The organism is Paraburkholderia sp. RAU2J (assembly GCF_003634845.1).
GTDB classification, from domain to species: domain Bacteria; phylum Pseudomonadota; class Gammaproteobacteria; order Burkholderiales; family Burkholderiaceae; genus Paraburkholderia; species Paraburkholderia fynbosensis.
Genome location: NZ_RBXG01000002.1, coordinates 340,477 through 455,819, shown reverse-complemented (window position 1 = coordinate 455,819; position 115,343 = coordinate 340,477). Strand labels below are relative to the sequence as shown.

At 63.8% G+C, this 115,343-nt stretch carries 96 protein-coding genes and 3 pseudogenes (2 of these 99 only partly in view); 29 read left to right on the top strand and 70 right to left on the bottom strand.

Annotated features, from left to right (window positions below):
• The 23 genes from purF to B0G69_RS19400 form a co-directional block, all read right to left on the bottom strand.
• Positions 1-293, bottom strand: partial view of an amidophosphoribosyltransferase gene (gene purF / locus B0G69_RS19510; RefSeq protein WP_121320204.1) — the 5' end (the start) only. Its footprint begins 1,258 nt before the window's first position; the window shows 293 of its 1,551 coding nt (coding positions 1-293); it begins with the start codon at positions 291-293; the stop codon falls past the left edge of the window.
• 175 nt (positions 294-468) lie between these two features.
• Positions 469-963, bottom strand: coding sequence for a CvpA family protein (locus B0G69_RS19505; protein ID WP_121320202.1), 495 nt, complete (start codon positions 961-963; stop codon positions 469-471).
• A 7-nt stretch (positions 964-970) separates the two neighbouring features.
• Complete coding sequence (locus tag B0G69_RS19500; RefSeq protein ID WP_121320200.1) at positions 971-1,873, bottom strand: SPOR domain-containing protein; 903 nt, start codon at positions 1,871-1,873, stop codon at positions 971-973.
• Positions 1,874-1,902: 29 nt separating this feature from the next.
• Positions 1,903-3,213 carry a bifunctional tetrahydrofolate synthase/dihydrofolate synthase gene (gene folC / locus B0G69_RS19495; protein ID WP_121320198.1) on the bottom strand — a complete coding sequence of 437 codons (1,311 nt, stop codon included), beginning with the start codon at positions 3,211-3,213 and terminating at the stop codon, positions 1,903-1,905.
• Between the two features lie 274 nt (positions 3,214-3,487).
• Complete coding sequence (accD, locus tag B0G69_RS19490) at positions 3,488-4,360, bottom strand: acetyl-CoA carboxylase, carboxyltransferase subunit beta (protein WP_042328998.1); 873 nt, start codon at positions 4,358-4,360, stop codon at positions 3,488-3,490.
• A 77-nt stretch (positions 4,361-4,437) separates the two neighbouring features.
• The gene (trpA, locus tag B0G69_RS19485; RefSeq protein WP_121320196.1) at positions 4,438-5,250 is read right to left on the bottom strand and encodes a tryptophan synthase subunit alpha; all 813 of its coding nucleotides are present in this window, start codon (positions 5,248-5,250) and stop codon (positions 4,438-4,440) included.
• Between the two features lie 45 nt (positions 5,251-5,295).
• Entirely contained in the window at positions 5,296-6,210 is a 915-nt protein-coding gene (locus B0G69_RS19480; protein WP_121320193.1) for a site-specific DNA-methyltransferase, read from the bottom strand.
• An 11-nt stretch (positions 6,211-6,221) separates the two neighbouring features.
• On the bottom strand, positions 6,222-7,415 hold the full coding sequence (trpB, locus tag B0G69_RS19475) for a tryptophan synthase subunit beta (RefSeq protein ID WP_121320191.1): 1,194 nt from the start codon (positions 7,413-7,415) through the stop codon (positions 6,222-6,224).
• 60 nt (positions 7,416-7,475) lie between these two features.
• Positions 7,476-8,201, bottom strand: a complete 726-nt coding sequence (locus B0G69_RS19470) for a phosphoribosylanthranilate isomerase (RefSeq protein WP_199731386.1) — start codon at positions 8,199-8,201, stop codon at positions 7,476-7,478.
• Complete coding sequence (gene truA / locus B0G69_RS19465) at positions 8,198-9,010, bottom strand: tRNA pseudouridine(38-40) synthase TruA (protein ID WP_121320189.1); 813 nt, start codon at positions 9,008-9,010, stop codon at positions 8,198-8,200. The genes B0G69_RS19470 and truA overlap by 4 nt, the downstream gene beginning before the upstream one ends.
• Complete coding sequence (locus B0G69_RS19460) at positions 9,007-11,511, bottom strand: FimV/HubP family polar landmark protein (RefSeq protein ID WP_121320187.1); 2,505 nt, start codon at positions 11,509-11,511, stop codon at positions 9,007-9,009. Before B0G69_RS19460 ends, truA begins: the two co-directional genes overlap by 4 nt.
• Before the next feature lie 138 nt (positions 11,512-11,649).
• On the bottom strand, positions 11,650-12,771 hold the full coding sequence (gene asd / locus B0G69_RS19455; protein WP_121320185.1) for an aspartate-semialdehyde dehydrogenase: 1,122 nt from the start codon (positions 12,769-12,771) through the stop codon (positions 11,650-11,652).
• A 349-nt stretch (positions 12,772-13,120) separates the two neighbouring features.
• Positions 13,121-14,188 (bottom strand): 3-isopropylmalate dehydrogenase, encoded by a 1,068-nt coding sequence (gene leuB, locus B0G69_RS19450; RefSeq protein ID WP_029971412.1) that lies wholly within the window; start codon positions 14,186-14,188, stop codon positions 13,121-13,123.
• A gap of 83 nt (positions 14,189-14,271) precedes the next feature.
• Positions 14,272-14,925, bottom strand: a complete 654-nt coding sequence (gene leuD, locus B0G69_RS19445; RefSeq protein ID WP_121320183.1) for a 3-isopropylmalate dehydratase small subunit — start codon at positions 14,923-14,925, stop codon at positions 14,272-14,274.
• Positions 14,926-15,011: 86 nt separating this feature from the next.
• Positions 15,012-15,170, bottom strand: a complete 159-nt coding sequence (locus B0G69_RS19440) for an entericidin A/B family lipoprotein (protein WP_121320181.1) — start codon at positions 15,168-15,170, stop codon at positions 15,012-15,014.
• A 5-nt stretch (positions 15,171-15,175) separates the two neighbouring features.
• The gene (gene leuC, locus B0G69_RS19435) at positions 15,176-16,585 is read right to left on the bottom strand and encodes a 3-isopropylmalate dehydratase large subunit (protein WP_121320179.1); all 1,410 of its coding nucleotides are present in this window, start codon (positions 16,583-16,585) and stop codon (positions 15,176-15,178) included.
• Positions 16,586-16,883: 298 nt separating this feature from the next.
• The gene (gltA, locus tag B0G69_RS19430; RefSeq protein ID WP_121320177.1) at positions 16,884-18,185 is read right to left on the bottom strand and encodes a citrate synthase; all 1,302 of its coding nucleotides are present in this window, start codon (positions 18,183-18,185) and stop codon (positions 16,884-16,886) included.
• Positions 18,186-18,267: 82 nt separating this feature from the next.
• The gene (locus B0G69_RS19425) at positions 18,268-18,540 is read right to left on the bottom strand and encodes a succinate dehydrogenase assembly factor 2 (protein WP_042329019.1); all 273 of its coding nucleotides are present in this window, start codon (positions 18,538-18,540) and stop codon (positions 18,268-18,270) included.
• Between the two features lies 1 nt (position 18,541).
• The gene (locus B0G69_RS19420) at positions 18,542-19,246 is read right to left on the bottom strand and encodes a succinate dehydrogenase iron-sulfur subunit (protein WP_007178777.1); all 705 of its coding nucleotides are present in this window, start codon (positions 19,244-19,246) and stop codon (positions 18,542-18,544) included.
• Between the two features lie 24 nt (positions 19,247-19,270).
• Positions 19,271-21,046, bottom strand: coding sequence for a succinate dehydrogenase flavoprotein subunit (gene sdhA, locus B0G69_RS19415; protein WP_121320175.1), 1,776 nt, complete (start codon positions 21,044-21,046; stop codon positions 19,271-19,273).
• A gap of 4 nt (positions 21,047-21,050) precedes the next feature.
• Positions 21,051-21,419, bottom strand: a complete 369-nt coding sequence (sdhD, locus tag B0G69_RS19410; protein ID WP_121320173.1) for a succinate dehydrogenase, hydrophobic membrane anchor protein — start codon at positions 21,417-21,419, stop codon at positions 21,051-21,053.
• Between the two features lie 3 nt (positions 21,420-21,422).
• Positions 21,423-21,839, bottom strand: coding sequence for a succinate dehydrogenase, cytochrome b556 subunit (gene sdhC / locus B0G69_RS19405; RefSeq protein ID WP_121320171.1), 417 nt, complete (start codon positions 21,837-21,839; stop codon positions 21,423-21,425).
• A 156-nt stretch (positions 21,840-21,995) separates the two neighbouring features.
• Positions 21,996-22,796: a GntR family transcriptional regulator gene (locus tag B0G69_RS19400; protein WP_121320169.1), complete on the bottom strand. Its 801-nt coding sequence runs from the start codon at positions 22,794-22,796 to the stop codon at positions 21,996-21,998.
• A gap of 562 nt (positions 22,797-23,358) precedes the next feature.
• Between B0G69_RS19400 and B0G69_RS19395 the strand changes: the two genes are divergently transcribed.
• The 6 genes from B0G69_RS19395 (at position 23,359) to acnA (ending at position 31,621) form a co-directional block, all read left to right on the top strand.
• Positions 23,359-24,342: a malate dehydrogenase gene (locus B0G69_RS19395; RefSeq protein ID WP_121320167.1), complete on the top strand. Its 984-nt coding sequence runs from the start codon at positions 23,359-23,361 to the stop codon at positions 24,340-24,342.
• Between the two features lie 180 nt (positions 24,343-24,522).
• Positions 24,523-25,539, top strand: coding sequence for an aldolase/citrate lyase family protein (locus tag B0G69_RS19390; protein WP_121320164.1), 1,017 nt, complete (start codon positions 24,523-24,525; stop codon positions 25,537-25,539).
• Positions 25,540-25,591: 52 nt separating this feature from the next.
• Positions 25,592-26,779, top strand: coding sequence for a 2-methylcitrate synthase (prpC, locus tag B0G69_RS19385; RefSeq protein WP_121320162.1), 1,188 nt, complete (start codon positions 25,592-25,594; stop codon positions 26,777-26,779).
• A 104-nt stretch (positions 26,780-26,883) separates the two neighbouring features.
• Complete coding sequence (locus B0G69_RS19380) at positions 26,884-27,387, top strand: hypothetical protein (RefSeq protein WP_121320160.1); 504 nt, start codon at positions 26,884-26,886, stop codon at positions 27,385-27,387.
• Between the two features lie 24 nt (positions 27,388-27,411).
• Positions 27,412-28,863: a bifunctional 2-methylcitrate dehydratase/aconitate hydratase gene (locus tag B0G69_RS19375; protein ID WP_121320158.1), complete on the top strand. Its 1,452-nt coding sequence runs from the start codon at positions 27,412-27,414 to the stop codon at positions 28,861-28,863.
• A gap of 40 nt (positions 28,864-28,903) precedes the next feature.
• Entirely contained in the window at positions 28,904-31,621 is a 2,718-nt protein-coding gene (acnA, locus tag B0G69_RS19370; protein WP_121320156.1) for an aconitate hydratase AcnA, read from the top strand.
• 121 nt (positions 31,622-31,742) lie between these two features.
• Here acnA and B0G69_RS19365 read toward each other — a convergent pair whose 3' ends face one another.
• The 5 genes from B0G69_RS19365 to B0G69_RS19345 all read right to left on the bottom strand — a co-directional run bounded on the left by B0G69_RS19365 (position 31,743) and on the right by B0G69_RS19345 (position 43,595).
• Complete coding sequence (locus B0G69_RS19365) at positions 31,743-32,825, bottom strand: hypothetical protein (RefSeq protein WP_121320154.1); 1,083 nt, start codon at positions 32,823-32,825, stop codon at positions 31,743-31,745.
• Complete coding sequence (locus tag B0G69_RS41915) at positions 32,822-34,630, bottom strand: hypothetical protein (RefSeq protein WP_241991398.1); 1,809 nt, start codon at positions 34,628-34,630, stop codon at positions 32,822-32,824. Before B0G69_RS41915 ends, B0G69_RS19365 begins: the two co-directional genes overlap by 4 nt.
• Positions 34,631-34,640: 10 nt before the next feature.
• Positions 34,641-35,249: a response regulator transcription factor gene (locus tag B0G69_RS19355; RefSeq protein ID WP_121320152.1), complete on the bottom strand. Its 609-nt coding sequence runs from the start codon at positions 35,247-35,249 to the stop codon at positions 34,641-34,643.
• Between the two features lie 358 nt (positions 35,250-35,607).
• Positions 35,608-36,726: an OmpA family protein gene (locus tag B0G69_RS19350; RefSeq protein ID WP_121320150.1), complete on the bottom strand. Its 1,119-nt coding sequence runs from the start codon at positions 36,724-36,726 to the stop codon at positions 35,608-35,610.
• 92 nt (positions 36,727-36,818) lie between these two features.
• Complete coding sequence (locus tag B0G69_RS19345) at positions 36,819-43,595, bottom strand: YadA-like family protein (RefSeq protein WP_121320148.1); 6,777 nt, start codon at positions 43,593-43,595, stop codon at positions 36,819-36,821.
• An 863-nt stretch (positions 43,596-44,458) separates the two neighbouring features.
• Here B0G69_RS19345 and B0G69_RS19340 point away from each other — a divergent pair.
• Positions 44,459-45,013: pseudogene (locus tag B0G69_RS19340) on the top strand (hypothetical protein); the annotation flags it as partial.
• Between the two features lie 9 nt (positions 45,014-45,022).
• Here the strand turns inward: B0G69_RS19340 and B0G69_RS19335 are convergent.
• The 7 genes from B0G69_RS19335 to B0G69_RS19305 all read right to left on the bottom strand — a co-directional run bounded on the left by B0G69_RS19335 (position 45,023) and on the right by B0G69_RS19305 (position 51,223).
• Complete coding sequence (locus B0G69_RS19335; RefSeq protein WP_241991532.1) at positions 45,023-45,298, bottom strand: Hpt domain-containing protein; 276 nt, start codon at positions 45,296-45,298, stop codon at positions 45,023-45,025.
• Positions 45,299-45,414: 116 nt separating this feature from the next.
• On the bottom strand, positions 45,415-46,056 hold the full coding sequence (locus B0G69_RS19330; protein WP_121320146.1) for a response regulator transcription factor: 642 nt from the start codon (positions 46,054-46,056) through the stop codon (positions 45,415-45,417).
• 97 nt (positions 46,057-46,153) lie between these two features.
• Positions 46,154-46,561 carry a hypothetical protein gene (locus tag B0G69_RS19325; protein WP_121320144.1) on the bottom strand — a complete coding sequence of 136 codons (408 nt, stop codon included), beginning with the start codon at positions 46,559-46,561 and terminating at the stop codon, positions 46,154-46,156.
• Between the two features lie 157 nt (positions 46,562-46,718).
• The gene (locus B0G69_RS19320) at positions 46,719-47,558 is read right to left on the bottom strand and encodes an ABC transporter permease (RefSeq protein ID WP_121320142.1); all 840 of its coding nucleotides are present in this window, start codon (positions 47,556-47,558) and stop codon (positions 46,719-46,721) included.
• A gap of 15 nt (positions 47,559-47,573) precedes the next feature.
• Positions 47,574-48,851: an ABC transporter permease gene (locus tag B0G69_RS19315; protein ID WP_121320140.1), complete on the bottom strand. Its 1,278-nt coding sequence runs from the start codon at positions 48,849-48,851 to the stop codon at positions 47,574-47,576.
• A 123-nt stretch (positions 48,852-48,974) separates the two neighbouring features.
• The gene (locus tag B0G69_RS19310; RefSeq protein ID WP_121320138.1) at positions 48,975-50,024 is read right to left on the bottom strand and encodes an ABC transporter substrate-binding protein; all 1,050 of its coding nucleotides are present in this window, start codon (positions 50,022-50,024) and stop codon (positions 48,975-48,977) included.
• A 101-nt stretch (positions 50,025-50,125) separates the two neighbouring features.
• Positions 50,126-51,223, bottom strand: a complete 1,098-nt coding sequence (locus tag B0G69_RS19305; protein ID WP_121320136.1) for an ABC transporter ATP-binding protein — start codon at positions 51,221-51,223, stop codon at positions 50,126-50,128.
• Between the two features lie 173 nt (positions 51,224-51,396).
• Here B0G69_RS19305 and B0G69_RS19300 point away from each other — a divergent pair, with 173 nt between their 5' ends.
• Positions 51,397-52,944: a PLP-dependent aminotransferase family protein gene (locus B0G69_RS19300; protein ID WP_121320134.1), complete on the top strand. Its 1,548-nt coding sequence runs from the start codon at positions 51,397-51,399 to the stop codon at positions 52,942-52,944.
• A 57-nt stretch (positions 52,945-53,001) separates the two neighbouring features.
• Here B0G69_RS19300 and B0G69_RS19295 read toward each other — a convergent pair whose 3' ends face one another.
• The gene (locus B0G69_RS19295) at positions 53,002-56,802 is read right to left on the bottom strand and encodes a DUF748 domain-containing protein (RefSeq protein WP_121320132.1); all 3,801 of its coding nucleotides are present in this window, start codon (positions 56,800-56,802) and stop codon (positions 53,002-53,004) included.
• 289 nt (positions 56,803-57,091) lie between these two features.
• Positions 57,092-58,516 (bottom strand): DUF1254 domain-containing protein, encoded by a 1,425-nt coding sequence (locus B0G69_RS19290; protein ID WP_121320130.1) that lies wholly within the window; start codon positions 58,514-58,516, stop codon positions 57,092-57,094.
• 28 nt (positions 58,517-58,544) lie between these two features.
• Here B0G69_RS19290 and B0G69_RS41040 point away from each other — a divergent pair, with 28 nt between their 5' ends.
• The 4 genes from B0G69_RS41040 to B0G69_RS19275 all read left to right on the top strand — a co-directional run bounded on the left by B0G69_RS41040 (position 58,545) and on the right by B0G69_RS19275 (position 64,499).
• Positions 58,545-58,715, top strand: coding sequence for a hypothetical protein (locus tag B0G69_RS41040; RefSeq protein WP_158608956.1), 171 nt, complete (start codon positions 58,545-58,547; stop codon positions 58,713-58,715).
• Positions 58,716-58,843: 128 nt separating this feature from the next.
• Positions 58,844-59,509 carry an FMN-binding negative transcriptional regulator gene (locus B0G69_RS19285; protein ID WP_121320127.1) on the top strand — a complete coding sequence of 222 codons (666 nt, stop codon included), beginning with the start codon at positions 58,844-58,846 and terminating at the stop codon, positions 59,507-59,509.
• A 115-nt stretch (positions 59,510-59,624) separates the two neighbouring features.
• Positions 59,625-62,294 carry a heavy metal translocating P-type ATPase gene (locus B0G69_RS19280; protein ID WP_121323772.1) on the top strand — a complete coding sequence of 890 codons (2,670 nt, stop codon included), beginning with the start codon at positions 59,625-59,627 and terminating at the stop codon, positions 62,292-62,294.
• 231 nt (positions 62,295-62,525) lie between these two features.
• A complete protein-coding gene (locus B0G69_RS19275) occupies positions 62,526-64,499 on the top strand; it encodes a methyl-accepting chemotaxis protein (RefSeq protein WP_121320125.1) in 1,974 nt (657 codons plus the stop codon).
• A gap of 110 nt (positions 64,500-64,609) precedes the next feature.
• Here B0G69_RS19275 and B0G69_RS19270 read toward each other — a convergent pair whose 3' ends face one another.
• Positions 64,610-65,263, bottom strand: a complete 654-nt coding sequence (locus tag B0G69_RS19270) for a glutathione S-transferase family protein (RefSeq protein ID WP_121320123.1) — start codon at positions 65,261-65,263, stop codon at positions 64,610-64,612.
• A gap of 217 nt (positions 65,264-65,480) precedes the next feature.
• On the opposite strand from B0G69_RS19270, the gene phaZ reads away from it, so the two are divergent.
• The gene (gene phaZ / locus B0G69_RS19265) at positions 65,481-66,968 is read left to right on the top strand and encodes a polyhydroxyalkanoate depolymerase (RefSeq protein ID WP_121320120.1); all 1,488 of its coding nucleotides are present in this window, start codon (positions 65,481-65,483) and stop codon (positions 66,966-66,968) included.
• Positions 66,969-67,080: 112 nt separating this feature from the next.
• On the opposite strand, the gene B0G69_RS19260 is transcribed toward phaZ, so the two are convergent.
• From B0G69_RS19260 to B0G69_RS19230, 8 genes are all read right to left on the bottom strand, one after another.
• Entirely contained in the window at positions 67,081-67,515 is a 435-nt protein-coding gene (locus B0G69_RS19260) for a cupin domain-containing protein (protein WP_121320119.1), read from the bottom strand.
• 200 nt (positions 67,516-67,715) lie between these two features.
• Positions 67,716-68,327, bottom strand: coding sequence for a flavin reductase family protein (locus B0G69_RS19255; RefSeq protein ID WP_121320117.1), 612 nt, complete (start codon positions 68,325-68,327; stop codon positions 67,716-67,718).
• 263 nt (positions 68,328-68,590) lie between these two features.
• Positions 68,591-69,544, bottom strand: a complete 954-nt coding sequence (locus B0G69_RS19250; protein ID WP_199731292.1) for a 3-hydroxyacyl-CoA dehydrogenase family protein — start codon at positions 69,542-69,544, stop codon at positions 68,591-68,593.
• Between the two features lie 109 nt (positions 69,545-69,653).
• Positions 69,654-69,953 (bottom strand): hypothetical protein, encoded by a 300-nt coding sequence (locus B0G69_RS19245; protein ID WP_121320113.1) that lies wholly within the window; start codon positions 69,951-69,953, stop codon positions 69,654-69,656.
• A gap of 416 nt (positions 69,954-70,369) precedes the next feature.
• Complete coding sequence (locus B0G69_RS41440; protein ID WP_175163805.1) at positions 70,370-70,528, bottom strand: hypothetical protein; 159 nt, start codon at positions 70,526-70,528, stop codon at positions 70,370-70,372.
• A gap of 193 nt (positions 70,529-70,721) precedes the next feature.
• The gene (locus B0G69_RS19240; protein WP_121320111.1) at positions 70,722-71,030 is read right to left on the bottom strand and encodes a hypothetical protein; all 309 of its coding nucleotides are present in this window, start codon (positions 71,028-71,030) and stop codon (positions 70,722-70,724) included.
• Positions 71,031-71,247: 217 nt separating this feature from the next.
• A complete protein-coding gene (locus B0G69_RS19235; protein ID WP_121320109.1) occupies positions 71,248-72,591 on the bottom strand; it encodes a hypothetical protein in 1,344 nt (447 codons plus the stop codon).
• Positions 72,592-72,724: 133 nt separating this feature from the next.
• On the bottom strand, positions 72,725-73,411 hold the full coding sequence (locus B0G69_RS19230) for an MgtC/SapB family protein (protein ID WP_121320107.1): 687 nt from the start codon (positions 73,409-73,411) through the stop codon (positions 72,725-72,727).
• A 282-nt stretch (positions 73,412-73,693) separates the two neighbouring features.
• On the opposite strand from B0G69_RS19230, the gene B0G69_RS19225 reads away from it, so the two are divergent.
• Together B0G69_RS19225 and B0G69_RS19220 are read left to right on the top strand one after the other, a co-directional pair.
• The gene (locus B0G69_RS19225; protein WP_121323771.1) at positions 73,694-74,803 is read left to right on the top strand and encodes an AGE family epimerase/isomerase; all 1,110 of its coding nucleotides are present in this window, start codon (positions 73,694-73,696) and stop codon (positions 74,801-74,803) included.
• Between the two features lie 53 nt (positions 74,804-74,856).
• Entirely contained in the window at positions 74,857-75,180 is a 324-nt protein-coding gene (locus tag B0G69_RS19220) for an HNH endonuclease signature motif containing protein (protein ID WP_121320105.1), read from the top strand.
• 130 nt (positions 75,181-75,310) lie between these two features.
• Here B0G69_RS19220 and B0G69_RS19215 read toward each other — a convergent pair whose 3' ends face one another.
• On the bottom strand, positions 75,311-75,586 hold the full coding sequence (locus B0G69_RS19215; RefSeq protein ID WP_121320103.1) for a hypothetical protein: 276 nt from the start codon (positions 75,584-75,586) through the stop codon (positions 75,311-75,313).
• Positions 75,587-75,806: 220 nt separating this feature from the next.
• Between B0G69_RS19215 and B0G69_RS19210 the strand changes: the two genes are divergently transcribed.
• Positions 75,807-76,010, top strand: a complete 204-nt coding sequence (locus B0G69_RS19210; RefSeq protein ID WP_102632542.1) for a cold-shock protein — start codon at positions 75,807-75,809, stop codon at positions 76,008-76,010.
• 111 nt (positions 76,011-76,121) lie between these two features.
• Here B0G69_RS19210 and B0G69_RS19205 read toward each other — a convergent pair whose 3' ends face one another.
• Complete coding sequence (locus B0G69_RS19205; protein ID WP_121320101.1) at positions 76,122-77,744, bottom strand: methyl-accepting chemotaxis protein; 1,623 nt, start codon at positions 77,742-77,744, stop codon at positions 76,122-76,124.
• A 266-nt stretch (positions 77,745-78,010) separates the two neighbouring features.
• Here B0G69_RS19205 and B0G69_RS19200 point away from each other — a divergent pair, with 266 nt between their 5' ends.
• Both B0G69_RS19200 and B0G69_RS19195 read left to right on the top strand, forming a co-directional pair.
• Positions 78,011-78,445 carry a PaaI family thioesterase gene (locus B0G69_RS19200; RefSeq protein ID WP_121320099.1) on the top strand — a complete coding sequence of 145 codons (435 nt, stop codon included), beginning with the start codon at positions 78,011-78,013 and terminating at the stop codon, positions 78,443-78,445.
• A gap of 217 nt (positions 78,446-78,662) precedes the next feature.
• Complete coding sequence (locus B0G69_RS19195) at positions 78,663-80,015, top strand: aminotransferase class V-fold PLP-dependent enzyme (protein WP_121320097.1); 1,353 nt, start codon at positions 78,663-78,665, stop codon at positions 80,013-80,015.
• A 96-nt stretch (positions 80,016-80,111) separates the two neighbouring features.
• Here B0G69_RS19195 and B0G69_RS19190 read toward each other — a convergent pair whose 3' ends face one another.
• The 9 genes from B0G69_RS19190 to B0G69_RS19150 form a co-directional block, all read right to left on the bottom strand.
• Positions 80,112-80,960, bottom strand: a complete 849-nt coding sequence (locus B0G69_RS19190; protein ID WP_121320095.1) for an ureidoglycolate lyase — start codon at positions 80,958-80,960, stop codon at positions 80,112-80,114.
• A 53-nt stretch (positions 80,961-81,013) separates the two neighbouring features.
• Complete coding sequence (locus B0G69_RS19185; RefSeq protein WP_121320093.1) at positions 81,014-81,757, bottom strand: SDR family oxidoreductase; 744 nt, start codon at positions 81,755-81,757, stop codon at positions 81,014-81,016.
• A 51-nt stretch (positions 81,758-81,808) separates the two neighbouring features.
• A complete protein-coding gene (locus B0G69_RS19180) occupies positions 81,809-82,639 on the bottom strand; it encodes an amidohydrolase family protein (RefSeq protein WP_121320091.1) in 831 nt (276 codons plus the stop codon).
• Between the two features lie 7 nt (positions 82,640-82,646).
• Complete coding sequence (locus tag B0G69_RS19175; protein ID WP_121320089.1) at positions 82,647-83,687, bottom strand: aldo/keto reductase; 1,041 nt, start codon at positions 83,685-83,687, stop codon at positions 82,647-82,649.
• Between the two features lie 100 nt (positions 83,688-83,787).
• Complete coding sequence (locus B0G69_RS19170) at positions 83,788-85,098, bottom strand: UxaA family hydrolase (RefSeq protein ID WP_121320087.1); 1,311 nt, start codon at positions 85,096-85,098, stop codon at positions 83,788-83,790.
• A gap of 42 nt (positions 85,099-85,140) precedes the next feature.
• On the bottom strand, positions 85,141-85,467 hold the full coding sequence (locus B0G69_RS19165) for a UxaA family hydrolase (protein ID WP_121320085.1): 327 nt from the start codon (positions 85,465-85,467) through the stop codon (positions 85,141-85,143).
• Positions 85,468-85,504: 37 nt separating this feature from the next.
• Positions 85,505-86,554: an ABC transporter permease gene (locus B0G69_RS19160; RefSeq protein WP_121320083.1), complete on the bottom strand. Its 1,050-nt coding sequence runs from the start codon at positions 86,552-86,554 to the stop codon at positions 85,505-85,507.
• Positions 86,544-88,064 (bottom strand): sugar ABC transporter ATP-binding protein, encoded by a 1,521-nt coding sequence (locus tag B0G69_RS19155; protein ID WP_241991397.1) that lies wholly within the window; start codon positions 88,062-88,064, stop codon positions 86,544-86,546. Before B0G69_RS19155 ends, B0G69_RS19160 begins: the two co-directional genes overlap by 11 nt.
• An 8-nt stretch (positions 88,065-88,072) precedes the next feature.
• The gene (locus tag B0G69_RS19150) at positions 88,073-89,125 is read right to left on the bottom strand and encodes a sugar ABC transporter substrate-binding protein (protein ID WP_241991396.1); all 1,053 of its coding nucleotides are present in this window, start codon (positions 89,123-89,125) and stop codon (positions 88,073-88,075) included.
• Between the two features lie 277 nt (positions 89,126-89,402).
• Here B0G69_RS19150 and B0G69_RS19145 point away from each other — a divergent pair, with 277 nt between their 5' ends.
• A complete protein-coding gene (locus tag B0G69_RS19145) occupies positions 89,403-90,191 on the top strand; it encodes an IclR family transcriptional regulator (RefSeq protein ID WP_121320079.1) in 789 nt (262 codons plus the stop codon).
• 159 nt (positions 90,192-90,350) lie between these two features.
• Positions 90,351-90,896: a hypothetical protein gene (locus tag B0G69_RS19140; RefSeq protein WP_121320077.1), complete on the top strand. Its 546-nt coding sequence runs from the start codon at positions 90,351-90,353 to the stop codon at positions 90,894-90,896.
• Positions 90,897-91,153: 257 nt separating this feature from the next.
• On the opposite strand, the gene B0G69_RS19135 is transcribed toward B0G69_RS19140, so the two are convergent.
• The 7 genes from B0G69_RS19135 to B0G69_RS19105 all read right to left on the bottom strand — a co-directional run bounded on the left by B0G69_RS19135 (position 91,154) and on the right by B0G69_RS19105 (position 100,578).
• Positions 91,154-93,628, bottom strand: coding sequence for a GNAT family N-acetyltransferase (locus tag B0G69_RS19135; protein WP_121320075.1), 2,475 nt, complete (start codon positions 93,626-93,628; stop codon positions 91,154-91,156).
• Positions 93,629-93,812: 184 nt separating this feature from the next.
• The gene (locus B0G69_RS19130) at positions 93,813-95,414 is read right to left on the bottom strand and encodes a peptide chain release factor 3 (protein ID WP_121320073.1); all 1,602 of its coding nucleotides are present in this window, start codon (positions 95,412-95,414) and stop codon (positions 93,813-93,815) included.
• Between the two features lie 835 nt (positions 95,415-96,249).
• A complete protein-coding gene (locus B0G69_RS19125) occupies positions 96,250-96,546 on the bottom strand; it encodes an H-NS histone family protein (protein ID WP_121320071.1) in 297 nt (98 codons plus the stop codon).
• A 157-nt stretch (positions 96,547-96,703) separates the two neighbouring features.
• Positions 96,704-97,903: a serine hydrolase domain-containing protein gene (locus tag B0G69_RS19120; RefSeq protein ID WP_121320069.1), complete on the bottom strand. Its 1,200-nt coding sequence runs from the start codon at positions 97,901-97,903 to the stop codon at positions 96,704-96,706.
• 110 nt (positions 97,904-98,013) lie between these two features.
• Positions 98,014-98,217: a hypothetical protein gene (locus B0G69_RS19115; protein WP_121320067.1), complete on the bottom strand. Its 204-nt coding sequence runs from the start codon at positions 98,215-98,217 to the stop codon at positions 98,014-98,016.
• Positions 98,218-98,740: 523 nt separating this feature from the next.
• Positions 98,741-99,001, bottom strand: a complete 261-nt coding sequence (locus B0G69_RS19110) for a hypothetical protein (protein ID WP_121320065.1) — start codon at positions 98,999-99,001, stop codon at positions 98,741-98,743.
• An 86-nt stretch (positions 99,002-99,087) separates the two neighbouring features.
• Positions 99,088-100,578 carry a sigma 54-interacting transcriptional regulator gene (locus B0G69_RS19105; RefSeq protein WP_121320063.1) on the bottom strand — a complete coding sequence of 497 codons (1,491 nt, stop codon included), beginning with the start codon at positions 100,576-100,578 and terminating at the stop codon, positions 99,088-99,090.
• Positions 100,579-100,891: 313 nt separating this feature from the next.
• Between B0G69_RS19105 and B0G69_RS19100 the strand changes: the two genes are divergently transcribed.
• The 9 genes and pseudogenes from B0G69_RS19100 to B0G69_RS19060 all read left to right on the top strand — a co-directional run bounded on the left by B0G69_RS19100 (position 100,892) and on the right by B0G69_RS19060 (position 109,829).
• Entirely contained in the window at positions 100,892-102,292 is a 1,401-nt protein-coding gene (locus B0G69_RS19100; protein ID WP_121320061.1) for a GntP family permease, read from the top strand.
• Positions 102,293-102,419: 127 nt separating this feature from the next.
• On the top strand, positions 102,420-102,821 hold the full coding sequence (locus tag B0G69_RS19095; protein ID WP_121320060.1) for a RidA family protein: 402 nt from the start codon (positions 102,420-102,422) through the stop codon (positions 102,819-102,821).
• 10 nt (positions 102,822-102,831) lie between these two features.
• Positions 102,832-103,416, top strand: a pseudogene (locus tag B0G69_RS19090) (methyl-accepting chemotaxis protein); the annotation flags it as partial.
• A 377-nt stretch (positions 103,417-103,793) separates the two neighbouring features.
• Entirely contained in the window at positions 103,794-104,321 is a 528-nt protein-coding gene (locus B0G69_RS19085) for a DinB family protein (RefSeq protein ID WP_121323769.1), read from the top strand.
• 287 nt (positions 104,322-104,608) lie between these two features.
• Positions 104,609-104,860: a hypothetical protein gene (locus tag B0G69_RS19080; RefSeq protein ID WP_121320058.1), complete on the top strand. Its 252-nt coding sequence runs from the start codon at positions 104,609-104,611 to the stop codon at positions 104,858-104,860.
• Positions 104,861-105,209: 349 nt separating this feature from the next.
• A complete protein-coding gene (locus tag B0G69_RS19075; RefSeq protein ID WP_121320055.1) occupies positions 105,210-106,202 on the top strand; it encodes a DedA family protein/thiosulfate sulfurtransferase GlpE in 993 nt (330 codons plus the stop codon).
• Positions 106,203-106,296: 94 nt separating this feature from the next.
• Complete coding sequence (locus B0G69_RS19070; protein WP_121320053.1) at positions 106,297-108,027, top strand: FAD-dependent oxidoreductase; 1,731 nt, start codon at positions 106,297-106,299, stop codon at positions 108,025-108,027.
• Between the two features lie 168 nt (positions 108,028-108,195).
• A complete protein-coding gene (locus tag B0G69_RS19065; protein WP_121323768.1) occupies positions 108,196-108,477 on the top strand; it encodes a hypothetical protein in 282 nt (93 codons plus the stop codon).
• A gap of 128 nt (positions 108,478-108,605) precedes the next feature.
• Positions 108,606-109,829, top strand: coding sequence for a winged helix-turn-helix domain-containing protein (locus B0G69_RS19060; RefSeq protein WP_121320051.1), 1,224 nt, complete (start codon positions 108,606-108,608; stop codon positions 109,827-109,829).
• A 219-nt stretch (positions 109,830-110,048) separates the two neighbouring features.
• Here B0G69_RS19060 and B0G69_RS19055 read toward each other — a convergent pair whose 3' ends face one another.
• The 6 genes and pseudogenes from B0G69_RS19055 to B0G69_RS19030 all read right to left on the bottom strand — a co-directional run.
• Entirely contained in the window at positions 110,049-110,306 is a 258-nt protein-coding gene (locus B0G69_RS19055) for a hypothetical protein (RefSeq protein WP_121320049.1), read from the bottom strand.
• 124 nt (positions 110,307-110,430) lie between these two features.
• Positions 110,431-111,855: pseudogene (locus tag B0G69_RS19050) on the bottom strand (hypothetical protein); the annotation flags it as partial.
• 38 nt (positions 111,856-111,893) lie between these two features.
• Positions 111,894-113,078: an ABC transporter ATP-binding protein gene (locus tag B0G69_RS19045; protein WP_121320047.1), complete on the bottom strand. Its 1,185-nt coding sequence runs from the start codon at positions 113,076-113,078 to the stop codon at positions 111,894-111,896.
• Positions 113,075-113,728 carry an ABC transporter permease gene (locus tag B0G69_RS19040; protein ID WP_121320045.1) on the bottom strand — a complete coding sequence of 218 codons (654 nt, stop codon included), beginning with the start codon at positions 113,726-113,728 and terminating at the stop codon, positions 113,075-113,077. The genes B0G69_RS19045 and B0G69_RS19040 overlap by 4 nt, the downstream gene beginning before the upstream one ends.
• A gap of 13 nt (positions 113,729-113,741) precedes the next feature.
• A complete protein-coding gene (locus tag B0G69_RS19035) occupies positions 113,742-114,653 on the bottom strand; it encodes a glycine betaine ABC transporter substrate-binding protein (protein WP_121320043.1) in 912 nt (303 codons plus the stop codon).
• Positions 114,650-115,343, bottom strand: partial view of an ABC transporter permease gene (locus B0G69_RS19030; RefSeq protein ID WP_121320041.1) — the 3' portion only. Its footprint extends 23 nt past the window's final position; 694 of the gene's 717 nt are visible here — the last part of the coding sequence; the start codon falls outside the window, past its right edge; it ends in the stop codon at positions 114,650-114,652. The genes B0G69_RS19035 and B0G69_RS19030 overlap by 4 nt, the downstream gene beginning before the upstream one ends.

Sequence of the window (115,343 nt, the reverse complement as noted above, 5' to 3'; positions counted from 1 at the left end):
ATGATGCCGAACGGCGCGTTCACGTAGAACGGCTGGGCTTCTTCTTCGCTCGACGCCGAACCGGCGGTCGGGTAACGGACCTGGCCGATGCCGGTGGTGCCGGGCAGGCTGCGCATGTTGCGCGTGCGGAACACGTCGCGCACCATGCCGTTGGCCTTGTGCATGTGGAAGTTGCTGCCGTTCGCTGTCGCGATGCCGGCGGCGTCCTGACCGCGATGCTGCAGAAGCAGCAGGCTGTCATAGATCAGCTGATTGACCGGAGAGTGGGAAACTACGCCTACGATGCCGCACATGGCATGTCCTTCAAAGGTACGAAATTCGTCGTGGCGACCGGTGCCTGCGTTAGCGAGCCCCCAAGGGGACTTCCTTCGGGGCGTACGCGATGTTTTGCGACGGTACGCGCTGTTACGCTAGGGCAGCCGGTTTGCGCCGGAGTCCTGCCGGTTCCTCTGACCGCTTGCCGGTTCGTCAAACACGGACGTAGGCAGCAAGCGTCTCGGGAAGCAGCGGTTTCATTACGTGCACGCCCTCGACCGCATAGGGCCGCAGCAGGGCGTTGCGCCAGAATTCCTGTTCGGGCAGCTCGGTCAAGCCTGCAAGGGCGACCAGAACCAGCACCAGAATGACCCCGCGTACGAGGCCGAACATCAAACCGAGCGAGCGGTCCACGCCGCCCAGGCCCGTGGCCTGCACGATGCGGCTCAGCAGCGCGCTCACCACGCTCGTCACGAGCACCACGCCGATCACCACCAGCGCGAACGCCAGCAGCCACTGGGTCAATGCGCCGCCGGGCCAGTGAGACGGGATATACGGCACCACGTAGCCGACAAACTCGCAGGCAATGAAGAACGCCGCGATCCAGCCGATCAGCCCGAATATCTCCGACAAGAAACCGCGCCACGTGCCGCGCAACGCCGACAAACCGATCACCGCCATTACAGCGTAGTCGAAGGCAGTGAACATCGCTCGCTTACTGCGCTGCGCCGTTGTTCGCGCCCGACGTCAGGCCGACCTCGCGAACTTTCGCAATTGCGGCGGATGCTGCCGCCCGATCGGCGAACGGGCCAGCGCGCAGCAGCGTCAGCGTCGTGCCGTCTGCCTGCTTGCGATGCTCGGTATATGCGGGCACGCCAGCCGCTTTCAACTTGGTTACCCAGTTACGCGCATTGGCATCGTTCGCGAACGCGCCGAGCTGAACCGCGAAACGGCTGCCAGGCGGCGATGCCGGCGTGCCCGAATTCGCGTCCGCACTGGCGGCGGCGTTGTTTATCTCGTCATCGCTCGGGGCTGCGGCGCGCGGAGCCGGCGTGCGGACCGCCGGCTTGGCCGGCGCTGCGGGCGCAGCCGGGGCGGTATTCGCGGCGACGGCCGGTGCGGTCGCCTGCGGTTTTGCCGTGGGCGTGACGTTGGCGTTGGCGGTTGCGTTCGGCTTGGTCGCGCCGGGCTGCTCCGTCTTCGCGGTCGCCGCCGGCGCGAGGCTGGAAGCGGCAAGCGTCGGCTCAGTAGCGGTCGGGTTGTCCGGTGCGACGCCGGCCTGCGTGTCTTCGGGGCTCTTATGAGCGACCCTCGGCGCGGGACGGTTCGGAATGTCGATGGAAATGTCGTCGGTAACGGGCTTGGGATGCGAGTCCAGCACCATGGGCAGGATGATCACCGCCGCCACGACCAGCGCGATCGCGCCGACCAGCCGGCGCCGCGCCCGCTGCTTTTCCGGCAGCGTAGGGTCGAGCAGCATCGCGTCGGCGTCGACAGTGCGCTCCGTGCGGCGGGTTCGCCGCTCCACACGCTCGCCGCGGGCAGCCCGGGTGGAACTGGTGTTTGCGCCGCGCCGGGTGGGCGCGTCGTCTTTCTTGCCGAACGAGAAAATTCCCATGAATCGCTTGGTTCGAGCCTGGCGCCCGTTCAGTGTTGCTGCGATTTGCGGTACGCCATGACGCCGGCTACCGTATAGAAGCTGCCGAAAACCACGATTCTATCATTCTCTGACGCTCGTTTTAGCGCGTCTTGGAAAGCCTCGGCGGGTGACGCGTAGCGCGTCACGCTGCTGTCGGCGCTCTCGCCCACACCCTGCTCGCGCAAGGCCGTTTCGAGATCGTCCGCCGACGCCGCCCGCGGGGTCGGCAGATCGGTCACGCACCAATGGTCGATCTCGCCTTTCAGGTGACTCAGGACGCCGGCAATATCCTTGTCGCGCATCGCGCCGAACACCGCGTAGGTGTACGGAAAAAAACCCATGTTGCCGAGGTTTTGCGCCAGCACGGCGGCTGCATGCGGATTGTGGCCGACGTCCAGCACGATCGCCGGCTTGCCGGGCAGCACCTGGAAACGTCCCGGCAGTTCCACGTTGGCAAGACCGAGCCGGATGTCCTGCGCCGACACCGGCAGACGGTCGCGTAGCGCTTCGAGAGCAGCCAGCGCCGCCGACGTGTTGATCAGCTGGTTCGCCCCGCGCAGCGCCGGATAGGCGAGCGCCGAACGCCGCATGCTCGGGCCGACGTAGCTCCACTGCTGGCGCTCGCTGCCCGCCTGGCCTTCGTAGCGGAAATCGCGGCCGAAGAGCCACAGTTCGGCGCCGATCTTCTCAGCGTGATCGATCAGCGATTGCGGCGGTACCGGGTCCGCGCAGATTGCCGGCTTGCCTGAGCGGAAAATGCCGGCCTTTTCGAGCGCGATCTTCTCGCGCGTGTCACCGAGATAATCCGTGTGATCGATATCGATGCTCGTGATGATCGCGCAGTCTGTATCGAGGATATTGACCGCGTCGAGACGGCCGCCCAGACCAACTTCGAAAATCACCGCCTCCAGCCCGCGCGAAGCGAACAGGCTCATGATCGCAAGCGTCGTAAATTCGAAGTACGTCAGAGAGACCGGCTCGGCGAGGCTCATACGCGCGGCTTCGACGGCTTCGAAGTGCGGCAGCAATTCCGCGTCGCTGGCCATTGCGCCGTTCACCCTCGCCCGCTCGTTGAACGACAGCAGGTGCGGCGAGGTGTGGCACCCAACCGTGAAACCGGCGCGCAGCAGAATGGATTCGAGGATCGCGCACGTCGACCCCTTGCCGTTCGTGCCGCCCACCGTGATGACTGGACAGGCAAACGATAGCTGCATCGCGTCGCGTACTTGGGAGATGCGGCCCAAACCCATGTCGATGCCGACCGGATGCGCGGATTCAAGGTGCGTGAGCCACGCGTCGAGGGTGGGGAATGTGGTCATCGAACGAATCTGTTAGGCAGTGATACGAATGGCGCGGGTTTGCGGCTGCGGCGGTCAAAGCGTAGCGTGCCGGGCGCTTTATGCGCAGAAAACCGGCTAGAACAGCCACAGCAACCGTCGCTGCGCTGCGAGACCGTAATTATCCCGGAAATGACAGCGCGCCGCTTGATGACTCACGCGGCGCGCTATTTTTTTGACTGCTTTGTCAGCCACGCACGGTGCCTTTTGCACAATAGCGCGGGCAGTCGACCGTGCTACTTCGTGCGGCCTTTGCTTAAGCGACCGCGTCCGCCGGCTGGTGGCTCAACAGCGCCAACAATTGCGCGATCTCTTCGCGCAGCTTGCGGCGATCGACGATCATGTCGACCGCGCCCTTCGTCAGCAGGAACTCGGCGCGCTGGAAACCTTCCGGCAGCTTCTCACGCACGGTTTGCTCAATCACGCGCGGGCCGGCAAAGCCGATCAGCGCCTTCGGCTCGGCAATCACGACGTCGCCGAGAAACGCGAAACTCGCCGATACGCCGCCCATGGTCGGGTCGGTCAGCACGGAGATGAACGGCAGCTTGGCTTCGGCGAGCTTGGTCAGCATGGCCGTGGTCTTGGCCATCTGCATCAGCGACAACAAGCTTTCCTGCATCCGCGCGCCGCCCGAAGCGGTGAAGCAGATGAACGGCACTTTCTGTTCGAGCGCGTTCTGCGCGCCGCGCGCAAAGCGCTCACCGACCACCGACCCCATCGAGCCGCCCATGAAGGAAAACTCGAAGCAGGCGACCACCACCGGTAGCGTATGAATCGCGCCGCCCATGACGACCATTGCATCGGTTTCGTCGGTGTCGTCCATCGCCTCTTTCAGGCGGTCCGGGTACTTGCGGCTGTCCTTGAACTTCAGTGCATCGACCGGGACGATTTCCTGGCCGATTTCGTAGCGGCCTTCCGGATCGAGCAGACCGTCGAGCCGCTCACGCGCGCCAATGCGCATGTGATGGTCGCACTTCGGGCAAACATGCAGATTGGCCTCGACGTCGTTGCGGTACAGCACGGCTTCGCACGATGGGCATTTGATCCACAGGCCTTCCGGAATGCCCTTGCGGTTCTTCGGGTCGGTTTGCTTGATTTTCGGCGGCAGCAGCTTATCGAGCCAGCTCATATTGAATCCTTCTAGGTCAGCGGTTGCGCAAACGGCGGGACGAACCCGCCGCTCACACTACGCGACAAAAATAACTGTTATCGGGCGGTCGCGACGCTATCGAGCGCCTCGCGCACTTCAGCGATGAAACGCGTGAGCGTTTCAGCAGCGGTGTCGGGTGCCGCCTGTTCGAGCAATTGGACGATACGGCTGCCGATCACGACGGCATCGGACACCTCGGCCACCGAGCGCGCCGTTTGCGCGTCACGGATACCGAAGCCGACGCCCACCGGCAGGGGTACGCGCGACTTGATGGCCGGGATTTTACTCGCGATGCTGGAAACGTCCAGATTTGCCGCTCCGGTCACCCCTTTCAGCGACACATAGTAGACGTAGCCGCTCGCAATCTTGGCAACTTCCGCAATGCGCTCGTCCGTGGAGGTCGGCGCCAGCAGGAAGATAGGGTCGATCCCGGCAGATCGCATCTGTTCTGCGAAGTTAACACACTCTTCGGGCGGATAGTCGACAACTAGCACCCCGTCGACACCGGCTTCGTTTGCTGCCTTCGCGAAGGCTTCCGTGCCCATGCGCTCGATCGGGTTGGCGTAGCCCATCAGCACCACCGGCGTCTTGTCATCCGTTTCGCGGAAGCGCTTGACGTCGGCAAGCACGTGGCGCAGCGACACGCCATGCGCCAATGCACGCTCGGACGACTGCTGGATCACCGGGCCGTCGGCCATCGGGTCGGAAAACGGCACACCGAGTTCGATCACATCGGCGCCGCCGGCGGCGAGCGCGTGCATGAATTCGACAGTGCGCTTCGGGTCGGGGTCGCCGGCCGTCATGAACGGAATCAGGACTTTCTTACCTTGGGCAGACAGCGCGGCAAAGGTGTTCTTGATACGGGACATGGAAATATTCTCGGATTGGGCTACTGCGCGCGCATCGCACGCGGCTCATTGAACTTCGGTCTGCCGTTGCGTTCTGGCTTTGGCCTTGGCCTGGCGAGGGACGGGCGGCGAAGCGGCGGCGCTCACGCGCTCGCGCGCTATCGCGCAGTAACTTTCATTGATCTCATAGCCGACGAATTCGCGCTGCTGACGGGCGCAAGCGACAGCGGTAGTGCCGCTGCCCATGAACGGGTCGAGCACACGCCCGCCCTTCGGACAGCTGGCCAGCACCATCCGCTCGACAATTTCCAAGGGTTTCTGGGTCGGGTGCGCGACGCGTTCGGCGTGCTGCCGATGCAGACGCGATACCGACCAAACATCCTTTGGATTATAGCCAAGCTCCAACCACTTACTGCCCTCGAACAACTTACGCGAACGCGCCTTCTTCGTGACTGCATCGTACGGGATGCGGACGGGATCGAGATCGAAGAAATAATCCTTCGACACCGCGAAAAAACCGATGTTGTCATGCACCGACGTAAACCTGCGCACAGTGCCGCCCATGCTCGGTACACGCCGGTCCCAGATGATTTCGTTGATCATCGTGAGTTTTGTCTTCAGAAAGCTGAAGATTTCCGGCGAATACTGCCATGTACAAAATATGTACAGCGAACCTGAGGGCTTGAGCTTAGGGATGGCGAGTTCGAGCCAGCCACGCGTCCAGGCGAGAAATTCCTCGCCGGTGCGCATGTCAGAGTCGTTGCCGTAATCCTTGCCCAGTCCATAAGGCGGATCGCAAACGATCAGGTCGATCGACGCGTCAGGAATATTCGCCACATCGGTCAGAAAATCGCGGTTCAAGAGCTGAATGCCGGCGGGCACCTGTGCCAGAAGCGGTCCAGGCACCGCGGCCGCCGATACTTCGGCGATCGGATCCACTGTTTCAATCGCCGGCTGCGGCTCGTCGAACTCGTCGCGCATCGTCGCGGCGCTCAGAACTGAATGCCCGATCGCTCGGCGACCGTATGCATGTCCTTGTCGCCGCGCCCCGACAGGTTGACCAGAAGAGTCTTGTCCTTCGGCAGTGTCGGCGCGAGCTTGGCGGCATATGCCAGCGCGTGGCTGGATTCCAGCGCTGGAATAATGCCTTCGATGCGGCAGCAATCGTGGAATGCCTTGAGCGCCTCTTCGTCGGTGATGCCAACATATTGCGCGCGATTGCTGTCCTTTAGCCACGCATGCTCGGGACCAACGCCCGGATAGTCCAAGCCCGCCGACACCGAATGCGTCTCGATGATCTGGCCGTTTTCGTCCTGAAGCAGGTAAGTGCGGTTGCCGTGCAGAACGCCCGGGCTACCGCCGATCAGCGATGCGGCGTGACGGCCAGTTTCGAGGCCGTCTCCGGCGGCTTCGACACCGATCAATTGCACCGAAGCATCTTCGATATACGGGTAAAAGATGCCCATCGCGTTCGAACCGCCGCCAACGCACGCAATTACGGCATCCGGCTGCCGACCGGTCAGCTCCGGCATCTGTACCTTGCATTCATCGCCGATCACCCGCTGGAAGTCGCGCACCATCATCGGATATGGATGCGGCCCAGCCACGGTGCCGATGATATAGAACGTGCTTTCGACGTTCGTCACCCAATCGCGCATGGCTTCGTTCAATGCGTCTTTCAGCGTACGCGAGCCCGATTCGACCGGCACCACGGTCGCGCCGAGCAGCTTCATGCGATAGACGTTGGCCGCCTGACGGCGCATGTCTTCGGCGCCCATGTAGACGACACACTCCATGCCGAAGCGCGCCGCGATGGTTGCGGTGGCCACGCCGTGCTGGCCGGCACCCGTTTCCGCGATCACGCGCGGTTTGCCCATTCGCTTGGCCAGCAGCGCCTGCCCGATCACGTTGTTGATCTTATGCGCACCGGTGTGATTCAGATCTTCGCGCTTAAGGAAGACCTGCGCGCCGCCGAGCAGTTCGCTCCAGCGCTGAGCGTGATAAATCGGCGACGGTCGGCCGACAAAATGCTTCAATTCGCGCTCGTATTCGGCGACGAAGTCGGGGTCTTTCTGGAATTTCTCATACGCTTCACGCAGCTCATCGAGCGCGTGGACCAGCGTTTCGGCGACGAACACACCGCCAAATTGGCCGAAATGGCCTCTTTCGTCAGGCAAGTTATACATGGTGATCACTCTTCTCAGTGTGGCGCGCGGCTCCCAGGATAAGAGAACCGCTGGCCTGAATCATTCGGCATCCGCCGCGCGCACCGCGCGTACGAATGCCGCCATCCGGGCGTGATCTTTCACACCCTTGGCGCCCACAACCTCGATGCCGCTCGAGACATCGACTGCGTAGGGGCGCACGCGATGGATCGCATCACTGACGTTTTGCGCGTTCAACCCACCACTCAAAACGGCCCGACGCGCGAGCTCTGCTGGAATAAGTGACCAATCGAAAACCTTCCCGCCGCCGCCGTAGCCCTCGACATGGGTGTCGAACAGAAGACCACTGGCCGCTGAATAATTGAGAGCCGATTTTACCAAATCGGCCGGCTGAGTATCCGCCGCAACGCGCAACGCGCGCAACCAAGGCAAACCCGCAACGCTGGCGAGCGCTTCGCACTGCTCCGCGGTCTCATCGCCGTGAAACTGCAGCAACGTGAGTCCGACGTTGCTCACCACTTCGCGAACCCAATCCGGCGTAGCGTTGACGAACAGCCCGACCACCGACACGAACGGCGGCACATCGTGCACCAGTTCGACCGCCTGTGCGATGCTCACTGAGCGCGGGCTTGGCGGGTAGAACACGAGGCCGATGGCGTCGGCGCCGAGGTCGATCGCCTGGGCGACGTCCTCCGGTTTCGACAACCCACACAGTTTGATGCGCGTGCGATGCGGCACGCTGTGCTGTTGCACGACGGCGCCTGCGTTGGCGTCGGCGGGGTTCGGCAGATTTTCGCTGACTTTCATGTTTCCGGTTGCTCGGTCCATACGGTACTCCACGGCACGCTGCCCGTTTGCGGAGCGGGCACGGCGAATCGCTCAGGATAGCCCACTTGCGCCAGATACAAGCCGTCCGGCATGAAAGTCGGTGCGGCGCAATCGCGCCTGCGGCTCGCGAGCACTTCGATCATCCATTCGGGCGCGTGTCGGCGGCGGCCGATTTCGATCAGACAACCCATCAGGTTGCGCACCATGTGGTGCAGGAATGCATTCGCCCGAAAGCGGAAATGAATGAAGTTACCGTTCTGTCGAACGTCGATCTGATACAGATGCTTGACCGGCGTTTTCGCTTGGCATTGCGACGAGCGGAACGCCGAAAAGTCGTGTTCGCCGATCAGATGGGCCGCGCCGGCCCGCATTGCGTCGACGTCTAGGGGCACATGCACCCAGCCGGCTCGCGTCGCGAGCATCGGCGAACGCACCGGGCTCACGTAAAGGACGTAGTAATAGGTCCGCTCGAACGCTGAAAACCGCGCGTGAAACTCGTCGGGCATCTGCTTGGCCCACTGCACACCGATGGTCTTCGGCAGGAACGAGTTGGGGCCGCGAACCCACGAAATATCCAGACGGTCGAGTTCGGTGTCGAAATGCACGACTTGCCCGAGGCCATGCACACCGGCATCCGTGCGGCCCGCCACGACGATATGCACGGGCACCTGCGCGAATTCGCGCAATGCCCGTTCGAGTTGGTTCTGCACCGTATTGCCGTGCGGTTGTGACTGCCAACCGCCGAATGCCGCGCCGTCGTACTGGACGCCTAATGCAATCCGCTTCACGACAACGGCGCCAGCGTCGAGAGCAGCGCGCGGGCCTCGGTGCGCGTAGCCGGATCGTTCGCTTCGATCACTTCGTTGATGAGCGAACGCGCGCCGGACAGATCGCCAAGTTCGATGTACTCGGAGGCCAGGTCCAGCTTGTTGCGGGCGATGCGGACCAGATCGGCCTGCGTGAATGCGGGCAACGGTTGCGCCGGGCTCGGCGGCAGTTCGAGGTCGAAGTCGAGCTTCAGCGCGCCGAAGCCGGCCGCGCCGAGGCCCGCGACGGCCGCGTGGCCTGCCGTGCCGGCGGCGATTTCGTCGGCGATATGCGGGGCGTCATCCAGATCGTCCGACGCGAGGGCTTGCTGCGCAGTCGTCTCGGGCGACGCGACCGGCTGCGTGCTCAGCGACGCGGGGCTCGGTACGCTGTCGGCGGGTGTTTCGATGCGCGGCGGCAGCGGCATGTCGAGACCGCTGAAAGCGTCGACGGCCTCGCGCGGGAATTCGGTCGGCGCGCCGGGCGCGGGCTGGGGAGCGCGCGCCGTTGTCTCAGGGAATGCGTCCGCCGACACGTCGGGGTAAGGCTGGCCGAACGGCGAAGTCGCGCGCGGCTCGATGTGTTGCTGCGTGAAATCGATCACAGGTGATGGAACGTTCAGATGATTCTGCGGCTCGGTGACCGGTTCTTGCGGTGTGGCCGGCGTATCGGAAGCCGGCTCGTCATTCGGTTGCAGGCCGTGTGCGGGTTCCCCTGCAGGCAAGGCTTCATCGTCGATCGGTTCCAGTGACGTCAGCGGCAGGGCTTCGGCGCCGAGGTCCGCGGCGGCGGCGAGGCTGGCTGCCGTGGTTGCACTGGCCGAGCTTTCCTGCGCCGCGGCGGGCGGCAGAGGTTCGGCTATCACGCCGGTCTCGGCGCGTGCAGGGGCGTCCGTGGCCGGGCGTGACAGATCGAAGGATGTGGGCGATGCGGTTTGTTCTTGCCCGACAGGTTCTGACGGCGGGGAGTCTTGGACGGGGGGTTCTGTATGGGATTCTTGAATGAGGGGTTCGTGTTCGGCTGCGGCTCGGTCGGCCGCTGCTTGTTGTTCTGCTGCTGCCGCTTGTTCTGCTGCTTGGTGTTCTGCCGCCGCTTGTTCTGCCGCCGCGCGTTCTGATTCGGCGCGTTCGGCTACTGCGCGTTCTGTCGTCGTATGTTCAGCTGCTGCCTTGTCAACTGCTGCCTGTTCCGCTGCTGCCTGTTCCGCCGCAGCACGTTCCGCCGCAGCACGTTCAGCTACCGCCAATGCCGCAGCCTGCCGCGCAGCGTCACCATCGTCCGCGCCCGACACTTCGCCCTTCGGGGTCTGCCCGCGAACCGCATCGCCATCCTGCGGGTCGCTTGCTCGCGCCGACGCCGCCACTTCGCCGTCCGCCGAGGCCACGCCTTCGCGCTTACGCCGACGCATGCGCAACGCCGCCAGCAGCACAACCAGCGCTGCGCCAACCGCCGCCGCGATGCTCAACTCCTTCTGCGACATCCCGCCACCGTTCGACGCGGGACCAACCGCCGCAGCGCCATGATCGGATGCCGCCGATGCGGCCGGCGACGCTCCGGCAACCGGCTTCGCAGCGCCCGCTGCCGCCGTGCCGCTCGTAGCGACCGGCGCACCGCCGATACCATGCTTCTGCAGCTCCATCAGCACGCGGTTCTTCAGCGCAAGCAATTGCTGCAGGCTGGAAACCTGCGCGCGCGGTTGCGATGCCGATTGCGCGGCGCCAGGCGCCCGAGCTATTCCGGTAGCCAGCGTCGGAGCGCTTTCGGTTGGCGCACTCGCTGGCGGCTGAATCGTTCCAGACCACTCATGCGCGTCGCTGGCCGGCGCCGCAGCCACCTGCGAGCCCGCCACTGCCGGCGCCGATGTAATAGCGCCGCTCACAGCCGCGCTGCTCGACGCAGGCGAGTTTGCCTGCGCCACTGCACTGGCCGTCCCCGCAACCGCAGGCGCAGCCGACGCCGAAGCATGTGCCGCAGCACTTGCACTCGCCGCGCTTGCAGCCGTCGCATCGACCTGCGCGGCACCGCTCGCACCAACCGCCGCATTCGGCGCCGAACCACCCGCAGCCCCTTGAGCCGCCGCCGACGACGCCGCCAAAGCCCCGGATGCGTCCAGCGCCGGCACGGTCAACACCGCTCCCACGCGCATCCGGCTCGGGTCATGCGCCATGAACGCACTCGGGTTCGCATCGAACAACGCGCGCGATGCGCGCACGAGCGTTGCCCGGTCGTGCGACTGCGTGACGGCGATGGCCACGTCGTTCAACGACTGCCCTGGTCGCACCGTGTATTGACTACCGGCCACATACGAAACCGACGCGGCGTCCGGCGCGCTCGCGCCATCGCCTGGCGCGGCAACTGCACTGCCCGCGCCCACGCCGGTCAGCACAAAAGCCAAAGCAGCAGCGGCCGCCGGACGGCTCGTCAAACGGCCCTTATCCTGATGGCTGAACATAGCCCGAATGGACGAGAATCGAAGGTTCATCGGGACTCCTGGCGCGTCAGCGCGCAGCCCTTTTTTGCGGTTGGAAGGAGACAAGATAATCGGAGCACACAATGAAAAAAGCGCCGCGCAAGCGCGACGCTTCTTAGTTTTCTACGCGTCGTGACCGCGTAGTTTACTTTACTTGTCGAGCACAATGCGAAGCATGCGACGCAGCGGTTCGGCCGCGCCCCACAGCAGCTGGTCGCCGACCGTGAAGGCCGACAGATATTCGCCGCCCATCGCGAGCTTGCGTACCCGGCCGACCGGCACCGTCAGCGTGCCCGTCACCACCGCCGGGGACAGATCACGCATCGACGCTTCGCGTTCGTTCGGCACGACCTTGACCCAGTCGTTGCCCGACGCGAGGATGCTGTTCACTTCGTCCAGCGGCACATCCTTGTTCAGCTTGATGGTCAGCGCCTGCGAGTGGCAGCGCATTGCGCCGATCCGCACGCACAAACCGTCGACCGGGATCGAACCCGGCGTGCCCATGGCCGGCTTGCCGAGAATCTTGTTGGTTTCGGCGCCGCCCTTCCACTCCTCCTTCGACATGCCATTGCCGAGATCCTTGTCGATCCACGGAATCAGCGAGCCGGCGAGCGGCACGCCGAAGTTGTCGGTTGGCATGCGATCGCTGTTCATTGCGCTCAGCACACGGCGGTCGATGTCGAGAATCGCCGACGACGGATCAGCCAGGTCTTCCTTGGCCGCGCCGTACAGCGTGCCCATTTGCTGCAGCAGTTCGCGCATGTTTTGCGCGCCCGCGCCCGACGCGGCCTGATACGTCATGGCCGTCATCCAGTCGACGAGGTTTTCGCGGAACAGGCCGCCCAGCGCCATCAGCATCAGGCTGACCGTGCAGTTGCCGCCGATGAAATTCTTCTGGCCGTTGACCAGCGCGTTCTTGATCACGTCGAGGTTGACCGGATCGAGAATGATGACCGCGTCGTCCTTCATGCGCAGCGACGAAGCCGCGTCGATCCAGTAGCCGTTCCAACCCGCCGCGCGCAGCTTCGGGAACACTTCGTTCGTGTAGTCACCGCCCTGGCAGGAGATGATCGCTTCGCACTTCTTCAGGTCTTCGATGCTTGTCGCATCTTTGAGCTTGGTCTCGTTTTTGGCGAACGACGGCGCGTTGCCGCCCGTGTTGCTGGTGCTGAAAAACACCGGTTCGATCAAGTCGAAATCGCCTTCCTGCTGCATACGTTGCATCAGGACGCTGCCGACCATGCCGCGCCAACCTACGAGACCTACGTTCATGACTTCATACCCTTCGAATTGAGACTTCCCCGCATCTTTGCCCGCAGTGACCGCGCGGGGAAGATGAGCGGGCACGACGGACGATCAGCGTTTCGTGATCGTTTTCGGGGTAATCGTTTTAATGGCAATGGCGAACTCAACCACACGGGCCGTTGTGCCGTGCAGTTTGGAAATCGAGGAGATTTGGGAGATCTGCGCCATCGTTACAATATACACGAAAACCGGAATCTGGCGACGTCATTCGCCGCTGTCGCCCGTGTTGTGTTGCTCGCGAATCGGCCTGTTTTAAGGCCGATTCGCGTTTTAAAGGCCGTTTGACGACCTGATTACTGCCTGAGCCCGATGCGCTTTACAGCGCTGCAACGACGGCGTCGCCCATCGCGACCGTGCCGACCTGCTTGCAACCCGGCGTGAGGATGTCACCGGTGCGATAGCCCTGCTCGAGCACCTTCTTCACCGCGTTTTCGATACGATCTGCCTGCTCTGCCTTGTTCAGCGAATAGCGCAGCATCATTGCCGCCGACAGGATGGTAGCCAACGGATTGGCCACGCCCTTGCCCGCGATATCCGGTGCGGAGCCGTGCGACGGCTCGTACAAGCCCTTGTTATTCTTGTCGAGCGACGCCGACGGCAGCATGCCGATCGAACCCGTCAGCATGGCGGCTTCGTCGGAGAGGATGTCGCCGAACATGTTGCCGGTGACGATCACGTCGAACGACTTCGGCGCCTTCACCAGTTGCATCGCCGCGTTGTCGACATACATGTGCGACAGCTCGACGTCAGCGTATTCCTTCGACACGTCGATCATCACGTCCTTCCAGAACTGCGACGTTTCGAGCACGTTGGCTTTATCGACCGAGGTCAGCTTCTTGCCGCGCTTTTGCGCCGCCTGGAACGCGACGTGCGCAATGCGGCGCACTTCCGGCTCCGAATAACGCATCGTGTCGAAGCCTTCCTTCGCGCCGGCGAACAGGCCGTCCGGCGCTTCGCGCACGCCGCGCGGCGCGCCAAAGTAGATGTCGCCGTTCAGCTCGCGCACGATCAGGATATCGAGACCCGACACGATCTCTTCCTTCAACGACGACGCGCCGGTCAGTTGCGGATAGCAGATCGCCGGACGGAAGTTCGCGAACAGCTGCAGGTGCTTGCGCAGGCCGAGAATTGCCTGTTCCGGACGCAGCGCGCGTTCGAGCTTGTCGTACTTCCAGTCGCCGACGGCACCGAACAGGATCGCGTCGGCTTCCTTCGCCAGCGCCAGCGTCGAATCGGGCAACGGATGACCCTTCGCTTCGTAGCCCGCGCCGCCAACCGGCGCTTCTTCGAGTTCGAACTTTTCGCCGAGTACGTTCAGGACCTTGACGGCCTCCTTGACGATTTCGGGACCGATGCCGTCGCCCGGCAACACTGCGATCTTCATGCGAATTCCTTGATGATTTTCTTCGAGACTGTTGAGCGTGATTCAGCGCGCGGGCCGCCGAAGCCCCTCGCGCACCTCATGCATTAACCGACGATGCGGTGGCTCAGCCACGGCTGCTTCGCGATGCGCTCGGCTTCGAACTGGCGAATCTTGTCCGCGTGACGCAGCGTGAGGCCGATGTCGTCGAAACCGTTCAGCAGGCAATATTTGCGGAAGCCCGCAACCTCGAACGGATACTCCGCGCCGCCATCCGACGTGCGCACGACTTGCGCTTCGAGGTCGACGGTCAGCTGGAAGCCGTTGAACGCATACGTTTCGTTGAACAGATGATCGACTTGCTGTTCGGTCAGCACGATCGGCAGCAGGCCGTTCTTGAAGCAGTTGTTGTAGAAGATATCGGCGAAGCTCGGCGCGATCAGCGCGCGAAAGCCGTATTGCTGCAATGCCCACGGCGCGTGCTCACGCGAGCTGCCGCAGCCGAAGTTCTTGCGTGCGAGCAGCACCGACGCGCCTTGATAACGCGGCTGATTCAGCACGAAATCCGGGTTCAGCGGACGCTTCGAGTTGTCTTGGCCCGGCTCGCCGTGGTCGAGGTAACGCCATTCGTCGAATGCGTTCGGACCGAAACCCGTGCGCTTGATCGACTTCAGGAATTGCTTCGGAATGATCGCGTCCGTGTCGACGTTCTCGCGATCGAGCGGCGCCACGACGCCGGTGTGTACGATGAATTTATCCATGACGCTTGCGCCTGTTTCAAGACCGTACGATACGGGTGGCGGCCGGAAAGCCGCTCGCCGCATCGCCGGCAAAAATCAAAAACCGCTTATTTTTCAGCGTGATTGCTGATCGAATTGCCGAGGTGCGACATGTCCTGGCCGAATCCGTGCACCGTGTTGCAACCGGCCAGACCGAGCAATAGCCCGGCCAGCGTACCGAGTGCGAAGCGGCGCAATAGAGTGCTGCGATTCATGTTCTTCATCATGCGATTTATCCAAGCTTGCGAATATCGACGAAATGCCCTTCGATCGCCGCAGCCGCAGCCATCGCGGGACTCACGAGGTGGGTACGGCCACCGGCGCCCTGACGACCTTCGAAATTACGATTCGACGTGGATGCGCAACGCTCGCCCGGATCCAGCCGGTCGGCGTTCATCGCGAGACACATCGAGCAGCCCGGCTCGCGCCATTCAAAACCGGCATCGGTAAAGACCTTGTCGAGGCCTTCACGTTCCGCTTGCGCCTTCACGAGCCCCGAACCCGGCACCACCATGGCCAGACGGATGTTCGATGCGACGCGGCGGCCCAGCTTCTTCACGACGTAAGCCGCGGCGCGAATGTCTTCAATGCGCGCGTTGGTGCACGACCCGATGAAGATTTTATCCGGCTTGATCGACTCGATCGGCGCGTTCGGCTCGAGCGCCATGTACTTCAGCGCGCGTTCCATCGCATCGCGCTTGACCGGGTCTTTTTCGCTTTCCGGGTCCGGCACGCGGCCGTCCACGGCGGTGACCATTTCCGGCGACGTGCCCCACGTGACTTGCGGCACGATTTCCGCAGCGTTCAGTTCGACCACGCGATCGAAATGCGCGCCGTCGTCGGACTTGAACTGCTTCCAGTACTCGACCGCGTGATCCCACTCGACGCCTTCCGGCGAGAACGGACGGCCTTTCAGGTAGTCGATGGTGGTGTCGTCGACCGCAACCATGCCGGCGCGTGCGCCCGCTTCGATCGCCATGTTGCAGACCGTCATGCGGCCTTCCATCGACAGCGCGCGAATCGTCGAACCGCCAAATTCGATCGCGTAGCCGGTGCCGCCCGCCGTGCCGATCTTGCCGATGATCGCGAGCACGATGTCTTTCGCGGTGCAGCCACGCGGCAGCGGGCCATCGACCTTCACCAGCATGTTCTTGCTCTTCTTCTGCAAGAGCGTTTGGGTGGCCAGCACGTGCTCCACTTCCGACGTGCCGATGCCATGCGCCAGCGCGCCGAACGCGCCGTGCGTGGACGTGTGCGAGTCGCCGCAGACGATCGTCATGCCCGGCAGCGTAGCGCCCTGCTCCGGCCCGATGATGTGCACGATGCCCTGACGCAGGTCGTTCATCTTGAACTGCGTGATGCCATAGGCGTCGCAATTCGCATCGAGCGTGTCGACTTGCAGCCTGGAGACCGGGTCGGCGATGCCGTGGGTGCGGTCCGTGGTCGGCACGTTGTGGTCCGAAACCGCCAGGTTCGCGCTGATGCGCCACACCGGACGTTCAGCCAGCTTCAGGCCTTCGAACGCCTGCGGGCTGGTCACTTCGTGCAGCAGATGACGGTCGATATAAAGGATCGTCGTACCGTCTTCTTCCGTGTGGATCACGTGCGTGTTCCACAATTTGTCGTAGAGAGTCTGTGCCATGGTATGCGGGGTAGTAATGACTGCGGGCTGACTGTGTCAGTCGATTATGCCACGCAGCGCCCCGCCGTGGGCCGTTCGATCAGCGAAAAAACCGATAAAAAACAGTGAGTTGGGTGGTAGTGCCGATACCTGTATCGACGTTACCCGGCAAGCGGGCGCACCAATCCCATCGAGGGTTTCGGCTCAAAAACAAAACGCCCCAACGGCGAACCCGTTGGGGCGTTTTTCGTTCAGCAGACTCCGCCCTCACTCGTAACCAATCAACCAAACATTACGAGCCAGGCAGATTCAAAGCCGATCAACGTTGCGCGATCGGCTTCGCTTCACGTTGCGTGTCGCCGATGAACAGCTGACGCGGACGGCCAATCTTCTGTTCCGGATCAGCGATCATTTCGTTCCACTGTGCAATCCAGCCGACCGTGCGCGCCATCGCGAAGATACACGTGAACATCGACGTCGGGATGCCCAGCGCGCGTTGCACGATGCCCGAGTAGAAGTCGACGTTCGGGTACAGCTTGCGCGACACGAAGTATTCGTCTTCCAGAGCGATCTTTTCCAGTGCCATGGCCAGCTTGAACAGCGGGTCGTCGTGCAGGCCCAGTTCTTCCAGCACTTCGTGACAGGTTTCGCGCATCAGCTTCGCACGCGGATCGTAGTTCTTGTAGACGCGGTGACCGAAGCCCATCAGCTTCACGCCCGAGTTCTTGTCCTTCACCTGCTTGATGAACTCAGGAATGTTGTCGACCGAGCCGATTTCTTCCAGCATGTTCAGCGCGGCTTCGTTCGCGCCGCCGTGCGCCGGGCCCCACAGACACGCGATGCCCGCCGCGATACACGCGAACGGATTCGCACCCGACGAACCGGCCAGACGCACGGTCGAGGTCGATGCGTTCTGCTCGTGGTCCGCGTGCAGGATCAGGATACGGTCCAGAGCGCGCACCAGCACGTCGTTGACCTTGTACTCTTCGCACGGGTTCGAGAACATCATGCGCATGAAGTTCGCACTGTACGACAGGTCGTTCTTCGGGTACGCGAACGGCTGGCCGATGCTGTACTTGTATGCCATGGCGACCAGCGTCGGCAGCTTCGCGATCATGCGAATGGCCGACACTTCACGGTGACGCGGATTGTTGATGTCGAGCGAGTCGTGATAGAACGCCGACAATGCGCCGACTGCGGCGACCAGAATTGCCATCGGGTGCGCGTCACGACGGAAACCACGGAAGAAGAAGTGCATCTGCTCATGCACCATTGTGTGGTTCGTGACCGTCTTCACGAATTCGGCGTTTTGCTGCGCGTTCGGCAGTTCGCCCTTCAGCAGCAGGTAGCAGGTTTCGAGGAAGTCGGCGTTTTCCGCGAGGTTGTCGATCGGGTAGCCGCGGTACAGCAACTCGCCCTTGTCGCCGTCGATGTAGGTGATCGCCGAATTGCACGCCGCCGTCGACATGAAGCCCGGGTCGTACGTGAACTTGCCGGTCTGGCCGTACAGTTTGCGAATGTCGATTACGTCCGGACCGAGCGTGCCCTTGTAAATCGGCATTTCAACGCTCGGCGAATTGTCGCTGAACGATAGCGTGGCTTTAACATCTGACGGGGTCATAGCACATCCTCAATCGAAGTATGGATACAGGGTTTCGATAATCGCACGCCTGGACAACGGACTCGCCGCGGACTGGCGGCACTCAAGCGTTGCGCAGCAGCTCCAGCACCCGGATCACATCCGGGTCGGCAAGCTCGCCTTCCGGTTCCTTGCGCACGAGCAGCAAGTCCATCAGGTCGTTATCGCTCAGTTCGAGCAGACGCGTGAGAGCGCCCACGTCGGCATCGCTGAGGTCATGCTCGTATCGGCCGAAAAAACGTTCAAAGATCAGATCGTTTTCCAGCAGGCCCCGCCGTGCGCGCCAGCGAAGGCGCGCACGGCGGAGAGGGTCGGACTGATGCGATGTTTCGTCCATCTCAGACAGCGCGGCGAACCATCAATTCCTTGATCTTGCCAATCGCCTTGGTCGGGTTCAGGCCCTTCGGGCAAACGTCGACGCAATTCATGATGGTATGGCAACGGAACAGACGGTACGGATCTTCCAGGTTGTCGAGGCGTTCACCCGTCGCTTCGTCACGGCTGTCCGCGATGAAACGATAGGCTTGCAACAGGCCGGCCGGGCCGACGAACTTGTCCGGATTCCACCAGAAGCTCGGGCACGAGGTCGAGCAGCTGGCGCACAGAATACATTCGTACAGGCCGTCGAGCTCGTCGCGTTCTTCCGGCGACTGCAGACGTTCCTTTTCCGGCGGCGGCGTATCGTTGATCAGGTACGGCTTGATCGAGTGATACTGGTTGAAGAACTGCGTGAAATCGCAGATCAGGTCGCGCACGACCGGCAGGCCCGGCAGCGGACGCAGCACGATCTTTTGCGGCAGGTCGTTCATGTTCTGCAGGCAGGCGAGACCGTTCTTGCCGTTGATGTTCATTGCGTCCGAACCGCACACGCCCTCGCGGCACGAACGGCGGAACGACAACGTCTCGTCCACTGCCTTCAGCTTGAGCAGTGCATCGAGCAGCATGCGTTCGTGCGAGTCGATTTCGATCTCGTACGTTTGCATGCGCGGCGCTGCGTCCTTGTCCGGGTCGTAGCGGTAAATTTCAAATGTACGCTTTGCCATTTCTGAATTCCTTTGACTTGTGCCTTAGAAGGTACGCGCTTTCGGCGGCACCGATTCGACGGTCAGCGGTTGCATATGAACCGGCTTGTAGTCGAGGCGATCGCCTTCGCTGAACCACAGCGTATGGCGCAGCCAGTTTTCGTCGTCGCGATGTTCGAAGTCGTTCTGCGCGTGCGCGCCACGGCTTTCCTTGCGCGCTTCGGCGGAGACCATCGTGGCGCGTGCCACTTCGATCAGGTTCGCCACTTCCAGCGCTTCGATGCGGGCCGTGTTGAACACCTTCGACTTGTCCTTCAGATGGATGTTGTCGACACGTTCAGCCACTTCGCGAATGCGCTCGACGCCTTCAGCCAGCAGCGCCGACGTACGGAACACGCCGGCGTGCGCCTGCATCGTGCCGCGGATGTCGTTCGCGACCGCTTGCGCGTACTCGCCCGACGACGACCGGTCGAGCTTGTCCAGACGCGACAGCGCGAAGTCGGCAGCGTCGGCCGGCAGCGGCTTGTGCTCCTTCATGTCCTTCACGTGCTTGACGATGTGGTTGCCGGCCGCGCGGCCGAACACCACCAGGTCGAGCAGCGAGTTCGTGCCCAGACGGTTCGCACCGTGCACCGACACGCATGAGCATTCGCCCACAGCGTAGAAACCGTTGACGACTTCTTCATGACCCTTCGCCGTACCGACGACCTGACCGTTGATGTTCGTCGGGATACCGCCCATCTGATAGTGGATGGTCGGCACAACCGGAATCGGCTCTTTAATGCAATCGACGTTCGCGAACTTCATCGCGATTTCGCGGATCGACGGCAGACGTTTCATGATCGTCTCGGCGCCGATGTGCGACAGGTCGAGCAGCACGTGATCCTTGTTCGGACCCACGCCGCGGCCTTCCTTGATTTCCTGGTCCATCGAACGCGAAACGAAGTCGCGCGGCGCCAGATCCTTCAAAGTCGGCGCGTAGCGTTCCATGAAACGCTCGCCGTTCGAATTGCGCAGAATGCCGCCTTCGCCACGCACACCTTCGGTAATCAACACGCCCGCGCCGGCCACGCCGGTCGGGTGGAATTGCCAGAATTCCATGTCTTGCAGTGCGATGCCCGAACGCGCGGCCATGCCCAGGCCGTCACCGGTGTTGATGAACGCATTCGTGGATGCCGCGAAGATCCGGCCCGCGCCGCCCGTGGCGAACAGCGTGGTCTTGCCTTCGAGGATGTAGACGTCGCCGGTTTCCATTTCCAGCGCGGTCACGCCGAGCACGTCGCCGTCGGCGTCGCGGATCAGGTCCAGCGCCATCCATTCGACGAAGAATTGCGTCTTGGCCGCGACGTTCTGCTGATACAGCGTGTGCAGCAATGCGTGACCGGTACGGTCAGCCGCCGCGCAAGCGCGTTGCACCGGCTTTTCGCCGTAGTTCGCGGTGTGGCCGCCGAACGGGCGCTGATAGATCGTGCCGTCGGCGTTACGGTCGAACGGCATGCCGAAGTGTTCGAGTTCGTAGACTGCGTTCGGTGCTTCACGGCACATGAACTCGATCGCGTCCTGGTCGCCGAGCCAGTCGGAGCCCTTGATCGTGTCGTAAAAGTGATAGTGCCAGTTGTCTTCGCTCATGTTGCCGAGCGAAGCGCCGATGCCGCCTTGAGCGGCGACCGTGTGCGAACGCGTCGGGAACACCTTGGACAACACGCAGACCGACAGACCGGCGCGCGCGAGTTGCAGCGAAGCGCGCATCCCCGAGCCGCCTGCGCCGACGATGACCACGTCAAACTTGCGACGCGGCAGAGAATTCTTGATTGCAGCCATTCTTTTACACTCTCCAGAGAATCTGCGCAGCGTAGCCCGCACATGCGAGCAGCCAGACGATCGTCAGCGCCTGAAGCGTCAGGCGCACGCCAACGGGCTTCACATAGTCCATCCAGATGTCGCGGATACCAACCCACGCGTGATAGAACAGCGACAGCAGCGTGACGAACGTGGCGAGCTTCATCCATTGCGTCGCGAAGATCGACGCCCAGCCGTCATACGAGAAGTTGCGACCCGCGAAGAACCACACGAGCAGGATCACCGTGTAGATCGCCATCACGGCGGCGGTGATGCGCTGCGCGAGCCAGTCGCGCAGGCCGTAATGCGCGCCGACGACGAGACGCTTCGAACCGATTCGGTTATTAGCTGACATTTTTTAGAATGCTCCGAACAGTTTTGCCGCGAATGCAATGGTGAGCAGCGACGATACGACGAGGACCACGATAGAGGTCGACTTGCCTTTTTCCTTCGTCACCGCATTGTGGTTGGTGTCCATCACGAGGTGGCGAACGCCGGCGCAGAAGTGAAACAGGAAAGCCCACGCGAGAACCAGCGTGATGAGCTTGACGATGATGTTGGAGAGGAAACCTTTGAAGACTTCGAAACTCAATTCGGAAGTCAGGCTCTGATCAAAGAGGTACAGCAGGAACGGAAGAAAAACAAACAGCAGACCACCGCTCACACGGTGCAGAATCGACACACGTCCCGCTAGCGGGAGACGGTATGCCGTCAATATTTGCCCAATACCGATGTTCCGGAATTCCGGCCTCGGTTTTTTTACCGCTTCAGCCATGCTAGACCCCTACTATGTAGTCACACTAATCCGCAATTTTAGCGCCTTTTTATATCGCGCTGCAGCGAAAACCACGACAGGTCCGTTACAGCACGCGCGATAAAGCGCCGTCAAACAGGCGCGCGTGTGGGACGCCGCGCCTGGATTCAGCCCGATTCAGCTCAGATCGTTCTGATAGTAATACCCGGTTGTGACATACCAACCTCGCCGGACTTCAACCGGCCGGTCCCCGTACGTAAAGGACACGCGCTCGACCGACAGCAGCGGAAAACCCGCGGGCACGTGCAACAGATGGGCCACCGACGGCTCGGCCGCCACCGCGCGGATCTTCTCCGTCGCGCGGATCATGCGGGTGCCGAACTCCGTCTCGAACATCGCGTAAAGGGGACCCTTGTATTCCGACAGCCGTTCGAGCGTGAGCCCGCGGAACACGGCGCCGGGCAGCCAGATTTCGTCGAGCACGGTGACTTCGCCGTCGAACTGCAGCAAACGCTTGATCAGCACGACCGGATCGGCCGGCTTCAGGTCGAGCTGCCGGGCGATGTCCGCCGATGCGCGCAAGCGCCGACACTCGAGCAGGCGGCTCACGTGCGGGTGTTCCGCGCCGTCTTCGGCCAATAGCCTCAGGAAGCGAAACTGGGCGCGGTCCTCGTTGTGCGTTGCAACAAAGGTACCCTTGCCCTGGCGGCGCACCAGCAGATTGTCGGCGGCAAGCTCGTCGATCGCTTTGCGCACCGTTCCCTGGCTGACCTTGTATCTCGCCGCCAATTCGACTTCACTAGGAATGATCTCGCCGGGCTTCCACTCACCGCTTTCGAGGCTCTGCGTAATCAACCCCTTGATCTGCTGATACAAGGGACTGAAAGTGGGCGACGCAGCGGGAGCGGCAGCAGATACACCCTCGCCTGCGGCCCCTTGGCCGTTCGGGTTCGTGGTGTTCGCCGGGTTCGAATTCATCCGCGCATTTCATCATAAAGGGCTGGGGCGCGTCTAGGGTTTTCCCCGCAACAGATGTGTCTTATATAAGACATAAGATAATGTTGACTTTGTGCTTCACGGCTCCTACACTCCTTGTCGAGCAAGGGTTTGCGGGATTTTCGGCGACTGTTTTCAGGCAGCGCCGCAACGCGCCGGCCGCCACTCTGCACTATGCCGTTCCCTCGCAGTTCAGGTTTCGATTCGCCGCCATCCGTTGATCCGACGCTTGCCGAACCGCGCTGTTTGCAGGAGCCCGCACCGTGCAGCGGCTACCCCGGCGCCTCGCTGTCCCAGTCCCGCTCTCTCAGGAAAATGCCGGGCCGTCCGGGGGCCTGGCGCGAAGCGCCCGAGAGAGCGTCCAGTAGCTCGGTAGTACCGGTTTCCGGCACGGCGGTCTTGCCGCAGCACGCCGCCCGGTCTCGGCAGATCTAGAGGCCGCACGCGAACAGTGAATTCCGCCGTGTTTCATAACGCTTCGCTGAACGCGCATATAGAATGGCGTTTTCCCTAGCGTCTAACGCATCGTCCTGGAGATTTCTCAATGGCTAAGCCCGCAAAGCGCGTTGCCGTCACCGGCGCCGCAGGTCAAATCGCTTACTCCCTGCTGTTTCGCATCGCCAATGGCGACCTGCTCGGCAAGGATCAACCGGTCATCCTGCAACTGCTCGACCTGCCGCAAGCGCAAGGCGCCGTCAAAGGCGTCGTGATGGAACTGGATGATTGCGCATTCCCGCTGCTGTCGGGCGTCGTGATCACCGACGACCCGAAGGTTGCATTCAAGGATGCAGACGTGGCCCTGCTGGTCGGCGCGCGTCCGCGTTCGAAGGGCATGGAGCGTAAGGATCTGCTGTCGGCCAACGCCGAAATCTTCACGGTTCAGGGCAAGGCGCTGAACGATGTCGCGAGCCGCGACGTGAAGGTGCTGGTGGTCGGCAACCCGGCCAACACGAACGCGTACATCGCGATGAAGTCGGCGCCGGATCTGCCGAAGAAGAACTTCACCGCGATGCTGCGCCTGGACCACAACCGTGCGCTGTCGCAACTGGCGGCCAAGTCGGGCAAGCCGGTCGCGTCGATCGAAAAGCTGGCTGTGTGGGGCAACCACTCGCCGACCATGTACCCGGACTTCCGCGTTGCAACGGCTGAAGGTCAGAACCTGACCAAGCTGATCAACGACGAAGAATGGAACCGCAACACGTTCATCCCGACCGTCGGCAAGCGCGGCGCGGCGATTATCGAAGCGCGCGGCCTGTCGTCGGCGGCGTCGGCAGCTAACGCTGCAATCGACCACGTGCGTGACTGGGTCCTCGGCACGAACGGCAAGTGGGTCACGATGGGCATCCCGTCGGATGGTTCGTATGGCATTCCGGAAGACATCATCTACGGTGTGCCGGTAACGTGCGAAAACGGCGAGTACAAGCGCGTGGAAGGTCTGGAAATCGACGCGTTCTCGCGTGAAAAGATGGACGGCACGCTGCAGGAGCTGCTGGAAGAGCGCGAAGGCGTTCAGCATCTGCTCGGCTAAGCACTTCATGCCGACGAACCGGAACTCCGAAGCGTTACCGCGGCGGGTTCCGGTTTTTTTCGTGCGAACGCAGCGTTTCGCAGCTGATTCGAACGCGTTTTGCCACCACGTCACCGTGGTCGGGCAGAACCCGTCCGAATCGGATTTTCTCCAATCACCACCCACGCCCTGACGCCGAAGATGCGCGCCCTCACACCCGCCGAAGTGCTGTTTGACGGCGAAGTGCCGCCCGCCGTGCTGCCTGCCTGCGACCACTACGCCGGCAGTGAAAAACTGATGCTGAAATCGCTCGCGTTGCAGCAGCAACTGGGGCCGGTGTTCGATATCACGCTCGATTGCGAAGACGGCGCGCAAGTCGGCCGCGAAGCGGAACACGCGGAGCTGGTCGCGTCGCTGCTGGGTAGCGAACATGACCGCTTCGGCCGGGTCGGCGTGCGGATTCACGACTTCGCTCACGCGCATTGGCGGGACGACGTCCGCCTCATCCTCCGCGCCGCGAAGCGAGCACCCGCTTACATCACCCTGCCGAAAATCCGCAACGTGCCCGATGCCGCCGAAATGGTCGCGTTCATCGAGGCAACGCGGCGCGAGCTCGGCATCGCGCAGCCGGTGCCGGTGCAACTGCTGGTCGAAACCCACGGCGCGCTCACGCGCGTGTTCGATCTGGCCGCGTTGCCGGGCGTCGAAGCCCTGAGCTTTGGCCTGATGGACTTCGTCTCCGCACACGACGGCGCAATTCCCGACACGGCCATGCGCTCGCCGGGCCAGTTCGATCATCCGCTGGTGCGACGCGCGAAGCTGGAAATCTCCGCCGCCTGCCATGCGCATGGCAAAGTGCCGTCGCACAATGTCAGCACGGAAGTGCGCGACATGAGCGTGGTCGCCAACGACGCCGTACGGGCCCGCAACGAGTTCGGCTACACGCGGATGTGGAGCATCCACCCGGCGCAGATCGAGGCGATCGTCGCCGCGTTTGCGCCGCGCGACGAGGAGATCGCCACAGCTACCGAGATCCTGCTGGCCGCGCAATCCGCGCAGTGGGGCCCGACGCGCCATCACGACACGCTGCACGACCGCGCGAGCTACCGCTATTACTGGTCGGTGCTGCGCCGCGCGCAATCCACGGGCCGCGCCGTGCCGCAGGACACCGCGCCGCTGTTCGCGGAAGTGGGCGCTAACGGACAGTCGGCACCGTGAGTGGCAAGGTTCAGGCAGCAGCTACGAGCAGGCAAACAGGAGAACGCGGGAGATGAGCGAGACGACGCAAGCCGCGGGTGCACAAGGCAGCAACGAACCCCAAAGCGGCTTCAAACCGAAGAAATCCGTCGCGCTGTCCGGCGTGACCGCGGGCAACACGGCGCTGTGCACCGTCGGCAAGACCGGCAACGACCTGCATTATCGCGGCTACGACATTCTCGACCTCGCGAGCGCGTGCGAATTCGAAGAGATCGCCTATCTGCTGGTCCACGAAAAGCTGCCGACCCAGGCCGAACTGACGGCCTACAAGACCCGGCTCAAGAGCCTGCGCGGGCTGCCCGCGAACGTCAAGGCCGCGCTCGAATGGATTCCCGCCGCCGCGCATCCGATGGATGTGATGCGCACCGGCGTGTCGGTGCTCGGCACCGTGCTGCCGGAGAAGGAAGATCACAACCTGCCGGGCTCACGCGACATCGCCGACAAGCTGATGGCCTCGCTCGGCTCGATGCTGCTGTACTGGTATCACTACTCGCACAACGGCAAGCGCATCGAAGTCGAGACCGACGACGATTCGATCGGCGGCCACTTCCTGCATCTGCTGCATGGCGTCGAGCCGTCGAAGTCGTGGGTCGATGCAATGCACGTGTCGCTGAACCTGTACGCCGAACACGAGTTCAACGCGTCGACGTTTACCGGCCGCGTGATCGCGGGCACGGGCTCGGACCTCTACTCGGCGATCACCGGTGCGATCGGCGCGCTGCGCGGGCCGAAGCACGGCGGCGCCAACGAAGCCGCGTTCGAGATCCAGTCGCGCTATCAGAGCCCGGATGAAGCCGAGGCCGATATTCGCCGCCGCGTGGAAAACAAGGAAGTGGTGATCGGCTTCGGCCACCCGGTCTACACGATCTCCGATCCGCGCAACAAGGTCATCAAGGAAGTCGCCAGGAAGCTCTCGAAGGAAGCGGGCAACACGAAGCTGTTCAATATCGCCGAGCGGCTCGAATCGGTGATGTGGGACGCGAAGAAGATGTTCGCGAATCTCGACTGGTTCAGCGCGGTCTCGTATCACATGATGGGCGTACCGACGGCGATGTTCACGCCGATCTTCGTGATCGCGCGCACGGCCGGCTGGAGTGCGCACATCATCGAGCAGCGTATCGACAACAAGATCATCCGGCCGAGCGCGAATTACACCGGACCGGAGAATTTGAAGTACCTGCCGCTAAATAGGAGAAAATAGCGGTTGCTGTGCGCTTTCCAAGCGCGTGCAGTTCAACCCGCGCGGCCGCCAGGACCGGTAGCCCGCGCAATGTTTAACTGAAATTAGATAGAAAGGTTTTCTCCATGAAAAAGCTGATGATCGCCGCCGTGATTGGCGCCCTGTCCACGACGATGCTGTCCGTCGCGACTGACGCCGCCGCGCAAACGGCGACCACCACCAAACCGGCTGCCAAGGCTGTCGCAAAGCGCCCGCAGCCGCGCCGCCTGATCAAGCGCAAGGAAAATCCCGCCAAGGAAGCGAAGGTCGATCCGGTACCGGAAGGCGCGGAAAAGTGGGCGTGCAAGGACGGTCTGGCTTTCGAAATGAAGGGCGACATGAAGCGTGACCAGATCGTCACGGTTCACTGGGCGAACAAAAACTACAATCTGCCGCGCGAAGCTACCACCACTGGCGCAGACCGCTTCCACGACGCCGCCACGGGCATGGATCTGGTCGTGATCCCGACCAAGGCGATGCTGTTCCAGGACAAGGACAGCTCGCGTCTGGCCGACGAATGCAAAACGATGGCAATGATGCAAGGCGCACCGGCTCCGACGCAATCGAACGCGATCAACAAGGCTAACTAATCATCATCGTAGGAACAGCTCCCGATGTCCGCTCCGATTTCCAACGTGCGACCCGACCCGGACCCGGTCCTCGTCGACATCGTCGATTACGTTCTGGATTTCCCGATCGACAGCACGCTCGCGCTGGAAACCGCGCGTCACTGCCTGATCGATACGCTCGGCTGTGGACTCGAGGCGCTCTCCTACCCAGCCTGCACCAAGCTGTTGGGACCGATCGTGCCGGGCACGATCGTCCCCAACGGCGCGAAGGTGCCGGGCACGTCGTTCCAGCTGGACCCGGTTCAGGCCGCCTTCAACATCGGCGCAATGATCCGCTGGCTCGACTTCAACGACACCTGGCTTGCCGCCGAATGGGGTCATCCGTCGGATAACCTCGGCGGGATTCTCGCGACGGCGGACTGGCTCTCGCGCACTGCCATCGCAGCCGGCAAAACGCCGCTGACGATGAAAGACGTGTTGATCGCGATGATCAAGGCGCACGAGATTCAAGGCTGTATCGCGCTCGAAAATTCCTTCAACAAGGTCGGGCTCGATCATGTACTGCTGGTGAAGCTGGCGTCGACGGCCGTGGTCGGCCAGTTGCTCGGCCTCACGCGCGACGAACTGATCAATGCGGTGTCGCAGGCGTTCGTCGACGGGCATGCGCTGCGCACCTATCGCCACGCGCCAAACACCGGTTCGCGCAAATCCTGGGCCGCGGGCGATGCGACCTCGCGCGCCGTGCGCCTCGCGCTGATTTCGAAGACCGGCGAGATGGGCTATCCGTCGGTGCTGAGCGCGCCGACGTGGGGCTTCTACGACGTGCTGTTCAAGGGCAAGCCGTTCCGGTTCCAGCGCCCGTACGGCTCGTACGTGATGGAAAACGTGCTGTTCAAGATTTCTTTTCCGGCAGAGTTCCACGCGCAAACCGCCGTGGAAGCCGCGATGAAACTGCACGCGCAACTCGCTGCTTGCGGTAAGCGCGTTGAAGACATCCAGAAGATCACGATCCGCACCCACGAAGCCACGATCCGCATCATCGATAAAAAAGGCCCGCTGAACAATCCGGCCGACCGCGATCATTGCATCCAGTACATGATCGCCGTGCCGCTGATCCATGGCCGCCTGACGGCTGCGGACTACGAAGATTCGATCGCGCAGGACGCGCGTATCGATGTGCTGCGTGCAAAGATGGCTTGTGTCGAAGACGCGCAGTTCACGAAGGATTACCACGATCCGGAGAAGCGTTCGATCGCCAATGCACTGACGATCGAATTCAACGATGGATCGAAGTTCGACGAGGTCGCAGTCGAATACCCCATTGGTCATAAGCGCCGTCGCGAAGATGGCATTCCGTTGCTGGTCGAGAAGTTCAGGACCAACCTCGCGCGGCGCTTTCCGGTCAGGCAACAACTGGCGATTCTCGACGTGTCGCTCGACCAGGCAAGGCTCGAAGCCATGCCGGTCAACGAATACGTCGATCTGTACATCATCTAGTTCAGTACTGTAGTTCCGCGATCAAACCAAGGAAAACACCATGGCCCACAACCTCCACAAAACGCTCAAGGAATTCGACAGCGGTTCCGGCAAAGGCAAGTTCTACTCCCTGCCGCAACTCGGCAAGGCACTGAACATCAAGATCGACCGCCTGCCGGTTTCGATCCGCCTCGTGCTGGAATCGGTGCTGCGTAACTACGACGGCAAGAAAGTCGCCGAGGAACACATCACGCAACTGGCAAACTGGAAGCCGACCGCAGCGCGCGTCGACGAAATTCCGTTCGTCGTGGCGCGCGTCGTGCTGCAGGATTTCACCGGCGTGCCGCTGCTCGCCGACATCGCCGCAATGCGCGGTGTCGCGCAACGCGCCGGCAAGAACCCAAAGTCGATCGAGCCGCTGGTCCCGGTCGATCTGGTCGTCGATCACTCGGTGCAGATCGATCACTTCCGTGAAAAGAATGCGCTCGACCTGAACATGAAACTGGAATTCCAGCGCAACAACGAGCGCTACCAGTTCATGAAGTGGGGCATGCAGGCATTCGACACGTTCAAGGTCGTGCCGCCGGGCGTCGGCATCGTTCACCAGGTGAACCTGGAGTACCTCGCTCGCGGCGTGCACAAGAAGGCCGACGGTGCGGACACGGTGTACTACCCGGACACGCTGGTCGGCACCGACAGCCACACGACGATGATTAATGGCATCGGCGTGGTGGGCTGGGGCGTGGGCGGCATCGAAGCGGAAGCCGGCATGCTCGGCCAGCCGGTGTACTTCCTGACGCCGGACGTGGTCGGCGTGAACCTGAAGGGCAAGCTGCGCGAAGGCGTGACGGCCACCGACCTGGTCCTGACCATCACCGAACTGCTGCGCAAGGAAAAGGTCGTCGGCAAGTTCGTCGAGTTCTTCGGCGAAGGCACGCGCTCGCTGTCGCTGCCGGACCGCGCGACGATCGGCAACATGGCGCCGGAATACGGCGCAACGATGGGCTTCTTCCCGGTCGACGAAAAGACGATCGACTACTTCAAGGGCACGGGCCGCACCGACGCGGAAATCTCCGCGTTCCAGAACTACTTCAAGGCGCAAAACCTGTTCGGCATTCCGAAGGAAGGCGACATCGACTTCACGAAGGTGGTGACGCTCGATCTGGGCACGGTCGCTCCGTCGCTGGCAGGCCCGAAGCGTCCGCAAGACCGGATCGAAATCGGCAATGTGAAATCGACCTTCAGCGACCTGTTCTCGAAGCCGGTCGCGGAAAACGGCTTTGCGAAGAAGGAAGCCGACCTGGACGCGCAATACACTACGTCGAACGGCGTGAACGTGAAGAACGGCGACGTGCTGATCGCCGCGATCACGTCGTGCACGAACACGTCGAACCCGAGCGTGCTGCTGGCCGCCGGCCTGCTGGCAAAGAAAGCTGTCGAAGCGGGCCTTACGGTCGCTCCGCACATCAAAACGTCGCTGGCGCCGGGATCGCGCATCGTCACCGAATACCTGACGAAGACCGACCTGCTGAAGTACCTCGACAAGCTCGGCTTCACGCTGGCCGCTTACGGTTGCACGACCTGTATCGGCAACGCGGGCGACCTGACGCCGGAACTGAACGAAGCGATCACGAAGAACGACATCGTCGCGGCAGCGGTGCTGTCGGGCAACCGTAACTTCGAAGCGCGGATTCACCCGAACATCCGCGCCAACTTCCTGGCCTCGCCGCCGCTGGTCGTCGCTTACGCGATCGCCGGCAACATCACGCGCGACCTGATGACCGAGCCGGTCGGCAAGGGCAAGGGCGGCCGCGACATCTACCTGGGCGACATCTGGCCGACCAGCGAAGAAGTCAACGATCTGCTCAAGTTCGCGCTGGACGCGGATGCGTTCCGCAAGAACTACGCGCAGCTCACCAAGAAGGGCGACCTGTGGAGCAAGATCGAAGGCGAAGAAGGTCAGGTCTACGACTGGCCGAAGTCGACCTACATCGCGGAGCCGCCGTTCTTCGGCGACGACTTCTCGATGACGCCGGCCGACAGCATCGCCCCGGTCAAGAACGCGCGCGCACTGGGCATCTTCGGTGACTCGGTCACGACCGACCACATCAGCCCGGCAGGCTCGATCAAGGAAGACTCGCCGGCAGGCAAGTGGCTGAAGGAAAACGGCGTGCAGAAGGCCGACTTCAACAGCTACGGCTCGCGCCGCGGCAACCACGACGTGATGATGCGCGGCACGTTCGCGAACGTCCGGATCAAGAATCTGATGATCCCGGCGAAGGCAGACGGCTCGCGCGTCGAAGGCGGCCTGACGATTCACCAGCCGAGCGGCGAACAACTGTCGATCTACGACGCAGCGATGAAGTACATCGACGCCGGCACGCCGACCGTCGTGTTCGCGGGCGAAGAGTACGGCACGGGCTCGTCGCGCGACTGGGCTGCGAAAGGCACGCAACTGCTGGGCGTGAAGGCCGTGGTCGCACGCAGCTTCGAGCGGATTCACCGTTCGAACCTGGTCGGCATGGGCGTTCTGCCGCTGCAGTTCAAGGGCTCGGACAGCGTGCAATCGCTCGGCATCACCGGCGAAGAAACGTATGACATTGAAGGCCTGGGCGCGGACTTCAAGCCGCAACAGGAAGTGACGCTGGTGATTCGCGGCAAGGACGGCAGCGAGAAGCGCGTGCAAGTGCTGCTGCGTATCGATACGCCGATCGAAGTCGACTACTACAAGCACGGTGGGATTCTGCCGTTCGTGCTGCGCTCGCTGCTGGCTGCTTAAGCTCGGCTTAGTTGGCTCAGTAGCAAGGCAAACGGCTTGGCTGTTTTGCAGGGGCTGCGTCCTGTGGAGGGCGCAGCCGATTTTGAAGCCCGACCTCTGGTCGGGCTTTTTTTATTGCGGGTCAGTTTTGAGTGTTGGGTGGGTCGAAGGCGCTTGGGTTGTCGGTGATCTGGCGTTGGGTGAGGTGGGTGTTCCAATCGGGGTCGCGGGGGCCAAGGGGGTTGACATTGGCGACGTAGGCGGTGTTTGTGTTCGTCCGCGCGGTGACGTGCGCGTGCCGCTGCTGCGTGGCCCAGTCACGCAATGTGGCCTGCACCGTGGCGTCGGCCGCAGGTGAGCGGGCTATTTGTTCTGGTTGCGCCGATATGGCGGGCGGTATGGCTGGACGTGGGGAGCGGCTCGGCGATTGGTAGTCGTCGGCTAGCGTTTCGATTGGGTCGGCCGCTGGTAATTGGGTGTTGGTTGGGGTCGTGGCCGCGCTTTTGATTCTGGCGTTCACCTTGACGGCGTGGCTGCTTGCCGTGCCGTCAGTCGATGCTAGTGCAGCCGGGGGTGGCTCGGCGTGCTGCGCGGAGAGTGTCGGCGTGGCTTGCAGTTTTGCTTGCAGCGACGGTTTGGGCTCGTTTCGACGTCCGCCTGCTGATGCGAGGTTGGCTGGCGACGGTGCAATCTGTGGCACGCTCGGCATCAGCTCAGCGACCGGCTGCGCCGATTTGCCCGAGGCTCGTGGACGAACCACGACCGAAGCGCCCGGCGTCGTGACGGCCGGCTCCGCTATCGTCACCGTTGCCAACTTACCCGCATCGCGCGCAGCGTTGCTCGTCAGCAGCCACGCGAGCACGATACTGCACGCGACGAAGAGCGTCACCCCTAGCACATGATCCAAATGGGACGAACGCTCGCGCGCTTTGTCCATCTCGAGGTAGTTGCGTGCCTCAGCCAGTTCCGCATCGAGGCGCGAGGAATAGTCGCGTTGCGGCGGCGACTTATAGAAGAAGCGAAACTTCTGCCCCGGCGCAAACCAGGTGTGAGGCTCCTGCGGCGACAGACGTCGCTCGGTGTCCTGAAATGCCGGTTGCGGCCGACGCCGGGTTGCCGGGCGCACCGGCCCCCGATACACGCCATAAGGCGGCGGCAAGCCACGGAGCAACCGCGCATTCGGTTGCGCCAGCCTGCCTTGAATCAAGGCCAGCGGTCGGTTCATGGTTGAGTCTTCCGATGTGTGGGCGGCGGCGCTTCGAACTGCTTGACCAGATTTCTCGTGCGGTCGATCAGTGCGTCGATCGACCCGGCACTCTGTTCCAGCGGCGCCACGCTCGCGTGGCGCAACGCCTCCATCAGACCGAGCGCGCCGACCAGCCCCGCCGCCCCACTCAACCTGTGCAGCACGGCGCGCTGACGATCGGGGTGACTCTGACGATGCTGCAAGACAGTGAGAAGCGCCAGGTCCTCGTCCATCGCCCGGCGCCAACCGTCGAGGAAGTTGGAGAGATCGACTCCTTCGTCGGAGAGCGCGTTCAGATAGCGAAGTTCAAAAGGTTCGGGCAGGACGCCTGAAGCGCTTGCGGATGCCTCTCGAGATGGGGTGACTTTCCGGGGAAGGCGCGGCGGTGTATCAACTTGCTCGCGTCTCGGCAAGGGCGCCCACTGCTCGACTTTGAAAGGTGCGTTGAAGCTCGCACGAATGCCCGAAATCAAGCCGTTTGGGATCGAAAGCTCGCCTCCCATACGCTGAGCGAGTATGCGGCACAGCGGCAAGCAGGCGTTGGCGGCGGTGGCTTCGGCTTCACTGCCATCGAGCAGCTTGTTCGTATCCGTGTTCGGAGTGCCGTCGATCAAGCCGGGATGCTGTGGCGGCGTGGCTAGCGAGTTCGTCGCACCCGCTTCCATCACGTTGATGAGGATGCGCTGCGATCTCGAACTCAGCGGCCCGATACGCACTACCAGCACGATCTCTCGATGCGTGCCGAGCTGAAGCGTTCGGTTTAACAGATGGAAACAAAGCTGGCCGAGCCGAGCGGCGTCGGCGAGGATCGTATGGGCTAGTTGACGATCGACGCTCGCACTCAGGCGCACGCCTTGTTGCGTCGCGGACGGCGCTAGCAGCGCGATGACGCCGTCGACAAGCGCACGCGGGTCTGTGACGCTTTCGTCGATGATCACTGCGCGTGAGTCGAGCGGCGAGCTATCGAGCAGATCGTCGAGCGTTTGCCTCCAGGTGCCCAGCGCGGATTGAAGCACCGCTAACTGCCGGCGTTGTGCGGGCGTTGCTGGTGTTGTGTCAAGCGAGCCGAGCAGGTCAGCGACCGCGGACAACGGCGCTTTCACATAACGGAGCATTGCGTCGGGAAGCTGGAACTGTCCGGCTATGACGGCGGCGCTTGCCTCGCTGCCCGCTTCGATGCGGGCACCCTGCGCTGCCGCTTCGGCGGCTTCGCAACGGCGCGCCCATTCGTTCGTGATCTGTTTGTGCTGTTCGATTGCTCGTTTCAACGCTGCACGGGACCGCCATGCGCTGATGAGGGACAGGACTGCGGCAACTGCCAGCGCCAATGCCAGCGCGGGTATCCACGGCTGTCGTGCGGCGGCTGCATCCTGAGCACTGCGGGCGTCCGGCGCGCTCTGGGCAGGCCGGTCGGCGCCGACGTATTCACTGTCGTTTGACGCCGATACGTGTGGTGTTGTACCGGAAATGGAGGCTTCGTACGCCGAGGCGCCACGAGCCGGAGGCTCCCGGCTGGCCGCGGCGTCGTATTCACCCGGCGCTGATGTTTGACGCGAACCATCAGCGAGCACCATGCGTGATGCACTGCCGATCGGTGGTGTCGCGTTCGCATAGGTCGGAAGCATGCACAGCAGTGCATACACAAAGAGACAGCCCAATAACGCCGCCAAACGGATGGCCGTTTGCCGTACACGATGGGCGCGCGAGGCAGAGAAATTGTGGACGGCGCACGGCGCACGACGATGCATATCCAGCAAGGAAGCCCACAGGCACATGTCGTTCATAGCCCGCAACTTAATCGATCAACTTATGCAGCGAAGCAAACTCGATCAACGCCGCCAACGACGCGAGCCCCAGTTTTTCCTGGATACGGCTCTTGTAGGTGCTCACGGTCTTGTCGCTAAGAAACAGACGGGTCGCGATCTCGCGATTGCTGGCACCACGCGCGAGGTGCTGCAACACCTCGACCTCACGCGCCGACAGGGACTTCAGTCCGCTCCCGACCGCGGGATCGGCCGTATCCGCCGGGAAGCAGTCATAGCCGAATAACACGGTTTTTAGCGCAGTAATCAACTCGCTGATTTCCCGGCCTTTGCTGACATAACCATTGGCTCCGGCATTGCGCGTATAACTTGCCATAACATGCTCTGGCTTGGCGGAGAGAACGAGAATACTGGTTTTCAGATTCTCCGCGCGAATGCGCCGGATCAGGGATAAACCGTCGAGCCGTGGCAAATCGAGATCGACAATGACCAGATCCGGACATTCGGTCTGCACCATTGTCAGGCCGTCTTCTCCGTCGCCACACTCTCCCACCATGTCCAGCTCGGGATCGGAATGGATTACGCCGGCTATCGTCCTCCGAATAATTGGATGGTCGTCGATAATCACAATTCTCTTCATTTATAGCTCGCCTTTGATATTCAATCAATGGGCATAAAACGAATCGAACCAGCCCAATTTAACCAGAGTTAAATATTAACAACGCTATCGGAAATATTTTTCCGCACCACAGTGCGAATTTTCTGCAATATCGGAAAGGGTTTTCCTGTGTGAGCGATGGTAATTGCCTGCCTGCAATTGGCCATGACGATGCGATTCGATTGATGTTTGAGAAACGTCGGCTCACTGTTGGCCCAAGGTACTCTTGCTCCGAACCCCTGTAAGAGAGGAGCGCGAACGTCGTTCGCGCTCCTCATGCTGATCTCAAGTACCAGCGAGAAAAGGAGTGACCGGCCATGCGGGCCGGTCGCTCCTGATCTCACTGGTCTTGCTGACCTTGCAGCAAGCGTCGGGATTGCGTGCGCTGACCCAGCGGCGCAACCGACTCCTGCCCATTACCGCGTGCAAAGTCGAGTTCGACGCGCCGGTTCGGTGCGAGGCAGTCAATCAACGCCTGACGGTTGCGGTCATTACACTGCACCACCGGATCTTCCTTGCCACGGCCACGCGCAATGATCGGTATCTTGACACCACCGTTCTGCAAGTAACGTTTGACGGTCTCAGCGCGCTTGGCTGACAACTGGCGGTTGTAGCTGTCGCTGCCCAAACGATCCGTAAAGCCTTCGATGTGGATGCTCGTTATGTCGTCGACCCGCTCGAGGTCGCGCAGCAGCTGATCGAGCTTGACCTTGCCTGCCGGCAACATGCCAGCCAGATCGCCCCGATCGAACTTGAACGACGCGTCAGCTTGCAGCGTTATCTTCGGCGGAATGATCGGATCGGCCTTGGCAACCGGCGGCGGCGTGCAGCTCTGGAGGGCGGCGCCGATGCCTGGCAAACCCTTCTCGACGCCATCGACGAGGCGCTGACTCTCGTCGAAGTTTCGCGTCCATGCTTCGTGACCTGCGTGAATCAACTCGACTTCCGAACAGGCCGTCAGATGCTGTGCTTCCTGGCACTGCGGGAACAGCGGCGAGGTCTTGGCAGCGAGAATCTGCTTCCACAGATCCGGCCGGATCATCGAAGCGGTCCGCAATTCCGGATTGTCGACAGAGAGTCCCTGCCCGGTCTCCAGCGCCGTGGTCAGGCGGTTGGCCTCGACCAGCGCCTCCTCGACGAAGCCCCAACCGTCGTGCAACGAGCGCTCGTCGGCGGCGGCGTCCAGCCAGCACTGGGCCTTGTCGCCGAAATAGTTATTCTTGCGCTCGCCCAGCGCGGTCAGACGCGACTTCACCGACCGTAACGTGGCAGCGTTCTGGACGCCGCTATAGGTCGCGATCCACTGCGGCGTCACCGCGCCGGAGGCCTGATTCTGCGTCGCGGTGAACCCGGTTTGCAGAACCGTGGGGTCCTGGATCTGCAGCCGATCGCGTGTCGCGGAAGACGAACATCCTGCGAGCATCGCGGCGAGCGCGATGGCAATTAACGAATACTTCATGTCTGTCTCTCATGGAAGGGTCGCACGGAAGCTCCCCGTGCGACCCAGACGGCTAACGTCCAAGCTTTGATTCAAAGCCTTACGGCCGTTGCTTAGTTGCCGAGGACGATGCCGATGCCAGCGCGGACGATAGTGCTATTGCCGCCCGAGGTGGACACGCCAAGGTTGTAGTTGATCGAGCCCTTCTCGTTCCAGCGAGATACGCCCAGACCGACAGCCTGGTAGCCACGGTAGTTGGCAATGCCGGCGTTCAACGTGGTGCGACCCGGCAGATACGGCGTGACGATGTTCAGCGCCGATGCCGAAGCAATACCCTTGGCCGCGTTGCGATCGATGTTATGAATCGAGTTGTTCATGCTGCCCATGGCACTGTTCAACTGATTCATGTTGACCGCATCGGTGCCCTGCGTACCCGCCGCGACATTGGTGATCTGGCGCTCCGCGCCGACCGAACCCATCGATACCGAGTTGTCGCGATCCGTCGTGGAACCGGCTCCCAGCGCGACCGAGTTGGCGTTCGGAGCCGTTGCGCCGGAACCCAGCGCGACCGAACCGTTACCCGCCGTCACCGCGGACTTGCCGATTGCGATCGACTCCGTGCCGGTTGCCGCCGCACCGTTACCGATCGCGATGGAGTCCGAACCCGAGGCGACCGCAGCGGTGCCGCTGTCGCCCGCCCCCGGCGCGCCGACGTTGAAGTACGTGCTGCCGCCCGTGCCGTCGCCGGCCACGATGTTGTTCAACTGGCTTTGGAGACTCGAGAACTGCCCATAGTTGACCGCGTCTGTCGCTGCGGTGCCATCCGCCAGGTTCGTCAGCTTGACCGGTGCGAGAGCCCCCGTGCCGCCTAACGTCACCTGGCTCTTCGAGGAATCGTCGTAGGCAACGGCGTTTGCCGTGCCACTACCGCCATTGGTGTTGACATACGTGGAGACATACGACTGCATCTGTGCGACGTTGACGCCGTCAGTCGCGTCCACGCCTGTTGCCACGTTCTTCAACTGGGTCGGTGCGCCGCCAGAGTTAAAGGTCAGCGTAGTCTTGCCGGCGTTGTCATACGTGACGAACGAGGTGGTCACATTTCCTGACGGATCGATGCTCAAGCCAGCGTCCTTCAATTGCTTCAAGTTCACGGCCTCGTCGTCCTTGGTCGCCGCGGCCACATTCGCAATCGTCACGGGCGTCGTGCCATTCGCATCGCCTAAGGTCACCCTCGTCTTGCTGGCGTCGTCGTACGCGACAAACGAGTTGGTCACGTTGCCCGACGAGTCGACGCCCAAGCCAGCGTCCTTCAATTGCTTGAGGTTCACGGCCTGGTCGTCTGCCGTAGCTGAGGCCACGTTTGCAATGGTCACCGGCGTCTTGGCACCTACTCCGCCCAAAGTCAGCATGTCATGCGCCGAGGTGTCGTAGGCCACGCCGTCAGCATTGCCATGAGTATCGATTTTCGTATTCAGAGCGTTCACTATGGAGTCGACGCCACTGTACGAATTACCATCGATCGTGTACACGGGCTTGCTGACCTGGCCGTCCGAGTTCACCGTCGAGCCGCCACCCAACGCGGCTGCAGTACTGCTCATCGCACCGTACAGTTGCGAACCGTTGATTGCCTGTCTGCTGCTCGACGCGACTTGCCCCGCGCCAACGTTCGCCAGCACCACCGGCACGGTTGAACCCGTACCGCCGAGCGTAACCTGTGTCTTGTTTGCATCGTCGTACGCCACGAATGCGTTCGACACGTTGCCGCTGGTATCGAACTTCGCGCCCATTGCCGTCAATTGGCCGACGTTCACGGCATCGTTGTTGGCAACACCTGCAGCTACATTCGACACCGTCACCGCCGCGCCGCCATTGTTCAGCGTCAGCTTGTCATGCGCCGGCGTGTCGTAAATGACAGCATCAGGCAAACCGCCGCTCGCGGACGCAGTGATTGCTGCAGTCATTTGCCCCAGGTTTACCGCATCGGTATCGCTGGTACCCGCTGCTACGTTGATGATCTGGCTCTGCCGGCCGGAGTTACCCACCGAGACCGCATTGGCACGGTCGGCGATCGCACCGTAGCCGATCGCCACGCCGTTGGCTGCGCTGACCGTCGAGTTCTGACCCAGTGCCATACCGCCCGTGGCGCCTTGGGCCGCGAACGAACCATAACCAATCGCAACGGCACCGATACTCGTGGCACTTGCCGTCGTGCCCAAGGCCGTTGCATTGAGGCCGCTAGCACGGGCGTTATAGCCGATCGACACCGCGTTATCCGACAGCGCGCCAACCGATGCACCTTCGCCGATTGCCGTAGCATTGATGGACGCAATTGCGGCGGTCGTGCCGACAGCGGTCGATCCGCTACTGCCGGCGATCGCGCCCGCGCCGACTGCCAAGGCCCCCTCACCCGCAGCGCTCGCCATCGGGCCAATTGCCATCGTATTCAAATCGTCCGAAGCTGTGGTGTTGCCACCCTGGACTACGTTCGAACTCACCGCGATATAACTCAACACCGCAGCCGAGCTTTGCATCATCGACTTCACACCACTGGTAGACGCGGTGTTCGCCAGTAGCTGGGTCTGCAACGCATCCAGTTGGCCCACGGTTGCTGCATCGGTCGAATTGATACCGTCCGCGACATGGGTGATACGCGCTTCCTGCCCCTTGGCGCCGACAGACAGCGTGTTTTCCGCGTCCGTGATTGCGTTCACGCCAATCGCCGTCGAATTGGCATACTCTGCCGTAGCGCCTGCGCCGATTGCCAACGAATTCGCCTTGGTCGCGAGCGCGTTGCCGCCGATTGCAATCGATTCGGCGCCGCTAGCCTGCGCTGTGGCGGCGTCCGATATGATCTTGACGTATTTCAGATTGGTAGAAAAGTTCGTGTTGATCTGGTCGAGCTGACCATCGACAGCGGACAGGGCCGAACCGACATCGGCATAGGTCGAGCCAGTAATCACGTACGACGGCTGGGACAGTGTGCCATCCGCGAGAAGGCTTGTCTGGCCGCCGAGCGCCTTGGCGGTCGATTGCGCCACGTTGTAGAGCTGAGCGCCATTCACTGCGTCGCTGCTAGACGCGGCGAGCTGACCTTTGTCGACGTTCGTCAACAGAACCGCATCGGTCGAACCCGGACCGCGGAGCGTGATTTTATTCTTCGTCGCATCGTCGTATGCAACGAAGGTGCTCGTCACCGCGCCGCTGCTGTCGACGTTCGCGCCCAGTGCTCGCAACTGCGACAGATTCACTGCATCGGTGTTGTTCGTAGCATTCGCCACGTTGATGATCTGGCGCTCCGAACCGGCCGCCCCCACCGACACCGTGTTCGCCCGGTCCGCCTCCGAATTCGCGCCCAGCGCTACCGAGTTGGCTGCCGTTGCGCTGGCTGCGCCACCGATCGCGACCGCGTCGATCCCGGTTGCCGAGGAGTCCGCGAGCGTGGAATTCGCGTGGAAATACTTGATGCCTCCACCCTCAACAACGATGTTGTTGATGACGTTGCTCATGTTCGTCACGTTGCCCGCGACGTTGGCGAGATTGCCGGCCACATTGGCTACGTTCGCGTTCGTTTCGTACAGCTGGCTGCCATTTACCGCTTCCAGGCTCTTGTCCGAGAGCTCGCCCGCTTTCACATTCGCGATTGTTGTGCCATCCGTACCCTTGAGCGTGATCGCGCCGAGCGTCTTATCGTCGTACGCGACGAAACTATTCGTCAGATTGCCGCTGTCGTCGATGTTCATGCCCAATTGCTTGAGCTGGCCCATGTTGACGGCGTCGCTGTCGCCCACGCCGTTGGCCACGTTCGACAGCGTCACTGCCGGCGCTGAAGCGTCCGTACCGCCCAGCGTCACTTTGTCGTGAGCCGGCGTATCGTATTGCACCGAGTTGCCTGCCGTAGCCGCGAGGGCCGAGCCGACGTCGGCATAGGTCTGGCCGCCGATCGTGAAACTCGGCTTCCTGATCGTGCCATCTGGGTTCACCGTCGCGCCGCCGCCGATCGCATCAGCCACCCCCGACAGTTGGCTCACGTTCACCGCATCGGTGCTGCTGGTACCCGCCGCCATGTTGACGATCTGGCTCTGCTTGCTGGCGTTACCCACCGAGACCACGTTGGCACGGTCCGCGATCGCGTCCGAACCGATCGCCACGCTGTTCGCAGCACTAACCGTCGCATTGACGCCCAGCGCCAGACCGCCCGTGGCCGCCTGTCTGACGAACGAGTTATAACCGATAGAGACCGAACCGGGACTCGTGGCGCTGGCATAACCGCCGAGTGCCAATGCGTTGATCGAACTGGCACGCGTGTTGTAACCGATGGACACAGAGTTGTCCGACAGCGCGCCAACGGTCGCACTCGCACCGATGGCGGTCGAGTTCACCGACAGCGCTCCCGCGCCTGAGCCGATTGCCGTGCTCGAGTCACTGCCCGCGGCGGCACCGGCGCCGACGGCCACTGCGTCGACTCCAGTCGCCGCTGCGACCGGACCGATCGCCATGGCGTTCATCACATCCGCAGCGGACGTGGCTGAACCTTGGGTCGTGTACGAACTCACCGCGATGTAGCTCAACACTGCAGCCGAGCTCTGCATCATCGACTTCACGCCACTCGTTGTCGTACCCCCAATCTGAGATTGCAAGGCGTCCAACTGCGCCATCGTAACGGCGTCGGTTGGATCGATGCCGTTGGCGACGTGCGTAATGCGCATTTCCCCGCCCCTGCTGCCGACAGACACCGTATAGGATGCGTCCGTGACAGCATTCACGCCGATAGCCGTCGAGTTGTCGAACCCTGCCGTCGCACCAGTACCGATCGCAAGCGTCTGGGCCTTGGTCGCCGCAGCGCCGCCGCCAATCGCCACCGATTCGGCACCGCTTGCCAGTGCAGCGGGCGACGTCGATACGACCTTGACATACTTCGCGGCGCTAACCAGATCACCCGCAGCTGTGTTGAGTGCGGACAGCGCGTCGCCGATGTTGTTGTATGTGGTGCCGCTGATCAGGTAGCCCGGCGCAGTGATCGAACCGTCCGAATTGACCGCCGTACCGGAACCCAGAGCGGCAGCAAGTCCGCTGGCGCTCTTGTACAACTGATCGCCGTTGACTGCGTCAGCGCTGCCCGACGAAACCTGGCCAGCGGCCAGGTTCGTCACGAGCACCGGTGGGGCCGTCGTCGCACCGCCGAGCGTGAGCGTGTCGTGCGCCGCCGAGTCGTAGACGACCGCGTTGGGCGAGCCCGGCCCGCTGCCCAGAGAGGCGATAGCCGCCTTCATCTGCGCCACGTTGACCGCATCGCTATCCACCGAACCTGCCGCCACGTTGATGATCTGGCGCTCCGCACCATCCGCACCCACCGACACCGCATTAGCGCGATCCGCCGTCGAGTTGGAGCCTAACGCAACCGAGTTGGCAGCCGACGCGACGGCCGCGCCGCCGATCGCCACCGAATCCGTTCCGTCTGCCGAGGAATCGGCCAGCGTCGAATTAGTGTGGAAATACTTGATGCCATTGTCGAAAAGACTGGGCCCCCACGCGCCCACGTTGGCCGCCAGAGTCGCGAGGTTCTGGTTGGTCTGGTACAACTGCCCGCCGTTGACCGCGTCGGTGCTAGACGCGGACGAGATGTCGCCCTCCGCCAGGTGGGTGAGCTTGACCTGCGCCGTGTTGCCCACGCCGCCGAGCGTCACCGTATCGCGAGCGGAGGAGTCGTACGCCACCATGAGCGGCGAACTTGCGAGGCCATTCGCCACGATGTCGTTGACAATGTTCGTCACGCCAGCGACGTTGTTCGCGACCTCGGCCACATTCTGGTTGGTCTGGAACAGCTGCGAACCGTTCACGGCATCCATGCTTTTGGCGCTGGAGATGTCGCCATCCGTCAGGTTCGTGATCTTCGTGCCGCTCGCGCCCTTGAGCGTAATCAGGCTGGCCGCGGAAGTGTCGTAGGTCACCGGATTGTCGACGGGAATGCCGCTGACGCCGCTGATAGCCGCATCCAGCTGGGCGACGTTGACAGCATCGGTAGCCGCGGAGCCTGCAGTCACGTTGGTGATCTGTCTCGTGTAGTTGGTAACGCCGTCCGCCGACAGATAGCCGACCGATACCGAGTCGGCGCGGGTAGCCTGCGAGCCTGCGCCCAGGGCAACCGAGCTGGGCGCCGACGCAATAGCGTTCGCGCCGTATGCGCTGGAATCGGTCTGGAGCGCCCTTGCCGATGACCCGGACGCCAGCGAGTTGAGTCCGGTGGCCTGCGCATCAGTCGACGAATCGCTCGATGCGGAATTCGCCTTGAAATAGCGCGTGGCTTGATAAAACTGCTGGCCGTTCACTGCGTCCGTGCTATCCGACGAGACGCCACCCGCTGCCAGATCGGTGATCTTGTTGCCCGTCATGCTGACGTTATTGAGCATGCTGATGCCGCCCGTGCCCTTGAGCTCGAGGCGGCCATCGTCATAGCCGGTGACGCGGGCGGTGATGTTATTGGTGTTGAAGCCCCACGCGCCGTTGTCGGCTGCCGCGTTGTTCAACGAGAAGGACATGCCAGCATTATTCTCACCAGTCGAGGAACAATCCATGACACCGACAGCGCTCGACAACGGCCCCCAGGAGGACCCCACGCCACCTGCGCTGCCCGGGCACAATTCCAGACCGCCATTGCCTGTCGACGCCTGGGCTGCCGCGGTACCCGGCAACATGGCCGCGCTGATGGCCATCGCGATCGGCATGAACGCAGCCTTGAACGGCACGGCCAGTCGGTTTGCCGTCTCCGCTCGGGGCGAGATGGTTCGCGAGGATGCGGTTCCCGTTCCGCAATGTGTCTTGGCAGTCTCGGGCGCAGCGACCCACGTTCCGGAAACGTCATTCCAGACGCTGATATACGACTTATTCATACATTCCTTGAATAAAGGGCAAGCCCCGCTTGCAGTTCGATTTGAGAAATCGTGCGCACACGCCTCCCGCAAAAAAACTGGCCGGCGCTTTTAAAGCTCGACTAAAGTTTTTCACGCGTCGCAAATTTAACTGGCAGCCCCATCCCTAAAAATCAGGAAACGCGCAAACTCCGTAGGAATTATCCATATAAATAACGGAAAAATCGCAATCTCTGGCATAAGCACGCCCAGCTTGAATTCAAGCGGTTTAAACGAATCCACAAAAATCTTGTTTTGCGCATCCCATCGTGGCGCTTTTACAACAGAAGCGCACAGACGAACATTGAAACCACGCAAGGTGCCAAAGACGTGCACCGCGGCCGCAATCAAGCTCGAAGCGTCGCAGCAACTTCCTTATCTGGCGGGGGATTCGGGCGGCTCTCGCCTTCACCGGAAGATGCGCCGCGATGGCGTTGCGCCACACGCACCATGCCGGACGTTAGCCTGTCCACGCTCAGACATCGATGAAATGCTCAAATGTTCATCTGATTTTTTAGACCGCATGTTATGCGAAATTGCTTCAGTGATGATCAGAACTTTCTTCGGTTTTCGAGATAAATAAATCTTGCACTTCGCTCCGACACTTTGCCTGCGTTTTTAGGGGAATTGATTATTCATTAATTTCCCGCGTAGCGCCAAAAAAGTCGGCGAAAAACGTGTCCAGCCGACGCCCATTTTTTAATACAACTCATGAAACTCTCACACACTTGCCGTCGTAACAAACAACTCGGCCAAGGCGTGACGGAATAGATCATCATCGTCGCCCTGATGTCGTGTCGGCCATTGGCGTGTATTCGGTCCCTGCACTGCTGTTTCTGCTGGTCGAGATGACCGGCGCCAAAGTCAAACGTCAGAACACGGCCGACGCCGCTGCGCACAGCGCCGCCGTGCTGCAGGCACGCGACTACAACTTCTCCGCGTACACGAACCGCGCGATGATCGCCAATCAGGTCACGGCCGCCCAGGTGGTCGCATTGAAATCATGGATCGACGAACTCGACGCGACCTACTCGCAGTCGAATCTCGACACGACGGTCACCACGCTGGCGGATCATCCCGCGCAATGGACTACGCCGAAACAGATCGGCAAAGCCGACATCGCGCCGGTGCGTCCCGCGCTCGACGCGCTGCTGCCCACGGTCGCCCGCGACATCGGCCAGCTCAATCGCGCCCTGAGCGTGGCGCAGGCCAACTATCACACTGCCGTCTTCACCGCGGTCCCCGACACGGCCGACGCAATCGCGCAACTCAACCCGCCTGACACGCACGTCACCGCCGGCTACTTCATCAGCGATCGCAACGCGGCGCAACTGGCGGCGTGGTCCTCGTACACGGCCACCGTCACGCCCGCGGGCACCCTCGGTCAGGATGACTTCGCATCGCTCGACTCAGTGCGAAACGGACGTCGTCACCGCTGCATCGATCGACAATTTCAGCTTCGCCAACGCGTCGACCAGCAACGGCACGAGCTTCCCAACCACCGGCTGCTGCCTCTCACGCGCCGCCGCTTCGATTGCGGCGAGCAATGCAATCAGTTCATTGCAATCGAGCAGACGCGCCGAACCGGCGATTCGATGCGCGGCGCCCGCCACGGCGTCCCATGACGCCGCCGCGACACTCTCCTGCAACGACACGAGCGTCGTTCGATTAGTTTCGCCAATCATTTCGAGCAGACACCTGGCGACCCGGTGATCGTCGCACGCCAGTTCGAGTGCTTTCGCGTGGAGCGCACGCGCTTCGTACGTGGGCATCGGTGAGTTCATCGCGTCGGCGTACCACGTCATTGCGTCGAAGCAATCCGGCAACGCCGCGCCAGATCGATCAGTTCCACCAGCGATTTCGCACCGACCTTCTGCATGATGCGGGTTTTGTGGCTGCTGACCGTCTTGTTGCTGATAAACAGCGCGTCGCCGATCGCCTTGTTCGACATTCCTTTCGAGAGCATCTGCAGGATGACCAGTTCCTTATCCGACAGCAGCCTCACGCGCTCTTCCTCATCGACGGACGCGCCGTGGGCCGGCGGCAGGCCGCTGGTGGTCGTCACCGGAAACACGGAGTAGCCCGCGAGGACGGCCTCCACGCCCCGCATGATCTCCTTCATCTCCTGCGACTTGCTGACGAAACCGTGGACGCCGCAGCGCATCGCGCGCGGCGCAAACGTGGCGGGGTCGTGGCCCGACAGCACCAGCATCCGGATCGGCGGATGGGCGAGTTTCAGGCGCGGAATCACGTCGAGCCCGCTGATGCGCGGAATATCCAGATCCAGGATGGCGAGTTTCGGCGTGTGCTGGCGGGCCAATTCGACGGCGGTCTGTCCGTTGTCGGCCTCGATGACTTCCTCGATACCCAGCAACTGCATGAGCTGCATCTTGATGACCATCCGGAATGCCGGATGATCGTCGATAACCAGAATCGTTGACATGGTTGAACTCCCCCTCGAAATTTTTTCGACGCCGCGCGGTGTTCGTCATCGAACCGCGCGGCGTGCCTGTTTTGTTATTTGCGTCGTACGGGTTGGCCTACGAAGCCGTACCCGCCAGTTCTATCTCGACCCGGCGATTGGGCGCGAGGCATCGCACCAGATCGTCGCGCTTCGTTTGCCGGCATTCGGCTCGCGGACTCGAACTGCGTTGGCCGTGAACCACGGTCGGCAATCTCACGCCGCGCGTTCGCAGATACTGCTCGACGGGTCGCGCGCGCAGCAACGACAGGCGCGGGTCGCAGGCGTCGCCGCCGAGGCGGTAGGTATAGCGGGTAGTTGGTTTGCGGGTGGCGCCCGTCTTCTTTGAATCGAGCGCGATGGCATTGAAACGGAGCTTGCCGCGGGGCAGCATCGTGGTGGCGATGCCGAGCCGTTCACGCGCCGCATGGTCCGTGCAGCCGGCCGAGGCCGACGCACCTGCCAGCGCCGTTAGCGGGAATGTCATGGTCTGTCTGCGCCGAGCGCATTGTTTTTAGAAGGCTCAGAGTATGCAGACCCGCAGACCCATCGGGAATGGGAGCAATCTTAGAATCGCGTCCGATAATCATCCGATCGCGATGCCGCACGGGAACCGGCGGGTCTCCCGCCGGCATCGGCCCCGCTCAAGCCCTGACTGCCCGCGCGGCGTTGCGTCCGCGCAGCCATTCGAGCGCCAGCAGCAGGGACGTCGAGAAGACGATCAGAATCGTCGCAAGCGCGGCGATGGTGGGGCTGATGTTCTCGCGGATGCCGGTGAACATTTGCCGCGGCAGCGTGGTTTGATCCGCGCCCGCGAGGAATAGCGTCACGACCACTTCGTCGAATGAGGTCGCGAACGCGAACAGCGCGCCGGAAATCACGCCCGGTGCAATCACCGGCAGCGTGATGCGGAAAAACGTCTTCAGCGGATTCGCACCCAGCGACAAGCTGGCGCGCACCAGGTTGTAGTTGAACCCTTGCAGCGTGGCGGCCACCGTGGTGACGACGAACGGCACGCCGAGCGACGCGTGCGCGAGGATCAGACCGATGTAGGTATTCGCGAGCCCCAGCGGCGCAAAGAACAGATACATGCCGACGCCGACCACCACTACCGGTACGATCATCGGCGAGATCAGGATCGCCATCAGCAGGCCTTTACCGCGAAAGTTCGCCTTGGTCAGCCCGACCGCCGCGAGCGTGCCGAGCACGGTCGCGACCACCGTCGCCGAGGGCGCGACGATGAAGCTGTTTTTCGCGGCCATGCGCCACTCGTCGGACGCGATCAGGTTCTGATACCAGCGCAGCGACCAGCCCGGAATCGGATACACCAGAAACGTGCTCGACGAAAACGACAGCGGCACGATCGCCAGCACGGGCAGGATCAGATACAGCAGCGTCAGCACGACGAGCGCGCGCAGCGCGAAATACCACACACGCTCGACCAGTGACGTATGCGGTGCGAACAGGGGCTTGGCAAGTTTCATCGCAATGCGCTCCGTTCAGCCGAGACTCAATGACGAACGCGTGAAGCGTCCGTAGATCACGTACAGCACGAGCGTCGCCGCCAGCAGCAAGCCGCCGAGTGCGCACGCCATGCCCCAGTTGATCGTCACGTTGGTGAAGTACGCGACGTAGTAACTGACCATCTGGTCGTTAGGTCCGCCGAGCAACGCGGGCGTGATGTAGTAGCCGATCGCGAGAATGAACACCAGCAGAGCGCCCGCGCCGACGCCCGGATAAGTCTGCGGCACGTACACACGCCAGAACGCAGCGAACGGATGGCTGCCTAGCGAGATCGCCGCGCGCTGGTAAGTGGGCGGAATCGACTTCATCACGCTGTACAGCGGCAGGATCATGAACGGCAGCAGAATGTGCGTCATCGAGATGTAGACGCCGGTGCGGTTGAACAGCAGCGCGAGCGGATCATGCAGCAGGCCGCTTGCGATCAGCGCCTTGTTCACGAGCCCTTCGCTTTGCAGAATCACGATCCATGCGGCGACGCGCACGAGGATCGACGTCCAGAACGGGATCAGCACGAGAATCATCACCAGATTCGCGCGACGCTCGGACAGCGTCGAAATCCAGTACGCGAGCGGATAGCCGAGCAGCAGCGTGAACAGCGTCACCGCCGCGCCGATCACGAACGTGCGGCTGAACACCTTGAGATAGATCTGCTGATCGGGATCGGTCGGGATGATGCGGCCGAACGCGTCCTGCTTGTGGTCCAGCGAAGCCAGCAGGTAGAACGGCGAGAACGTGCCGGCGTTTTTCGCAATGGCCTGCCAGTACGCGATGTCGTTCCAGCGTTCGTCCAGTTCGACGAATTTCGCGCGTATCTGCGCAGGTGTCAGATGCAGGGGCTGGCTGTTGTCGTCGACGAACGGCATCGCACGCGCGGACTTCGCGACCAGCGAGCGAAAGCCTGGAATCTCCACGTTCAGACGCCGCGCGAGCGCGCCCATGCCGTCGCTGTCGGCGACCGCGGTGAGGTCGGTGGCAAGCGCGCCGAACGCGGCATCCGGTGGCGGCGTTTTGCGGTCCCAGTTGCTCAGCGCGGCGAGCGTATGCGGCAACGCGTTGGCGACTTCCGGGTTCTGCGCGGCGCGCGTGAGCAGCGTGCCGATCGGCACGACGAAAATGAGCAGCAGGAAGATCGCGAGCGGCGCGATCAGCAGCAGCGCCATTGCGCGCTTTCTGGATTCCGCGGCTTTCAGTTCGCGCTTGAGGCGCCCGGTTGATTCAGGCGTCGAATCGGCGGCGATCGTCATCGTAGTCACACCTGTTCTCCCACGTCGCATCCGAGCGTGCGCGCCCGGCTTCGAACCCGCGCGCACGCTTGCATGTATCGATACGGCGCGGCCCCGCCCGTGGCAAAGCCGCGCCCTGCTGCCCCGACCCGCTTACTTCGAAGCCCACGAAGAAAAGCGCTGCTCCAGTTCATCCCCGTGATCGGTCCAGAACGCCAGATTCTGCAGCACCGCGTTCTTGCCGTTGGCCGGCGAATTCGGCAGATTCGCGAGCGTCTTCGGGTCGAGCGCCTTGATCGCCGCCACGTTCACGGGACCGTACGCGATGTGGTGCGCGTAGTCCTGCTGCGGTTTCGACGACAGCGTATAAGCGATGTACTTCTCCGCCAACGCCTTGTTCGGCGAACCCTTCGGAATCGCCCAGTAGTCGAGGTCGTAGATGCTGCCGTTCCACACCACCTTGAGGTTCTTGCCTTCCTTCTGCGCGGCGTCGATGCGGCCGTTGTACGCGGTGGACATCACCACGTCGCCCGCGACGAGAAACTGCGGCGGCTGCGCGCCCGCTTCCCACCACTGGATGTTCGGCTTCAGTTCGTCGAGCTTCTTGAAGGCGCGGTCCTGGCCTTCCTTGGTGGCGAGCACCTTGTAGACGTCCTTCGGCGGCACGCCGTCGGCCATCAGCGCGAATTCGAGGTTGTAGCGCGCGCCCTTGCGCATCGCGCGCTTGCCGGGGAATTTCTTCACGTCCCAGAAATCGACCCAGCCGTTCGGCGCGGTTTTCAACTTGTCGGCGTTATATGCGAGCGCCGTCGACCACACGAAAAAGCCGACGCCGCACGTTTGCGGCGCTTCGGGAATCAGATCCGACTTCTTGCCGATCTTCGACCAGTCGAGCTTCTCGTACAGCCCTTCGTCGCAACCCCGGCCGATGTCGCCCGATTCGACTTCCACCACGTCCCAGTTCACATGCTTGGCTTCGACCATCGCCTTCACTTTGGCCTGCTCGCCGTTGTATTCGACGGCGGTCACCTTATTGCCGGTTTGCGCTTCGAACGGCTGGTTGAAGGCGGCTTTCTGCGCATCGCCGTTCGCGCCGCCGAAGTTGACGACCGTCAGCTCGGCTGCATTGACCTGCGCGGCTCCCAGCGCGAGCGCGAGCGCACCGACAGCGATGGCGCAGCGCGATTTCCCGATTGTGTTCATGGTGTGTTCTCCTTTGGTGGTGTGCATCAAGCTGAGTACAGTGCGATTTGTTATGTGCTGCCTTGCCTTGCCTGCGTCGAACCGCCAGGCGTTCGACACGTTCACGCCGCCGCGAACACCCGCAGATACTCGGGCGCAAACTCCAGTGCGACGGGCGCACCAGGCGTGAAGGTGTCGAGCGCGGCGGTGCCGAGCGGCACCTTGACGAAGCACTCGTCCTGCTCACGCACGCCGCAGCGCAGGCGCACGTGGTCGCCGAAATAGATCAGCCCGCGCGCTTCGCCGCTGAGCGCGTTGGCGCCTGGCCGCGTCGAACCGTTCGCGAGTTTCATGCGCTCGGGCCGGATGCAGGCGATCGCGGGCGCACCCGTGTGCGCATCGCCGATATGGCGCCCGGTCAAACGCGTGCCGTCGCTCAGATGAAGCTCGCAATACTCGCCGTCGACATTCGCGATCGTGCCGCGCAGTTTGTTGCTGTCGCCGATGAAGTTCGCGACGAACTCGTTGCACGGCGATTCATAGAGACGATCGACCGTATCGAGCTGCTGCACGATGCCTTTGTCGAACACGGCGACGCGGTCGGACATGGTGAGCGCCTCGCCCTGATCATGCGTGACGTACACGAAGGTGACGCCGAGCTTCTCATGCAGCGATTTGAGTTCGTACTGCATGTGTTCGCGCAACTGCTTGTCGAGTGCGCCGAGCGGCTCGTCCATCAGCACCAGCTTCGGTTCGAACACCAGCGCCCGCGCCAGCGCGATGCGCTGCTGCTGGCCGCCGGACAGCTGCGCCGGATAGCGTTTCGCGAAGCTCTCCATGCGCACCATCTTCAGCGCGTTGTGGGTGCGATGCGCGCGCTCTTCCGCGGAATGCCTGCGCACGGTCAACGGATAGGCGACGTTCTGCTCGACCGTCAGATGCGGGAACAGCGCGTAGTTCTGAAACACCATGCCGATGTTGCGCTTATGCGGCGGCACCGTATTGAGCAACGTGCCGTCGAGCCAGATCTCGCCGCCGGTGGGAAATTCGAAGCCCGCCAGCATCATCAGACAGGTGGTCTTGCCTGAGCCGGACGGCCCGAGCAGCGTCAGGAACTCGCCCTGATAGATATCCAGATCGAGCTGTTTGACGACCAGCGTTTCGCCGTCGTAGGTCTTGCGTACACCTCGAAAGCTGACGATCACGTCATCGGTTTTCATGCCCTCGTCTCCTGTCGATGGGAGTTGACGCCTTAGCGCTTCCTCCGATCCCTTGCAGTTTCATCCGGCGCGCACCTGCTGCATGGCAGCGGGATTGCATCGATTGCGTGGCTCACTATAGACCGTTACGGTTCTACAATATGGAACCATTTCATTATTCCGGATAGAACCACTTGGACACGGTGATTTTGTCGGACTGGCTCGCCGCGCGGCTCGACCGCGGCGCCGCCGAACCGGTCTACCGGCAGACGTTGCGGCTGATGCAGCAGGCCATCCTGACCGGCCAGTTGCCGCCCGGCACCAAGCTGCCCAGCTCGCGCACGCTCGCCGAAGACCTCGGCATCGCGCGCAACACGGTGCTGCACGTCTACGACCAGTTGACCGCCGAAGGCTATGTGATCTCGACCACCGGCAGCGGCACCTATGTCGCCGACACGCGCCCGGACTCGGCTGCGGTGAATACGCGCCGCAAACCGGCGGTGGCAGAGGCCGGCGCACGAGGCGCGTTGCCTGGGGAAATCCCGAAGCCACCCAAACGCGACTTAAGCGACCTGTCGAATCGCGGACGACGCCTGATCCACCAGGCCGGCGTCTCCGCCAAGCAGTGGGGCGCGTTCATGCCGGGCGTGCCCGATGTCGCGGAATTTCCCGCGCGCACGTGGAGCCGCCTGCAGGCGCGCTTGTGGAAGGAAGCCAATCCCGATCTGCTCACCTATGCGCCCGGCGGCGGCTACCGGCCGTTGCGGCGGGCGCTGTCGGACTATCTGCGGGTCGCGCGCTCCGTGAATTGCACGGCGGACCAGATCATCATCACGACGGGCATTCATCAGTCGATCGACCTTGCGGTGCGCCTGTTGACCGACGTCGGCGATCGCGCCTGGGTCGAGGAGCCGTGCTATTGGGGCGCGCGCAGCGTGCTGCAATCGTCGGGGGTGACGCTGGTGCCGGTGCCGGTCGACGACGAAGGTCTGAATCCGCGCGAACAGGATCTGCAACAGCCGCCGCGTCTCGCGCTCGTCACGCCGTCGCATCAGTATCCGCTCGGCATGGTGATGAGCCTCCCGCGCCGCCGCACGCTGCTCGAATATGCGCGCCAGCACAACGTGTGGATCATCGAGGACGACTACGACAGCGAGTTCCGCTACGGCAGCCGCCCGCTCGCTTCGCTGCAGGGACTCGACGACGCCGGTCAGGTGATCTACGTGGGCAGCCTCGGCAAGATGCTGTTTCCGGGCTTGCGCATGGGCTACATGATCGCGCCGGAGCATCTGGTGGATACGTTTCGCACCGGCGTCGCGGAGCTGTATCGCGAAGGGCAGTTGATGCAGCAGGCCGTGATGACCGACTTCATCATGGACGGGCATCTCACGTCGCATGTGCGGCGCATGCGGGCGCTGTACGGCGAGCGCAGGCAGATTCTGATCGACGCGATCACCGCGCGCTTCGGCAGCGAACTGCCCGTGATGGGCGACGAGGCGGGTCTGCACCTGGTCCTGGGCCTGCCGGACCACGCGAACGATCGCGCGGTGACGGCCGCCGCGTTCGATGCCGGCGTGATCGTGCGGCCGCTTGCGAGCTACTACAGCGTCGATCCGCCGCCACGGCGCGGACTGTTGCTCGGCTATGCGTGCGTGGCGAACGACAAGATCGGCCCCGCGTTCGACACGCTCGCGCGCGTGATCGAGCAGACCGCGTTGAAAGCGCCGACGCGCGCCGCCTGATCGACGAGCAGCGCGTCACGCCACGTCACGCGTGGCGTAGCAGGCCGCTCACACCGCTCACTTCAGACCGAAGTCGACGCGCGTGGTCGCGCCCTTGTCCTTGATGCCGTCCGCGTTCAGCTTCGGCGCGACGATGAACACGCGGCTGCTGTCGATCTTGCCGTCCAGATACCGCTGCACGCTCTGCGCACGCTGCTGCGCGAGCTGGCGCAGGCTGGCTTCGTCGATCGGCGCGTTGGCGGCCAGCGCGCTCTTCATGTCGTCATCCGGCACGCTTTTGGTCAGCCCGACGAAGTTGCGCGGCTTCTTGAAGTCCGCCGCCTTGTAGGCCTTCGTCAGGTATTTGTCGTACTCCTTGGGATCGATCGTCACGGTCGATAGATCGACACTCTCGCCGTTGCCCACCACGTCCTTGATTTTCTGCTGCTTGACGAGGCGCTCCACGTATCGGGTGCGCAGCGCCGGTTCATCGACAGCCGGATCGACCCGGCCGATCAGATCCATGCGCACCGAGGTCTTGTCGGCCAGCGCCTTCACGATTGTGTCGAGCTTTTTGGTGTCGGCGTCCGTGAGTTTCGCCGAGCCCGGCTCGAACTCGACATAGCCCAATTCCTCGCCGCTACCGCCGAATGCGTTGGCGATCAGCGAGAACGGCGCGGTCACCGCTTTCTGCAACAGATTGAGCACCGCATGCCAGATCAGGCCGCCGACGCTGAACTCGGGATTCGACAGCGAGCCCGACACCGGCAGATTCACGTCGATTTCGCCGCGCGAGTTCTTCAGCAACGAAATCGCGAGACGCACCGGCAGTTTGGTCGCCGTGTCGTTGTCGATGTGGTCGCCGAACGTGAGCTGGTCGATGAACAGGTGGTTGTCCGCGTTCAGTTGATCGTTGTCGAGCTTGTAGTGCAGATCGACGTTCAGCTTGCCCTTGGTGATCGGATAGCCGGCATATTTCGACGAATACGGCGTGAGGTTGGTCAGCTCGATATCGTGCGCGCTCGCGGTCAGATCAAGCGCCGGTTTGGCGATCAGCGGATTGACGGTGCCGCGAATCGACAGCGGTCCATTGGCTGCCAGTTTCGCGGCGACGTCCACCGGCGCGGGCGTGCTCGACTGCGTGCCGAACGCGCCGACCGTGCCCTGGATGCCGACCAGGTTCGCGGTGAAATTCGGCTTGATGAAGTTGTCCGTGTACGTGAGGCGGCCCTGCTGCAGCACCAGTTGACCGAAGTGCAGCTTGACCGGGCTTTGCGGCGGCGTGGCGGCCGTGACCGTGGCGGGCGCGGCAGGCGTTGCAGACGAAGCCTGAACCGGCGCGGACGCCGTGGCCACTGCCGATGCCGCGGGCGGCGTCAGCTGCACGGGCTCGGCGCCGCTCTTGTCGCGCGTCAGCGATTGCGCGGCGCCGTCTTCATGCGCGACCACGTCGCTCAGATTCAGCTTGCCTTGTGCGTTCAACAGCACGCGTCCATAGAACTTCGTGAACGTCACGCGGCCCGCGTCCACCACCGTGCCGTGTTCGTCGTAGGCGGCCTTCAGGTTGGACAGCGCGAGCGAGCCCCACCCCGCGAACGGGTCCGAGGTCGCCTTGTCGAGCATGCGCACGTCGACGAGCGCCATGTCGCCGTGATAGTTCGCCTTCAACGACTTCGCCTGCGTCAGCGCGAGATCGCCGTTCGCATTGAGCAACGCGCTCGCAATCACCGCGTTCAGCTTGCCGCCGAAGTACGGCTCGAAAGCCGCCGCGTCGAGCCGGTTCGCGTTCACCTTGACGGCCACCTTGAGCGGCGTCGCCGTGACGTCGCCCTTCACGCCGAGCGTGCCCTTCCTGTTCAGTGTGGCTTGCAGATCGACCGGCAGCGGACGGCTCAGGTCGTCGCTGATCTGCTGCACTTTCAACTGCAGCGGCGTGATGCTCAGCTTCACCGGCTGCGGCGTGGTGTGGTCGGTGAAATTGGCGGTCGCATCTTTCAGCGTCAACTCGCCGATCTTGTAGTGCCACGCGGGCCCCTCGGCGTGCGCCTGTTTGGCCGCGTGAACCGCGGTGCGCCGCTGCGCGGCTTCGTGCGGCCCGGCAAGCGAGGCGAGGTTGATGCTGCCGTCTTTGAGCCGCTGCGCGTCGATCGCGAGGCCGGTCGTGGCGACGCTGGTCACGTCCGCCGTGCGCGCGGCCAAGTCCACCTGCTTGACCACCACGCTGCCTTGCGCGAGCGACACCACCGGCTGTTTGTCGCCACGCGCGGCCAGCTTCAGCGATTGCAGGTCCAGCTGCGTATCGGCGACCATCACGGCCGCTGGCGACTTCGACCAGTTCGTGTCGATATTCGTCGTCACGGACAGCGCGCCGTCCGTCACTTGCGCGGCGGTCGCGGTGTCGAGATAGGGCTGCAACTGCGGCAGTTTCAGCGACTTCAGATCGAGCTTCGCGCTGGCCGTTTTCGCGGCGAGCCCGAGCTTGCCTTCGGCGGCGAGCGATCCGGCGCCGTCCTTGAAGTCGGTGTTCAGCGTGTAATGCGCGGGCGCGTTGGCGAGCGTCGAAAAATCGTTCAGCGTCACCGCGAGTTTTTGCAGACCGAGATCGACAGGACGGGAGGCCGCTTCGTCGTGCACGTTGACGGTGCCGTCGTTGAGCACGAAGCGTTTGATCGACAGGTCCAGCGGCGCGCCTTTTTCCGCGGTGTTCGCCTTCGCGCCGGACGCCGCTGCCGGTGCGCTCGCGGCGGGCTGCGGCGCCCCCGCTTCGGATCCGGGCGCGCTCGCGGAAGCCGCCGCGTGCGGCGCGGCCGGCGCGGGCGCGAACATCCGCTCGACGCTCAGCACGCCGTCCTTGTCACGCGCGAGACTCGCACTCGGCGCATCGATGCGGATCTCGTCGAAGTGATAGAGGCTCTTTAACGGCTCCAGCGTCGCGGCGGCGACGTGCACCGCGCGCGCCGCGAAGAACGGCGCCTTGCCCTGATCCTGCACGTCCACGTCGTTCATGTCGACGGTGCCTGTCACGCGCAGCGAAGGCGCGTCGTTCGACATCACGAAATTGAGCTTCAGATCGGTGGACAGCTTGCCGGACTGCAGGATCACCGGCAGCTTGGTCGGCACATAGGACATCAGGCGCGGCACGTCGAGCCCGTCGAAACGCAGCGACACTTCCGACTCGCGCGACGCCGCGAACGGCTTGGTCTTGCCGTCGATGGCGAGCGGACTGCCGTCGATGCGCGCGCGCAGCAGCGGCTCGACGAAGATACCGGTTTTCGAAGGCAGCGTAGCGATGAACGGAATGCCGAGCTTCCATTGATCGATCACGTGCGTCGCGCCGAGCAGCTTGTCGTCGAACGTGATCTGACCGTTTTCGAGACGAATGTTCGACACCGAAAAGAGCGTCGGCTTGCTATCGGGCTTGGCCGGCTGGCTCGCGAACTTCTCGATCAGATCGGTGAAATTGAAGCGCTGCGCATCGTAGCGAACGATATGAAAGCGCGGCGAGTCGAGCTGCACTTCGTCGACGATCGGCGCGCCGCGAAACAGCGAACTCCACGACGGCTTGACGATGAGCCGCTCAATATCGACGAAATCGCCCGCGCCGCCGCGCTCGCCGATATGCACGCGATCGGCTTCGAGCCGCAGCGTGTATGGATTGAGCGCGATGCGGCCGATCGTGGCCGGACGATCGAGCTGCTTGCTGAGCTGTTGTTCGGCGACGTGACGAATCAGCGGCGGTGCCGCGAAAAAGCCGAGCAGACCGAACAAGACGAGAAAGATCAGCAGACCTATGAGGACGCGCCGTGTACGGCGTGACTGCGCGGCTTCGCGCACGGTCTGTATGGAAGATGCTAGTGATGCTTTATTGAGGCTTGCCATGCTCGGTTTTGGGTAGTGCGGCGGCAAGCCCGCCGCGAAAACGAAAATCCCGCAAGCGGCAGTATAAGGTGTGAACGTGGTGTGGGATAGGAATGTCAGCCGCGGCTTAGAGATCCGGCCGGATGATGGCGCCGTTTGTCCGCCGCGGCGAGGCGATGAACAGACGGCGTTCGAGGCGTCAGCGAGTGCGTGGCTGTCATCTTGCTGACGCATTGCGCCGGCAGATTTCACCGGCGCGTTTCGTCGACACAGTTAGCTCGATTTCGTTAACACAGTTGACCGAAACATTTCACTGACGCACGACGGCCGGCGGTTGCCAGCTGCCGTCGGTCGCTTGCGGTTTCGGTGCGTAAAGGCGCAGCACCAGTTGCATATCCGTGCGCGGCGCCGGCAGCCAGTTGCCGTTTCGCGCGCGCGCGGACGACACGGTCACATCGAGCGAACCGTCGCGATTGCGGCGTGCGCCGTTGCGATCGCCCACCGCGAGACGCGCCGGCGCGCTGTCGCCCAATGCGCCGTCGCGCGTGTAGGCGGTGATCGACCAGAAGCCGTGCACCGGCGGCAACTGGTTCGGCGCGAAGTGAATGACGTAGCGGTTCGCGCCGTTCAGCGGATGGCCGTCGCTGTCCTGGGTGACGACCGCGCGCACTTCGTCGTCGCGGGTGCCGATGCACGGTTGCGCACTCGCAGCGTAGGCGCGCAACGCGTAGTCGGGACCGTAGTTGCCGACGCCTTCGCCGAACCAGCTCCAGCCATTGCCGGTCAGCATGTTGGAAGGCGGCGTGGCGACGCGCTCGTGGCCGTCGGCGAGACCTGCCGCGATCGCGTCGCGCGCGCCAGGCAGCTTCACCGGATTGCCGGGCGTCACACCGAGGTCCGCGAGAATTTTCAGCGCGTGAGGATCGGCCGGTGTCGGCGGATTGTCAGGCAAGGCGTCCGCGAGACGGCTGAAGAAGCCGTTTGCGTCGAGCGCGGCCACTTGCGCGGCCGGCGTGCCGGCGGCGGCGCGCGCGCCATCGGCGGCGTTGCCGCGCGGCGGCGCGACCGGGGCCGGGGCCGAGCGCGAATCAGCACCATAGGCGCTCAGCGGCGCGACGCGAATCGCACGTTGCAGTTTGCGGACCGCCGTCAGGTCGCGCGCGCCGTTCGACTGGATGCGCACGCTCACCCATGCGTTGGCGGTCGGCACGTCGACGCGCTTCACGCCCCCGGGCAGTTCGCCCTGCCAACCCGGGCCGACGAACGCGATGGTCTGCGCCTTGATGCCCTTCGCGCCGGTCGCGAACTGCGGGCCGGTCGACCACACCACATTGGTCCACATGTCGAGCACGCGGGCATCGACGTAGCGGCCGTGCGAGTCGGGCAAGGACACGAGCACCGGCTCGCTGCCGACGTCGAGCCAGCCGGTCGAGTCGAGCGTGTCGACGCCCGGCTGCGGCGGATTGGCCGCGCCGATCGGCGGCAGCGCCTGGGCGTGCCGCAGCGTATTGAGAGGCGCCTGGCCCGGCTCGGTGCCGATCGCGGCGTCGCGCGCCACCCCCATCAGCACGAGCGGATAGCCGAATACGTACGAATCGGCGACTTCATCCTTGATCCAGCCGGTAGATTTGGGCGTCGCGGACGGGGTCGACGCGCAACCGGCCAGAAAAGCGAGGCCTGCGAGCGATGCGCAGGTCCAGTGAATCGAAAACAGTTCTCGGCGATTTTTTATCATTCGTTCAGGTGGCGGAACGTGCGGTCCTATGGGAGATGCCGGTGCGCAGCGATGCCTGCATGCGTGGCCTCCCAAAGCCCAGCGCAGCCAGATCGCGATTCGCGATGCCGACAACATCGGGTTGTATCGTATCCTTGCTAACCAGGCAAGCACAAAGGTGGAGATCGCGCCTTATCGCATGCGGGAGTGGTCCATCTAAGATGCGGTTGACGCTTTTATGCAGATTCGCTCCGGCGCGCGGCACCTGTCGCGCTTGCCAACGCACCGACGTTTTTTTGCCGTTGCGTCCTTTGCGTCTTTTCGCCCTTTCGTATCCGGAGCGCTTCAATGTATATGCCCGCCCATTTCGAAGAGAACCGTCCAGAGGTTCTCCACCGCCTGATCGCCGAGCAGCCGTTCGGCGCGCTGATTACGAACGGGCCGAACGGGCTCGACGCGAATCATTTGCCGTTCGAAGCGCAGCTCGTCCCTGCGGGGGACGACGCTTCGGCACCGCCAAGCCGCTGTCTGCTGCGCGCCCACGTCGCCCGCGCGAACCCGGTCTGGAAAGAAGCCGCCACCCATCCCGACGCCCTCGTGATCTTCCAGGGTCCCGCCGCTTACATCTCGCCGACGTGGTATCCGAGCAAGCATGAAGCGCATCGCCAGGTGCCGACGTATAACTACATCGTGGTGCATGCGCACGGCCGGATCGTCGTGCGTGACGACGAGCCGTTCGTGCGCGGTCTCGTTGCGCGGCTCACCCGCAAGATGGAAGCCGGCGAAGCGGTGCCGTGGAAGATGGGCGACGCGCCCGCCGACTTCATTACGCAGATGCTCGGCGCGATCGTCGGGATCGAAATCGAGGTGACGCGCCTCGTCGGCAAATGGAAACTCAGCCAGAACAAGGAAGCCGCCGACCGGCGCGGCGCGGCCGACGCGCTGCTCGCGCGCGCCAGCGATCAGCAGCAGGCCGTCGGCCAGGCGATGCTGGACGCGCCGCCGGCTTTCTGAGCGAACGCTTGCGACGCCGGCTCGCCGCCGCATCGTCGGTCCTTGACTTTCCCATCATGGGAAGGTCGATACTGGATTCACGATGCGGCCCAATGCCGCCACGAGCTTGCCGACCATGACCGACCTCGCCGATCCGCAGCGCACCGCTGCCACTCCCTCCTCCGCTCCCGTCCGATTCGCCGAACTCGATATCGGCGGGATGACATGCGCCTCGTGCGCGACGCGCGTCGAGAAGGCGCTCGCCAAAGTGCCGGGCGTAACGCGTGCGTCGGTGAATCTGGCCACTGAGCAGGCACGGGTCGAAGGCGATGCGACCGTCGATGCCGAAGCGCTTGCCAACGCCGTGCGCAAAGCGGGCTATGAAGCCACGCCGTCCGCTCGCACCGACGCCACCCAGGTTGAAATGCAGCCCACCACTGAACTGGCGATCGGCGGCATGACCTGCGCATCGTGCGCGATGCGGGTCGAGAAAGCGCTCGCCAGGGTGCCGGGTGTCACGCACGCGTCGGTGAATCTGGCGACCGAAACCGCCACCGTCAAACTCAGCAGCACGGCCGCCGACCCGGATACGCTGATCGCCGCCGTCAGCAAGGCCGGCTACGAAGCGACCCTGATCGCGGCGCCGGAGACCGCGGCGCTTGCCGACGCCACCGGCCAGGCCGCCACCACGGCCCCCACCGCCGCGGAGCGCAAGCGCAGCGAGGCTCGCCGCGAACTCGCCGCCGTGCTCGCCTGCGCCGTGCTGACGCTGCCACTCATCGTGCCGATGTTCGGCGAATGGTTCGGCGTGCATGCGATGCCGCCGCCGTGGCTGCAATTCGGGCTCGCCTCGATCGTGCAGTTCGTGTTCGGCGCGCGCTTCTATCGCGCGGCTTACCGCGCCGTGCGGGCAGGCGCGGGCAACATGGACCTGCTGGTGGCGCTCGGCACGTCGGCGGCGTACGGCATCAGCGTCTACGAACTCGCGTCGCATCCGGGCGACATGATGCATCTGTATTTCGAAGCGTCGGCGGTCGTGATCACGCTGGTGCGCTTCGGCAAATGGCTCGAAGCGCGCGCGAAGCGTCAGACCACCGATGCGATTCGCGCACTCAACGCGCTGCGCCCCGAGCGCGCGCGCATCCGCGTCGGCGGCGGCGAGCGCGAGGTGCCGCTCGCGCAGGTGCAGGTCGGCACGGTGGTGATCGTGCGGCCGGGCGAGCGCGTGCCGGTCGACGGTGCGGTGCTCGAAGGCCGCACGCATATCGACGAATCGCTGATCACCGGCGAAAGTCTGCCGGTGCCGAAACAGCCGGCCGATACCGTCACGGCCGGCTCGATCAACGGCGAAGGCGCGATTGCCGTGACGACCTCTGCGATCGGCGCCGAAACGACGCTGGCGCGGATCATCCGCCTCGTCGAAAGCGCACAGGCGGAAAAGGCGCCGATCCAGCGGCTGGTCGACCGCGTCAGCGAAATCTTCGTACCGGCGATCCTCGCGATCGCGCTGCTCACGCTGATCGGCTGGCTGATCGCCGGCGCAGGCGGCGAAACCGCGATTCTGAATGCGGTGGCCGTGCTGGTAATCGCCTGCCCCTGCGCGCTCGGGCTGGCGACACCGGCGGCGATCATGGCCGGCACCGGCGTCGCCGCGCGGCACGGTGTGCTGATCAAGGACGCCGAGGCGCTGGAGACCGCGCATCGGGTGAGCATCGTCGCGTTCGATAAAACCGGCACGCTGACGCTCGGGCAGCCGTCGATGACGGCGTTCGAGCCGATCGGCGGGATGGGCCGCGATGAAGCGCTGGCGCTTGCGGCCGCGGTGCAGCGGCACAGCGATCATCCGCTGGCGCGTGCGGTGGTGAAGGCGTATGAAGCGGCGACCGCGGTGGCGGAGAATGCGGCAACGACTGAAGTGGTCGATGCTGCTGAAACCGCTGAGAGGCCGCAGACACCGACGCACGCCGCATCGACAGTGCAGACCGCAACGGCCGGCCCGGCAACGCCTCCCGCTCTTCACCCTCACGTCCCCCAAGCCACCGCCGCACGCGCGGTCGCCGGCCGTGGCGTCGAAGCAGAGGTCGGCGGGCGCACGCTCGCGCTCGGCAGCACGCGCTGGCTCGACGAACTCGGCATCGGGTTGCCGCCCGCGCTCGCTTCGCGCGCTCACGAACTCGAAACCGCCGGCAACACCGTCTCGTGGCTCATGGCACGTGATGCGCAAGCGCCCGCCGCGCTCGCGCTGATCGCATTCGGCGACACCGTCAAACCCACCGCACGCGCCGCCGTCGAACGGCTGGCGCAAATGGGCATCCACAGCGTGCTCGTCACCGGCGACAATCGCGGCAGCGCCGCGAGCGTCGCCGAGGCGCTCGGCATCGACGAATTCCACGCCGAAGTCCTGCCCGACGACAAAGCCCGCGTGATCCGCGATCTGAAAATCCGCCGCGCGGGCATCGTCGCGATGGCCGGGGACGGCATCAACGACGCCCCCGCGCTCGCCGCCGCCGACATCGGCATCGCGATGGCGACCGGCACCGACGTCGCGATGCACGCCGCCGGCATCACGCTGATGCGCGGTGATCCGGCGCTGGTGGCCGATGCCGTCGATATCTCGCGCAGGACCTGGCGCAAAATCCAGCAAAACCTCTTCTGGGCCTTCGTCTACAACCTGATCGGCATTCCGCTGGCCGCGTTCGGTTTGCTGAATCCGATGCTCGCCGGCGCGGCGATGGCGTTTTCGAGCGTCAGCGTCGTCACCAACGCGTTGCTGTTGCGCACCTGGCGCGGCGGGCCGGGGCGTTAGGAGCATTGGCAGCGCGTTAGAAGCGCTGGCAACGCTTCAGGAGCGCATCGAACATCAGGCGCCGCGCACGCCGTCGCCCTTCAAAGGCGCCCCCCTCGGCGCCGCATGCATTACGAACCACTTTCAACGGCCCTAAAGGTCAGCGCAGCCGCAGCCGTAAACCAGACAACGACGCCGGCATGCCTCCCATGATCGGCGCTTTCGCTTGTCCCCCTTACTCAGCGACTGCCCATGGACTTTCTCTTTTTGCGCCGCGCCAGCGTCGGCGTCCGGCTCGCCGTGCTCTCATGCGTGCTGGTAGCGTTGCTTTTCGCCACCTTCGCGTGGGCGCTCACGCGCGCCGCCGGCGGCCAGGTCCGCGATCAGGTGCTCGAACGCATCGCCGAAAAAGACCGCTCGATCGCGGCAATGATCACGCTGTTCGACCAGGCGCTGTCGGCTGAAGTCGACCGTTCGATGGCGCTGTTCGCGAGCTTCCTGCCCCCCGACTTCGCGCTCGACGACACGCAGAAAGTCGACATCGGCGGCATGGCGACGCCGACCTTCAAGGCCGGCGACAAAGTGCTGAACCTGGACTTCACCATCCCCGACCAGTTTCTCGAACGCAGCGGCGCGGTCGCCACCGTGTTCGCGCGCAGCGGCGACGACTTCGTGCGCGTGACGACCTCGTTGAAGAAACAGGACGGCTCGCGCGCGATCGGCACGCTGCTCGATCGCAAGGGACCGGCGTATGCGCCGCTGCTCGCGAACCGCTCCTATACGGGATTGGCCGCGCTGTTCGGCAAACGTTGGATCACGCAATACCGGCCGATCACCGACGCGAGCGGCCGCGTGATCGGCGCGTTGTTCGTCGGCGTGAACGTGGACAAGGAGATTCAGTCTGTCGAGGACGGCATCCGCAATCTGAAGATCGGCGCGAGCGGTTATTACTTCGTGCTCGACGCGTCGAAGGGCGCGGATCGCGGCAAGCTGATCGTGCATCCGGCCGCCGCCGGGCAGAAAGCGGACGACGCGAACGCGCCGTATCAACGCATGCTCGACATGAAGCAAGGCCAGCTCGACTACAGTTCCGCCGACGCGACGCTCGGCGAGCAGGACGCGCGCGACAAATTCGTGTCGTTCGTCACGGTGCCGGAGTGGCAATGGCTGGTGGGCGGCGTCGCGCCGCGCGACGAAGTGCTGGCCGACGTCGTCGCGACGCGCAATCGCTTCGTGCTGCTCGGTCTCGTGCTGGTCGGCGTGTTCGCGATCGTGTTCCTGATCGCGGTGCGGCGTCTCGTCAGCCGTCCGCTCGACGAAGCCGCGAAAGCCTCCGAACGTTTCGCCTCGGGCGACCTGAGCGTGCGCGTGGCGCGGCACGGCACCGCGCGCGCCGACGAAATCGGCCGCCTGATGCAGTCGATCGACGGGATCGGCGAAGGCCTCGCGCGGATCGTTTCGCAGGTGCGCAATGCATCGGCGGATATGTCGGAGGGCACCGAGAAGATCGCCACCGGCAGCGGCCATATCGCCGCGCGCATCGCCACGCAGGCGAGCAGCCTCGAGGAAACGGCGGCCAGCATGGAGCAGATCACGTCGACCGTGCAGCAGAACGCCGCTCACGCGACGCAAGCCAACACGCTCGTCACGCACGCCGCCGATGCCGCGCTCGAAGGCGGCCGCGCGGTCGAGCGGGTGGTGTCGACGATGGGCGAGATCAGCCGTTCGTCGCAGAAGATCGCGGAGATCACGACGGTGATCGAAGGCATCGCGTTCCAGACCAACATCCTCGCGCTGAACGCCGCCGTCGAAGCCGCGCGCGCGGGCGAGCACGGCAAGGGCTTCGCGGTGGTGGCCTCGGAAGTGCGCGCGCTCGCGCAACGCAGCGCGGCCTCGGTGAAGGAAATCGAAAGCCTGATCGCGAGTTCGACGGCGACAGTCAAAAGCGGATTTCGGATCGCCGAAGAAGCCAGCTCGACCATGCAAGGCATCGTTCAGCAGGTCGGCCAGGTGCGCGCGATCATGAGCGAGATCAACGTCGCGTCGCGCGAGCAATCGGGCGGCATCGAGCAGGTCAACCTCGCCGTCACGCAGATCGGCGAGGCGACCCAGCAGAACGCGACGATCGTCGGCGACGCGGAACTCGCGGCCGCCGAGTTGCGCGAGCAGGCCGCGCGTCTTGCGCAAGTGGTCAGCGTGTTCAAGCTCGAACGCGGACGCGAGTGACCTGGCGTTCGTGCCGGCTGAGGCGCGGCGCAGTGTTCATTGCCGCGCCGGCTGTGCTTCCGTCAGCGCGGTCGATGCGCGAGTCGCATGCGCGCTACCACGACGCCGGCTTAAAACTCGGCGTCCAGTTCGTCGATCTCTTCGACTTCCTGCTGCGCCTCGGCGATCCACTGCTGCATGTCGGGCAGCGCGATGATCCGCTGTCCATATTCGACGATTTCCGGATCGAGCTTCACGTCGTAAGTCACGAAACGCATCACCACGGGTGCGTACATCGCATCCGCCGCGGTGCGCTCGCCGAACAGAAACGGACCGCCATAGTGCTTCAGGCACTCGCCCCAGATCGTCACGATCCGGTCGATATCCGACTGCGCGCGCGCCCACACCTTGAAGCCCGGGAAATGCGCCTTGAGGTTCATCGGCAATGCCGAGCGCAGCGAAGCGAAACCCGAATGCATCTCGCCACAAATCGAGCGGCAATGCGCTCGCGCGCGAATGTCCTTCGGCAACAGCGCGGCTTGCGGTTTCACCTCGTTCAGATATTCGGCGATCGCGAGCGTGTCCCAGATCTCGATGCCGTCGTGCACGAGGCACGGCACCAGAATCGACGGCGACAACAGCAGCAGTTCGGCGCGCGCGGCGGGATCGTCGATCGGCACCACGATCTCTTCGAACGGCAAGCCGCTGAACTTCGTCAACAGCCAGCCGCGCAACGACCACGACGAATAATTCTTGCTGCTGATAGTGAGCGTGGTATTCGCCATACGTTTCTCCTCCAGATGACGCGCCCGGCCGACGCGTGAGCTCAGGCATGCACGCCGCCGTGCGCATACGCACCAAAGCGCGGCACTTCCGGCCCGTTAAGCCGACGCGCGCAAATGCCATGCCAACGCGGGAGCCGCGGCGGGCCCCAACGGCCATGCATGGCACATGACTTGCCTCTATTCGGGCTCCTTCCTTTCCCGCATTCGTGCGAGGGTTATGAACCTGTTCGCATACTCCGCGTTCCAGGCCGGCGCCGACATGATGCTGCCGCTACGGCACAGCGCGGCACTGATGAATCATTCGCTCGACGCGTGGCCCGCGTTCGGCGACACGTCGCATGGCCGCTCATTGCGCGCGGGCTGCGAACTGTTGACGCTTGCCGGACTCACGCCCGTGCGGCCGCCGTTCGGCATCGATAGCGTAGTGACGGAAGGCAGGCAGGTGGCCGTCGTCGAGGAAATCACCGCGCACACGCCGTTCTGTTCGCTGTTGCATTTCCGTAAGGACACCACGCCGTCGGCGCCGCAGCCGCGCGTGCTGATCCTCGCGCCGATGTCCGGCCACTTTGCGACGCTACTGCGTGGCACCGTGCGCACCATGCTGGCCGACCACGACGTCTATATCACCGATTGGCACAACCCGCGCGACGTGCCGCTGAGCCAGGGCCGCTTCGGCTTCAACGAATTCGTCCAGCACGTGATCGATTTCACGGAGAAGATCGGGCCCAGCTCGCATCTGCTGGCGGTATGCCAGCCGACCGTCGCCGCGCTCGCGGCAGTCGCGCTGATGGCCGCCGAGGATCATCCCGACCAGCCAGCCAGCATGACGCTGATGGCCGGGCCGCTCGATACGCGCATCAATCCGACGCGGGTCAACGAACTGGCGAAGAGCAAACCGATCGAGTGGTTCGAGCAGAACCTGATCAGCGCGGTGCCGTTCGGTTTCGCGGGCGCGCATCGGCGCGTGTATCCGGGCTTCATGCAGTTGAGCGCGTTCATGTCGATGAACCTCGCGCGCCATGCCGATTCGTTCGAGACGATGTATTACGAGCGCGCGAAGGGCGATCCAGCGAAAGCCGATGCGATTCACACGTTCTACGAAGAATATTTCGCGACGATGGACCTGACGGCCGACTTCTATCTGGAAACCGTCGACACGATTTTTCAGCGGCACGCACTGCCGTTGCATGCGCTCGAAGTGGAAAGCCGGGTGGTGGACCCGTCGAAGATCCGCCGGACTGCGTTGCTCACGGTCGAGGGCGAAAAAGACGATATCTGCGCCGTCGGGCAGACGCTCGCCGCGCAGGACATGTGCGACAAGCTGCGGCCATATCTGAAGACGCATCACGTGCAAACCGGTGTCGGGCATTACGGCGTGTTCAACGGACGCCGCTGGGAGCGGCACATTTATCCGCGCGTGCGGGCCGTAATCTACGACAACGAGCCGCGCGCGGTGTTGGTGAGTTCGCGGGCGCGCACGATCACGCCTGTCCCGATGCCCGCCGCGGCCGCAGCAGAGATGACGGCAGCGGCGCCGGCTGCCGCGGCGGTGGTCGATGTCGAAGTGGACGCGCAGTTGGCGGCGGGCGGCGCGAATGGCGCCGGCGCGAGTGCCGACGCCAGCGGCGGTTCAACCGCCGTCGCTGGTGCCGCAGCAAAACCGGCTGCGGCGCAAACGCCGCGCAGACGGCCATCGGCCAGTTAGTGATCTGGTTCGCTGGGGCTTGTCTGCTGCGTGGTACGCCGCGGTGCGGCGTATGCACACGGTGTTCGCAGCGCTGACGGCTATCCCGCCGCCAGAACTGCTCCCGCTTCCATCAAACAGCAACGCTCTTCCACGGCTTCACGGCCGGCACTTCACACGGCCCTTCGACTTCAATCGATTTGAAATCGGCAGGCGACACGATTTCGACGTATTCCATGTCTTCGGAGTAGTCGAACAGATAGTGGATGATGCCCGGTGCCTGGTGCACGCAATCGCCAGCGGCGACCAGCGTTTCCTTGTCGCCGTACATGAAGCGCGCCCAGCCCTTCAGCATGATCACAATGTGGAAGTCGGCCTCATGACGGTGCCAGCCGGTGCCTTGCTCTGGTGCGTGATTCGCCTTGACGAGTTGCGCGAGCACCTTGCCGCCGGTCGCCTGCGCGATGCCCAGATCGCGGTAGAGAAAAAAGTCGCGTAAGCCCTGATCCACGTAGGACGTGTCTTGCGGACGGACATGGCTGAATTGCGTGGCGAATTCGGTGGACATGATCGCGCTCCATGAGAGTGAGCCGGCAGTTGAAACGACGCGTTGGAGCGTCGATGGCAAGCATCAAGCAGGCCAAGTTTTCTGGTACTCGCCTCGGTCTGACCTGGTTCTGCGGCGGCACGCGATGGCGCTCGATACTTCAGATGCCGCGCCGCATTGCGCGGCACGGCTCGGCGTACGTCAAACGCCGGGGATCCTGTTCAGGCAGTCGGGCGGAACATCTGGAACATCTCGCCGATTTGCGCATAGTCGGCGCGATAGCCCGCACGCATGATCGGCTGCGCGGCCTGAGTGTCGAACAGGCCGTCTTTCAGATACGCCTCGTTGATATGCACGCCGACCACCTGGCCGAGCGACAGATAGTTGTCCATCGGCTTGCCGTCGAGCGTATGCAGACGCACCACTTGCAGCAGCTTGCATTCGAGCGCGGCCGGCGATTCGGCGACGTGCGGCACGGCGACATTGCGGCCGGGTGCGGGCGTCAGGCCGGCGAGTTCGAACTCGTCGACGTGCGGCGCGACCGGCGCCGACGAACGGTTCATCTGTTCGGCGAGCGGCCGCGTCGCAAGATTCCAGACGAATTCGCCGGTGGCCTCGATGTTGTTGACGCTGTCTTTACGGCCCTCGCTGCTGAAGCCGATGATCGGCGGGAAGGTGGCGAACGCGCCGAAGAAACTGTAGGGCGCAAGGTTCAACGTGCCGTCGGTATCGCGCGAGGAAATCCAGCCGATCAGACGCGGAGCGACGATGGCCTTGAACGGGTCATGCGGCAGGCCGTGGCCGGCAGCGGGGTCGTAGAAGTAGTGGGACATGACGTGGTGGTGAGTTGGCGGGTGGTGCGAAGTGACTAGTTATACCGCAGAGTAGCGAGAGTCGTTGCGGGCGTGCTGTGGTGTGGAGCGGGAGGCGTTGCTGCTATCTTCGATGCTGCGGCAAGGCTCTCGCCAGGCGCCAGGTGCATGGTGGAAACGCGGCAGCAATGTCGTTGCAACGCGCGGCGCGGCGAGCGCGTTCGGCTGCGCCCGTTTGCGTTCACTCGCGTTCACTCGCGTTATGCGCCCGCACCAGGCCTGCATCAGCCGCGGCTGATCACGCGTTTGCGTCCTTCCTTGACGCGCGCCAGACGCTCGTCGTCCCACTCATGGAAACCGGCGCCGCTGCGCACGCCGACACGCCCCGCATCGACCTGCTGACGCAGCAGGTCCAGCACGTCCTCGTCTTTGGCAAGCTCCGGCATCAGATGCGAGGAGATGTCGAGGAAGGTGTCGAGCCCCCCCATGTCGGCGCCTTCGAGCGGTCCGACGATTCCCCAACGGCGTCCCAGCGACGCCTTCATGACCCGGTCGACCACATCCGGCGTCGCGGCGCCGGAGCGCACGATGTTCAACGCCTCGCGCAGCACCGCAAATTGCAGGCGGTTGCCGACGAAACCCGGAATCGCCTTCGCCAGCACCACCGGCTCCATGCCGATCGAGCTCATCAGCACGACGGTATGTTGCGTGACTTCCGGCGCGGTCGCCGTGCCCGGCACGACTTCGACGAGCGGGATCATGTGCGGCGGGTTCCAGAAATGCGCGATCAGAAAGCGCTCTTTCGCGCGCAACGGCGCGACCAGTTGATCGGGCGGAAAGCCGCTGGTATTGCTCGCGAGAATCGCGTCGTCGGCCAGCAGTCCGGTGAGCGCCGCATAGAGGCGATGCTTCAGTTCGAGCACCTCGGGAATCGCCTCGATCACGAATTGCGCCGACGCCATCACGCCGAGTTGCGCATGGGTTTCGATGCGCGCGAGCGCCGCGCGTTTGGCCGCTGCGTCGATACGTCCGGCGTCGATCAATTCGTCCAGCACCGCTTCCGCTTTCGGCGCGACGCTGGCCAGACGCGCCGGATCGACGTCGTGGACGATCGTCCGGTGCCCGTGCAGCGCGCTTTGCGTCGCAATGCCGACGCCCATCAACCCCGTGCCCACTACGCCAATTGTTGCCTTGTCCACGCCGCTCTCCTGCTGCCGTCGATAAAAGCCTTCAAGCATAGCGCAGCGCACCCGTTTGCAAGGCCGAACGTGACAAAGCCGGTCTTCCGCGAGGAAGGACCGGCTTTGTGGACCTCACGCCGCCATGCGCGGCGTCGTCATGCATGCATTAACCGTGATGCGGCGGACGATGGTCGTCGTGGTGGCGCGGATCGCGGTCGTGCGGGTGATTGTGCATCCACTCGTCGTGAGCCCAGTAGCGGTGGCCGTCGTAGTAACGGTCGCCATGCCAGCCGATGTTGATCGACACACCTACCGGCATCATGTGCGGCTGACCATACACCGCCGGGCGGTAGCCATTCTCCACGATGACGCGGTCCTGGGCGAAAGCGCTACCGGCTGCGAGCAACGCGCCACCTGCCAGCAGGGTTGCAATGATCGAACGCGATGTCTTGTTAAAGGTTTTCATAGTGACCTCCCATCAAAGTGTTGTTTCAAGCCAGCGCCGGTGCTCGTTCGAAGGATCGAACCCGACGCCGTACGCTTGAGAGCAACTTTAGCGACGCAAACCGCTCGAAGACGTGAGCACTTGTAAGCGGGCATTTCACAGATGGGGCCGGATGACGGCACGGTCGTACCGCGCTCTCGCCCCGTTCACAGGGGCATGCGTCGCAGGCAAGGCGCAGGAAGCGTCGGCCGGATGTCAGGCGCCGTTACATTCATTTCGTCGGAGAAATATTAGGCAACAGATAGGCATTCCGAACCGCCCAAAAAACAAAAAGCCACCGTACGCGTTTCGCGAACAGTGGCTTCAATAGTGCGATGCGCACCCGAAGTGCGCGTCCCTGTGCGGTGCTCCGCGCTCAGGACAGTCAGCTAGACTTTTTAGTCGGTCAGCTTGACGCCGAACAACGTAGCTTGCGCGCGGCGCATACGCGCCGATTCGCGGCTACGCGCTTCATACGAGTAATCCGAATCCATCGGCAGGTGGGGCGACGCAAAGAGGTCGCTGACCTTTTGGAACAGTGCAAAAATGAAGCTCATGGCGACTCCCGGTTAGTTACTGCATTTGCTAGGGTTTTCCCTTAAGAAGAAGTATAGGGTTTTCCCTAGGCAAAAGCTAGTGCAATGCAGCAATTTTTTGGTGTGGCGGGATGTCGCTGGGGTGTGACGTCATGGTGCGTTGCATCATGACAACGTCCCTTTTTTCGGAAGTCCAGCGGAAGCCATTCAACTGCTACTGCAGGGTGGTCGAGGCCGGCTTGCGGCTTCGCACGGGTTTCGCGCGCGGCGCGTCTTTACGCGGATTGGCGACGGCAGCGTCGACTGCGCCGGCCGCCGAAGCGTCTGCGCGCAGCAAGGTCGCGCTGTTCAATGACACGATCAGGCCCGGCAGCGTCCGCGCGGGATTGTCCTGCGGTTTGACGGACGCTCCCGTAGCCGTAAATTCAACGTTCAACGCCCAGTGGCCCTCGTGGATGCCCTGATCGCGCAGCAGTGCGGCCAACAGGTCCTCGATTGAGTATTTGTGCGCGCTAGTTGGCATGTTGACTCCTGTCAGAAGATGCGCTGGCGTACCTGTCTGGCTTCGCAACAGCGGGGAGAGTGTAAAACGCGCAGGGGAGTTGCGACGGGGCGACGGGGAGTGGGTGCCTTACCGCGCCTATCTCGCGGGACGAGATGGGCAAGGCGGTGGCCACCGAAGTTGGCCAGAGAACCTGGCCGCCGCTGCCGGCTATCGCCGGCGCAGCGGTGACTGATGGTCAGCCCGGCCTAACCGCCTTGGCCCTGTACCCATGCAGGGTTCGCGCGGCGTGCTTGCCATGAGCCGTCGTCGCGGCGCCGGCTTGCTGAGGCGCGGCGGGCGGCGTCGTAACCGCCGCCGCCGCAGCATTGGCCGCCGCTGCGTTGCCCACTGCGATGTGCGAATCGAGCAAGCTGGCCATGGCCGCCTGCTGGGTCTGCATCATCTGTTCGATGCGGTGCTGCTGGGCCGTCGTCTCGCGCGTCAGCCGCATCAGAAGCAGGGTCTGAGTGATGCCGATCGCCACCGTCGCCAACAACGCGCCCACCACGATCGACAACATCCATTTCATGCGGCGCGAATGATCGGTCGCGGCGCGGCGCTGATCGGCAATCACGCCGTAGAGCGCATCGACGGTATCGGCGAAGGCGGTTGCGCGTGCGCGATCCAGTTCCGGCGCGGCACGCAGCGCGGCTGCCGCCGATTCCGCCCGCTGCGCTTCCCGCCACGGCGCGGCGAACGCCGCGGCGCCGGCGTCTGCTGGGGCCTCCGCCGTATTGGTCAACGGCTTCGCCGCCGCATCGGTCGATTCAGCGGACGCCCCGCTCATGTCCACAGTGGCACCATCGGCAACCCTGCTCGCCGCTTCGGCGTCAGCCACGGCCGCGTCCTGCGAAGTCGTCGCCGCTTTCGCCAAAGTCGCCGCGAAGCGCTGCGGCGGTTTGCCGCCGCCCGACTTCGACGCGGCCGCCGGGTCAGCCGCCGCCGTCCGCGGTTCTTCCGCCTGACGCAGCGCGGTCACGCTGCGCGCGACGGTCGCAGCCGCCATCGCGGACGTGAACGGCATCGCCAGATCGCGCGCCGTCACTGCCGGTTTCTCACGCGCATCCGCTTGCGCCGCCGGCTTCGCGTCCGGCGGAACCGTTTTTTCGCCGACGGGCAAAGCCGCCGGCGTCGACGGCTCGATTTCGAGTCCGCTCAATTGCGCGTTGACCGGCACCGGCTCATCGGTCCTCGCGACACGCGGCGTGCGGCGCGCAGCCTTCGCGTCCAGCAACACGCCGTCGCCGGCGTCGATCGCGCCGACCGCCGCCAGCACGACATCGGGTAATTCGAAGCCATGCAGCGTGCCCTGCCGGACGTCGATATTCATCGCTTCCAGCGTCGCGCGGGTGGGATCGTCGGGGAACAGGTCGAGCGTGCTGTCGTCGCGGGACGCGCCGCTCAGTTGCGCAAGGCGTTGTGCCGAGCGCGCGGCGCGCGCCAGCTTGTTTTCGGTTTCGGTCGAGACGGTGGCCTGGCGCCGCTTTTTCGAAGCGGCGCGCTGCGGCCGGGACTGCCTGGTTGCTACGGAATCTGCCATAGAGAAAAAAGCGGTCGTCGCCGTCAAGCGGGCGCCGAGCACCGCTCGTCAATGCCACTGGAATTTTTCGAGCCCGCATTGTCGCATGGCCGCCCGCCCCCGCCGAAGCCATTCCCCGACGATTTTCGCCTTTTCAGGATGACGCCTCGTCCTGCCTGAACTGCCTGACGCCATGCAGTTGACGCAAGCGCGCGCAGATCGCTTCATATTCCGTATTCGACACGCGATGCAGCGTGATCATCACCTCGTCGCGCTCGGGCGTGTCGTCGCTTTGCTGCATCACGAATTGCTTGACGCGCGGGCTCGCCGCGCCGAGTTCGTCGTGCAGCGAGTGAAACGTCATCGTGCCGCGCTCGACGATCATCGTCACCTGGCGCCGCTGCTTGACCGTGATGAAGCGGCGCTCGAGCGGCTTGATGCCGGCGAGGATGATCAGAATGATGATGGTCGCCGCGATCGACGCCGTGTACAGTCCGCCGCCGACCGCGAGGCCGATCGCCGCGACCGACCAGAGGCTCGCCGCCGTCGTCAGTCCGCGCACGATCTCGCCGCGCAGCAGGATCGAGCCCGCGCCGAGAAGGCCGATCCCCGAGACCACCTGCGCGGCCATCCGCGACGGATCGAGCACGACGTGATCGCCGCTCAGCACTTCGGCGAAACCATAAGCCGACACGATCATGATGAGCGCCGAGCCGACGCACACCAGCATATGCGTGCGCAGGCCCGCCGCCCACGAGAGCCGCTCCCGCTCGAAGCCGATCACACTGCCGAGCGCCGCGGCCAGCACCAGGCGGGAGACGAGTTCGAGATTCCCCACCATTGTTTTTTCCTCCTTATCAGACATTATTCGAAGCGGTTTTCGCGCCCGTGGCGGCGTGTTCAGCGCGACCCGTTTGCTTTATGCTAAGCCGCGTGCGGGTTGCGTCGACGTGGCGTCGGCGGTATGGCGCGCGATTGCCAAGGCAATGCTGCACCGTCGGCGTGCAAACCTGGTAGCATCCGCACTCGCCGCCGACCTGAGCCGCCACCGCACCGCGCCGCCGCTCAGATCACGGACCGGTTCCGTGGACGCTCCGGCATCCCGCGCTTGAACAACTTGACCATACCGAGCATGAATCCTCCCGCCGCTGCGACGATCGCCCTCGCCACCGCACTACGCGATCACTTCACGAGCGTGGTGCTGCCCATGTGGCGCGGACCGGGATTCAACACCGCGCTCAAGTTGCCCTATGAATCCCTCAGCGCCGAGGATCACGCGCCGCTGCCCGCCGAGCGTTATCGAGCGATGGCCTGCGCGCGGCAGCTGTTCGTGTTCTCGCAAGCCGGTGACGCGGAGCATGCCCAAGTACTGTTCGACTCGTTGAGGCATACCTTCCAGGACACGGTCCACGGTGGATGGTTCTACAGCGTCGACGCGCACGGCGCGCCGCTCGACACCACGAAAGACCTGTACACACATGCATTCGTCGTTTTCGCGTGTGCGGAATACGGGCGGCGTTCGGGCAATCGCGACGCACTGGCGCTCGTGCACAACACCTCGGCGCTGATTCAGTCGCAATTCGCCGCCGACGGTGATCTGTTCAACGCCGCGCTGAGCGCGGATTTCGACAGCGTCACCGGCACGCCGATCCAGAATCCGCTGATGCACCTGACCGAAGCCTGGCTGGCCGCCTGCGAAGCCACGCGCGACAACGTCTTCGGCGCCGCCTTGCGCCGTCTGGCCGGCGCGGTGGCGCATCACTTCGTGCATAAGCCGACTGGCTGCATCGCCGAATTACCGATCGGCGCGAGCGTCAACCGTCTCGAGCCGGGCCATCAGTTCGAGTGGTTCTGGCTGGTTCGGCAGGCGGGCGCGCAGTTCGCAGGAACCGGCCTCGACGAAGCGCTTACGCGCGCGTTTGCCTTCGCGCACCAGCACGGCGTGGACCCGGCCACGGGCGGCGTGTGCGCCTCGCTCGACGAAACCGGCGCGATCAACGACGCCACCCAGCGAATCTGGGCGCAAACGGAATATCTGCGCGCGCTGGCGTGCCACGACGATCCGGCTGCGCTCGCCGCGCTGCCACGGCAAATCGAACTGTTCGAGCAACGCTTTCTGCATCCGCGGGGCTGGTTCGAGTGCAAGACGCCGGCAGGCGACGTGGCGCGCGCCGACATGCCGTCCACCACGCCCTATCACCTCGCCACTGCGTACGCCGGGTTGCCGGCCTGAGCGACGGCTAACTGCCTCGCTGCGCACAGCCGTCCACTACCGGTCTCGCGGCCATGGCCAGGAAACTCGCCGAACCTTGGTATCACGCGCCGCCGGCGGAGGAAATCTGCCCGCTCTGTGGCCGGCCGATCCCGCCGAGCCAGCGCGACCTGCATCATTGGGTACCCAAAACGAAGGGCGGCAAGGAGGTGGCCGCGTTGCACCGCATCTGCCACCGACAGCTTCACGCGCTGTTTTCGGAGACCGACCTGGCACAGCGCTACTCGACGGTCGACGCACTGCTCACCGACGAGGCGGTGCGCACCTTCGTCCGCTGGGTTCGTACCAAGCCGAATGATTTTTGCGAGCGAAGCCGCCGCAGCAGGAGGAAAGGCTGAGGGTCGAGCGGCAGAGAGCTGGTGAAACACGGGTGAAACGCGGCTGAAGCGCCGCCCATCGCGAAGCCGGCTGAGCGCCGGCGGCGAGCTCGCAAACGGGGGCCGACGCCAAGGCCGACCACCCGGTCGATCAATACTCTTCGCGTTGCCAAGGTCCCCAATCGGCGCCGGAAGATTTAAAACGCATATAAGTTGCGCTGTGGCCGGTGGGAATATCCGACGTGTCGCCGTGCGGCTTCTGATCGGTGATATGAAGGGCAAAAGCCTGCCGGTCTTCGGTATCGACGGTGATTCGGCCGACCGGGTCCAGGGCGCCCTCTTGAGGGGATTTAGACTCCAATATCGCGAGATAAGGGGTCAAACGACTCCAGAACGACGTAAGTTCTTCCTGCAAATAATGTGTCAATGTTTTTCCTGGAAGAGTAATACACGCAGTTTACCCTACCGGGCGGAACACCCTTCCAAATGCGTCCCAGAGCCTCAAAAAGGCCGATGCGGGGGAATACCCGAATACGGGTTGGTTGGCGTCCGTCATAAAGACGTGATACAACTCTCACTTCGCGCTCGGTCTCGTGTTGAGAAAAAGCGGGTCGCGAATGCAACACACAACATTTACTGGATCAAAAATGGCAACAGGTACTGTGAAGTGGTTTAACGATGCAAAGGGCTTTGGCTTCATCACGCCGGACGACGGCGGCGAAGACCTGTTCGCACACTTTTCGGAAGTTCAAGGCAGCGGCTTCAAGTCCCTGCAGGAAAACCAGAAGGTGTCGTTCGAAGTTAAGCAAGGCCCGAAGGGCAAGCAGGCTGCAAACATCCAGCCGGCCTAAGTACCTTCAGGTACTTGAGGCACCCTTAGGCGCTTGCGTCTGATGCAAAATGGCCCGCATTCGCGGGCCATTTTCTTTGCTGCCATGCCTTATTTTTAAGCGCCTGCGCGGTTAGATCGCGCGCATTCCGGACACCCCGAATTCCGGAACCCGAGCGCACATGTCATCGAGCTGTTGCGTGCGCAACACAGTTTCAGAAATTTCGAACACGGATACAGCCTGTTTCAATTGCTGAGTCTGTTGATGCAAGGAAGCCGCCGCCGCCGCGGCCTGTTCGACGAGCGCCGCGTTCTGCTGCGTCATCTCGTCCATCTGCACCACCGCCTGGTTCACCTGCTCGATGCCCGTGCTCTGTTCGAGCGACGACGCGCTGATTTCCGCCATCATCTGCGTGACGCGCGAAATCGACGCCGACACGTTGCTCATCGCCTCGCCGGCATGCTCGACCAGCGCCGAACCGCCCTGAATCTCCGCGACCGATTCGCTGATCAAGGTTTTGATCTCTTTCGCCGACTGCGCGCTGCGCTGTGCGAGACCGCGCACCTCGCCCGCCACCACCGCGAAGCCGCGGCCCTGCTCGCCCGCGCGCGCGGCCTCGACGGCCGCGTTCAGCGCGAGGATGTTGGTCTGGAACGCGATGCCGTCGATCACCGAAATGATCTCGGCGATCTTGTCCGAGCTTTGCGCGATGCCGCGCATCTTGTCGACCACCTCGTTGACCACTTCGCTGCCGCGCGACGTCGCTTCGAGCGCGGTTTCGGCAAGCGCATTGGCCTCACGCGCGTGATCCGCGTTCTGGCGCACCGTGGCCGTCAGTTCCTCCATGCTCGACGCGGTTTCTTCGAGCGATGCCGCCTGGTTTTCGGTACGTGCCGACAGATCGGCGTTGCCGGTGGCGATTTCATCGGCGCCGAGGTGGATCGAGTCGGCGGATTCGCGCACGGTCTGCACCGTGCGCGCCACGCTCGCCTGCATTCGTGCGAGACCGGAGAACAGCCGGCCAATCTCGTTGGTGCCACGCGCGGCGATCGGCTGGTCGAGGCGCCCCTGCGCGATGCGCTCGAAGTGCTGTCCCGCTTCCTCCAGCGGCGCCACCACGCCCCGGCGCAGCCCCGCATAGACCGCGCCGGTGCCGGCCACCAGCAACAGCAGGATCACGATGCTGACGACGCGAAATGCCGCCATGCGGTCGTCGATCGAATCGAGCGATGCGCGGCTCGCCGCCTCGCCGAATTGCACGAAGTTGTGCGACTCCGCGAGATAGGCGTCCTGGAACGACTGGGTCGGCTGATCGAGGAAAGCCTGGATGTTGTTCGAATCGAGAAACTGCACGAGTTCGGCGAGCGCGTCATGCAGCTTCTTGTAGCGATCGGCGAGCGCCGTGGCGCGCGCGCCGTTTTCGTCGCTGGTCTTCTGCGCACTCATGAACGCGCCGAAGGACTGATCGGCTGCCGTGAGCTGCTCGCGCGCATGCTGCACGATGTCGGTCGGCTCCGCGCCGCCGCGCACCATGCGCGTGCCGGCGCGCGACAGGTTGATGCGGGCGTCCATCAGGCGCTGGGTCGTCTCATTGACCGCGTCCACCTGTTTCAACGCGATGTTCGACAGATCGCCGACGTCGTCATGAGTACGGGTGAGCGACCAGAAGCCCAGCCCCACCGTGACGAGCTGGAATACGCAGAACGCGGCCAGAACACATAACAGGCCGGAGGCGACCTTGATCTTGCTGAACATCGTGAATCCTGAGGGCAAAGAATAACGGAACCTACGTCAGGGTTAACGGCAGGGCCGCCGTCGGCTTGAGGCCAATTTCATTAAAAATCGGCTTACAACCCCTTTTCATCGGCCAACGTCATGATTGCGGCTGTTTCGCACAACAATACGCCGCACATTTTTCCGAATCACCTTGACGCGCTGCATTAACCCTTCCTAGAGTGAGTGGGACTGCACGACGCAGGCCAGTGCAGATGCCACCGCGGGCCTCGCCCGAAGGAATCACGATGACCGACCTCCTCGACCGGGCGCGCGGCGCACTGCATGCCCAGCCGTTCAGCATGTTGCTAGGCGCCGAGCTGATGCATACCGGCACCAGCGAACTCACCCTGAGTTTGCCGATCCGCGACGAGTTGCGGCAGCAGCATGGCTTCGTGCACGGCGGCGTCATCAGCTATCTCGCCGACAATGCGCTCACGTTCGCCGGCGCGCTGTCGCTCGGGCCGAAAGTCGTGACCGGCGAATACAAGATCAACTATCTGCGCCCGGTAGTGAACGGCACGTTGGTCGCGCGCGCGAAGGTCGTCTATGCGGGCCGGCATCAGGCCACCTGCCAATGCAACGTGTACGTGATGGACGGCAACCGCGAGAAACTCGTCGCCGTCGCGCAAGGCACGGTCAACCGGATCGGTGAAAACGGCGAACACGAACCGGCGGGATAATCTGACGGCAATGCTTCGGCGCGGCACGGGTCTCGCGTGATCGCGCATCCTCGCTGATGCGGGACTCGTGCGCCCGCAGCGAACCGGCTAATTCACCTATTACGAGCGCAATGACGCCGAGTTGCGAAAGTCCCGGCCGCGCCCTCGATCCATCTCCGAACGAACTCGTGATCCGCAGACCCGCGCGACACCATCTCTCACCCATTTGAGGAACCCTATGGACGAATTCGCTCTCGCCGCCGACGCGGACCGGCGCGCACACGCTTATCTCGCGGGCATCGGCAAGCGCCGCGTGTTTCCGGACGCGGCCGCGCTCGCGCAGCTCGCCGCCTTCGACGAAGCCTTGCCCCTGCACGGCCACGCGTCCGCCGACGTGCTGCGCCTGCTCGACGAAAGCGGTTCGCCGGCCACGGTGGCGTCGAACGATCCGCGCTATTACGGTTTCGTGATCGGCGCGGTGCTGCCGGCGGCCGCTGCGGCCGAGCGCCTGATGGGTGCGTGGGACCAATGCGCCTCGACCTTCGACAACTCGCCGGCCGCCGCCACGATTGAGAAGATCGCGGCGCGCTGGGTGCTCGACGCGCTCGATCTGCCGCGCGAAGCGGCGATCGGTTTCGGCACCAGTGCGACCGCATGCACGCTCGTTTGCATTGCCGCCGCGCGTCGTGCGCTGCTCGCGCGCAAGGGCTGGGATTTCGATAACGACGGGCTCGACGGCGCGCCGCCGGTGCGCGTCGTCATCTCCGAGATGGCGCATATCACGGTGAAGAAGGCGTTGCGCGTGCTCGGCTTCGGCATGAAGCGCGTGATCGCCGCGCCGGTCGACGAACATGGCCGCATCGATCCGGCCCGTCTGCCGTCCCTCGACGATATGACGATCTTCTGCGTGCAGGCGGGCGAAGTGAACACCGGCGAATTCGACCCGTTCGCCGACCTGATACCGCGCGCCAAGGCGACAGGCGCATGGGTCCACGTGGATGGCGCGTTCGGCTTGTGGGCGCGCGCGTCGTCGCAGCGGGCGCTGACCGAAGGCATCGACGGCGCCGATAGCTGGACCACCGACGGCCACAAATGGCTCAACACGCCTTATGACGGCGCGATGGCAATCTGCCGCGATGCGCAGGCGATGTCCTCGGCGATGAACAGCGACGCGGTCTACCTGAGCGGCGCGCACGACGCGCAGAAGAACTTGACGCTGGAATTCTCGCGCCGTCCGCGTGGCATTCCGATCTGGGCGGCGCTGCGTTCGCTCGGGCGCAGCGGCGTGCAGCAAATGGTCGATCGCCATTGCGCGCAGGCGTCGCGCATCGCCGACGGCCTGCGTGCCGCCGGTTTCGACGTGCTGAATCGCGTCGTGCTGAATCAGGTGCTGGTACGGGCGAAGACCGACGCGCAGACGGTCGCGATTCGTGAAGCGGCCCAGGCATCCGGCGAAACGTGGTTCGGCGGCACGGTCTGGCAAGGGCGGCCCGCATTTCGCATCAGCGTGTCGTCGTGGCGCACGCAAGACGAGCACATCGACCGATTGGTCGAGCTGCTGGCACGGCTGCTTGCTGAGCAACGCGCCTGATCGCGGCTGCACGAACGACGCATGCAAAAAGGCCGTTCCCGCATCACGCGGGAACGGCCCTTTACATCGGCAACGCAATTAAACGAAGCGCGCGAATCAATCCGCCGCGTAAGTCTTCTGCGTCTGCTCGCCGAGACCCTCGATACCCAGGCGGATCGTCTGACCCGGCTTCAGGAACACCGGATTCGGCTTCACGCCCATGCCGACGCCCGGGGGCGTGCCGGTCGAGATCACGTCGCCCGGTTGCAGGCTCATGCACTGCGACACATAGGACACCAGTTTCGCGACGCCGAACACCATCGTCTTGGTGCTGCCGTTCTGGTAACGGTGGCCGTCCACTTCGAGCCACAGGTTCAGGTTTTGCGGATCGGCGACTTCATCGCGCGTGACGACCCACGGGCCGATCGGGCCGAACGTGTCGAAGCCCTTGCCCTTGTCCCACGTGCCGCCGCGTTCGATCTGCCATTCGCGTTCCGACACGTCGTTGATCACGCAATAGCCCGCGACGTAGTCGAGCGCGTTGGCTTCATCGACATATTTCGCCGGCTTGCCGATCACGACGCCCAGTTCGACTTCCCAGTCGGTCTTCTTCGAGCCGCGCGGAATTTCGACGTCGTCGTTCGGGCCGCAAATCGCGCTCGTCCACTTGTTGAAGATGACCGGTTCGGCCGGCACCGGCAGATTCGATTCGGCGGCGTGGTCCGCGTAATTCAGCCCGATGCAGATGAACTTGCCGATTCGCGCGACGCACGGCCCGAGGCGCGGATTGCCTTCGACCACCGGCAGCGAAGCCGGGTCGAGCGCGCGCAGTTTGGCGAGACCTTCATCGGTCAACGCGGCGCCGTCGAGATCGCCGATCACCTTGGACAGATCGCGAATCTTACCTTGCGCATCGAGCAGGCCCGGCTTTTCCTGGCCTTTCGGCCCATAACGAAGCAGTTTCATCGTGGTACTTCCCTTTTACGTTCAGTGATATTCGGTTCGTCAATCAGCGCGCGTCAGTTCGACCAGCCGCCGTCGATCACATGCGCCTGGCCCGTCGTGAACGACGACTCGTCGGACGCGAGATACAGCGCCAACGCCGCGATCTCGTCGGGCTTGCCGACGCGGCCCATCGGCTGACGCGCGACGAACGCCGCGTGCACGGCGTCCACCGTCGTACCTTGCGCCTGAGCCTGCGCCGCGATCCGCTGTTCGAGCGACGGCGAAGACACCGTGCCCGGGCAGATCGCGTTACAGCGTACACCACGCGTCACGAAATCGGCGGCAACGGCCTTGGTCAGTCCGATCACCGCGGCCTTCGACGCGCCATAGGCAAAGCGGTTCGGCACGCCCTTCACGCTCGACGCCGCCGACGACATGTTGATGATCGAGCCGCCGCCTTTCTCGAGCATGCCCGGCAAAAACGCGCGGATCATGCGGTACATCGCCTTCGCGTTCAGGTCGAACGCGAAATCCCAATCCTCTTCGCTGCATTCGAGAATCGAGCCGGCGTGCACGAAGCCTGCGCAGTTGAACAGCACGTCGACCGTGCCGACCTCGGCGGCCAGCGCCTTGATCGCCGCGCCGTCGAGCACGTCGAGCTGACGCGCCTCGACCGGCTTGCCCGCCAATCCGTCGATGCGGATGTCCGTGGCGATCACGCGCGCGCCTTCGCGTGCGAAGAGTTCCGCAGTGGCGAGACCGATGCCTTGTCCTGCCGCGGTGATCAGGGCCGTTTTGCCGGCCAGTCTTTGTGTCATCTACGACTCCATGTGTATGGGCTGCTTGTGTCCTGCTGACTCTTTCAGAAATCAAAGCCGGTAAAACGCGGCGGCGTTCTCGCCGAACACCGCTGCGCGCTCTGCGTCGCTCAACGATGCGAGCAAGGTGGTCGCCACCGAATGCCAGAGCAGATAGTCGCCGTTCAGATCGAGCACCGGCCAGTCGCTGCCCCACATCACCCGCGCCGGGCCGAACGACGCGAGCAGATGTTCGACGTAAGGCCGCAGCGTGTCCTCGGTCCAGCCGGGCGACGCTTCGGTCGCGAGACCCGAGAGTTTGCAGTGAACTTGCGGCAGGCTTGCAAGCCGCGTGATCGCGTCCTTCCACGCCTGGAAGCCCGCCTGGCGATACCGGATCGGCGGCTTCGCGCCGTGATCGACGACGATGCGCAGCGTCGGAAAACGCTTCGCGAAAATTTCGACGTATTCGACGTGACGCGCGTAGATCAGCGCGTCGAACGCGAGGTCGTGCGCGATCAGTGCTTCGATCGCCGGCGCGAGATCGGGGTTCGCGATCCAGCCGTGGTCGGGCAGATCCTGCAGCATCGGCCGCACACCCTTGAACTTGGGCTCGCGCGCAAGCGCTTCGATCAACGCAGGCGCATTCGGCAGCAGCAGCGGCACCCAACCGACCACGCCCGCGATCGACGGCTCGTTGCGCGCGAGGTCCAGCAGGTAGCGCGTTTCGTCGATGGTCGGCGCGGCCTGCACCACCACTGTCCGCTCGATGCCCGCCCGCTCGCGCAAGGGCATGAGATCCGCCGGGCCGAACGGCCGGTATAGAATCTTCAGCTCCGGCGTGAGCCACTCGTAGTCGCCCCGCGCGGGGTCCCAGTAGTGCTGGTGGGCGTCGATCAACATCGTCGAATCAATCCTCTGGCGCGGGTGCGCGCGCGTCGAGCAAGCCTTCGTCGCGCAGCGCGGACCACAGGCCCGCGGGGATCGGCTGCCCGAACGACGCGACGTTCTCACGCAATTCGTCGGCACTGCGCGCGCCGGTCAGCACGGTGGCGACCGCCGGATGCGCATATGGAAACTGCAACGCGGCAGCGGCGAGCGGCACGCCGTGCGCGCGGCACACCGCCTCCAGCCGCGCGACGCGCTCGATCACGTCGGGCGGCGCGTCGCCGTAGTTGAATTTCAGATCGCCCTCGACACCGCGCGCCAGAATGCCCGAGTTGAACGCGCCGCCTAACAGGATACTGACGCCACGTGCTTCGCAGGCGGGCAGCAGGTCGTCGAGCGTGGTCTGTTCGAGGAGCGTATAACGACCCGCGAGCAACGCGCAATCGATATCGAACTCGGCCATCGCGTCGAGGATAACCGCGCCTTCGTTGACGCCGAGCCCGACCGCTTTGATCGCGCCTGTCGAGCGCAACCGGTCCAGCGCGCGGAAGCCGCCGCCTTCGGTCAGTTGCCGCCAGTAACGGGGATGCTGGTCGCCGTGGGTGATGCGGCCAATGTCATGCACCAGCAGAATGTCGATCTCGACGATGCCCATGCGCTGCTGGCTGTCTTCGAACGAACGCATGACGCCGTCGTGCGTGTAGTCGTAGATCGCTTCGAAGGGCAGCGGGTTTTGCCAGCCCTCGCGGTCGTCGAAGGGCGAGGTGCGCGGCACGAAGCGGCGGCCCACTTTGGTCGACAGCACGTAGTCGCTGCGCGGATAACGGCGCAACGCGTCGCCCAGGCGATGCTCGGCCTTGGTGTTGCCGTAATGCGGCGCAGTGTCGAAGTAGCGCACGCCCACCTCCCATGCGGCGGTGATGGTCGCGTGGGCCTCCTCATCGGACAGATCGCGGTACAAGCCGCCGAGCGGCGCCGTGCCGAGACCCAATCCACTCACCTGCAATGTGCCGCGGCCAATGCGGCGCCGCTGGCCGATCTTCGATGCGATCGTTGCCGTCATTGAGCGCGTCTCCTTGTGTCGAGCGGAGTGAGTGCTTCAGCACTCACTCCGGTCTCGTTTCTATTTTTACCATGCGCGGACAGGGTTTGCCCACTGCGTGTCAATGCGGCTCGATCGCGACCACCCGTTGCACGGGCGCCCCACTCGACGGCAAGCAGGCAGGCCCAACCGGATCGAACGTCTTGTAGACCAGAATGAATTCCTGATGCCCGAGCATTTCCGATTTCGACGCCGCACCACGCGCCACCGCGACCGTTTGCTCGAACACTTCGCGGCCGACTTCATCGAGCGTGCCACGGCCTTCGAGAATGCGGCCCGCATCCACATCCATATCGCCGGAAAGATTGCGATAGGTCGCCGGATTCGCGCACACCTTGATGACCGGCGAGATCGCCGAGCCAACCACCGAGCCGCGCCCGGTCGTGAACAGAATCACATGCGCGCCGCACGCGATCAGCTCGCCGATCTCCGCATTGTCGCTGATGTTCGGAAAGCCGAAACGCGGCTCGCCGTCCGGCACGACGTCGAGCAGATAGAGGCCGCCGGTCGGCGGAATGTCGCCGGGTTTGATGATGCCGACTATCGGCGACGCGCCGCTCTTCGCATACGCGCCAAGCGATTTCTCTTCCTGCGTGGTGAGGCCGCCGTCCGCGTTGCCGACCGCAAAGCTGCCGTGTCCGAGAATCGAGTAGTAGCGCGCCGCCTTCGCGACGCACTCGACGATTTCATCACCGAGTTCCGGCCGCGCCGCGCGCGTCTTCATGTGGAACTCGCAGCCCACCAGTTCGCCAGTCTCCTCGAAGATGCAAGCCGCGCCCGCGTCGATCAGATGATCGAACGCGCGGCCCACCGCCGGATTCGCGGTGATGCCGCTCGTGCCATCCGAGCCGCCGCAAATCGTGCCGATTACCAGTTCGCTCGGCGCCATCGGCACTTTGCGTTGCGCGGCGAGTTGCGCGCGCGCACCGCGAATCCAGTCGACGCCGTATTGAATCGTGCTGCGCGTGCCGCCCTTTTCCTGGATCGTCAGGACTTCGACGGGACGGCCGCTCGCGCGCACTACGTCCACGAGATAATGCTTGTTCATGCTCTCGCAACCGAGCGACACGAACAGCACCGCGCCCACGTTCGGATGCGTAGTGAGGCGCTCGAGCATCTTTTCCGCGTACCCGTTCGGATAGCAGCCGGGAAAGCCGATCAGATGCACGGGCGGCTCACGTTCGGCGGACGGGTCGTCGAACGCGTCGAGCGGCTCGCGAAACTGCGCGACGATCTCGCGCGCCACGTGATGCGCGCATTCGACCAGATACGCCACCGCGACCACATTGCGGATGCCCTTGCGGCCGTCACTGCGCAGATAGCCTTGCAGCATCGGTTGCTGCGCGGCGCTTGCCAAGGAAATGTCAGTCATGATGGTTCCAGCGGCGCAACAGGCCGCGTGATGGTGCGCGTGTCAGTGATGGACGAACTCGTGACCCGCGTCGTGCGTATAGGTCGGCAAGTAGTCGCTTTCGAGGTTGTGCGTATGCAGATGCGCGCCGCGCGCCACCGTTTCGGTCACGTGACCGATCACGGCGCCGTAGCGCAGCACCTTGTCGTCTTTCGCGAGCTTATGGCGAGCGACCTTGTGGCCCAGATCGATGGTGCGGGTCAGCGTGACGCGCTCCCCTTCGATGTCCACCTGCGTGCCCGCGTCGAGCCGCGCCGCCGCGATCAGGCAGTTGTCGGCGGGGCTGAGCAAAATCAGGCGCGGATCGGTTGGCAATGGACGGCTGGTCAAGTGAGGTCTCCCGGTGCGGGCGTACAAAGCGTGCGCATTAGTTCTGGCCTTCGCCGCTGGCAAGGCGCGCCACCATCAGCGAGCCGAGAATGATCGCGCCGTAGATCGCCTGAATCCAGAACGACGGCACCTGGGCGAGCGTCAACAGGTTCTGCACGACGCCGAGCAGCAGCACGCCGGAGAGCGCACCGAGCATCGTGCCCTTGCCGCCGTCGAGCGAAATGCCGCCGATCACGGCCGCCGCGAACACCGTGAAGATCATGCCGTTGCCCTGGTTCGCGTTGATCGCGCCGACATAGCCGGTGACGATCAGACCACCAAGCGAGGCCAGAATGCTGCCCAGCACGAACACGCCCCACGTGATGCGCTCGACGCGAATCCCCGCCGCGCGCGCCGCTTCCGGATTACCGCCGATCGCGTACAACGCGCGGCCGAGGCGGTGATAGCGCAACACGAATGCGGCGATCGCGAACGCCGCCGCCGCGAGCCATACCGACAACGGCAAGCCGAACACGATGGTGGTGGCGAGCGTGAAGAACGACGGCGGCATATCGAACAGCGTGCCGCCCTTGGTCGCGCCGACCAGCATGCCGCGCAATACGATCAGCATGGCCAGCGTGACGATGAACGCGTTCAGCCGCAAGCGCACCACGAGAAAGCCGTTGATCAATCCGATCACCGCGCCCACCGCGACGATCGCGACCAAGCCGACCGCCGTCGGCCATTGCGTACCGAAGCCTGCGGACGCCGCCGGCATCACCAGCATCGCCCCCACGGCGGGGGCGATGCCCACGGTCGATTCGAGCGACAAATCGAACTTGCCGGTCAGCACGATCAGCGATTCCGCGAGCACGACGAGCGCGAGTGCCGCCGACGCGCCTAGCACGCTGATCAGATTCGCTTTCGTGAGAAAGCTCGGGCTGACGAACGCGCCGATCACGATCAGCAACGCGAGCGCGGGCAGCAACGCCAGTTCGCGCAGGCGCGCGAGTTCGGAGCGCGCGCGTTTGCCGCGCGAGCCCGCCGCGGCGGATTGCGCCGGCGCTTGCGCCGAAGCGAAGGCGGGGCTGGGCACACTATTCTTCATGGAGACTGACTCCTTCAACAGATGCGATCAGGTCGTGGTCCTGCCAACCCGCGGGAAATTCGGCCGCGACACGGCCACGGAACATGACCAGCACACGGTCACAGGTACGCAGATCGTCGAGCTCGCCGGACACGACCAGCACGGCCTTGCCCTCTTCGCGCACGCGATCCACGACGGAGAGCAACGCCTCTTTCGATTTCACGTCGACGCCCGCAGTGGGGTCGATCAATACGAGCACGTTGGGGTTGGTGGCGAGTGCGCGCGCCATCACCACCTTCTGCTGGTTGCCGCCCGACAGTCCGGACACGACATGGTCCGGACCTTGCGCGACGATGCCGAGCGCGTCGATCATCTTCTGGCCGAACGCGTGCTTCTTCGCGGGCGGCGCGATGCCGAACTTGCCGAGCACGCGCGCGATCGTCATCGATGCGTTTTCCGCGATCGATTGCGTGAGCACGAGGCCTTCGTGATGCCGGTCCTTCGGCACGCAGCCAATGCCGTGCGCCAACGCGGCAGGCACGTCGCCGGGCGGCAATACCTTGCCGTCCACGCTGACCGTGCCGCCTTTGAGCGTGCGCAAGCCGGCGATCGCTTCGGCGACGCTCGTGCGGCCGCTGCTCGTCGCGCCGGTCAGGCCGACCACTTCGCCGCGCTTCACAGTAAACGACACGCCTTCGTAATCGGAGCCGGCCAGTTCGTCGACGCGCAGCGCGATCGCCGTATCGGCGGGCAAGGCGGCACGCGCGGCCGCGTCGGCGACGTTCAGGCCGCCGCGTTCGCCGGTCATCGCTTCGATCAGCTGCTCGCGCGGCAACGCGGACACCGGCGCACTGACGATATGCCGCGCGTCGCGCAGCACCGTCACCGCCTGGCAAATCTCGTAGACCTCCTGAAGATGGTGCGAGATGAAGAGAAAGGTCACGCCTTCACGCTGCAACTCGCTGATGCGCTTGAACAGACGCTTGATCTCGTCGCCGTCGAGCTGCGCGGTGGGCTCGTCGAGGATGATGAAGCGCGCCCCGTACGACAGCGCCCGCGCAATCTCCACCAGCTGCCGCGCTTCCACGCTCAGATCGCCGGCACGCGCGTCTTCGCGCACGTCGATCTTCCAGTGATCGAGCAGTTCGCGCGCGTCGCGGCGCATCGCCTGCCAATCGATCATGCCGCCGCGCACCGGCTGCCGGTTGATGAACAGATTCTCGGCGACGCTCAGGTCGCGAATGATCGTCGAATGCTGATAGACGCACGCGACGCGCTCGCGCCACGCGTCGCGATCCGCGATCGACGGCGCGCTCGCGCCGCCGAACCGCACCTCGCCGGTGTCGGGCTTGCGCAGGCCGGTGAGTATCGACACCAGCGTCGACTTGCCGGCCCCGTTGCGCCCGACGAGCGCATGCGACTCGCCGGCCATCACGCGGATGCTCACGTCTTTCAGCGCGGCCGTCGAGCCGAAGCGTTTGGTGACTTCAAACGCTTCGACGACCGGCACGGATGGCGTCGGTGCGCTCATTTGGCCGCTCATTTGACCGTATTGCCCCACAACGCCTTGTCGTCGACATTCGACTTCGTCACGAGTGGCGCGGGCAACTGGTCTTCGAGCACACCCGGCGCGAGCTGGATGATGTTGCTGCCGTGATCGGTCGGGCCCGGCTTGAAGGTTTGTCCCGCCAACGCGGCCTTGATGTAGAACAGGCCGTACTTCGCATAGGAATCGGCGGGCTGCGAGATGGTCGCGTCGATATCGCCACGACGAATCGCTTCGAATTCCTGCGGAATGCCGTCGTTACTCACGATCACGACGTGCTTCGCATCGCCTGCGGGAAACAGCATCTGCTTGCGCCGCAAGGTTTGCAGCGTCGGCGACAGATAAACGCCGCCCGCCTGCATGTAGATCGCCTTCACGTCCGGATTGGCGGTCAGCAGACTGTCGAGCGCGGTGGCCGCGACGTCGCCCTTCCAGGCCGCCGGAATTTCCAGCAGCGACAAAGCCGGATAACCCTTCAGACACGCGCGGAACGCTTCCGACCGGTCGCGCCCGTTGACCGACGCGAGGTCGCCCATGATCTGCACGACCTTGCCCGACTTCACGTGTTCGCCGATGTATTTGCACGCCTTCTCGCCGTACGCGTGATTGTCGGCTCGCACGACCATCGCGACCTTGCCTTGCGTCGGCGCGACGTCCACGGCGACTACCGGCACGTTCCGGGCCGCGGCGGCGTCGAGTGCGCGGCTGATCGCCGCCGAATCCAGCGGGCCGACCACGATGCCCTTCGAACCGAGGTTCAGCAGGTTGTTCATGTCGGTGATCTGCTGCGCGGGATCGCCGTTCGAATTCACCGGCGCGAGGATGTCGAGGCTCATCTCCTTCGCGTACTTGGGCAGGTAGTTGTTGTACGACTGCCAGAACGGCGACGTGAGCAGCGGCAGACCGAGGCCGATCTTGCCGGCGTCGGCGGCTTGCGCGGCGCCGCTCACGGCGACGCCGGCAGCGCATGCGGCCGCGGCGAGCGTGAAGAGTGAACGGCGAAACAGGCGATGGGCCGCGTGCGGCCTCTGAACGGACGTGGACATGGGGTTGTCTCCTACGATGCGTTTGTTGAACTGCGTGAACCAGTCATGGATGCCGGCACTTCGTCCTGCGCTTTCTTATCGGATGTCTCATCGGATATTGGCGTGCGTTCATTCACCAATGAACGTATTATTCATATACGGACTTTTTGAAGTCAAGGAATCTACGCCGGATCGCGCTCCGTACTTTCCCTGGACGCGCGCCGCCTTGCTCAAGATTCGCCCCGCGCTTACATTCATGCGCCAGATAATGAGAACTGCACACGGAACCTCGCCGACGATGGACGCAGAAGACAAAGACGACGCCGAGCGATACCGGGCCCCCGCGCTCGACAAAGGCCTCGACATCCTCGAACTGCTCGCGGAGCAGAAAGAGGGGCTCACGCGCGCCGAAATCACCAAGCTGCTGGGGCGCAACGCGAGCGAGATGTACCGCATGCTCGAACGCCTCGTCGCACGGCAGTACGTGGTGCGCTCGGCGGCGGGCGACCGCTATTCGCTGAGCCTGAAGCTGTATGCGCTCGCCCACCGTCATCCGCCGATGAACCGGCTGATCTCCGAAGCGCTGCCGTTGATGCAGCGCTTTGCCGACGCTGCCGAACAATCGTGTCACCTCGTGGTGTACGACCGCGGCAATCTGCTGGTGATCGCCCAGGTGGATGGGCCGGGCACGTGGGGCATGTCGGTGCGGCTCGGTTCGCGAGTCGGCTTGATCGATACCGGCTCGGGCCGTGTGATGCTCGCGTTTCAAAGCATCGAGCAGCGTCAGCAGATGCTGGCCGAGCACACCAAGGTGAAGGGCGAGGTGACGATCGACCGCGACGCGCTGGAGCTCGCGTGCGAGCGGATTCGCACGGCGGGTTTTTCGCAGAAGGACAGCCAGCAGACATTCGGCGTCACCGACGTGACGTTTCCGATTCAGGGACCGTCCGGCCAGGCGATCGCCGTGCTGACCTGTCCGTACCTGCGGCGTATCGACGAATACGTGGCGCCGACGCTCGAAGCCGCGACCGTATTGCTGCGCGAGACGGTGCAGGCGCTGTCGATGTTCCGCGAGCACGACGTGTGAGTTGCGTTGAGTTGCTTCGGACCATGCCGGCTTGCGTTGCCGACTCGCGCAATCGTGCCTTGGTCCGTTGAAAATAGACCGCTCGCGCACATGGTTTAGAATGGCGACCCTCTCAAATTACGCCGCATGGGTTCGCCCATGCGCGCTCATCGATAAGCAATGGCGAAACTTCTGACCGATTCCGAATTCCAGCGTTTTTCCGAACTCCAGCAGAAGCAGTCGAGCTTCACGATCACGCCCGAGGAAGCCGACGAACTGCGCGACATCGTCGCTCATGCGCAAAAGCGCCGCGACGACCGCGCCGCGGCGATGCAAAGCATCGAGACGTTCATCCAGCAATTCGACATCAGCCCGGACGAGCTGTTTTCGCCGGAACAGATCGGCGAAGCCGCCCGCACTTACGGCCTGATTCCGGCCGCAAAGAAAGAGCGCGTGCTGCCGCCGTCGTTCACGTTCAACGGCAAGCCGTACCAGTGGACCACGCGCGCGCTGCCGGACGATATTCGTGTGCCGTTGTTCGATGCGTTCAAGGCGGGCCAATCGGTGAAATCGTTCATCGCAACCCTGAAGGATGCGAACCGTTGCGCGGCGACGATCGCGCGTCTCGAGCGTGAAACCGGCGCGGTGTATGCGGATGCGTGGCTGGAAGAGTTGTCGGTGACGCGCACGCAAGTCGACGAAGCCGCGGCGAAGCTGCCGGCTTGAGCTTGCGGTCTGGTTTCATTGCAGTGTGAGAGGCCGTTCGGGCTTCTCGCGGTGTGAGAGCGGTTTGGGTCTTCGAACACGGCCGCTTGTCATTCGTCGTCGTTCGGCCAGCGTCGGAGGTTCGATAGCCTCCGAAGACTGGAAGCATGAGTTCGGGTAAAAACAGTCGTCTGTGCTGCCAGGAATGCGGTCGGTCGAACGTCGGCATTACCGCGAATCGACACAGCTTCGCGTCCCCTCCATCCTCCGAACGCCCGCTACCCCGCCGTCTCCTCCAACGCCATCCGAAACCCCACCACCCCCGGGTCTTCGGTCCGCGTAATCGTGAACCCGCAGCGTTTGGCAAGCGCGATCATCGCGCCGTTTTCGCGCAGCGCCTCGCCGACCAGCCAATGGACGCCGCGCACGCGCGCATAGCGGATGATCCGCTCCATCAGCAATTGACCGAGGCGCCGGCCTTTCTGATCCGAGCGCACGGCGACCGCGAATTCGGCGGTCTCGTTATCGGGGTCGGAGACGGCGCGCACCACCCCTAAGGTCCGCACGAAACCCTCGTCGGACGTCACCGTCGCGATCAGCGCCATTTCGCGGTCGTAGTCGATCTGCGTCATCCGCGCGAGCTGCGAGTGGTCGAAGCTGCCCACTGCGCCGAAAAAGCGCAAACGCAAATCCTCGGGTGTCATCGCTTCGACGAAGTCATGATGCGCGGCCTCGTCTTCCGGACGGATCGGCCGCACCGTCACTCGCAAGCCTTGCCAGTCGAGCGTCTCTTCGAAGCGGCGCGGGTAAGGCACGATCGCGAGGCGGCTTCGTTTGGCGGCGAGGCTCAGCACGGGATCGACCACCGTCACATGGTCGTGATAGACCCTCAACGTCAGCGCCAATGCGACGATCTCCCTGACGTCGCAAACCGCCTGCGAGAGCGCCGTCAGCGCGGTAAGCGCCGGCTCCGGTGCGGCCAGCCGTGCGTAGTGCGAACGCCTGACGATGTCACGCGCAAGCACGGGATTCAGCGGCGGCAGGCCGTAGACGCGTAGCGCCTCGGACACGCCGTCGGCCGAGGGCGCGGTGAAGCGGAACACCGGGCCGAAGTTGTCGTCGTCGTGAAGCTCGATAGCGATGTCGACCACCGGCTTTGCGGACGACCCGGCGCTGTCTTCAGCGCAGTCCGCCGTGGATGTTGTGGCAGATGCTTTGAGCGCTCGTTGCGCGGGCGTCTGCGCAGCGGCGGCATGACCCGCGCTTTCCACCCCGCTCTCCGCCTGCGCTTCGACCTCCAACCCGAAACGCCCGAGAAACCGCGCCGCCGCTTCGCCCTTCCACTCATGCTCGCCCGCGGCCAGCGCGGCGCAAGCCTGCGCCTGAGCCGCGTCGATCGCATCGGGAATCCGCGCGGGCAATCCTTCCGGCGTTTGCATCAGGAGTTCGCGCCCGAGCCGGTAATCGACCAGCCGGGCGAACGCGCGCGCGAGCCGCTGCGGCGTCGTGTGAACCGGAATGCCCTGCGCGTGCAGCGCGTCGCGCGTGGCGGTGTCCAGGCCGCCGAAGAAGCACGCAAGCAAGCCGCGATAGGCGAAGCGCTGATTTTCGATCAGCGCGTGCGCGACTTCACCGACCGGCGCACCGTGCGTCGAGGCATGGACCACGAACGCGGTGCCGGTGCTGCGATGCTCCGCCAGCAGTTTGAGCGCGGCGCCGAAGTGCTCGGGACGCGCGTCGTCGCCGAGTTGCAGCGGATTGCCGCCGACCGCATGCGGGAGCACCTGCTGCAACGCGTCGGAGGCTTCGTCTGGCCACGGCGCGAGCATGCCGCCAGCGGCAGCGAAGGCGTCGCAGGCAAGCGTCGCGAGACCGCGGTCGCTGGTGATCAGCGTCGCCGCGCCACCGGCGGCCACACGGCCGACGCCGAGCGTCTCCACCTCGTCGAGCAGATCGTCGAGCGCATCGACACGCACCATGCCCGCGCGCCGGAACGCGGCGGTGTAGAGCGCGTCGATGGGATCGGCGCGGCCCGAGCGCAGTGCGAGCACCGGCTTGTTGCGCGCCGCCGCCCGCGCCGCCGACATGAACTTGCGCGCCGCGTGCACCGAATCGAGTTCGAGCAGGATGGCGCGGGTGCCGGGGTCGCTGGCGAGATAGTCGAGCACGTCTCCGGCGTCCACATCGGCTTCATCGCCGAGCGCCACCGCGTGGGAAAAACCGAGCCCGCGCGCTTGCGCCCAGCCGAGCACCGCATTGGTCAGTGCATTCGATTGCGACACCCACGCGACGCCGCCCGCCTTGACCGTGCACGACGGCGCGCCGAGATGCGCGCGCAGCGCGGGCGACACCACCCCAAGACTGCCCGGCCCGACAATGCGCAGCAGATGCGGCCGCGCCGCCGACAACGCGTGCCGCAGCGCGAGCCGGTCGTCATCGCTGCGCGCTTCGCCGACGATGATCGCGGCCCGCGTACCGAGCCCGCCGAGCTTGTGGATGATTGCCGGCCACGTGGCGGGCGGCGTGCAGATCAGCGCGACGCTCGGCGCTTGCGGTAAATCGCCGGCGTCGCCGAACACGACATGTTCGCCAAGCGTTTCGTACTTCGGATTGACCGGCCACAGCGGGCCGCCGAAACCGCCTTCCAGCACACGCGCCCACACCATCGCGCCAGTGCTGCCGGGCCGCTCGGAGGCGCCGATCACTGCGACGGATTTCGGACGAAACAAGGCGTCGAGATTGCGTACGGTCACGGGCGCTCCGCGAAAGTGAGGAGGACGCGCCGGCCCGGCGGCTCGGCGCGTGTCTCAGTCAGCATAGGCGAAGTCGCGCGCTTGCGCGGATGTTGGCGTCAAGACCCTGGCATGCGCGTCGAAACAGACAGCAAAAACAAACCGCGTCGTCGACGCGGCTCCTTCATTCATACGCAGCTGGCAATCACATCGACTTCCTGAACGGCGCACCCGAATGCTCGCGCAGTTCGTTGAACACGATCTTCGGCCACGCCTTTTGCGCGACTTCGATTTCGGACACGTGCGAGGCCAGATACGTCGGCGCGTCCGACGCATCGAGCGCGATGCGCGCCGCGTACGAATCGGTGAAGCGGCGCAGTTCGGCGGCGTCGTCGCAGGTCACCCAGCGCGACAGGCGGTAACGCGCCGGCGCCATCCGCACGTCCACCTTGTACTCGGTCGACAGTCGATGCGACACCACCTCGAACTGCAGTTGCCCGACCGCGCCGAGAATCATCAGGCCGCCCACTTCCGGACGGAACACCTGAATCGCACCCTCTTCGCCGAGTTGCTTGAGCGCTTCGCCGAGCTGCTTCGCACGCATCGGATCAACCACTTCGACGGTCTGGAAAATTTCCGGCGCGAAGAACGGCAGGCCGACGAACTGCAACTGCTCGCCTTCGGTCAGCGTATCGCCGAGACTCAGCGTGCCGTGATTCGGAATACCGATGATGTCGCCCGGATACGCTTCGCTCACCGTCTCACGGCGCTGCGACAGGAACGTCACCACGTTATTGGCGCGGAACGTCTTGTTCGAACGCGTGACCTTCACGGCCATGCCACGCTCGAAACGCCCCGAGCACACACGGATGAACGCCACGCGGTCGCGGTGCGCGAGGTCCATGTTCGCCTGCACCTTGAAGACGACGCCGGTGAACTTCGGCTCGTCGGGCAGCACCGGACGCTGCACGGTCATGCGCATCGACGGCGGCGGCGCGAGATCGACCAGCGCGTCGAGAATTTCCTTCACGCCGAAGTTGTTGATCGCCGAGCCGAACAGCACCGGCGACTGCTGGCCGGCCAGGAACTGCTCGCGATCGAAGTCGGGCGTCGCGCCGGTGATCAGATCGATCTCTTCCTTGGCCTTCGTCCAGCTATGGCCGAAACGGCGCTCGCCTTCCTCGTCGCTCAAACCCTGCAGCGTTTCCACCGCGCCGCCCGCCGTATCCTGGCCGGCACGGAACACGCGCACCTGATCGCGCTGGATGTCGTAGACGCCCTGGAATTCCTTGCCCATGCCGATCGGCCAGGTGAACGGCACTGCCGCCACGCCAAGATGCTGTTCGATTTCATCGAGCAGTTCTAGCGGCTCGCGCACCTCGCGGTCGAGCTTGTTGATGAAGGTGACGATCGGCGTCTTGCGGCTGCGGCAGACTTCGAGCAGCTTCAGCGTCTGTGCTTCGACACCGTTCGCGCCGTCGATCACCATCACCGCGGCATCGACCGCGGTCAGCACGCGGTAGGTATCTTCGGAGAAGTCTTCGTGGCCCGGCGTGTCGAGCAGATTGATGACGGCGTCGCCATACTCGAACTGCATCACCGAGCTGGCGACCGAAATGCCGCGCTGCTTTTCGATCTCCATCCAGTCGGACGTCGCGTAGCGATTGCTCTTGCGGCCCTTCACGGTGCCGGCGATCTGAATCGCGCCCGAGAACAGCAGCAGCTTTTCGGTGAGCGTGGTTTTACCCGCGTCCGGGTGGGAAATAACCGCGAACGTGCGGCGGCGTTTGAGTTCGGAGACTGACATCGGGTCTGGCGGTCACGGAAAGGGGGTTCGGGCGGTTCCCGGCAGCCTGTGGCGGCCGGTATGCCGCGCCTTGCGCGGCGGCGTCGGGCTGCGGGAGTTGGGCCGGAACCCGCATCGACTGGCAAACTTCGCCGCGTCGGAAACAGGTCACGAACAGACGTTCGACAATACGGGGATCGCCAGCGCAGAACAGCGCAGGGAACGAATGATACACGCCCGGGCGGGCGCGAGGGGAAACGGGGTCGCCCGCGCCGGTCGGCGCGCGGCCATGCGGCGGGGTGCAGCGGCGACCGATCGGCATACGCCGATGGATCGCGCGCTTCATCTATCTGGCGCAACGGAGCGCGGCGACTCGCAAAGGTGAGAGTTTTCGGGACTTGCGATAGCGAGCGTCGAAGCGCGTCGAAAGGTGATGCTGGACAAACGTGGTTCACGCACCTACGAGGCGAACTTCACAAGAACGCAAAACGCAACGGACCAGCACGAAACCTTGGACATAACGTTCGGGAGAATCCTTCGCATAGCCTGGGAACGCCCGCCAGCAAAGGCTGGCGCGGGTTTTGGAAGGATATGGGGAAGCACCCGGAGGCGTTCGCGGCAGCCGGCGCCGCAAGGTGCGTCACACGACAAAACCTGGCTCACCGAAGCAACGGGCCGTGAGGGATGTCCCGTTGAAAGCGCACTTCCCGTGCTCAGGTTGATGTCAAAGGTGAGCGTTTTCGGGACTCGCGCAGCGGTGCGAATTTCGCCCCGCGCTGCATCACTTCAGACAACTCGCCGCGTCATGCGCGAGCGCGTAACGCCCGGCGAGCAAGACGCCGCGCAGTGGCGCGCATCATAGATCGATCAGAAAGCGCTCGCGATTCTTGCCCGCGAGCCAGGCCGGCGAGCGACCGCGACCGCTCCAGGTCTCACCGGTTTTCGGGTTGCGATATTTGGCCACCGACGCCCCGACCGATTTGCGCGCCGGCTTGGGCTGGCTGGTAAAGCCGAGCTCTTCGGCGGTCAGGTCGTATTCGGCGACCTTCTGCTTGATGTCGGCGATTGCCTGTGCAACTTCCTTTTCGCGGGCCGCTGCGACTTCCTTGTGGAGTTTTTCGAGCTGGGCAGTCAACTGTTTGTACGAGGCCATGGCGGTGCTCCCCCATCTGTTTGAACGAATTGCTGTGCGGACGCCCCGAAGGAAGTCCTCGGGGGGCACACTATCAGACGAATAAAGTGCCGAATAGAGTGGCCCGCAGCCGCGCGCCGTTCCATGCGGAGCGACTCAGTGGCGGCGGCCTCCGCATTCAGTCGTCAATGGCATCGTACACGCGGCGTTCGAAGTCGAGCGCCATCGGGAAGGGTTCGATGGCGCGCCGCTGGATCAGCATGAGCCCGATCAGATTTTCGACCGGATCGGCGAACCAGCTCGTGCCGAACGCGCCCGGCCAGCCGAACGAACCCATCGAGCGATAGCCGAGCGGCAGTTGTTGCGCCGGGTCATCGACGACGGACACGCCGAGGCCGAAGCCCTGCCCCGCCCACAACACATGCCCGAAAGCCGGCAGACGACGCTGGTCGCGGGTCAGAAAGTTGGAGCGCATCAGATCGACCGAGCGATGCGACAGCAGGCGCGTCGACCCGACGCGCCCGCGTGCGAGCAGCAGTTGCGCGAATTGCAGATAGTCCTGCGCCGTCGACACCAGGCCGCCCCCGCCGCTCTGGAAGCGCTCGGGGTTCGCCCAGCGGCTCGTCGACGGATGATCTTCGACCACGCGCCGCCGCGTACCCGGCTCGACGCCATAGGCGACGGCCAGCCGCGCTAGTTGCGCGTCGCGCACCCAGAACGCGGTATCGCGCATGCCGAGCGGTTCGAAAATGCGGGTGCGAAAGAACTCGCCGAGCGGCATGCCGCTCACGCGTTCGATCAGCACGCCGAGCACGTCGGTCGCGATGCCGTAGTGCCAGCGCGAGCCCGGCTGGAACATCAGCGGCAATGCGGCGATGCGGGCGAGCCAGGCACCGCTGTCCGCATGAGCCTCGAAGCCATTGAAAGCGGCCGCGTACGCTTCGGCCAACGGCCCGGTCGCGGTGAAGTGGTACGCGAAGCCCGCGCGATGCGTCAGCAGATCGAGCACGGTGAGCGGCGCTCTGACGAGGTCGGTTTCGTCGAGCGGCCCGGCGGGATCGCGCAGCACGCGCGGCGCGGCCAGTTCGGGTAGCCACAGCGAAATCGGCGTGTCGAGTGCGAGCCGGTCTTCTTCGATCAGCATCAGAATGGCGGCGCTCGTCACCGGCTTGGTCATCGAGGCGATGCGAAACAGCGTGTCGCGTTCCATCGGCAGCTGCGCGGCTTCGTCCCGCCAGCCGAGCGGCTCGAAATAACCGATCTCGCCGCGCCGCCACACCATCGACACCACGCCCGCCACGTCGCCGCGTTCCACATAGCCTCGCAGCGCATTGGTCAAGGCCGTCAGACGGGTCGCGGAAAGTCCTGCTGGTTGCATGCTGGTCCTGGACGAATGGCGCGAAGTGTCGAGCCTTGGCGCTCCCCTTGTCCCCGCAGAAAACGTTACGGGCTTCAATGGGAGACGACGGCTATCCACTGTCGCCGGTATTAGGCTTTTTGCCGACCTTCCAATGCCGAGAGCGCATCATTGAGCCGTTTGATTCGGCTGGCTTGCGCCGGCACGCGGACCGCGTCCGAAACAGAGTCGATCCGGTTGCGCCAATAGGACAGCGGGATACGATCTTCAGCGGAAATATGCGAAATAACGTGTTCCAGATGTTCGATATCTTTTTCAAGCTGATGATGGTTCATTGCTTCCCCGTTTTCTATTGAATTGGTCTTAAAGCATGAATGAAGCAGATAACGTGCCGTCGTTAAGCCAGACGAGCCTAATCGTGAAACGGAAAATCCTTCCCGACTGTCTGCCACGTCAGAAAAGATTCGGAAAAATATGCTTCTTGGTTAAATTCCGAACCATAGGAAAAGGATACTGCTGACAAACCTAATGTTCCGTTAGGTTCCGCACTGACCCTTTCCAATACCCCCATCGGACATTAATTCATATTCCGCGGCGACACTGACGGAAACAATTCCCGAAGCGGCGTATACCGCCCCTAAAATCTGATACGCATACTAACCGCTAATCGGATTCATATTAAACACAGCTGTTTATGACGGCCATGTGCATTTCGCGATGAGCGTGGCGCAAAGAGGTGAATGCTTCCGGCGGGTTGAAGCAGGTGCGCGCGCTCGTTGCCGAACTGCGCGCCGAAGTCGGGGGAAAGTGCGTCGGGTCAAACTCGCCAGCCACGCGCCGGCGTCGAGCGAATGCGCGTTACTTGGCGCGGCACGCGTAGATCAGATTGAGCGTGCCGCTCTCGGTGGACTGGCGGACCACGTCGAACGCGCCGCCGCAACTCGCGGTGGCTTGCTGCGAGCACAAATCGGAGCCGGCCGGGCATTGCACCAGCGTGGTGGCGCGGCCATCCGGCAAGAACAACGGCGCGCTGCTGCTGCACCCGCTCAGCACGGCCATGCCGCCAACCGCCAGCGTGGCGCAGGCCCGGCGCGCGAAGGAGGAGAGAGTGTGCTTCATTTGAAACCCCGGTCACGTCTTGTTTTTTGATCCCGCGATTGTGCCACGGGGCAATTGCGCTGCGTCACCCGGCGGCACGAGACTTTTCAAACTTCGATGCCGTATGCCGCGATCTTTTTATAGAGCGTCGCGCGGCCCATCCCGATCTGGTTCGCGGTGTCGATCACGCGGCCGCCGTTGGCGCGCAAAGCGTCGCTCAGGAAGCGCTTTTCAAATGCGGCCATCGCATCGCTCCAGGAGGCCGGAGCTGGCGCGCCGGCTTCGGCACCCGGCGCTTGTGGCTGCGTCGGCGCGTGCGCGCGGGAGACCGCATCGGGCTCGTTGGAACGCTGGCCCCCGGCCTGGGCCGAGCCGATGAACGGCGCCAGTGTCCGTGCGTCGATCCGCTCGCTGTCAGATAGCATCACGGCCCGCTCCAGCGTATTGCGCAACTCGCGCACGTTGCCTGGCCAGCCATACGAACACAGCAAGCGCAATGCATCGTCCTGCAATTCGAAGTGGCCGCCGCCGCGTGTCTGCGTCGACAGGTCCTCGAGCATCGCGTAAGCCAGCGCTTCGATGTCGGACGCCCGCTCGCGCAAGGGCGGCGCATGGATCGTCAGCACGTTCAGCCGATAGAACAGGTCCGCGCGAAAGCGTCCCGCCGCGACCAGCGCGGGCAGATCGGCCGAGGTGGCCGCGATGATCCGCACGTCGGCGCGCACGATCCGGTTCGAGCCGAGCGGCTCGAATTCCTTGTCCTGCAGCACCCGCAGCAGCTTGCCCTGCAGCGGCAACGGCATATCGCCGATTTCGTCGAGAAACAGCGTGCCGCCGTTCGCGAGCTCGAATTTGCCGACACGCCCCTTGCGGTCCACGCCGGTGTACGCGCCGGGCGCGGCGCCGAAAAACTCGACTTCGAGCAGGGTCTCGGGGATCGCCGCGACGTTGACCGTCACGAGCGGCTGATTCGCGCGCGCCGAGCCGCCGTGAATGGCATGCGCGAGCAGTTCCTTGCCGGTGCCGGTTTCGCCGAGCAGCAGCACCGGCGATTCGAGCTGCGCCGCGCGGCGCGCCTGGCGCTTCACTTCGAGACACGCCGCGCTCGTGCCGACGAAACTGCCGAACGTATAGCGCGCGCGACGCGCCTGCGCGAGCGACTGGCGCGTCGCGATCAGTTCTTCCTGGACGCGCGAGTAGTGGGAAAAGAGCGGCGTGAGCGCCTTCAGCTCGTCGAAGAGCGCAAAGCCGACTGCACCGACCGTCGCACCGGCGTCGTCCTTGAGCGGCAAGCGCGTCACCACCAGCGGTTCACGGTCCGTCTCCATGATGTCGAGCAGGATCGGCTTGCCCGTGTGGACGACCTCGCGCATCAGGCTGTTGGGGATCACCGCTTCGCAATCGCGGCCGATCGCCTGCTGCGGGTCCGAGAAACCGAAGCGCGCCGCGTAACGCTTGTTGATCCAGACGACGCGCGCGTCGGCGTCGACGATGAACGTGCCTTCGCTGAAATTTTCGAACGTGCGAAAGAGCGACTCCATCGCCCGGCGCAGGACGTCGCCGTAGGTTGCAGGCAGGCCCGCCCAGTCATTCATCATGTTGTCGCTGTCTCCGGCTATCGTTTTAATCGTCGCTGTCTCGATTTAGAGACAATCTTATCTCATCGGAGAGATCGCCAGTAAGCCCGATGCATAAGGGTTTAACCTCAATTCAGCTGATCTTCAGTTGATTTGCGTCCCGTTTTGTAGACGTTTGGGTACAATCGGCGCGACCATGCTTCCCGCATCGGCCTGCAAAACCGACGCATCGGCCGGGGCCGTAGGTGTGGCACGGAACCTGCATTTTGCGGGCGCCGTGCCGACGCACCGTCAGGATGGCCTATAGGTAGAACAACCAAGCTTTGGAGACTCAATGTCCTTTGTCATCGTCCTCGCCGCGCTGGCGTTTCTGATGTTTGCCGCGTATCGCGGCTACAGCGTCATTCTGTTCGCGCCAATCGCTGCACTCGCCGCCGTTCTGGCGACCGAGCCCGCCGCCGTCGCGCCGGTGTTCACCGGCATCTTCATGGACAAGATGGTCGGCTTCGTGAAGCTGTACTTTCCGGTGTTTCTGCTCGGCGCCGTGTTCGGCAAGGTCATCGAACTGTCCGGCTTCTCGGAGTCGATCGTCGCGGCGGCCATCCGCTATATTGGCCGCTCGCGCGCCAATGCGGTGATCGTCGCGGTGTGCGCGCTGCTCACGTACGGCGGCGTCTCGCTGTTCGTGGTGGTGTTCGCCGTCTATCCGTTCGCAGCGGAGCTGTATCGCCAGAGCAATATTCCGAAGCGTCTGATGCCCGGCGCCATCGCACTCGGCGCGTTCTCGTTCACGATGGATTCGCTGCCGGGCACGCCGCAGATCCAGAACATCATCCCGACCACCTTCTTCAAGACCACCTCGTGGGCCGCGCCCACGCTCGGCGTGATCGGCTCGCTGTTCATCATCGTGGTCGGCCTCACGTATCTGGAATGGCGCCGCCGCGCCGCGATGGCGACCGGCGAAGGTTACGGCACGGAACTCGTCAACGAGCCGGAGCGGGTCGAATCGAAGCAACTGCCGCATCCGTTGCTGGCGGTCGCGCCGCTGGTGCTGGTGGGCGTGGCGAATTTCCTGCTGACCCGCTGGATTCCGGCCTGGTACGGCCCGACCTTCACGATCACGCCGGATATCTTGCCGGGCCTGCACGCGCCGGTCGAAACCACGGTCAAGAGCCTGGTCGGCATTTGGGCGGTGCAGGGCGCGCTGCTGCTGGGCATCGTGATGGTCGTGGCGACGGCGTTCGGCCGCGTCAGCTCGCGCTTCGCGGTCGGCACCAAGGCCGCGGTGGCGGGCGCGTTGCTGGCGTCGTTGAACACCGCGTCGGAATACGGCTTCGGCGGCGTGATCGCGGCGTTGCCCGGCTTCCTCGTCGTGAGCGACGCCTTGAAGAGCATCCCCAATCCGCTCGTCAACGCCGCGGTTTCGGTGAGCACGCTCGCGGGTATCACGGGCTCGGCGTCGGGCGGCATGAGCATCGCGCTCGCGGCCATGTCCGACGTGTTCATCAAGGGCGCCGAAGCCGCGCATATTCCGCTCGAAGTGCTGCACCGCGTGGTCGCGATGGCGAGCGGCGGCATGGACACGCTGCCGCACAACGGCGCGGTCATCACGCTGCTGGCGGTCACGGGATTGACGCACCGCCAGTCGTATCGCGACATCTTCGCGGTCACGGTGATCAAGACGCTGGCCGTGTTCTTCGTGATCGCGGTTTATTACGCGACCGGACTGGTTTGATGTGATGCGCGGCGCGGCGGCTGCCTGAGCCCCTGCGCTCAGCCACCCACGCGGCGCGCCACGGGGAGTTTTTGGTCGGTTAGCGTAGCGTTTCGACAATCATCGATACGCTACACCGCCCCTTCCCATGACCTCGAGCCCCACCTTCTGGATGATCCCGCAGGCCCCGACGCCCGTCGGGCCTTTCTCCCACGCCACCGAAGCCGACGGCTGGGTGTTCGTCACCGGCCAGATGCCGACCTCGCCCACCGACGACGATGCGCCCTTGCCGGACGGCGTCGTCGCGCAAACGCGCCGCGTGATGGACAACCTCGTGCTGGTGCTGCAAGGCCTCGACCTCGGCTTGCAGCACGTGGTCGCCGCGCGCATCTTTCTGACCGAATTCAAACGCGACTACGCGTCGATGAACGCGATCTACCGCGCCTACTTTCCCGCCGACGCGCTGCCCGCCCGGACCTGCATCGGCGTCACCGCGCTCGCGCGCGATGCGCTGGTCGAGATCGACTTCGTCGCGAAACGGCCGGGCTGAGCCCGATTTGCGGCGCATCGCGGACATCACCGGCGTGATCGACGGCATCGCGTTCCAGACCAACATCCTCGCGCTGAACGCCGCCGTCGAAGCCGCGCGCGCGGGCGAAGCGGGCCGCTCGTTCGCGGTCGTCGCGGGTGAAGTGCGGATGCTCGCGCAACGCTGCGCGGCGTCGTCGAAGGAAATCAAGTCAGTGGTCGAAGCGAGCGCGAGCGAAGTGGCCGCGGGCACGGAGCTGGTCGCACGCACCACTTCGCAGATGCGGGCGATCGACGAGGCGGTGGGCCGCGTGTCGTCGATCATCGTCGAAGTGGCCAATGCGAGCAGCGAACAGGCCGAGGGGATTCGTCAGGTCAATCAGGCGGTCTCGCATCTGGACGGCGCCACCCAGCAGAACGCGGCGCTCGTCGAGCAGGCAGCGGCTACCGCGCAACGTCTCGCGGAACAGGCCGACGTGCTCGATGAATCGGTGCGTCTGTTCACGGTCGCCGAGGCTGCGTCCACGCCGCGCGCGGCGAGCGGACCGCGCCGCGCCGTGCCTGGCGTTCACGCAAACGCGCTCGACATCGAGCGCGAAGAAGCGACATTGGTCTGATAGATCGGCGTTACTCCCACCTCGACAGCCTGCTATTGGCGCATGAGGATGACGCCGTCAGCACCCATCGTTGCAAGGGCAGACTGACCCGAGTAACAACGGCGTTCAATGGCCCGCCCCATTCCGGGCGGGCTATTTTTTTTGCGCGCCGGGTGGGTCGCCGGGGCGTGTTGAAGCGTCTGCGATACGCTGTTGCCCGCCCGACACGGCGACGCGGACTGAACGGTGAGGGAATACGGGGAGCCGCTCGGGACTTGCCGCGCGCCGATGCTCCGCTCACACTGGAGTTCGCCTTGTGACTCTTTCCGTCATGGGAGGCCGACGTGACTCCTTCCGAGCCGGCACACGCCCATCCGCTCGCCGCGCATTTTGCCGCGATGGCGCGCAACAACGCGTGGTCGAATCTGCGCCTTTACCGCGCCTGCCTCAGCTTGACCGACGAAGCGTTCGCCGAGCGCAGGGTGAGCTTCTTCCCGTCGCTGCAACTCACGCTGAATCACATCCTGCTGGTGGACCGGTATTACTTCGACGCCCTGATCGACGGCGGCGAAGGGCTCACCATTTTCGACAACGAATTGCCTTATCCGCGCGCAGCCGACCTGTTCGATGCACAAGCGCGGAGCGATCAGCGGCTGCTCGTCTTCTGCGAGTCGCTCGCCGACGGCGACCTGCAGCGCGACGTACGGATCGACCGCGGCCCATCGGTGGGCATCCAGCGTGAAATCATCGGGGCCGTGCTGCCGCACCTGTTTGTCCATCAGATTCATCATCGCGGGCAAGTTCATGCGATGCTGAGCGGCACTCTGGCCGCACCGCCGCAACTCGACGAGTTTTTTCTCGCCGCCGACGCCCCGCTGCGCGCCGCCGAGCTGGACGAACTGGAGCGGCGGCGCGGGCCGCGCTAGCTCGCCCGGCTTTAACCGGGGCGTGCGTCAGCAGCATGACAGTCAGGCAGAAGGATCGCACCGCCACGGGGCACGAAAAATGCATCCGTCGTAGCGGTGAGTCGCGTTAAACTGAACACCACTCACGGCATGCGCTGTCCGGCGAACCGCGCCAGGCAACGCGCTGCGGCATGCCGGCTAGCAGGTAGGCGCGCGAGCCGCCACGCAAGCGTGACCATCGCGCGACAGACGGCACGCCACCCTGCCCGTACAATGGCTCGATCAACAACGGATTAAGGACAACCTCGATGCGCATCACCGGGTCCTCCGGGTCAATGGCCCTGCTCACCGAATACGACGACGCAACGGCTCGCGAACTCCGCTCGCTGCGCCTCGAATCGACAGAAGACGGCAAAGGCATTCTTCTGGTCGAGGTCGACGAGCGCAAGCCGGGCATACACCGCGAAGTGCGCTACGAAATCACGCCGGCCGAGCTGATTGCCGCGATCCGCGCGCATGGCGCCGAATTGCCGGGCGAACAGCACAACCATCGTCAATGAACTGATGTGCGCGGCATGGCGCTCGCTCGCGCATGCCGCGTGTTGTCCGTGGTAGCCGGTTCACCAACCGGAGTGAATACCGGTGTGGCGGGGGTCGAGACTCTCCACGTTCGGTGACACTGACTCGCGCCTTGGCATGCTGCGCGAGCCTCGCTCTTTTCTCATTGTTCCGCTCGCGCCGCTAATGCGCGCGCCAGACCATCGGCGCGCCGCCCGGACGCAATCCACACCCGGATATCGGGCAAATTTTCAAGCCGTTTGCACGTCTTGAAAATGCGTCCATAATCTTTGCATTCTCTTTTGCTTTCCTTTCCTGCGCCGCGCCCGCAAGGGTCGCGGATGTAAGTCGATGCTACATGATCTCGTCGAGCAATATGGGCCGGCGCTCGTCTTCGCCAACGTGCTGGCCGCCTCTCTTGGGCTGCCGGTGCCGGCGATGCCGTCGCTCGTGCTGTTCGGCGCAATGGCTGCGATGCATCCGGGCTCGGTGGGCACGCAATTGCTGCCGGTTCTGATTCTGTCGATATTCGCTACGCTGATCGGCGACAGCGCGTGGTATCTCGCCGGCCGCGTCTACGGCGGCAATACGCTGAAGACCATCTGCCGGCTGTCGCTGTCGCGTGACACCTGCGTGAAGAAGACCGAGCGCTTTTTCGGCCGCTGGGGCGTGCGCGTGCTGGCCGTGGCCAAGTTCGTGCCGGGCCTGTCGATCGTGTCGATTCCGATGGCCGGCGCAATGGGCACGCGCTACCGCACCTTTCTCACGTACGACAGCATTGGCGCCGCGTTGTGGTCCGGCACGGGGCTGATCGTCGGCGCATTGTTCGCGCGGCAGATCGACATGCTGTTCGTGATCGCCGGGCGGCTCGGCCGCACGGCGGCGCTCGTCGCCGTCGCGCTGCTGTTGGCGTACGCGGCTTACCGGTGGATCCGGCGGCGCCAGCTGATTTCGAAGCTCGCGGCCGCGCGCATCGAAGTCGACGAACTCGCCAAACTGTTCGCGGCCGGCAAGATGCCGGTGCTGTTCGACATCCGTTCGCATGAGAAGCGCAAGCTCGACCCGTTCGTCATTCCCGGCTCGAAATTCGCGGATGAGCGGCAACTCGACGAGATCGTCGCGACCTATCCGCACGATGAGAAACTGGTGATCTACTGTTCCTGCCCGAACGAGATTTCCGCGGCATGGATGGCCAAGCAACTCAACGAGGCCGGCTTCTCCGATGTGCTGCCGCTGCGCGGCGGCATGGAAGCCTGGCGCGATTCGGGCAAGCCGGTCGAAGCGCTGCGCGACATGCCGCCACCCGAAGCGGCGATCGACGACATCGAGCCGAAGGCCGTCTAGCCCGGCTCGACAACGCCGCGCCGCCGCCTCGGCGCGGCGGTGCACCGCGGCGCCTCCCGTTCGCTCTATGAATGAACACCGAAGGAGCGGTTCAATGCTTTCGATTCAGGAAGTTCCGATTCAAGACGTTGAAGGCCAACAAGCGGTAGTCGCCGACGCGCCGTTTTCGTCGCTCTCGACGCGCATGCACCAGATGTTCCCCCAACTCACCTGCGCGGAAATCGACCGCCTGCGCCGGTTCGGCGAGATCGGCCACTGGAGGGCCGGCGAACTGATGTTCGAGACCGGCCACACCGGCCCCGGCATGTTCGTGCTGCTCGAAGGACGCGTGAAGGTCTATCAGCGCGACGGCATCGGGCGCGAAGTGGTGATCGGCGAACATGGTCCGGGGCATTTTCTTGCCGAGGTCGGTCAGTTGTCGGGACGGCCCGCGCTGGTGAACGGCCTCGCGCTCGTCGGCGTCGAAGCGCTGCTGATTCCGCCTCAGGGGCTGCGTGCGCTGCTCGTCGCCGAGGCCGAACTCGGCGAGCGCATCATGCGCGCGCTGATCCTGCGGCGCGTGTCGCTGATCGAAAAGGGCGCGGGCGGCCCGATCCTGATCGGCAATAGCAGCGACGCGCGGCTCGTCATGCTGCAAGGTTTTCTGTCGCGCAATGGCCATCCGCACTCAGTGATCGACGAACGCGACGAAGACGCGTTGCGCCTGATCGAGCAGTTCGCTGCGCAGCAGGAAGACATGCCCCTTGTGATCTGTCCGGATGGCTCGGTGCTGCGTCATCCGAGCATGCCGGAACTCGCCACTTGCCTCGGCCTGCTGCCCGACCTCGACGACTCGCATGTCTACGATGTCGCGATCGTCGGCGCTGGGCCGGCGGGTTTGGCGACCGCGGTGTATGCGGCGTCGGAAGGCCTGTCGGTGATCGTGCTGGACAGCCGCGCGCCCGGCGGGCAGGCGGGTGCCAGTTCGCGGATCGAAAACTACCTGGGCTTTCCGACCGGCATCTCCGGCCAGGCGCTCGCGGGCCGCGCGTTCGTGCAGGCGCAGAAGTTCGGCGCGCATGTCGCGATTCCGGTCCATGTGAAGGCGCTCGATTGCGCGAAATCGCCGTATCGGCTGGAACTGAAGTGCGGCGGCCATATCACCGCGCGCGCGATCGTGATCGCAAGCGGTGCGGTGTATCGGCGGCCGGCACTCGAAGGTCTCGACCGCTTCGACGGACGCGGCGTCTACTACTGGGCCTCGCCAGTCGAAGCCAAGCTCTGCAAGCGCCAGGAAATCGTGCTGGTGGGCGGCGGCAATTCGGCCGGCCAGGCGATCGTGTATCTGGCGACGCACGCGGCCAAGGTCCACGTGCTGATCCGCCGAAGCGGTTTTGAAGCCACCATGTCGCGCTATCTGATTGATCGCATCCACTCGCTGCCGAACGTGTTCGTGCATCCGAATTCGGAGATCGGCCGCCTCGAAGCGGACGAAAGCGGGCTGGCCTCGGTCGGCCTGAAAAAGCCGCTGCCCGACGGTGTCGATCACTTCGACACCCGGCATCTGTTCCTCTTCACCGGCGCCGATCCGAACACCGACTGGCTGCGCACCTGCGGCGTGCAACTCGACGCCAAGGGCTTCGTGCTGACCGGCACCAGCGCGGATGGCGCGGCGACGACCTGCGATCTCGGAACCACGGTCGAAGGTGTATACGCGATCGGCGACGCGCGCGCCGGCTCGACCAAGCGGGTCGCGGCGGCGGTCGGGGAAGGCGCGGCGGTGGTCGCACAAATCCATCAACTGCTGGCCGTGTCCGCCTCTGAAGCGCTCGCGCTGGGCGCCTGAGCGGCGCAACCCGCCGAGCCTTCACGCCGTCAGGCGTGCAAGGCTGCGGCGGGTAACCTGCTGTTACACACGTCTTCAACTCGTTGCACCTGCGCATCTCCCCATTTCGTAAGATGGATGTCAGCCGTTCGACAGTGAATGGCCGGCTCTTTCGATATGGAGATTCGCATGATCAAACGCGCGATCGTATTCGCGGCCTTCGGCCTGACCGCCGCCTGCGCATCGACTGCCGCGCTGGCGCGGGTGGACGTCGGCGTGTTCGTCAATACGCCGGGCCCGGTGTATGCCGCGCCACCCGTCATGTATGCACCGCCACCGCCGCCGGTCGTCTACGCGCCGCAGCCGGTCTACGGGTACGGCTACCGGAGCGATTACTATCGCGGCCGCGGCTGGCATCACGACCACGGCCGCCATCGCGGCTGGGAGCGGCATCACGGGCGCGGCTGGTAAGGTCGGCAGGCGCAGCGCCGTTCGCGCCCACTCCGATTCATCCTCCGTATTCACGCTACAGTAGCGGCTGCTGATCCAGGCCGGGCCGCCTGCCCGCTCTCTTCGCAGTCACACTGACCGACGCCCGCGTGAAGACTCTGCCGCTCTCCGCAGCCCGCACCCTCCATCTGGCCGCGCAAGGTTTGCTGACGCCGCCGCGTCGCAAGGCCGTCAAGGCCGATGTGCTCGACACGATTCGTCGCATGGCGCAATTGCAGATCGACACGATTCACGTGGTCGCGCGCAGCCCCTATCTCGTGCTGTTCAGCCGGCTCGGCGCGTATCCGCCGCAATGGCTCGACGAACATCTCGCCGAAGGCAAACTGTTCGAGTACTGGTCGCACGAGGCCTGTTTCGTGCCGATCGAAGATTACGGTCTGCTGCGCCATCGCATGCTCGATCCGAGCGGCATGGGCTGGAAATATGCCGCCGAATGGCACGAGCAGCATCGCGAGGACATCGAAACGCTGCTCGGTCAGATCCGCGCGACGGGCCCGGTACGCTCGGCGGATTTCGTTCGCGAGAACGGCACGAGTAACGGCTGGTGGGACTGGAAGCCGCAGAAGCGTCATCTGGAAGTGCTGTTCGCGATCGGCCAGTTGATGGTCGCGGAGCGCCGCAATTTTCATCGCGTCTACGACCTGACCGAGCGCGTGTTGCCGGGTTGGGACGACGCCCGCGATCTGCCGCCGGCCCACAGTGTCACCACCGAAGTGCTGCGCCGTACCTGCCGCTCGCTCGGCGTCGCGCGTGCCGATTGGGTCGCCGACTACTACCGGCTGCCGCGCCGTCCCTATCGTGACGAGTTGCATGCGCTCGCCGACGTGGGCGAACTGATCCCCGTACAAGTGGAAAGCTGGAAACAGGACACCTTCGTCCATCGTGACTTCGCGCCGCTGCTCGACGACGCGGCGAGCGGCAAGCTCGCATCGACGGTCACGACAGTGCTGTCACCGTTCGATCCAGTAGTGTGGGATCGCAAGCGCGCCGCCGCGCTGTTCGATTTCGACTATGTGATCGAATGCTATACGCCCGCCGCGAAGCGCAAATACGGCTACTTCGTGTTGCCGCTACTGAGCCGGGGCCGCCTGGTCGGCCGCGTGGATGCGAAGGCGCATCGGGCCCAAGGCATCTTCGAACTGAAGTCGCTGCACATCGAACCGGGCGTGCGTCTGAGCGCCCGGCTTGCGGGCGATCTGCGCCGCGCGTTGCAACGTTGCGCCGAGTGGCACGGCACGCCACAACTCGCTATCACCTCGGCGCCGCCGGATTGGCTCGAAGCATTGAGCGCCGACAGCGATGCGAAAGCGTGACCCCACCACGGCGCGAACGCACGCTCAATGCAGCGCCGTCCACGCGAGCGACAGCGAAAACACTCGCAGAGAACCTGAGAAAGGCGCAATGGCGGAAATAGCGCACTTTTAATAGCGCACCTCTTTTATCACAGGAGACTGGATTGCTGTCGGGTAGCGTGCAACGCGTGGACATGCCGCCGCCCGCAATCATCGCGTGCAACGGCGGCGCCCTCTGCTTCAGCGATCCAGCTTCGCGCGCAATTCGCGAGCGGCTTCCAGCAGCCCTTCGTAACCCGAACGCGCGTGCTCCGGCAGATCGGGATCGCCCACCAACGTACCGAGCGTTTCGATCAGGCTGTACAGAATGCCTCTCGCCGCGCCCGAGGCAATGCCGCCGGACGATACCTGCTGATCCACGTGACTGAGCGCTGCATCGAGGCTGTCGAGGTCGGGCCGGTTGCCAGTGGGCGGCTCAGGCGAAGCGTCTTGAGTCATGATGGAACATCGCTCCTGTTGATACGTCGATGAAGATGCGCCGGTGAACAAGCCATCCTTTCGTGTTGTTATATACCGATCGCGCGCCGCCGTCTATTCGTGATCGGGCCGAGCGTGATCCACGTCAAGGCGTCCATCGATACATCAGGATTTTCGCGCGGGCATCGTCTTCCAGCAGGTCCACGTACTCGCCGTTCTCGCGCTGCGCCGCGCTGATGCCGAGATAGACGTCCACCCAGCCGCTCGTGTTGCCGACGGCGTCGAAGCCTTGCAACGGCATCTCGCGGATGCCGCTCAACGGCGTGGCGAGCCAGACGTTCCCCGCCGAATCGAGCCACCAGAAGCCATTGCCGACCGTGCTGCCGGTCGATGGATTACTGCTGATTTCGCTGGCGTCGACTGCGCCGTTGCCATTGCTGTCGCGCCACAGCCATTCGCCGTAAGTCGGTTGTCCGGCAGGCCACGAACCCGGCTGCGGATTTTGCGCGAGCAGGCCGGAGGGAATCGCCATTTCGCCATGCGCCGTATCGAAGCGATAGACGTTCAGATAATGCGCGCCAGGATCGAGCGTGTAGAGAAACGGCTTGCCGTTGATCCGGCGCACCATCGGCTCGCCACGCACGCCGCGCGGCTGGTGGAATGCAGGGTCGCCGGGATAATCGAAACGGTCCAGCGTGAAAGCCGCATACGACCATTCGCGACCGGTGGGCTGGTTGTAGTCGAACGTGAAGCGCTTCGAGCCCGTATAGACGGAGTTCGGCGTGGCCGGATCGAAAGCGGCGCTGTCGACGAACGTCAGTCCGTAGAGCCGCCAGTTGAGCGCACGCGAACTGAACACATAGCTTTCGAGCACCGCGCCTTGTCCTACCGACGCCGAGCCGATCGCGCGCGGCCCCTCGCCGTTCTGCGCGACATAGAGATTGCCAGCCGGATCGACGCCGATACCCGCGATGCCGTTCAAACGCACGTTGCCCGGCACGCCCTTCACGTCATGAAACAGGCCGTTGCGCGTGCCGATCGCCGCGCCGGCTTGCGGCTGACCGTTGGCGTCCTTGTTGAACACGAGAACCTGCTGCAACGGCCCATTGTCGGCAACGAGAATCTGTCCAGATGGCGTCACCGCGATGTCGGCTGGCACCGTGCCGGCCGGCAACGTCAACGCACTGGCGAGCGCGGCACCATCGGCCGCGTAGTGCAAGATAGTTAGGGTTCCGGATGAAATGCCGCTCAGCACCCAGAGCGTCGAATCGGTGTCCACTGCGATGCGTCCCGGCGAAGGCACGCTCCACGAGCGCAAGGGCTGCATCGACGCCGCGTCGTACACCACGATCCGGTTGCCGTAGGTATCGGCCACGTACAGTTCTGTGTCGGTGGCGGCGAGGCCGCGGATGCTCGCCTCGGTGCCCGTCGTCACCGTTTGCACCGGTAGGAAACTGTTCTTCGTCGCATTCGCGCTGTTGCCAATGCCGCCGCCGAACGGCGCGCCGGTCGCTCGATTCGCAAGCGTGCGGCGCGTGATGCCGTACCAGGTCTGGCTGGCCGGCGGATAGTGCTACTGCGTTACTGCTTTACCGCGCGAGTGCGTTACTAAAGCGCGGCAGCCGCCGCTTCGGCAGCGACGACGGCAGGCGACACGATCGCCGGTTGTCCCGTCTGGCGACGCGACCGTCCGGAGCTCAGATAATCCGCGATCGAGTCTTGCGTGACTTCACCGACATAGCGGCCGTCACCGTCCAGCACCGGCATCCACGACGAATTGAACTGATACATCTTCGACAGCACGATGCGCAAATGCTCATCGGCGCTGACCGTCGCCTTGAACGGGGTGAGATGATCGCCGCACACGCCTTGCCCCGCGCGCGCCGCGCGGCGCGTCACGTAGCCGAGCGCCTGCCGGTTGTCGTCGACAATGGTCAGATAGCGATTGTCGCTGTCATCCATCATCTGGAACGCTCGCGCCACCGGCATATCGGCGCGAGCCGTTTCCGGCTGCGTGGCGGCATCGCCGGCCTTCACCAGCAACAGGCGCTTCAGCGTGCTGTCCTGCCCAACGAACGCGCCGACGAACTCATCACGCGGATGCGCGAGCAGCGTATCCGGATGATCGTACTGCACCAACTGCCCCCGGCGGAACACCGCGACACGATCGCCGAGCTTGATCGCCTCGTCGATGTCGTGGCTCACCATGATCACCGTCTTTTTCAATTGACGCTGCATCTGGAAGAACTCGTTCTGAATCGACTCGCGATTGATCGGGTCGACCGCGCCGAACGGCTCGTCCATCAGCAGCACCGGCGGATCGGCGGCCAGCGCGCGGATCACGCCGATGCGCTGCTGTTGCCCACCCGACAATTCACGCGGATAGCGCTTCAGATATAGCTTCGGATCGAGCGCGACCATCGACATCAGCTCCACGGCCCGCTCGCGGCAGCGCTTCTTGTCCCAGCCGAGCAGACGCGGCACGACCGTGATGTTCTCCTCGATCGTCATGTTCGGGAACAGGCCGATCTGCTGGATCACATAGCCGATGTGGCGGCGCAATTCGACTTCGTTCAGACCGGAAGTGTCTTCACCGTTGATCAGCACGCGGCCCGAAGTCGGCGCGATCAGACGGTTGATCATCTTCAGCGTCGTGGTCTTGCCGCACCCCGACGGGCCGAGAAACACGCAGATTTCCCCTTCGCCGACCGTCAGGCTCACCGAGTCGACAGCCTTGACCTGCTGGCCGTCCTTCTGCGTAAACGTCTTTGTCAGTTTGTCGAGTTCGATCATGTCTTTTGCACTCCCTTCGGTGTCAGCAGGCGTTGCAGCGCTTGCAGTAGCAGGTCGGCGACGATCGCGAGCAAGCTCACGAGCACCGCGCCCACCAACAGTTTCATCATGTTGCTCTGGCCGATCGCGCGGATGATCAGCGTGCCGAGGCCGCCCGCGCCGATCACCGCGGCGATCGTCATCACGCCGATGTTCATCACCACGGCCGTCCTCACGCCGCCGAGAATCACGGGCACCGCGAGGGGCAGATCGACGAGGCGCAACCGTTGCCACACGGTCATGCCGATACCGATGCCGGCTTCCTTGATGCCCGCGTCGACGTTGCGCAGCGCGAGGTAGGTGTTGCGCATGATCGGCAGCAGCGAATAGAGGAACACGGCGGTGATCGCCGGCACGGCGCCGATACCCTGGCCGAAGCGCGAAAACACCGGAATCATCAAACCGAACAGCGCGATCGACGGCAAGGTCAGCACCACGGTGGCAATGCTCAGTAACGGTGCGGCGAGCCACTCGTGCCGATTGATCAGGATCCCCAACGGAACCCCGACGACGATCGCGCAGCCCACCGCGATCCCCACCAGCCACACGTGTTGCGCGGTCAGTTGCAGCAGTTCAGGCCAATTGGCCGATAGATAGTCGAATACAGTCATAAAGGGTCTCCGCTCAGGGCAGCTTGTGCGTGCGCAGGAATTCCGCCGCGACTTCACGCACCGGCTTACCGTCGATGTCGACCTGCTTGTTCATCTCGAGCATGACGTCGTTGTTCAGCGCGTTGGACAGCGCGTTCAACTGCGTCGCGAGTTGCGGGTTCTGGTCGAGGATCGCTTTGCGCACCACGGGTGTCGCGTTGTACGCGGGGAAGTAGTGGCGATCGTCTTCGAGCGGCATGATGTTGAAGCCCTTCACGCGGCCGTCCGTCGTGTAGATCAGGCCGATCGGCACCTGGTTGTTATGCAGCGCGGTGTAGACGAGGCCCGGGTCCATCTGGCGCGTTTCCGCGCGGCTGAACGCCATGCCGTAGGCCGCTTCGAGCGGCTTCAGCCCATCCGGACGATTGGCGAACTCCGCGTCCATCGCGAACACGTGCTTCTTTTTCGGCTCTGCCGCGAGCTTCGCGGCTAGTTGCGAAATCGTGCGGATGCCGGTTTGCTGCGCGAGCTCCTGCGGCAGGCCGAGCGCATAGGTGTTGTTCAGCGGCGAAGCATCGAGCCAGATCAGGCCGCGTTTCGCGTCGAGTTCTTTGACGCGCTCGTACATCGTCTTCGGATCGAGCTTCTCGGTGATCTTGTTGTAGACGATGGCCGCCGTGCCGGTGTATTCCCATACCACGTCGACCTGACCGTTCTCCTGCGCGCTGCGCAACAACGTGCTGCCGAGCCCGGTGCGCGCATCGATCGTGTAGCCCTTCGATTGCAGGTATTGCGAGGTGATCTCGGTAAGCACGTACTGCTCGGTGAAATTTTTTCCACCGATCACGAGCGTCGCCGCGCTCGCCTGAAGGCTCGCGACGAGCAATGCGCCGGCTGCGATCCAGCGGCTGGATCGCCAGCCGCTGCGTTTGAACAGATTGATCATGCCGCCACCCCACGTCGTGCGAGCAGATAACGGCTGCCGGCCGACACGATGCCGTCCAGCACCAGCGCGAGAATCGCGGTCGCCGCGGCGCCGAGCAAAAGCTGCTGCTGATTGTTCAGATAAATACCGGGGAAAATCAGCGTGCCGAGACTGTCCGCGCCGATCAGATACGCGAGCGGCGCGCTGCCCACGTTGATCGCCAGCGCCGTGCGCACACCGCCGATGATGATCGGCATCGCGTTCGGCAATTCGACGCGCACGAGCGACTGCCAACCGGTCATGCCGATGCCGCGCGCCGCCTCGCGCAGCGCGGGCGAAACGTTCTTCATGCCTTCGTACGCATTGCGCGTGATCGGCAGCAAGGAAGCGAGGAACAGCGCGACGAGCGCCGGAATATCGCCGATCCCGAAGATGCCGAGGGCGATGGCCAGCACCGCCAACGACGGAATCGTGTTGCCGATGTTGAAGATCTGCATGAAGCGTTCAGCGTGACGCGCGAACGACGGACGGCTCAGCAAGACGCCAGCAGGTATGCCGACGAGCAATGCGAGGGCCATCGAGTAGCCGACCAGCAGCAGGTGCCGTTTCGTGTAGTAGACGAGATCGGGCGCGTACTGATGCAGTGCGCCGGGGTCGATCGCACGGCACAGCAACGCGACGACGATGCCGATGGCGACAAGACTGCCTATC

Excerpts from the sequence above, each read along its gene's own strand:
- B0G69_RS19505 (WP_121320202.1), bottom strand. The coding sequence starts at position 963 with ATGTTCACTGCCTTCGACTACGCTGTAATGGCGGTGATCGGTTTGTCG.
- B0G69_RS19500 (WP_121320200.1), bottom strand. The coding sequence starts at position 1,873 with ATGGGAATTTTCTCGTTCGGCAAGAAAGACGACGCGCCCACCCGGCGC.
- folC (WP_121320198.1), bottom strand. The coding sequence starts at position 3,213 with ATGACCACATTCCCCACCCTCGACGCGTGGCTCACGCACCTTGAATCC.
- accD (WP_042328998.1), bottom strand. The coding sequence starts at position 4,360 with ATGAGCTGGCTCGATAAGCTGCTGCCGCCGAAAATCAAGCAAACCGAC.
- trpA (WP_121320196.1), bottom strand. The coding sequence starts at position 5,250 with ATGTCCCGTATCAAGAACACCTTTGCCGCGCTGTCTGCCCAAGGTAAG.
- B0G69_RS19480 (WP_121320193.1), bottom strand. The coding sequence starts at position 6,210 with ATGCGCGACGAGTTCGACGAGCCGCAGCCGGCGATTGAAACAGTGGAT.
- trpB (WP_121320191.1), bottom strand. The coding sequence starts at position 7,415 with ATGTATAACTTGCCTGACGAAAGAGGCCATTTCGGCCAATTTGGCGGT.
- B0G69_RS19470 (WP_199731386.1), bottom strand. The coding sequence starts at position 8,201 with ATGAAAGTCAGCGAAAATCTGCCGAACCCCGCCGACGCCAACGCAGGC.
- B0G69_RS19460 (WP_121320187.1), bottom strand. The coding sequence starts at position 11,511 with ATGAACCTTCGATTCTCGTCCATTCGGGCTATGTTCAGCCATCAGGAT.
- asd (WP_121320185.1), bottom strand. The coding sequence starts at position 12,771 with ATGAACGTAGGTCTCGTAGGTTGGCGCGGCATGGTCGGCAGCGTCCTG.
- leuB (WP_029971412.1), bottom strand. The coding sequence starts at position 14,188 with ATGAAGATCGCAGTGTTGCCGGGCGACGGCATCGGTCCCGAAATCGTC.
- leuD (WP_121320183.1), bottom strand. The coding sequence starts at position 14,925 with ATGGATAAATTCATCGTACACACCGGCGTCGTGGCGCCGCTCGATCGC.
- B0G69_RS19440 (WP_121320181.1), bottom strand. The coding sequence starts at position 15,170 with ATGATGAAGAACATGAATCGCAGCACTCTATTGCGCCGCTTCGCACTC.
- leuC (WP_121320179.1), bottom strand. The coding sequence starts at position 16,585 with ATGGCACAGACTCTCTACGACAAATTGTGGAACACGCACGTGATCCAC.
- gltA (WP_121320177.1), bottom strand. The coding sequence starts at position 18,185 with ATGACCCCGTCAGATGTTAAAGCCACGCTATCGTTCAGCGACAATTCG.
- B0G69_RS19425 (WP_042329019.1), bottom strand. The coding sequence starts at position 18,540 with ATGGACGAAACATCGCATCAGTCCGACCCTCTCCGCCGTGCGCGCCTT.
- B0G69_RS19420 (WP_007178777.1), bottom strand. The coding sequence starts at position 19,246 with ATGGCAAAGCGTACATTTGAAATTTACCGCTACGACCCGGACAAGGAC.
- sdhA (WP_121320175.1), bottom strand. The coding sequence starts at position 21,046 with ATGGCTGCAATCAAGAATTCTCTGCCGCGTCGCAAGTTTGACGTGGTC.
- sdhD (WP_121320173.1), bottom strand. The coding sequence starts at position 21,419 with ATGTCAGCTAATAACCGAATCGGTTCGAAGCGTCTCGTCGTCGGCGCG.
- sdhC (WP_121320171.1), bottom strand. The coding sequence starts at position 21,839 with ATGGCTGAAGCGGTAAAAAAACCGAGGCCGGAATTCCGGAACATCGGT.
- B0G69_RS19400 (WP_121320169.1), bottom strand. The coding sequence starts at position 22,796 with ATGAATTCGAACCCGGCGAACACCACGAACCCGAACGGCCAAGGGGCC.
- B0G69_RS19395 (WP_121320167.1), top strand. The coding sequence starts at position 23,359 with ATGGCTAAGCCCGCAAAGCGCGTTGCCGTCACCGGCGCCGCAGGTCAA.
- B0G69_RS19390 (WP_121320164.1), top strand. The coding sequence starts at position 24,523 with ATGCGCGCCCTCACACCCGCCGAAGTGCTGTTTGACGGCGAAGTGCCG.
- prpC (WP_121320162.1), top strand. The coding sequence starts at position 25,592 with ATGAGCGAGACGACGCAAGCCGCGGGTGCACAAGGCAGCAACGAACCC.
- B0G69_RS19380 (WP_121320160.1), top strand. The coding sequence starts at position 26,884 with ATGAAAAAGCTGATGATCGCCGCCGTGATTGGCGCCCTGTCCACGACG.
- B0G69_RS19375 (WP_121320158.1), top strand. The coding sequence starts at position 27,412 with ATGTCCGCTCCGATTTCCAACGTGCGACCCGACCCGGACCCGGTCCTC.
- acnA (WP_121320156.1), top strand. The coding sequence starts at position 28,904 with ATGGCCCACAACCTCCACAAAACGCTCAAGGAATTCGACAGCGGTTCC.
- B0G69_RS19365 (WP_121320154.1), bottom strand. The coding sequence starts at position 32,825 with ATGAACCGACCGCTGGCCTTGATTCAAGGCAGGCTGGCGCAACCGAAT.
- B0G69_RS41915 (WP_241991398.1), bottom strand. The coding sequence starts at position 34,630 with ATGAACGACATGTGCCTGTGGGCTTCCTTGCTGGATATGCATCGTCGT.
- B0G69_RS19355 (WP_121320152.1), bottom strand. The coding sequence starts at position 35,249 with ATGAAGAGAATTGTGATTATCGACGACCATCCAATTATTCGGAGGACG.
- B0G69_RS19350 (WP_121320150.1), bottom strand. The coding sequence starts at position 36,726 with ATGAAGTATTCGTTAATTGCCATCGCGCTCGCCGCGATGCTCGCAGGA.
- B0G69_RS19345 (WP_121320148.1), bottom strand. The coding sequence starts at position 43,595 with ATGAATAAGTCGTATATCAGCGTCTGGAATGACGTTTCCGGAACGTGG.
- B0G69_RS19335 (WP_241991532.1), bottom strand. The coding sequence starts at position 45,298 with ATGATTGGCGAAACTAATCGAACGACGCTCGTGTCGTTGCAGGAGAGT.
- B0G69_RS19330 (WP_121320146.1), bottom strand. The coding sequence starts at position 46,056 with ATGTCAACGATTCTGGTTATCGACGATCATCCGGCATTCCGGATGGTC.
- B0G69_RS19325 (WP_121320144.1), bottom strand. The coding sequence starts at position 46,561 with ATGACATTCCCGCTAACGGCGCTGGCAGGTGCGTCGGCCTCGGCCGGC.
- B0G69_RS19320 (WP_121320142.1), bottom strand. The coding sequence starts at position 47,558 with ATGAAACTTGCCAAGCCCCTGTTCGCACCGCATACGTCACTGGTCGAG.
- B0G69_RS19310 (WP_121320138.1), bottom strand. The coding sequence starts at position 50,024 with ATGAACACAATCGGGAAATCGCGCTGCGCCATCGCTGTCGGTGCGCTC.
- B0G69_RS19305 (WP_121320136.1), bottom strand. The coding sequence starts at position 51,223 with ATGAAAACCGATGACGTGATCGTCAGCTTTCGAGGTGTACGCAAGACC.
- B0G69_RS19295 (WP_121320132.1), bottom strand. The coding sequence starts at position 56,802 with ATGGCAAGCCTCAATAAAGCATCACTAGCATCTTCCATACAGACCGTG.
- B0G69_RS19290 (WP_121320130.1), bottom strand. The coding sequence starts at position 58,516 with ATGATAAAAAATCGCCGAGAACTGTTTTCGATTCACTGGACCTGCGCA.
- B0G69_RS41040 (WP_158608956.1), top strand. The coding sequence starts at position 58,545 with ATGGGAGATGCCGGTGCGCAGCGATGCCTGCATGCGTGGCCTCCCAAA.
- B0G69_RS19285 (WP_121320127.1), top strand. The coding sequence starts at position 58,844 with ATGTATATGCCCGCCCATTTCGAAGAGAACCGTCCAGAGGTTCTCCAC.
- B0G69_RS19280 (WP_121323772.1), top strand. The coding sequence starts at position 59,625 with ATGACCGACCTCGCCGATCCGCAGCGCACCGCTGCCACTCCCTCCTCC.
- B0G69_RS19275 (WP_121320125.1), top strand. The coding sequence starts at position 62,526 with ATGGACTTTCTCTTTTTGCGCCGCGCCAGCGTCGGCGTCCGGCTCGCC.
- B0G69_RS19270 (WP_121320123.1), bottom strand. The coding sequence starts at position 65,263 with ATGGCGAATACCACGCTCACTATCAGCAGCAAGAATTATTCGTCGTGG.
- phaZ (WP_121320120.1), top strand. The coding sequence starts at position 65,481 with ATGAACCTGTTCGCATACTCCGCGTTCCAGGCCGGCGCCGACATGATG.
- B0G69_RS19260 (WP_121320119.1), bottom strand. The coding sequence starts at position 67,515 with ATGTCCACCGAATTCGCCACGCAATTCAGCCATGTCCGTCCGCAAGAC.
- B0G69_RS19255 (WP_121320117.1), bottom strand. The coding sequence starts at position 68,327 with ATGTCCCACTACTTCTACGACCCCGCTGCCGGCCACGGCCTGCCGCAT.
- B0G69_RS19250 (WP_199731292.1), bottom strand. The coding sequence starts at position 69,544 with ATGCTTGAAGGCTTTTATCGACGGCAGCAGGAGAGCGGCGTGGACAAG.
- B0G69_RS19245 (WP_121320113.1), bottom strand. The coding sequence starts at position 69,953 with ATGAAAACCTTTAACAAGACATCGCGTTCGATCATTGCAACCCTGCTG.
- B0G69_RS41440 (WP_175163805.1), bottom strand. The coding sequence starts at position 70,528 with ATGAGCTTCATTTTTGCACTGTTCCAAAAGGTCAGCGACCTCTTTGCG.
- B0G69_RS19240 (WP_121320111.1), bottom strand. The coding sequence starts at position 71,030 with ATGCCAACTAGCGCGCACAAATACTCAATCGAGGACCTGTTGGCCGCA.
- B0G69_RS19235 (WP_121320109.1), bottom strand. The coding sequence starts at position 72,591 with ATGGCAGATTCCGTAGCAACCAGGCAGTCCCGGCCGCAGCGCGCCGCT.
- B0G69_RS19230 (WP_121320107.1), bottom strand. The coding sequence starts at position 73,411 with ATGGTGGGGAATCTCGAACTCGTCTCCCGCCTGGTGCTGGCCGCGGCG.
- B0G69_RS19220 (WP_121320105.1), top strand. The coding sequence starts at position 74,857 with ATGGCCAGGAAACTCGCCGAACCTTGGTATCACGCGCCGCCGGCGGAG.
- B0G69_RS19210 (WP_102632542.1), top strand. The coding sequence starts at position 75,807 with ATGGCAACAGGTACTGTGAAGTGGTTTAACGATGCAAAGGGCTTTGGC.
- B0G69_RS19205 (WP_121320101.1), bottom strand. The coding sequence starts at position 77,744 with ATGTTCAGCAAGATCAAGGTCGCCTCCGGCCTGTTATGTGTTCTGGCC.
- B0G69_RS19200 (WP_121320099.1), top strand. The coding sequence starts at position 78,011 with ATGACCGACCTCCTCGACCGGGCGCGCGGCGCACTGCATGCCCAGCCG.
- B0G69_RS19195 (WP_121320097.1), top strand. The coding sequence starts at position 78,663 with ATGGACGAATTCGCTCTCGCCGCCGACGCGGACCGGCGCGCACACGCT.
- B0G69_RS19190 (WP_121320095.1), bottom strand. The coding sequence starts at position 80,960 with ATGAAACTGCTTCGTTATGGGCCGAAAGGCCAGGAAAAGCCGGGCCTG.
- B0G69_RS19185 (WP_121320093.1), bottom strand. The coding sequence starts at position 81,757 with ATGACACAAAGACTGGCCGGCAAAACGGCCCTGATCACCGCGGCAGGA.
- B0G69_RS19180 (WP_121320091.1), bottom strand. The coding sequence starts at position 82,639 with ATGTTGATCGACGCCCACCAGCACTACTGGGACCCCGCGCGGGGCGAC.
- B0G69_RS19175 (WP_121320089.1), bottom strand. The coding sequence starts at position 83,687 with ATGACGGCAACGATCGCATCGAAGATCGGCCAGCGGCGCCGCATTGGC.
- B0G69_RS19170 (WP_121320087.1), bottom strand. The coding sequence starts at position 85,098 with ATGACTGACATTTCCTTGGCAAGCGCCGCGCAGCAACCGATGCTGCAA.
- B0G69_RS19160 (WP_121320083.1), bottom strand. The coding sequence starts at position 86,554 with ATGAAGAATAGTGTGCCCAGCCCCGCCTTCGCTTCGGCGCAAGCGCCG.
- B0G69_RS19155 (WP_241991397.1), bottom strand. The coding sequence starts at position 88,064 with ATGAGCGCACCGACGCCATCCGTGCCGGTCGTCGAAGCGTTTGAAGTC.
- B0G69_RS19150 (WP_241991396.1), bottom strand. The coding sequence starts at position 89,125 with ATGTCCACGTCCGTTCAGAGGCCGCACGCGGCCCATCGCCTGTTTCGC.
- B0G69_RS19145 (WP_121320079.1), top strand. The coding sequence starts at position 89,403 with ATGGACGCAGAAGACAAAGACGACGCCGAGCGATACCGGGCCCCCGCG.
- B0G69_RS19140 (WP_121320077.1), top strand. The coding sequence starts at position 90,351 with ATGGCGAAACTTCTGACCGATTCCGAATTCCAGCGTTTTTCCGAACTC.
- B0G69_RS19130 (WP_121320073.1), bottom strand. The coding sequence starts at position 95,414 with ATGTCAGTCTCCGAACTCAAACGCCGCCGCACGTTCGCGGTTATTTCC.
- B0G69_RS19125 (WP_121320071.1), bottom strand. The coding sequence starts at position 96,546 with ATGGCCTCGTACAAACAGTTGACTGCCCAGCTCGAAAAACTCCACAAG.
- B0G69_RS19120 (WP_121320069.1), bottom strand. The coding sequence starts at position 97,903 with ATGCAACCAGCAGGACTTTCCGCGACCCGTCTGACGGCCTTGACCAAT.
- B0G69_RS19115 (WP_121320067.1), bottom strand. The coding sequence starts at position 98,217 with ATGAACCATCATCAGCTTGAAAAAGATATCGAACATCTGGAACACGTT.
- B0G69_RS19110 (WP_121320065.1), bottom strand. The coding sequence starts at position 99,001 with ATGAAGCACACTCTCTCCTCCTTCGCGCGCCGGGCCTGCGCCACGCTG.
- B0G69_RS19105 (WP_121320063.1), bottom strand. The coding sequence starts at position 100,578 with ATGATGAATGACTGGGCGGGCCTGCCTGCAACCTACGGCGACGTCCTG.
- B0G69_RS19100 (WP_121320061.1), top strand. The coding sequence starts at position 100,892 with ATGTCCTTTGTCATCGTCCTCGCCGCGCTGGCGTTTCTGATGTTTGCC.
- B0G69_RS19095 (WP_121320060.1), top strand. The coding sequence starts at position 102,420 with ATGACCTCGAGCCCCACCTTCTGGATGATCCCGCAGGCCCCGACGCCC.
- B0G69_RS19085 (WP_121323769.1), top strand. The coding sequence starts at position 103,794 with ATGGCGCGCAACAACGCGTGGTCGAATCTGCGCCTTTACCGCGCCTGC.
- B0G69_RS19080 (WP_121320058.1), top strand. The coding sequence starts at position 104,609 with ATGCGCATCACCGGGTCCTCCGGGTCAATGGCCCTGCTCACCGAATAC.
- B0G69_RS19075 (WP_121320055.1), top strand. The coding sequence starts at position 105,210 with ATGCTACATGATCTCGTCGAGCAATATGGGCCGGCGCTCGTCTTCGCC.
- B0G69_RS19070 (WP_121320053.1), top strand. The coding sequence starts at position 106,297 with ATGCTTTCGATTCAGGAAGTTCCGATTCAAGACGTTGAAGGCCAACAA.
- B0G69_RS19065 (WP_121323768.1), top strand. The coding sequence starts at position 108,196 with ATGATCAAACGCGCGATCGTATTCGCGGCCTTCGGCCTGACCGCCGCC.
- B0G69_RS19055 (WP_121320049.1), bottom strand. The coding sequence starts at position 110,306 with ATGACTCAAGACGCTTCGCCTGAGCCGCCCACTGGCAACCGGCCCGAC.
- B0G69_RS19045 (WP_121320047.1), bottom strand. The coding sequence starts at position 113,078 with ATGATCGAACTCGACAAACTGACAAAGACGTTTACGCAGAAGGACGGC.
- B0G69_RS19040 (WP_121320045.1), bottom strand. The coding sequence starts at position 113,728 with ATGACTGTATTCGACTATCTATCGGCCAATTGGCCTGAACTGCTGCAA.
- B0G69_RS19035 (WP_121320043.1), bottom strand. The coding sequence starts at position 114,653 with ATGATCAATCTGTTCAAACGCAGCGGCTGGCGATCCAGCCGCTGGATC.